This is a genomic window from Exiguobacterium sp. s34 (assembly GCF_018617435.1).
In the GTDB taxonomy this organism is placed as follows: Bacteria; Bacillota; Bacilli; order Exiguobacteriales; family Exiguobacteriaceae; genus Exiguobacterium; species Exiguobacterium aestuarii.
In genome coordinates this window covers 172,485-287,827 of record NZ_JACSKE010000002.1, presented here as the reverse complement: position 1 = coordinate 287,827, position 115,343 = coordinate 172,485, and the positions used below count along the sequence as shown (strand labels likewise).

The following is a 115,343-nucleotide window of genomic DNA, read 5'->3' as shown; positions in this document are numbered from 1 at the left end:
ATCTCGGTCGGGAAGACGATTGACCAATTGTATAAAGCGGGGGCTGACGTCGTTTACGGGAAGTTGACGAACATTCACACGTCAGGACACGGTTCGCAACAAGAGCAATTGTTGATGATTCGCCTTCTCAATCCGAAATTCTTTATGCCGATCCACGGAGAGTATCGTATGTTGAAGAAACATGCTGAACTCGCTGAATCGGTCGGCATTCCAAAAGAAAATAGCTTCGTCATGGATAACGGGGAAGTGCTTGCCGTCGACTCTGAGTCGGCTGCTGTCACTGGTAAAATTTCTGCGAACGCCGTCTACATTGATGGGAATGGAATTGGCGATATCGGGAATATTGTACTAAGGGATCGTCGTATCCTTTCTGAAGATGGACTCGTCGTCGTCGTCATCAGTATCGATGGCAAGACACGCAAACTCGTTTCAGGACCAGATATCATCTCACGTGGTTTCGTCTATATGCGTGAATCAGGTAGCTTGATTCGTGACGGCGAACGTCTATTGAAGAAAACCGTCGAACAAGGGTTGTCAAATAAACAGATGAAGTGGTCGGAGATGAAGCAACTCGTATCCGATACGCTCACACCGTATTTGGCACAAAAGACGCGGAGACACCCGATGGTCCTGCCGATTATTATGGAAGTATGATCTAACGGGCTGTAGGTGACTACAGCTCGTTTTTTGAACTGTAAAGGAGGAGAGTTTATGGCTAAGGGGAAAGGAAAAATAGGGTGGTTTAAGTGGATTGCGGCCATCATTGCTGTCGTTTTCCTCATCACACTCGTGTATCACCAGGTCAAACCGTTACCGGATGGCGTATCACGACAATCAGAACCTTATCTCATTTCGGATGATCAGATTGATTTTCTTCATGATTTGACATACCAAGGGGAGGATACGGAGATTGTCGAGCAAGAAATTTTTAACGAAGTCGAGCGGGCGATTCGGGAAGCCGAAGAATATATCGTTATGGACTTTTTCTTATTTAACCCTTATTCCAACGAAGATCGGCAATATCCGGATATTACATCACGATTGTCCTCGGCGTTGCTTGAACAAATGGAGCGTTACCCAGACTTGAAGGTCGTCTTTATTACAGACGATATCAATACAACGTATAACGGACACGTTTCCGACCATTTCGATGTGCTTGAGGAGGCGGGGGTAGAAGTCGTGTACACGAACCTCGACGCGCTGCGTGACCCAAACATTTTATATTCCACATTTTATCGGATGGCGATCCAATGGTTCGGCGATAGTCAGGATGGATGGTTGCCAAACCCGATGGCCTCGTCGGCACCAGACATCACCGTTCGTGCCTATTTGAGACTATTAAACATTAAAGCGAACCATCGGAAGGTGATGGTGACAGAAAATGAGGGGTTCGTGTTATCGGCGAATCCACATGATGCTAGTGGATATCATTCGAACGTCGGGGTCCATTTAAAAGGACCGATTTTAAAAGAGGTTGTAGAAGGCGAGCAAGCGGTCGCAACGTTCTCGAAAGGGGATGCCCGACGCTTCCCGGACGACGAGGCACTATCTAGCATCGAGCGTGCACCGACTGAGGCACCGATGGAAATTCGTTACGTCACGGAAGGGAAGATTCAAGAATCAGTGCTCGATGCGATGAATGGAGCGGAGGACGGCGATACGATTTGGATCGGGATGTTCTATTTGGCTGACCGAAACATTATCCAAGCGATCGAGGATGCCGCAGGTCGAGGCGTGACCGTGAATCTGATTCTCGATCCAAACACGAACGCGTTCGGTCGCTCGAAATCGGGCTTGCCGAATTTACCGGTGACGGCAGAACTGAATACCGTCAATCCTGAACAAATCGAGATTCGATGGTATGACGTCGGCAAGGAACAATATCATCCGAAAATCTTATATGTGGACGGAGACGAGAAGACGGTCGTGTTAGGGTCAGGGAACTATACGACTCGGAATATGAACGATTACAACCTTGAAGCAGACGTCGAAGTGAAAGGTGAAGTCGATACAGCTTTCTTTAATGAAGTTGATGATTATTTTAATCGCTTATGGAACAATGAGGACGGAACGTACACGGTCGCATATGATGAGATTCAAACCGATCTACCACTCGGCAAGTACGTGATGTACTGGCTTCAAAAAGTAACGTGGACGATGACGTATTAAACAAACAGCTATCCTCAACATGAGGATAGCTGTTTTGGCGTCAATTCGTTTCGATTGGATTAAACTCGTTCGTATATTCGTACAAAAACTTCCCGGTCTCTTTCAAGACATCGCTTTTACGGTGAAGCGAGAAGTGATCGTACGGGACGGTCTCTGTCTGAATGTTATTCGTATATTCTTCGAGTATCAGAGAACTAGATGGCTCAATTAGATTGAACTCACCGCCTCGTCCGGAGAAGGAGAGCACTTGTACGGAACGTGGCCACGTCTCAAGTTTTGATTGGAACGCCTGTAAGCCGTCCGAATTCGGGGACAAGTCCCGAATGGCAGGGCTCCCGGTATTGATTCCAAAATTACTGGCGGACAGCCCGAAGTTTGCGAGCCGAGTGCCACCAAATGGACTGTCGAACGTGACGAATTTATCGATGATATATGTCTCCTGGTTCAGGATATAGTTGGCAGCGGCAACACCACCCATACTGTGACCGAGAATATACATGCGGTCGAATGAACGATTTCTCGATTTCTTGTACGTCTCGATAGCTGAATTCAACCATTTCGTTTGATTGTTCAATGAAGCCTCTGCATCCTCGAACTCGATTCGAACGATTGGGCGATTCGAGCTATAGTCATAAATTTCACAGTCAGTTTTTCCCTTCACAGTCACCGTACAAAGGGCACCGTCAGTCGCTTGACCGCTCTGTTCCATCGCTTGTGAGAAGCGCAAGAAGGTTCGGTCGGTCCCAAGCAAACCGTGTACCGCGAACGTCGGAATGAATTCGTTCGTTTGTGACGCTTGGCGAATCGCCTCGGATTGCCGCTCATTCGCCAATTCTTGTCGGAATGTACCGACAATCAGTACGAGCGAGAGCGAGACAATCAATAATCCTAACAGTCGTGAGCGAATCGATGTTTCCCTAGGGTTACCGACGTTCCGTCTATACTTACGCCAAATGAAATACCCTAAAATGATCGCTGCCACGAACACGACGATGGTGATCACCCATGCTTTAATATTCGGGACGTGGGCGACGAGTTTCAAATTATTTTGGCGACCGCCGTACACTTGCCATTCGACATGTTTCATGGAGCGAAGGTCGAGACCGGTCCCGTCTTCCACGAACACGCCGGTCGGAACGGTCAAATTAAAGCGGATATCGGCTTGCCGGATATATCGTTCAGCTAATTTCTTTGGTGAACCCGACAGTTCGACACCCGGTAAGTCAACCTGGTCTAGTCTGAGGTCGAGGTTCGTCTGCATCGTATAGGAGTCGAACCAGATGCCGTCTCGCTGTTCGATATCGAACTGAATGTCTGGTGGGACTAAAATACCGGCTGGTCCCGTTTTCCACTCTTCTTTAATTCCTTGCAACTCATCCACATTGCGAAACGTCTTTTTCAAGACCATGCCTTCATAGTCATCGGCACTCGAATAATCTTCGGTTTCGTACCCGTTGTCTTCTGCCTGTTCTTTCCACGTATCCCAGTCGAGCCTTAGATTGAGCAACTTCATCACCGGATGGTCACGGAAAGCGTATGTGGTTTCGAGTGAAACAGATTGATCGTAGTGAACGGTCGCATCGTAATTGATGCGCACACATCCGCCGATTAAAAGAAATAAAAATGGGAATAGTAACAACAGTGCCCTTTTTCTCGAGCTAAACATGTTAAATCGGTTCGCCGTAAGTGTCTAACGGGTTCGATGTATTGATGCGGTCATAAAATAAAATGCCGTCCAAATGATCGAGCTCATGTTGACACACGATGGCACGCATTCCGCGGAGACGCATCTTGATTGGCTGTCCGTCTCGATCGAACCCTTCTAATGTAATTCGACGAAAACGAGGTACGTTTCCTTTGACCACGCGGTCGACCGACAAGCAGCCTTCCCCACCATTTAAAAACGTTTGTTCAACGGAATGGCTTGTGATTTTAGGGTTGAAGATGGAAAGCTTAAACGTTTCTTCCTCTTCTTGTAGCAAGACTGTGAAGAAACGACGGTTCACACCGAGTTGTGGCGCGGCAATGCCAACTCCACCTCGTAACTCGTATTTTTCGCTCATCTCTGGGTCTTGACTATTGACGAGGAACGTCTCCATCTCGTCGAGTAACGCCAAATCTTCTGTAGTTGGCGGAATCGGTACTTCGGTTGAGCGCGCGCGGAGTCGCTCGTCTCCTTCGCGAATCACGTCTTTCATCGTTAACATATGCAACTTCCTTTCTGTAAAACGTATATGATTGATTATATCATATTTAAACAGGAAGGAATGTGGATGGTACAGAAGGTGAAACGAAAATGATACAGAGACAAAATGAATGTCATATGCCTTGAATGTAAGCGTTTTATTTCAGTAAGCATATTTTTTGCGTTATTATAACAACCCGTTTTATACTAACTAGGAAACGGCAGGAGAGCATAACTTTCCTGAATTACGTTAATACAGATTGCTTTTTTGGACAGATACACGTAAGATTTGAGATAGTGTTTGATCACAAAAAAGACAATTGTCTCATAGTTGAAAGGATGAGGTGAAACGAATGAACAACGTTCAGGTACTTCAAAACGTGGAAGAAAACTTCCAAACGTTCCGTATTCTCGACGAGAAGGGTGAGGTCGTCAACCAAGACGCAATGCCTGACCTAACGGACGAGCAACTTCAGGAACTCATGCGCCGCATGGTCTATACTCGAATCTGGGACCAACGCGCCATCTCACTTAACCGTCAAGGACGCCTAGGATTCTACGCGCCAGTGGCAGGTCAAGAAGCGACGATGATCGGGACGCAATACGCGCTCGACAAAGAGGACTGGATTCTTCCAGGATACCGTGATATTCCACAACTCGTATTCCACGGACTTCCGCTTTATCAAGCGTTCTTGTTCTCACGTGGACACGTGGCAGGAAACCGCATCCCTGAAGGTGTCAACGTATTGATGCCGCAAATCATCATCGGTGCACAAATCATTCAAACTGCGGGTGTGGCTATGGGCCTCAAACGCAATGGCAACAAAAATGTCGCTATTACTTACACAGGTGACGGTGGCTCATCACAAGGTGACTTCTACGAAGGATTGAACTTTGCAGGTGCATTCAAATCACCAGCAATCTTCGTCGTTCAAAACAACCGCTTCGCTATTTCAACACCAGTTGAAAAGCAAACAGCAGCTAAAACGATCGCGCAAAAAGCTGTTGCAGCTGGAATCAACGGAATTCAAGTAGACGGAATGGACGTTCTTGCAGTGCTTGCAGCGACACAACAAGCTCGCGTAGATGCACTTGAAGGAACACCTACACTTATCGAGTCACTCACTTACCGTTACGGACCACACACGCTCGCTGGGGATGACCCAACACGTTACCGTACAAAAGAACTCGATACAGAGTACCAAGAAAAAGATCCACTCGTACGTTTCCGTCTCTTCCTTGAGAACAAGAAACTCTGGAACGAAGACATGGAGAACGAAGTGATCGAGCAAGCGAAAGCTGACGTGAAAGATGCAATCAGCCAAGCGGACAAAGAACCAAAACAAAAAGTTTCGGACTTCATCAACAACATGTTCGAAGAACTTCCTTCAAACTTGAAAGAACAGCTTGAAGAATATACTGCAAAGGAGTCGAAGTAAGTTATGGCTCAAATGACAATGATCCAAGCGATTACTGATGCGATGCGCGTTGAAATGAAACGCGACGAGAAAGTACTTCTCTTCGGAGAAGACGTTGGTAAAAACGGTGGGGTATTCCGTGCAACGGAAGGTCTCCAAGACGAGCTCGGCGAAGACCGTGTCTTCGACACGCCACTCGCTGAATCAGGGATTGGTGGTCTTGCAATCGGTCTAGGTCTTACTGGATTCCGTCCGATCATGGAAGTTCAATTCTTCGGATTCGTATTCGAAGTATTCGACTCAATCGCAGCTCAAATGGCACGTATGCGTTACCGTTCAGGCGGCGCTTACAGCCAACCAATCACAATCCGTTCACCATTTGGTGGTGGAGTTAAGACACCTGAACTTCACGCGGATAGCCTTGAAGGTTTGATGGCTCAGACACCTGGTCTTAAAGTTGTTATTCCATCAACTCCGTACGATGCAAAAGGTTTGTTGATCGCGTCAATCCGTGACAACGACCCAGTTGTGTTCCTCGAGCACATGAAATTGTATCGTTCATTCCGTGGCGAAGTACCTGAAGGTGATTACACAATCGAACTCGGTAAAGCAGATGTGAAACGTGAAGGTACAGACGTTTCAATCATCACTTACGGTGCGATGGTGCACACTTCACTTAAAGCAGCGGAAGAGCTTGAAAAAGAAAACATCAACGTTGAAGTCATCGACCTCATGACAGTGAGCCCGCTTGATATCGACACAATCGTAGAATCTGTTAAGAAAACAGGTCGTGCGATCGTCGTTCAAGAAGCACAACGTCAAGCAGGTATCGCAGCGAACGTTGTAACTGAAATTCAAGAACGCGCAATTCTTCACCTCGAAGCACCAGTTCTTCGAGTAACTGCACCAGACACAGTCTTCGCATTCGCACAAGGTGAAGACATGTGGTTACCAGACCATAAAGATGTCGTTGCAAAAGTTAAGGAAGTTGTGAACTTCTAAGATCGTGTCGAATAAACGATGAGGGAGAGTGTTCTCCCTTGTCGTGTTTACATGATGAATTGATGGGAGGAAAAACCAGTGGCAGTATTTGAATTTAAATTACCAGATATCGGTGAAGGTATTCACGAAGGTGAAATCGTCAAGTGGTTCGTAAAAGCAGGGGATACGGTCAAAGAGGACGATGTTCTTTTAGAAGTACAAAACGACAAAGCAGTCGTTGAAATCCCAGCACCAGTAGACGGTACAGTCAAAGAGGTTAAAGTTTCTGAAGGTACAGTTGCCGTAGTCGGCGACGTCCTCATTACATTTGACATCGAAGGCGACGCACCAGCAGGTGAAGAAGAAGAAACACCTGAACAACCGAAAGCAGAAGAGAAAACGGAAGACGTGAAAGAAGATGTGAAAGAAGACGCGCCACGCGACGTTCAACTTCACAAATCTGAGCGTGTCATCGCAATGCCATCTGTCCGTAAATATGCACGTGAAAAAGGTGTCGACATCCGTGAAGTGAACGGTTCTGGCGACAACGGTCGCGTCTTAAAAGAAGACATCGATGCATTCGCGAACGGCGAAGCACCGTCTGCAGAAGCTACAACAGAGAAAACAGATTCTGTAGCACCAGCAGCCGCTGCGAAAACGGAAATCAAGCCTTACGAGTCAGCGACTCCAGAACTTGAAACACGTGAGAAAATCCGTGGAATCCGTAAAGCCATCTCGAAAGCTATGGTTAACTCGAAACACACTGCACCACACGTTACACTCATGGACGAAGTCGACGTTACAAAACTCGTCGCACTCCGCAAAGACTTCAAACAAGTCGCGGCTGACCAAGGCGTGAAACTCACGTACTTGCCATTCGTCGTGAAAGCATTGACTGCTGCAGCGAAAGCATTCCCAACAATCAACGCTTCAATCGATGACGTGAACGAAGAAATCGTCTACAAAAACTACTACAACATCGGGATTGCAGCTGACACGGACAACGGACTCGTTGTACCAGTCGTAAAAGATGCAGACCGTAAATCAATCTATGCACTTGCTACAAACATTAACGAACTTGCAGGTAAAGCTCGTGAAGGCAAGCTCGCTGGGGAAGACATGAAAGGCGGATCGATCACAATCACAAACATCGGTTCAGCTGGTGGACAATGGTTCACACCTGTCATCAACCACCCAGAAGTTGCGATTCTCGGTATCGGCCGTATCGCTGAGAAAGCTGTCGTGAAGAACGGTGAAATCGTTGCTGCGCCAGTACTTGCACTTTCATTCAGCTTTGACCACCGCCTCATCGACGGTGCGACTGCACAAAACGCTCTTAACATGGTGAAACGCTTGCTCGAAGACCCAGCACTTCTAATGATGGAGGGATAAGAACATGGTAGTAGGAGAATTCGCACAAGAAACTGATTTGCTTGTCATCGGTGCCGGTCCTGGTGGATACGTTGCCGCAATCCGTGGCGCACAGCTCGGAATGAAAGTAACAATCGTTGAGAAAGGCAACTTCGGTGGTGTTTGCTTGAACGTCGGTTGTATCCCATCGAAAGCTTTGATCACAGCAGGACACAACTTCCAACACGCTAAAGGACATGATTCAATGGGAATCTCGTCTGACAACGTGTCAGTGGACTTCACAAAAGTTCAAGACTGGAAACAGTCAGTTGTTAACAAATTGACTGGCGGTGTCAAAGGTCTCCTTAAAGGAAACAAGATTGAAATCGTTCAAGGTGAAGCTTTCTTCGCTTCTGAAGACACAGTCCGTGTCATCACTGAAGACAGCTCAACTCCTTACAAATTCAAAAAAGCGATTGTCGCGACTGGTTCTACACCAATCGAGATCCCATCGTTCAAATGGTCTAAACGCGTCCTTTCTTCAACTGGCGCATTGGCACTTCCTGAAGTACCGAAGAAACTCGTCGTCATCGGCGGTGGATACATCGGTATGGAGCTCGGTACTGCATACGCTAACTTCGATACAGAAGTTGTCGTTGTAGAAGGCGCTAGCGACATCTTGTCTGGTTTCGAACCACAAATGACGCAAATCGTTAAGAAGAAGCTCAAACAAAAAGGGAACGTCACAATCCACACGAACGCACTTGCTAAAGGTGTCGAAGAAACGGAAGACGGCGTAACTGTTAAGTTTGAAGTGAACGGTGAAGAGCAATCTGTTGAAGCGGACTATGTCCTCGTCACAGTTGGTCGTCGTCCAAACACAGGCGACATCGGTCTTGAGAACGCGGACGTGAAAATCAGCGACCGTGGCATCATCGAAATCGATGACCAGTGCAAAACTTCGAACGAAAACATCTACGCAATTGGTGATATCGTTCCTGGACCACCACTTGCACACAAAGCATCTTATGAAGCGAAAATCGCAGCAGAAGCAGCAGCAGGTAAGCCAGCTTACCTCGACTACTCTGCAATCCCTGCAGTCGTCTTCACAGATCCTGAACTCGCAACTGTTGGTTACACAGAGCCACTCGCAAAAGAAGAAGGACTCGAAATCACAGTTTCGAAATTCCCATTCGCAGCGAACGGTCGTGCACTTGCACTTGACGAGCCAGACGGCTTCATGAAGCTCATCACACGCAAAGAGGACGGTCTCTTGATCGGTGCTCAAATCGCGGGTACTGGCGCATCAGATATGATCGCTGAGCTTGGTCTCGCAATCGAGGCTGGTATGACTGCTGAAGATATCGCACTTACAATCCACGCTCACCCATCACTCGGTGAGATGGCAATGGAAGCTGCTGAAATCGCAATGGGCATGCCAATCCACGTCGTTAAATAAGAATGCTCATAAAAGCTCTCTCACGTTTCGTGAGAGAGCTTTTTCATGTAGGTAACGACACGTTCGACTTCTTTAAATCCAATCTTCTCATGGAACTGTTGACTGTTCACATTTTCAAGTTCGGTATCCGAAGCCAGTTCGATGCAACCTTGATTCACCGCAAATGTAGACGCCGCTTCGATCAAGCGAGAGGCGACACCATTGTGGCGCTCTGATTCAAGCACATAAAGTCCTTCCACATAAGCGGTAGGAGACGTCGTAGCGCCTGGCACGTAATCCCGTCTGAAACTGAGCTGACAAAAACCGATGTTTTTCGTATCGGAGGATGCGATGAAATAATGCATCTTCTTTGAAAGGAGACCGAGTTTGACTTCCATTCGCAATTCCTCAATCGGTGCGTCAGGCCACAGTTCGTGCATTAACTGTGCGAGTGCTTCTTGATTGGACATGGTGGCATATTCCACTTTCATATCTTCTTCTCTCCCATCTAGGTTTCATATGAACAGTATAAAGGAAAATACTTGTGAAGAGAGAAGGGAGGGAATCCTGATGGCATTTGATGAGGAATTATTATATACCGTATCTGAGACGAGTCGCGTCCGATTTACAGGGATTGAAACGGAAGCTGCGCGCTATGATTTTGGTTTCGTCTATACCCACCAATTCATGGGTAAGGTGTTAGTCGTTTGTATGCAAACCGGTCAATCGGCCCTTCTTGATCTGCATGCATTAGAAGAGCCACGCCAGTTGTATCCAATGCTTGGGATTAATTTGAATGATACGGAGCACGTCGCCGAATTTTTACGGCTCTGTCTAGTTGAAAAAACACAAACATCAGAAGAAATTGATACTTGAAAAAATGTAAGCGTTTTCTTATAATAGGCAATAGGGGAAGCAATTCGATCATCTACAGCCACCTTTTCTGAGATGACATAAAAAATGAGCCGGTCACGATGACCGGCTCATTTTTTGTTTAACGAATCGCTTTTGTTTGTTGGATGACTTTAATCATCTGAAGAGACTCATCTTCAAGACCTTGAACCGGGAGACCGGCTTCGATGTTGGCCATGATATAGTCGAGTGTCGACGTTGTGATCAATTCACCTGGAATGATGATTGGAATTCCTGGCGGATACACCATGATGAATTCCGCTGAAATGCGTCCGACCGCGTTTTCGAGAGGGATCGTCTCCGTCTCTTCATAAAACGCATCACGCGGGCTGAGCGCAAGTGGTGGAATCTCAGGGAGCATGATCGATAACGAGTCATTCCCAGACGTCTGATAGACGGATACGACGTCGCGCATCGCTTCAATCAATGCTTGAATCGTCGACTCATCGTCTGCTGATGTGACGATGAAGAGCACGTTCAATAAATCCGACATTTCCACTTCAATCCGATGTTTTTCTCGGAGGTATTTCTCGACTTCAAATCCGGTCACACCGAGCTCGCGGACCGATACGAGCACTTTTGTCTCGTCGAGTGCGTAAGTCGATTCAGAATGAAGCTCCGCGTGTCCGTACACAGACAAGTTCGGCATTTGATTGATTGCCGAACGCGCCATACGTGCGAGGTCGAGCGCTCGTTCGTTCATCATATGACCTTTCGTCGCAAGCTGTCGACGCGCTGCATCGAGAGAAGCAAGGAGCAAGTATGACGTTGATGTCGTTGTAATCATCGAGAGCATCGCGTGAATCCGTTCGGGTGAGACGAGGCCACGGCGTACGTTCAAAATAGAACTACCTGTCATCGAACCACCAAGTTTATGGACGCTCGTTGCCGCCACATCCGCTCCGGCTTGCATCGCCGAGAGTGGAAGTTCATCGTGGAACGGCAGATGCACACCGTGCGCCTCATCGACAAGTACGGGTACGTCTTGGGCATGGGCGACATCGACGATGCGCTCCAAATCACCTGCAACACCGAAATAAGTCGGGTTGATGACGAGTACGGCTTTTGTGTCCGGGTGGAGCTCGAGTGCACGTTCTACGGCACTCGCTGTGATTCCATGGGCGATGCCGTACGTCTCGTCAAATTCTGGGTGGATGAAGACCGGGTGCGCACCTGTCAAGACGAGCGCGGACATGACCGACTTATGCACGTTACGTGGAACGATGATTTTCTCATTCGGTCCGACGACGCCCATGATCATCGCCATGATGGCACTCGACGTTCCTTGAACGGAGAAAAAGGTCTCGTCAGCACGGAACGCCTCTGCCGCCAAGCGTTCCGCTTCAGCGATTGCCGCTTTTGGATGATGGAGGTCATCGAGTGGGGCAATATTAATCAAATCAATTTTTAGGGCATTTTCGCCAATAAAGTCACGAAACTCCGGATCCATCCCTTTCCCGCTTTTATGACCAGGAATGTGGAACGCAATCGGATTTGAGTCGACATGTTCAAGCAACGTGTCAAATAGTGGCGTTTCGAGCTGAGTAGCACCTTTTAATTTCAATCGTAAATCCCCCTTGGAAACAGTTTGTTTATATGATGAATGATATCGTTAATTTATATGTTGATTTAAAAAAGAAGCAACAAAAAAACTATAGAGATTTATAGCGTAACTTGCAATAGTTTTTTTTGTTGATACAATGAGTGTCGAGGTGAACAATATGCAAATCAATTATCCGATCAATCCGGATTGGACGACTGATGAACTGATCGAGGTCGTCGAGTTCTATAATGTCGTCGCGCAAGCGAACGAAGGTGGGGTCGAGCGTGAAGTTTTCCTAGACGCGTACCGGGCCTTCAAACAAATCGTAACATCTAAGTCAGAGGAGAAACAACTGAACGCGGTTCACGACGAACAGACTGGATATTCTACGTATCGTACCGTTCAAGCGGCGATGAAGTCGTCGAGCAAAATGATTAAATTGTAAGTCCGAGCATGCCCGTGCAAATTCAGGCATGCTTTTTTGTTATTTCTTCTTTAAATCGGGTACAGTTATCTAACACTTATTCAGGTTTAAGGGCTTTGAAATTGGGAATATATCCATTAAGATAAAAAATTCAAAATAGTCAGACAATTCTCTTTCTTTTTCGAATTTTATCTGATATACTCAATTCAACTCATTAAACCGTAACTTGTAGCCCAACAAAAGGAGTGTGGCATCTTATGAAACAAGTGATTGAGGCATTCAAAAGAAAAGACGCAGAAAAACGGATCCCGGTGCTGCGCTTGGAGATTGATTATGAATTGGCAACCCTCTTCGATGCGATGGCGTCACAGGATGATGCTACAGTTCAGGCTAGCAAGCATCGGTTGGAGAAGTACCGCCAAGAATTATTGCGTCTCGAAGCCTGACCATTACACACACATTCAACCAGTATTCCGAGCGGATACTGGTTTTTGTTTGGTACAATACAGTTGAGGTGATCATAGATGATGGAATGGTTTGCAGTCGATTTGATCAAACAGGCGGGAGAATTGATTCGTCGTGAGATTGATCAAAGTTATGAAGTGGAACGGAAGACGGGAAAAGGGGACTTGGTCACTGAGATTGACCGAGCGGTCGAACAGCTGATTATCCGCCGCATTCAAAAACAATTCCCGGACCATCAAATTATGGGGGAAGAAGGAACGACGGAGACACCAGACACGCTGTCAGGGACGGTCTGGTTCGTCGATCCGATTGATGGGACGTTAAATTTTATTCATCAGAAGCGCATGTTCGCCATCTCGGTGGCCATCATGGTCGACGGAGTCGTGGAATATGGATTCGTCTATGACGTGATGGCGGATGAGATGTTCATGGCCCGGAAAGGATACGGTGCGACATTGAACGGACGGACTTTGACGAACCTACACGAACATCATGTACGAGATGCATTCTTAAGCATGAATGCGACGTGGGTCACGCCGAACCATCAAATTGCCCCGGAAATCCTTGCTCCGATTGTTCGAGACTCGATTGGGACGAGGGCGCATGGGGCTGCATCGCTTGAACTTGCCTGGTTAGCCGCAGGACGTGTGGACGGATACATTACGATGCGCAACATGCCATGGGATTATGCTGCCGGAAAATTGCTCGTGGAAGAAGTGGGCGGGCGTGTCGTTTCCTTATATGGGGAACCCATCCGATACGATGGGAGAACGTCCGTATTGGCAGGAAGCGAGTCGTTCGTCAATGACGTCATCAAACACTATGTCATCGCAAAAGGCGTAACCGCTGAAGCGAAGCCGGATCTTCAAATCGTGGAACACGAGTCGTATGAAGAAATTCGTGATCTGCTCGTTTTAGCGAACCCGAATGAAGCGATGGTCCGAGAGCAGTTTCAGACCGGGCGGACGTTCAAAGCGTTACTCGGTGGAGAAATCGTGGGTGCTTATATGCTTGTCACACACGGGGAAGGGCGAGTTGAACTTGTCAATATCGCGGTGAAGCCAGAGAGACAAAATCAAACGATTGGTCAGCGGATGCTTCAAGACGCGATTAAACGTGCGACAGCACTCGGTGGTCAAGAACTTCTCGTTTGTACGGGGAATTCAAGCATCATGCAATTACGTTTTTATCAGCAAGCTGGATTCCGATTTGATTCGGTGGAACGTGATTACTTTTTAAATCATGGATACGATGCAATTGAGGAGGATGGCTTGGTCCTACGAGATCGCATCTGCTTGACGCGTCCGATTTAACTCATCCATTTCATGAAAAAAGGGTTGCTCGACTGTTGTCAGAGCAACCCTTTTTCTTATCAAGATTGGCGATCAGAAAGAATACGACGACGTAATTGAATGCCAAAAAACGTCGCGATGCCACTAAGTACAAGACTTCCTAAAATGATCGCGGCGCTCCCTTCGGCCACCCCAATGCCGATGCCGACAAATCCGGCGACGACGGCCATGGCAATCAATAGAAACATAAGCTGCATGGAGACTCCTCCTTATTTTCTCTTCTCTACCCCATTGTATGATAAAAAACGTCCAATGAAAACGTTCACAGTCGATTCCACTCGACAAAGGTACTGTGACGTGTGCTATACTCTTAAAGTTGAAGAAAAGCTGAAACTTTTTAAATAAGAGAGGAATAACTACATGAACGTAAGAACAAACCTTCGTAACGTAGCCATCATCGCTCACGTTGACCACGGTAAAACAACGTTAGTCGATGAATTATTGAAACAGTCTGGTACATTCCGGACGAACGAGGCAGTCGCAGAACGCGCGATGGACTCAAACGATATCGAACGTGAGCGTGGAATCACAATTCTCGCGAAAAACACGGCAATCGATTATAAAGACACACGCATCAACATCGTTGATACGCCAGGTCACGCAGACTTTGGTGGAGAAGTTGAGCGAATCATGCGTATGGTTGATGGCGTTATCCTCGTCGTCGATGCACGTGAAGGCTGTATGCCACAAACTCGTTTCGTATTGAAAAAAGCGCTCGACCAAGGACTTCGTCCAATCGTCGTCGTTAACAAAATCGATAAGCCGATGGTTCGTCCACTCGACGTTGTCGATGAAGTCGTTGATCTTTTGATCGATCTTGGCGCAGATGAAGATCAACTTGAATTCCCTGTCGTCTATACTTCGGCTGTCAGCGGTTCAAGTTCGTTCGATCCTGATCCAGCAAACCAAGAAGAAACGATTACACACGTACTTGATACGATTCTTGAAAATACACCGGCTCCAGTGGACAACTCAGACGAGCCACTTCAATTCCAAGTCACAATGCTCGACTATGATAACTACCTCGGCCGAATCGGTGTAGGTCGCGTCTTCCGCGGGAAAATCAAAGTTGGTGAGCAAGTATCACTCTGTAAAACAGACGGTACGGTGAAGCAACTTCGTGTCACGAAATTGTTCGGTTACTTCGGCCTCAAACGTGTCGAAATCGAAGAAGCAAAAGCAGGTGACTTGATCGCCATCGCCGGAATGGAAGACATCAACGTCGGTGAGACGGTCACTCCAGTCGGTAAAGAAGAGCCACTTCCGCTCCTTCGCATCGATGAGCCAACACTTCAAATGCGTTTCATGACGAACAACTCTCCGTTCGCAGGACGTGAAGGGGACTTCGTCACTGCACGTAAAATCGAAGAGCGTTTGATGAAGCAACTTGAGACAGACGTTTCACTTCGTGTTGAAAACACGGATTCACCTGACCAATGGGTCGTATCAGGACGTGGTGAGCTTCACCTCGGTATCTTGATCGAGAACATGCGTCGTGAAGGTTACGAGCTTCAAGTGTCGAAACCACAAGTAATCATTCGTGAAGACGAAAACGGTACGAAAGTTGAGCCGTTCGAGCGCGTCATCATCGACGTACCAGAAGAGTATACAGGTTCAGTCATGGAGTCGATTGGTCTCCGTAAAGGTGAGCTTGCGAACATGAACACGAACGACAACGGTCAGACACGTATGGAATTCATCGTTCCATCACGCGGTCTCATCGGTTACCGTAACGAATTCTTGTCGGCGACACGCGGATACGGAATCTTGAACCACACGTTCGAAGAGTACCGTCCGTATATCGCAGCTGATATCGGCGGTCGTCGCAGTGGTGTCATGGTTTGTATCGAAAACGGTAAGTCAACGGCTTACTCAATCGGTGCACTTGAAGACCGTGGAACGATCTTCATCGAGCCAGGTACGGACGTATATGAAGGAATGATCATCGGTGAATGTAACCGTGACGTCGACCTTGCAATCAATGCCGTTAAAGGGAAGCAATTGACAAACATGCGTGCTTCAGCAAAAGACTCGACACAAGTCTTGAAACGTCCGCGCGTCTTCTCACTCGAAGAGTCGCTCACGTTCTTGAACGATGACGAGTACTGTGAAATCACGCCGGAGTCAATCCGTCTCCGTAAGAAAATCTTGAACAAGAACGAACGCGAGAAAGCTGACAAGCGTCGTAAACTTGGTAAAGAATAAGTATCAGAAAAGGGAACGCTTCGGCGTTCCCTTTTGCATGGAATAGTGTAGAATGGATGTGTATGAAATAAAGGGGGACTCTTTGTCTTGAAAGCTTCTCAAACAATCGATATCACACAAATTGATGTTCCGTGGATTGCCTCGATGCTAGGTGTCGGGAGCGACCCTAATGACTTTTCGGTCGGATTCAACGCACTCGTTGTCACGGTCATCTTATTGACGATTCTCGTCTTTAAACTTGGTTTTGCAAAACAATTGGCGTGGTGGAAATCACTCATCGTCTATATTCTACTCGCTCTTGGAGCGGGTACGATGGCACTCGTCTTTTTCACGTGGCCGATCCCGGAAGTACTTGCTGTCATGGCCATCGTCTTGGCCATCTATCGCGGTCGCCTCTGGTGGAACCGTCGTCAAGATGCAGTCCAATCGTAAAAAAATACGGGCGTCTCTTCGGAGGCGCCCGTTTTGTTTACCAATTTCGCTTTTGTCGAAAAGTAGGATATAACTTGAATTGTCCAGATGCGGCGCGTTCGGCGGTACGTTCGCTGATTCGCTCCTGACAGTCTTGACACATATATGTTTTAGCCGGCTTATTGCGCAATCGTTTTGCTTCAAACGACCATGAGTCGATTGTTTCGACTTTATCGCAAAGAGAACATTTTACACGCATCTTTTCACCTTCCTCTATAGGATGAGTATAGCATGATTTCAACCGTTGAAAGCAGGGAATTGAATCGGTAAGGGAGAATGGTACAACCATACCCGGTAAAAGGAGGGGAGTTGAATGGCGAGTAAGGCAACGTTTGAATTGACAGCCGCGCAACAGCGATTGTTGAACGACATGCCGTTAACATTTCTCGTCGGTTTTGATGAGGCGAAGCGATGGCCAATCAGTCACGCCATCAGTTGGGTGCAAGCGCTCGACCCTGTCACGATTCGGCTGGCACTAACGAAGAATTCACATATCGTGACAATCTTATCGACCGAGAAGACGGCCGGTCTCATCTTTATCGAAGATGGTCAGTCCTATCACGTGTTGCTTTCATCCATCCGAGAATTTGAACCGATGATGAAACCGAGCCTCCATCTTCGTTTTTTTGAAGGACATGTCGAAGAAGTGAGGAACATCTCGTTTTACGGTGCAGCTTACGCCCAACCCGCAATCACGAAAACATATGATATCCGTGCGGCGGAAAAGTTGGACCGTGAAGTGAAAGAAAGCCTTCATTCTTGATTACCATCCTATATTCGAGGGGCGGCAAAGTCTATGAAAAAAACGTATGTACTCGATACGAACGTACTCCTACATGATCCGCTATCCTTATTTCAATTTGAAGAACATGACGTGGTCATTCCGGCCATTGTCTTAGAGGAGCTTGATGGTAAAAAACGAAACATGGATGAGGTCGGGCGTAACGCCCGTGAAACGTCGCGTGTTTTGGACCAACTCCGAACGTCGGGGAAACTCCATGACGGCGTCCCACTTGAAAATGGTGGACGTCTCTTTGTCGAGATTGGTCACGAGCACGAAGTCGATATTCCGTTCGACGTGATGACGAATGATAACCGCATTCTACTCGTTGCCTTAAAATTAATGAAACAATACGAGCATGACGCCAATCATAAAGTCGTCGTCGTCTCAAAAGATATATTGGTCCGGGTCAAGGCGGACGCCATTGGAATCGATGCTGAAGATTATTTGACAGACCATATCGTCGATACGACAAACTTGTATGCCGGCTATCGCGAAATTGAGGTCGACCAGTCGCTCATCGATGAATTTTATAAAGTTCGCCAACTACCGACATCTGCATTGACGAAACAGACGCTATACCCCAATTCATTTGTCGTCTTAAAAAGTAACGTCTCGAAAGCGAGTGCGCTTGCAGTGGTCGACACGCTTCAACCGATCGTCCGTCCGTTAGCGTTAGATGCGGAACACATCTGGGGGATCCATCCACGAAACGTGCAACAACGGATGGCGCTCGACTTGCTGCTCCGAGATGACATCCCGTTCGTCACGTTGCTCGGGAAAGCTGGAACCGGTAAGACGCTTCTTGCCTTAGCGGCAGGACTCTCACTCGTCGAGGATGAACAGCGGTACAATAAGCTCGTCGTCGCACGACCGGTCGTTCCGATGGGGAATGATATCGGCTACTTGCCGGGTGAAATGGAAGAAAAATTACGTCCGTGGATGCAACCGATCTATGATAATTTAGAATTTTTATTCAGCGCCAACTCAAAGGATGAGTTAGGAAATATTTTGGCTGGTATGAAGTCGATTCAACTCGAAGCACTCACTTATATTCGTGGTAGAAGCATGCCTGACCAGTTCATCATCATCGATGAGGCGCAAAACTTAACGAAGCATGAAATCAAGACGATTCTCACCCGTGTCGGGGAGAACTCGAAAATTGTACTCGTCGGTGACCCGTACCAAATCGATCATCCGTATTTAGATGAATATTCGAACGGATTGACGTACGCGGTGGAACGATTCAAAGGACAAAATGTTTTCGGTCACGTACAACTTGTCAAAGGGGAGCGTTCGTCCCTCGCAAGATTGGCTGCCGATTTGTTATAAGCGACATACACAAATAACGCCGAGCTCAGTGCTCGGCGTTATTTTGTATCGAGTTGTAGCGATTGGACGTTCGTCCGTTCTAAAAAGGCGTTCGAAATCATGATCAATCCTGTGATGATGAACAGTGCGGAAAATCCGAAGTGTGCCACGATTTGAGAGCCAAATAGCGGTCCAAGTAAATTTCCCATGAACTGAGCGGACTGATTATATGAAAAGATCCTTCCGGTTGCAGCGGTTGGTGTATGTTGTCGCAGTAATGACTGAACGGATGGCATCAAAGCAGCGGTCGCAAATCCGATCCCGAAGCGTAACAGGATGAGTTGCGTCGTCGAAGTGACGAATGCTTGTGGGATCAAGAATAAACTATAGAGTAGCAGTGCCCAAAACAAGATCCGTTCAGCCCCGTATCGGTCCGATAGTCGTCCGAGGCGCTGAGCTGAAAAGAGAGCGGCGAGCCCAGGGGCGGATGCGACAATCCCTGCCATGAAAGCAAGTGCGGTCGTATGCGGATTTAATTCACGTACGTACAACGTCAAGAGTGGTCCGATTGATTGTGTTGAGAACTGGATGAGGAACGTTGTCACAAACAGCCCGACAATCAATTGGGGATGTCGCAGTGAGGCGAAAATAGACTTCACTGAGGCGAGCTCTTCACGTTTCACTGGGACGAACTCTTCCTTTACGAACCAGAGCGTGATGAGGAATGTGAGGAAGAGTGCACTTCCGGTAAAGAGAAAAACGGATCGAAGCCCAATCCAGTCTGCGAGTAGTCCGCCAATGAGCGGACCGAGTAGACCACCGGTGATTCCACCGGTCGACAGGGTACCGAGCGCCCAGCCACTTTTCTCTTTTGGGGTTTGGGAAGCGACCAAGGTGATACCGGCTGAGATGAATCCAGAAACGGCACCCATGAGTAAACGCAACCCGACAAGTTGATACACGTCTTGCACAAAACTGATGAGAAACATGACGATGGCCATTCCGAGACTCGCTCGAATGAGCATCAACTTTCTCCCTTTTTGGTCTGCCAGACGTCCCCACATCGGGGAGACGATTGCGGCCACGAGGAACGTCGCACCGAATGCGATCGCCGACCAAGTGACGACATGGTCAGGGTCCTTTACCCCGAGTTGTTCAATGAACAATGGCAGGAAGGGGAGGACGAGACTCATTGAAGCGGCGGTCAAGAAGCTGCCGATCCAAACAACTATTAAATTTCGTTTCCATAAAGGCATCGTAAGCGTCACGACCTTTCTTATTCAATTCGTAGTCAATACACTACATATTACACTTTGTGAACTAAAAAGTCCAAAAAATGAGAAGGAACGTTCCTTCTCATTGATTGCTCAGTACGGTGATATGGTTCACTTGGCGGATGATTTGATTGTCGTACAAAACGTAGACCGGTCCGTCAGCGAGTACTTTCCCGTCTTTTGAAAATTGTAAATAGACACGAGACGCTTCGCTGAGTGGAATCGTCAAAATCGTTTCGCCGTAGAAGCGGATATGTGTGGCCAAGTCGACAGGTTCGGCATTGTTCAAAAACGGCGAGAGTGGCATCGCGAACGAATCGCGTAACGCTGCGTCTTTGTCTTGTCGAGACATCGGCTTATTGTGATCAATTCTTGTTCCTTGTGATAGACCATCGTCCCATGCTTTCCCCATTTTCGCATAGTAGGCCTCTTGGTCATTCTCCGTCACAGAGTCCAATTCTTCAATCTTTCGTTTGCGGTCGTCAAAAATCCATACGGTCGGGTCAATCGTCAAACTGTGACGCACCGATCCGTCTAGTGGAAAAATCATGCTTATATCCCCCTTTATACACATTACACGTTTCATTATAACGCTCTTTCTTCTAAAATGGAAAAGAGGAAGAATGTCGCGTTCATCCATACTGCACATTGAATTATGATGAAAGATAATGTACAGTTGAGTTATGACAAACAGTCTGTCATCGTACGGAGGAGGGGTCGTAGTGGCGACAAATTTGGCTGCAATCCAACGGGAGCAAGCGCTACAGTTACTCGAGGCGGATGCTGAGAAAATCCGTTGTCTGATTGAAGTGCAGTTAGAAAACCTAAAAATGCCGAAGTGCCCGCTTTATGAAGAGGTGCTTGATACACATATGTTTGGACTATCGCGCCAAATTGATTTTGCGGTTCGTCTTGGACTCATTTCAGACATTGAAGGTAAAGGACTGCTCGATTCATTGGAACAAAAGTTGTCTGCTTTGGCAGAAGCTTCAGAATTATGAACCTTATACTCAAACTGTGCAAGTGGCGCTGTTTGAGTATTTTTTTATAAGGGTTGTCGGATTGTTTTACATAAGGAAGTGAATACATGAAAACACGGTTTCGGTATTTTGATTTTGCGTTGTTTTTGTCAGTGCTCTTGCTCGTCGGGATCAGCTCGATCATGATTTATAGTGCGAGCGTTTGGAATCGTGGGGACTATGCGAATAGCAGTTTGTTCTATCGCCAGCTCGTCTACGTCGGGATCGGAATTGTTGTCTATTTGGTTGCGACGTTGTTCCGCTATGAGATGTTTCGGAAGAAAGGCATCCGCCTCAGTCTCTATGCGGTCTCAGTCATCTTGCTATTTGTCACTTGGGCGATGCCGCCATTGAACGGGGCGCGGGCTTGGCTCATCATCGGAGGATTTACGATTCAACCAGTTGAGATTGCAAAATTCGTTCTCATCATTTTGCTTGCGAATTACTACCATGAACTATGGAACAACGAGTTAAAAGGACTACCTGGTCGGTTAGCTCGGGCCGCCATCGTGAAAAAAGGATGGCGTGCTCAAATCGGTGCCTTCTTCTTAGTACCGGTTCTCTTTTACTTCTCGTTCTACGCCATTGCCATCAACGGGCAGCCGGATATGGGTGGATTATTCGTCCTCGGTTCGATCATGCTTCTCATGTGGTTCGGTGTCGGGGCGCCACTTCGAATCATGATTCCAGGTATTTTAGCTGGAATCGGTGCCGTCTTCTTATTATTCACGACGATTTTCTCGGAGAATCAACGGAGCCGGATTGAGGTCGTGTTCAACCCATTCATGGACCCGGAAGGTTACGGGCATCAATTGCTAATGTCGATCATCTCGATTGTGCATGGTGGATTGACCGGTGTCGGACTCGGGAACAGTTTTCAAAAGTATGGGTATTTACCAGAACCAGAGACCGACTATATCATGTCGATCATCGCTGAAGAGTTAGGGTTCTTCGGTGTACTAACCGTTTTGGTACTGCTCTTCTTCATCGCGTTTCGCGCGATTCATATTGCCAATCATGCGGACAGTCATTTTGCGATGTTCGTCTCGTTTGGTATTGCATCACAAATCATCATTCAAACAGCTATCAATATCGGTGCGATGTCCGGTTGGTTCCCGGGGACAGGGGTGACTTTGCCACTGGTCAGTTATGGAGGAACATCGCTCATCATGATGATGGGGATTCTTGGGGTACTCAGTAGTATCTCGATGCGTAACCGTCATCGAGAAGCGACACGCCGAGAAGAGATTCGGGTGAAGTCAGAAGAGAACGTTCAACGTTCATCGCTTCACGTTGTTAGATAAGGAAACAAACAAACTTCATTAACGGGGGGATTTCATTTGAAACCAATTAAAAAGTTACTTGTTGCAAACCGTGGGGAAATTGCCATTCGCGTATTTCGAGCGGCGACAGAGTTAGGCATTCGGACTGTAGCCGTCTATTCACAAGAAGATAGTGGTTCATTACACCGCTTTAAAGCGGATGAAGCCTATTTGATCGGACTCGATAAAAAGCCGATCGATGCGTATCTCGATATCGAAGGTGTTATTCGAATCGCCAAGGAATCTGGCAGTGACGCGATTCACCCGGGATATGGTTTCCTGTCAGAAAACATCGAACTCGCACGACGTTGCCGTGAAGAGGGAATCATCTTTGTAGGTCCACACGAGTCGCATTTGCATGCGTTTGGGGATAAAGTACGAGCACGGCAAAGTGCGATCGCTGCTGGTCTCCCAGTCATTCCGGGCTCAAATGGTCCACTCACATCCTATGAGGATGCGGAAGCATTTGCGAACGAGCATGGTTTCCCGCTCATGGTCAAAGCTTCGATGGGTGGCGGAGGACGCGGAATGCGTGTCATTCGTACAGAAGCTGAAATGAAAGATTTGATTGAACGCGCGAAATCTGAAGCGAAACAAGCATTCGGTTCTGACGAAGTGTACATAGAAAAACTCGTCGAACGCCCGAAACATATCGAGGTCCAAATTCTCGGGGATGAGCACGGTCACATCATTCACTTGTTCGAGCGTGACTGTTCGGTTCAGCGCCGACACCAAAAAGTTGTCGAAGTGGCACCGTGTGTGACGTTATCTGAAGCCTCGCGTCAAGCGATTTGTGATGCGGCGGTACAGCTCATGCGTCACGTTGGTTACGTCAACGCGGGTACAGTCGAGTTTTTAGTGACAGAAGATGAGTCATTCTACTTCATCGAAGTAAACCCGCGTGTTCAAGTCGAACATACGATTACAGAGATGGTGACAGGATTTGATATCGTTCAAACACAATTGATGATCGCACAAGGGGAGTCACTCCACGGCGACATGATTCAAATGCCGAAACAAGAGGACATTAAACTCCTCGGGTATGCGATTCAATCACGTGTAACGTCAGAAGACCCGGCCAACAACTTCATGCCGGATACAGGGAAAATCATGGCATACCGTTCTCCAGGCGGCTTTGGCGTCCGTCTTGACGGAGGAAACGCATACGTCGGTGCAGAAATTTCGCCGTACTATGACTCGCTTCTCGTCAAACTGTCGACGCATGGCATGACATTCGAACAAGCCGCTTCGAAAATGGTACGAAACTTGAACGAGTTCCGGATTCGTGGAATCAAGACGAACATTCCGTTCTTGATTAACGTCATGAAGCATCCGAACTTCATCAACGGAGATTACAACACGTCATTCATCGATGAGACGCCAGAACTGTTCGTCTTCCCGAAACGGAAAGACCGTGGGACGAAATTGTTGAACTATATCGGGGATGTAACGGTGAATGGATTCCCAGGAGTGGGTCTGAAAGACAAGCCGATCAGCCGCTCTGTACGAATCCCGCACGATCTTCCGGCTGAAGCAAAACCGGGGACGAAACAAATCTTGACGGAACTCGGGCCAGACGGCCTTGCTGACTGGATCAAACGTCAACCGGAACTGTTATTGACGGACACGACGATGCGTGATGCGCATCAGTCATTGCTCGCGACGCGTATGCGGACGCAGGACATCCTCAACATCGCAGAACCGACAAGCAAACTGATGCCAGAATTGTTCTCGGTCGAGGCATGGGGTGGAGCGACGTTCGATGTCGCATACCGTTTCCTATCCGAAGACCCATGGGTACGTCTCATGAAGCTTCGTGAGAAGATGCCGAATGTCCTGATTCAAATGTTGCTTCGTGGTGCGAATGCGGTCGGATATAAAAACTATGCGGATAACGTCATTGAGAAGTTTGTGCATGAAGCAGCTTACGCCGGAGTCGATGTATTCCGAATCTTTGACAGTCTCAACAACCTAGAGTCGATTCAATTGGCAATCGATGCGACATTACCGACAGGGAAAGTTGCAGAGGCAGCGATTTGTTATACGGGTGATTTATATGACGGCAACCGTCCGAAGTATCACCTTCCATATTACGTCGATCTTGCGAAGAAACTTGAGGCGAGCGGTGCTCATATACTAGCAATCAAAGATATGGCGGGCTTATTGAAGCCGGAATCAGCATACGCACTCGTTTCAGCATTGAAAGATGCAGTAGATTTACCAATCCATCTGCATACACACGATGCTTCAGGTAACGGTATCTTCACTTATGCACGCGCGACAGATGCCGGTGTAGACATCGTTGACGTTGCCGCAAGCTCGATGTCCGGTATGACGTCACAGCCTTCAGGCGGAAGTTTGGTCTATGCGCTCAACCGTCACGAGCGTCAACCGAAGATCGACCCGAAACAGTATGAAGTGATCAGTGATTACTGGCAAGATGTTCGTCATAACTACGAACCGTTTGAAAGTGACATGCGCGCACCGCATCCGTCTGTATATGAACATGAGATGCCAGGTGGGCAATATTCGAACCTTCAGCAACAAGCGAAAGCGGTCGGACTTGGAGACCGTTGGGGAGAAGTGAAGGCGATGTATGCCCGGGTCAACATGTTGTTCGGTGATATCGTCAAGGTTACCCCTTCTTCAAAAGTCGTCGGAGACATGGCACTCTTCATGGTGCAGCACAACTTGACGGAAGAGGATGTAATGACGCGTGGTCACCAGCTTGACTTCCCAGACTCGGTCGTCGAGATGATGCGCGGCGAGTTGGGTACGCCTCCTGGTGGCTTCCCTAAAGATGTTCAACAAGTCATCTTGAAAGGGGAAGAACCACTGAACGTTCGTCCTGGTAAATTGATCAAGCCGTATGACTTTGAATCTTCACGACAAGAGTTGTTCGAAAAGTTTGAGCGACCGGTCACGGACTTTGAGCTTCTCGCTCATGCGCTCTACCCGAAAGTGTACGAAGACTATGTCAAACATACGACGACATACGGTGACGTATCCGTGCTCGACACGTTGACGTTCTTCTACGGATTAAATGTCGGTGAGACGATTCAAGTTGAGATCGAGACAGGGAAGACGTTGATCATCAAGCTCGTTCAAGTCAGTGCGCCAAACGAAGATGGCATTCGTCTTGTTTCTTATGAGATGAACGGCGTACCGCGTGAGATTGAGATTAAAGACGTGAACGTCAAATCAGCGACAACGAGTCGTCCGAAAGTGGACCGTTCGAACTCGAAACAAGTCGGCGCCTCGATGCCGGGCTCTGTGTTGAAGGTGTTAGTCGAGCCAGGAAGTCGTGTTCATCGTGGAGAGCAGTTGCTCGTCACAGAAGCGATGAAGATGGAAACGACGATTCAGGCAGCGCAAGATGGGGAGATTAAAGCCATCCACATTAAAGAAGGCGACACAATACAAAGTGACGACTTGTTGATTGAATTTGTATAATCAAAAGAAGCATAGTGCGCTATGCTTCTTTTTTTGTAGATGGGAGTGGTGATGATGAAACGAGTATGTTGGTTCCGATCAGATTTTAGGTTGACCGATAATCATATGCTTCACCGGGCATTGAACGATGCGGAAGAGGGGGACGACCTCGCTTTCGTCTTTTGGCTAAACCCGAAATATTGTGATCCGTTTGAAGTGCGTCACGATTATTTCTTCTCGACGATGCGGGCATTTATGGATGATCTAGAGGAGAAGGGACTCGGACTTCACGTCTTCGTGGCGGAAACGGAGAAGGAGTTCGTGAAACAACTCGGGGATATGGATGTACTTTACTTTAATGCGGAGTATGTGGAACCGTTCAAACAGCGAGACGATCGTGTCATCGACGCACTTGGTGAAGAGGTGAAAGTCGTAAGACTGCTCGACCGCCATCTGTTCCACCCTGATGCGTTCACGACAAAGAGCGGTGATCCGTATAAAGTGTTCACCCCGTTCAAAAAAGCGGCGTATGCCGAACAGCCGCCGAAACCTTACGATGTTGATGTCGATCGCTTAGCGGAATTCATTAGCACAAAGAATGACATACCGAGTGAACTGAAAGACTTGTTCAAACGCTGTGAGCGCGAGTGGAAAGGGTTAGGGGAGACCGAGGCGAAGAAACGGTTGACTCGATTCGTCAATGATCGCATGGTTGATTATGATGAAAAACGAGATATCCCGAGCATCGCGGGGACGAGCCGCTTATCCCCGTACTTACGAACCGGAGTGTTATCGGTTCGTACCGTTACCGAGCAGGTGTTATCCGCTAAAAAATCAAAAGGACGCGACACGTATTATGATGAACTGCTGTGGCGTGAATTCTATTACATGGTGATGGCGAAGTTCAAAGGATTGAAAGATCAACCGTTCAATGACAAATACAAATCGCTCGAATGGGAAGACAATGAGGAACAGTTCGAAAAGTGGTGTAACGGGGAGACCGGGTATCCGATTGTCGATGCAGCGATGCGCCAATTGAACGAGACGGGATGGATGCACAACCGCTTACGCATGATTGTCGCATCGTTCCTGACGAAGCACCTTCTTCTCGATTGGAGAAAAGGGGAACGGTACTTCGAGCGGAGATTGATCGATTATGAGGCATCATCGAATATCGGGGGATGGCAGTGGGCCGCCTCGGTCGGGACGGATGCGGTTCCATACTTCCGGATCTTCAACCCGACGACGCAATCTGAGCGGTTCGACCCAGATGGGACGTTCATCCGGAAATATGTACCGGAACTGAAACATGTGACGGACAAATCGATTCACTTTCCTGATCCGTCTGATCGAAAAGAGTATGCGATGCCACTCGTCGACCATAAAGAAGCGAGAGCGCGGGCACTCGAACGATTTAAAGAGTTGTAAACCAAAACGCCCCATAAAAGTTGGATTTGCATGTCCAACTTTTATGGGGCAGTTCAGTTCACGGCGCTTTTTTACTTAACCATTCATGTCTTTCAATTGTGTGCTATCTTGTCGACCGGTCGATCGATATGCATGGTAAGACAAGTAAGACAAAATACCGAAATAGCATGTGATCAAGAATGCGTGGAGAAGTGGTACGTATGTGGCATGCCCACCGAGTACGATCCATGCACCTGTTCCGACTTGAAGAAGAATGAAAAAGAGAGACGCCATCATGCCGCGTTCGATTAATTGGTTCATCTCTTTTCGAGCGAGGTACAGAACATACAACGTGTACAAGACGAGTAGTCCTGCCATCACACGATGTCCCATTTGAACATAAGATTCGAACGTCCATACCTCTTGGTCACAGATTGGCCAACCGACACAAGCGTAAGTCGCTCCTAAGTGTCGGACGTAAGCTCCTGTGTACACGACAATCATCGTATAAATCGAAAGTCCGTACAGATGAGCTCTCAAACGTTTCGACACAACTTTATGTTCTCGGTCACCTTCAAACAAAAGAATCGTCAAAATAAGTAGTGATGCGAACGAAACGAGCGAAATTCCGAAATGAAGGGCTAAGATGGCATCTGACTGTTGCCAAATGACTGCCCCTGCTCCAATGATTGATTGGATGAGCATAAAGATAAATGCGAGAAACGCAAAGATTTTCACATCGACACGATGCTTGACGGCGATGAATGTCCAAATCGCAAGCGCGATGATGAGGAGGCCTTCAAAGCCAGATACTACACGGTGACTGTATTCGATCATCGTTTCAACACTCGGGTTAGTTGGAATCAATTTCCCGTGACAGAGCGGCCAATCTGTTCCGCAACCGTCCCCTGAGTCTGTCTTCGTCACGGTTCCACCCATGATGAGGACAAGCATCATCCCAAGGGTGACAAACCCTGAGAAAAACGCGAGTTTTTTATGCATGCAATACCACCTGCTTCTAATCAAAATCCGTTAAAAATGTACCTTGTTTATTTATATTTTTTTCGCCATACTTATTATACGGCTTTCCGTTCGAAAAACGAAATGGAAAAGCTTGCAATCGTTATCAAAAACGTTATTCTAATATTAGTAAGGCACATAAGGTGTGACAAATATCACACTATTGACACAAAAAACTCGCTATTTTACAAGCATAAAGGGCGTATTTTATAAAAAAATATGGTATCTTTGTAGAGAGTTAAGTGTATTTTGTTCATATTGTGTTTTTTCTGTGAAGAGAATGCGAGGATTTCGTGATTATGTGGGGGGGTCAGTATGACAAAAGTCAACCCAGGAATGACCGTAGATGTAGAATATACAGAGTCAACGTCATTCCGAGATTACGTCGCCTTAGCGAAAATGGGAATCGTTCGCGCCAACTTACTGTTGGTATTTGCGGGATTCTTCGTGGCAGCGACGTATCAGAGCGATACGCCAGTCCTTTACTTGTTTGAAGTTTGGCCACAGCTCTTATTAACGATGTTAGGAAGCGCACTCGTGATTTCGGGGAGTTGTTACCTAAACAACTTTGTGGACCGAGATATCGATTACTTAATGGATCGTACGGACAATCGACCGAGTGTAACCGGCAAGATTTCAGGGGAGAAGATTTTACTCCTCGGATTGACACAACTTGCATTAGGAACACTTCTATTGCTCCTTGTATCGTACGTCGCCGCAGTATTCGGTTTAATCGGGGCATTTTTTTATGTCGTGATTTATACGATGTGGCTGAAACGTACGAGTACGCTCAATACAGTCGTCGGTAGTATTTCGGGAGCCGTTCCACCGCTTATCGGTTGGGCAGCACTTGATCCGGCACTTCATATCGATGCGTGGCTCATGTTCCTTGTCATGTTCTTATGGCAACCACCACACTTTTTGGCGCTCGCTATGCGACGTACGGAAGAGTACCGAGCGGCAGGCATTCCGATGCTCCCGGTCGTGAACGGATTTGCCATCACAAAACGGCAAATCATCTGGTGGATTGCGACGCTGATTCCGGCATCGCTCTTATTTATGCATTACGGTCTTGTTTACTTGACAGTCGCAGCCGGTTTAGGGGGCTACTGGTTGTATCTCGGATTGAAAGGATTCAATGCCGAGGATGAAATTAAGTGGGCAAACAAAATGTTCTTTTATTCATTAATTTATTTAGTCGTGTGGATTATCGCGCTGATTTTGACAGCACTTTGATGATTGCACTCACTATATAGAAAACCATTACACATCATTTTGGGAGAAAGTGGGGATTGTTGTGAAATCATTTAAGAAGCTTCTGTTTGGCATCGTCCCGATGATGATGTTCGCAGTCCTGTTGTCAGGTTGCGGTCAAGAGGGATTGTCTGCATTGAAGCCGATGGGAGAAGGGGCTGAGCTTCAGCTCCGTATCATTCTCATCAGTTTGGCGATCATGCTCTTCGTACTCATCATCGTATCGGTCATTTACGTGTACGTGCTCATGAAGTTCCGTCGGAAAGATGAATCGATTCCGAAGCAAGTTGAAGGTAGCAGTACACTTGAGATGATTTGGACAGTCGTTCCGATTATCCTTCTCATCATTCTCGCTGTGCCGACAATCACGACGACTGTCGAACTCGCGAAAGCGAAAGAAGCGAAAAAAGAAGAAGAAATCAACGTTACAGCAAACTTGTACTGGTGGGAATTTGAATATCCAGAAGCAGGTGTTGTGACAGGGCAAGAGCTCGTCATTCCAGTTGGAAAACGAGTCGGCATCAACTTGACGTCAAAAGATGTCATTCACTCATTCTGGGTACCGGCTTTATCTGGTAAGACAGATACGAACCCAGGACTTGATAACGAAATGTGGTTACATGCAAATGAACCAGGTACTTACTACGGGAAATGTGCAGAGCTTTGCGGTCCGTCACATGCCCTTATGGACTTTAAAGTCATCGCGCTCGAGCAAGAAGAATATGATCAATGGCTCGCTGACATGAAAGCTAAGCAAGACGAGAACGGTGAGAAACTCGTCGCAGACAACACGAACTTGACGACAGGTGAGGCAGTGTATGTCGAAAGCTGCTTGAGCTGTCACGGCGGCGGTAAAGTTGCACCAAGTTTAACGAACTTCGGCGATCGTGAATGGCTCGCAGGTTACCTCGAAAACAACGAGGACAACTTGAAAGAGTGGATTCGTGACCCGCAGAAGAAGAAACAAGGGGCTCTCATGCCAGGTTTCAATGAAGGTCAAATCAGCAACGAAGAATTAGACGCACTCGTTGACTTCTTGTATGAGCAGAAGATTGACTAACGGGAAAAGGGGGATTTCACGTGGCACAGACCACTGCAATGCAGCAATCGCGTAAATACAATGGCATCATGGATTGGATTACGACGGTTGACCACAAAAAGATCGGTATTTTGTATTTGTTCTCAGGAATCTTCTTCCTCCTTCTCGGTGGAATTGAAGCATTACTGATTCGTTGGCAACTTGTTAAACCAATGAACGATTTCGTCAGCGGTGAGACATTTAACCAATTGATTACGATGCACGGGACGACGATGATCTTCCTAGCGGCGATGCCGATGCTATTCGGTTTCATGAACGCTGTCGTACCGCTTCAAATCGGGGCACGCGACGTTGCGTTCCCATTCATTAACTCATTAGGTTTTTGGTTGTTCTTCTTCGGTGGAGTCATGCTTAACTTGAGCTGGTTCTTCGGAGCAGCACCGAACGCAGGGTGGACGGCTTACGCACCACTCTCAACACAACCGGAAGCGACAGGGGTAGACTTCTACGCCCTCGGTCTTCAGATTTCAGGTTTCGGTTCATTGATGGCCGGGATTAACTTCCTCGTCACCATCCTGAACATGCGTGCGCCAGGTATGAAACTCATGCGCATGCCGCTCTTCACATGGACGACTTTCGTTGCATCGGCATTGATCGTCTTCGCATTCCCGCCACTTACGGTCGGATTGTTCATGTTGATGTTCGAGCGCCTCTTCGGAGCCGCATATTTTGACCCAGCACTCGGCGGGAACGTTGTCATCTGGGAACACCTTTTCTGGATCTTCGGTCACCCGGAAGTATACATTTTGATTTTACCGGCATTCGGTATTTTCTCGGAAATCATTCCAACATTTGCTCGTAAGCGCCTCTTCGGTTACACGACGATGGTCTTTGCGACAATGCTCATCGGTTTCCTTGGATTCATGGTTTGGGTTCACCACATGTTCACAGTCGGTCTTGGTCCAGTAGCGAACTCGATCTTCGCTGTTGCGACGATGGCGATCGCCGTACCGACCGGTGTTAAAATCTTTAACTGGCTCTTCACACTATGGGGCGGTCAAATCAAATTCAACGTGGCGATGCTCTACTCGGTCGCGTTCATTCCTTCATTCCTCGTAGGTGGGATGACAGGGGTTATGCTTTCAGTCGCACCGGCTGACTATCAGTACCACGACAGCTACTTTGTTGTCGCTCACTTCCACTACGTTATCGTAGGTGGGGTTGTATATGGCCTCTTCGCAGGACTTTACTACTGGTTCCCACTCATGTTCGGAAAAGCACTTTCTGAAAAGCTTGGATACTGGCAGTTCTGGTTGTTCTTTATCGGGTTCCATTTGACGTTCTTCCCGCAACATTTCCTCGGATTGTTCGGTATGCCACGTCGAGTCTTCACGTACCTCGGTGGTCAAGGTTGGGATACGCTCAACATGCTCTCAACAGCTGGAGCATTCTTCATGGGTGTGTCAACGATTGTCTTGCTCATCGCTGTCGTGAAAGCCTTCTTGTCAAAAGAACGCGTCAAACCAGACCACTGGGAAGACGGACGTACGCTTGAGTGGACGCTTCCTGTTCCAACTCCAGAGTACAACTTTGCACAAACGCCACTCGTCAAAGGACTCGATACGTTCTGGCTCGAGAAAATGGCAGGCAACAAACGCGTGTCAGTCGCTGAAGAAGTATCAGATATTCACATGCCGAATAACTCGCTCATCCCGTTCTTCATGTCGCTTGGCCTCTTTATCGCAGGACTCGGTGCCATCTTCCAGATGGATAACACAGTCGTCGGTTGGTCATTGATTGGGTTCGGATTAGCGATGACGTTCGTCTCGATGTTCCTACGTTCTTGGATTGATGATCACGGCTACTACATTCCGAAGTCACAAGTCGAAGCAGACTTGAAAGCGATTCGTGAGAAAGGAGAACAATAAATGGCACATGCAGTTGAAAAACACCCAGTGACCGGTATCCCGGCCAATCCAGAGAAAGCAACGCTGGAAGGGAAAAATAAATATGTGGCCTTCTGGTTCTTCCTTGGTGGAGAGACAGTCCTCTTTGCCTCGCTCTTTGGAACGTACGTTGGTCTCTTGAACTCTGGTGCGCCAGAGGAGTTACGCTCGTATAACATTTTTGAAATGGAGCTCGTCTTCATCATGACGATGCTCCTCCTCACAAGTTCACTGACAAGTGTCCTTGCGATGATGAACATGAAAGCAAACAATCCAGGGCGGATGAAGCTTTGGTTGATTGTGACGCTCCTTCTAGGCGCTGGATTCCTTGGTGCTGAGATTTACGAGTTCATTCACTACTACCACATCGGTCATACGTTCACGTCGAGCGCATTCGGTTCAGCCTTCTACACGCTAGTCGGCTTCCACGGAGCGCACGTCACGTTCGGTCTCCTTTGGATCACGACACTCTTGATTCGTAACTGGAACCGTCCAATCGATGTGTACAACGCACCGAAGTTTTATGTATCAAGTCTGTACTGGCACTTCATCGATGTTGTTTGGGTCTTCATCTTCTCAATCGTCTACCTCTTAGGGATGGTGAACTAATATGGAAAAACGAGCAATGAACGAATCACACAAACAATTAGAGCTTGAAGTAAAAGCAGAATCGAAACGCGAGTATCAGCTTCAATTGATCAGCTTTGCGATGATGATTTTACTCACGTTCGTGGCATTCGGTGCCGTCTATGCGGAACTCATGCCAGTTTGGGCAGCAGGTGGTTTCTTAATCATCTTGGCGGTCATTCAAGTCTTCCTACAGTTGTATATTTTCATGCATATGAATAACCGTGGGAACACATGGATCGTCGGCATGATGTGGTTAGGCATCTTTGTCGCCATCATCACGGTCGCTGCACTACGCTTACTCATTTGGTAATTGTGACAAAGGATTGAACATCTGTGGAAACACGGATGATTCGGTCCTTTTTCCTTTACTTCAAAAATGAATGAATAGTAATCTTGAAGTGAACGGTTTCAAAGGTTAGGGAGAGAAAGAAAAGGGGTGAACGGATGCTCTGGAATACGTCGGAGCTGCTCAATCAATTTGATTGGCTCACGTTATGGAGTCCGCTGTTCGGATTGCTCATGGTCGGGATTTATGTGTTATACGCCGTCGTGACTGAGAGAATGGCGAAGCGAGGATATGCCTCGACCACGTTGTTACAAAAGTTTAGTATGTTGTTTGCGATTGTCTTGTATTATATTGGTTTCGGAAGTCCAATCGATGTATTGGCACATATCATTTTATCTGTGCACATGTTCCAGATGGTGCTCGTCTACATTTTGGCACCGGCACTCGTCGTTTACGGTCTACCGTACTGGGTGTTTGAAAAAGTACTTAGCTTTAAATTCATCGGGCCGACGTTTAAGTTTTTAACAAAGCCACTCATTGCGCTCATTTTATTTAACGCATTGTTCTCGATTTATCACATGCCGGTCGTATTTGACTATGTCTTGACGAACTATGGCGTACACCGCATCTTCCATGGGGCGTTGGTCGTCTTTAGTTTGACGATGTGGTACCCGGTCATCGTTCCGCTCGTCACAGACGAGGAGGAAGGCATGTCCGACTTGAAACGAATGGTATACATTATCGCCAACGGAGTCTTGTTGACGCCAGCCTGTGCGCTGATCATCTTCAGTCAAACGACGCTCTATAACGCGTATACGGACCCGGAGACGTTCGCTAGGGTACTTGGATACTGTCTACCGAATGGTGACGTGTCAGGTATTAATTTAGAGGCGCTCATGGGAGCGACGAACAGTGCGCTCGAAGATCAACGATTCGGTGGAGTCTTGATGAAACTCGGTCAAGAAATCGTCTATGGCTTTTTCTTCGGATGGACGTTCTTCGGTTGGGTTCGCCGTACAAAGTCTCTTGCGTTAGATGAGGGTATGTCATTCACTCCGCAAGAAACGAATGAGAAAAATTAAACAGAACAAAAAGGGGAAACATTGATGAACTATCTTGCCTTAATTAGTGTGTCATTCATCGTCATCAGTGCGATTCTTGTCGCCATCGGATGGGTGATTATCGCAAAAGACCGCAGCAACATCGAGAAACATAAGAAAGTGATGACGGCGGCCGCGATTGCAGCGACGACATTCTTCATCCTTTACGTCTCACGTACCATTTTTGTCGGAAACACAGCATTCGGAGGACCGGATTCTGTAAAACCGTTCTATCTTGGTTTTATGATTTTCCATATCCTACTCGCGACTACGGGTGGTGTCCTCGGGTTGATCACCCTTTATCTCGGTTATAAAAACAAGATTGAGAAGCACCGTAAAATCGGACCGAAAGCATCGGTCGTCTGGTTCTTCACGGCCATTACAGGTGTGACCGTCTATATTCTTCTCTATGTGGCATATGACCCTGGTGAAACGACGAACGTATTCCGCGCAATAATCGGAGGATGATCCATAGAGAGGGAGAGCTGTATGAAACGGAATAGCTATATGACGGTCGGTCTGACCGTCCTGACGCTCGTTGTCATCGGAGTGGCCGTTTATTTTATATTCTTCAATAAAGACGACTTGCCCGTCATCCAAGAGCCGACCCCGTTCACATTGACGAACGCTTTAAATGAAGAGACGTACAATTCTGATAATGGAAAAGTGAAAATTGTCACGTTCTTCTATACGAATTGTCCAGATATTTGCCCGCTCACGTTACGTGATTTCATGAAGCTGGAGAAAGAGTTGAAGGCAGAGGATTTATACGGTTCGGATGTAGAACTCGTTGCGATCACCGTCGACCCGGAAGTGGACACGGTACCCGTACTGAAAAACTATGGGGAAGCGTTCCAGGCGGAGCCTGAAGGATGGAAGATGCTAACGGGAGATCAAGTCGATATCGACCGAATCACTCGTCAGCTGCAATTTTATTATTCGAAGGCGAATAGCGGGTTAGTGACGCATGCGACGACAATGTACGTCATCGACCGTCATCATGATGTTCGCGCCGTCGCTCAGATGGCAACGGCAGGGGATGAACCGGTCGATATCGAATCTATCATGGAGGACGTTAAAGTGCTCGCGAATGAAAAGGAGTGATCACATTGAACGATACGATGGCTGTGATTGGGAATGACTATTCATACGGAGACGTGACGATCGCGGAACGGGCGATTGAAGATTTGATCGCATGTAGCGCCATTGAGTTCGGCTTGAAAGAAGTGAAGGTCGTGTCTCGATCAAAAGACCATTATGATTATCAAATCGTTGCATCATTACCACTCGTCGAGGCAGAGCGATTGTATCGCTATGTTCGAGATCAATTCGACTTATTGCTTGGTCAGGTCGATGTGACGTTGACAATCATTGCAACCAACTAAAAATAAAGCCCATAGAAGCAGTGTGCTTCTATGGGCTTTATTTATGACAAAAAGAAACCCCTTCGCTTATGCAAGGGGTTTGACTTCTAGTGTTTCGGCGAGTGCCTTTAGGCGGCGTTCGCAGTCACGGACGATTTCTTCTGGGAAGACTTCATCGTATTCGACACCGTGTGGGTAATAATGCTTTCCTAAAATCGGTGTGAGCATTTTTACGACAGCGTGACGATCTTCGATTTGACCTTCAATCGCGTATACAGGTAAGCGAAGGTAGAATGTTTCGCCAGTCGATTGTTTCTCATATTTCATATCATACGTGGCACGCTCGTAGTCCCAAGCACCTTCACGGATGAAATGATGATGATCCATGATCGTCTCGAGCAAACCAAAACGGATTTCTTTTCCCTCGATGTGGAACTGCTCAAATTTCATCATAATCCCCCTTTTCGAATAAACCTCATATGTCATCATACCATATTCAAAAACGTTCTTGGAATAACGTGTGTTCAAATTGTGAAAAAAAGATGAACGATTGATCAGCTTAGTGTATTTAAGTATTCCTCGATTTTTTGAGTGAGTTTCACGCCGAGTGGAAGGAGTCCTTCCGAACCGAAAAAGACGTTGAACTCCAAAATATAAAATCCGTCCTCGGTCACGATGACGTCAAACGCTGCGTGATTGATGTGTAACGTATTGGCAATCGATTGAATTTCTTGAACGACGTCTTCCGGAATATCCTCATAAGAGAAGTTTGCTCCTTGGGCGACGTTATTCAAAAAGGCTTCGCTGACACGCCAATAGGAACCAACCACTTCCTCGCCGATGATGATGACCCGTAAGTCACGATCATTCGGGATGAATTCTTGGACGTAGAACGTATCGTGGTTCTCGACATATTCTAACCAGTCTTGATCGTTTTTAATCAACCATACGCCTTGACCCATCGAAGATTTTGCTTTTTTGGCGACGAATGGATAATGAAACTCTTCCAAAACCCGTTCAATCGTATATGGATTTTTTCCGTAAATGAGCGTCTTTGGGATGCGGTGAGGATACGTCGCTTTAAAGGCACGCGTCATCTCGATCTTGTCATGCCCGAGGTGATAAGTCGCAGGTGACGGGAAAATGGCTTTGTTCATCCCGTATATAATGGAATTGACCATCCAATACTCAGGGAACAAGACGAGGTCAGCTTCACGAACTTTATCAAGTTGGTCGTAGTAATATTCAGGCTTTGCATACTCCGTCTTTATACCGGCCGATCGAATCATATTAAAAGAAACTTTTTTCATATACAGACACACATCGTGCGTCTATTCACTTCCTTTCTACATTGAACGCCTTGCGGTCAACTTCAATTATAGTGTGGATTGCTTACATAGGGAAACAATTGTGGTAAAATCATGGCAGAAAGGGTGAGGGGTATGATAATCACTGAACAGACGATTGCCCTGCTCGATCAAACTGAAGAATTGACCGATTTGATTGAAGCAAGCGAATCGTTTCAAACATATATTCAAACGAAAGCGGCACGTCTCGCATCACAAGAAGCAAAGGAAATCGAGCGTGAGTTCTTAAAGATGAAAGAGGACTATGAGTATGTCCAGCGCTTCGGGAAGCATCATCCGGACCACGACCGCATCAAAAAAGAGATGCATCTCATCAAACGTCGCCTCGATGTCCAGCCAGAGATTGCAGCGTTCAAAAAAGCGGAACGAAACTTGGATAAGTTATTAGGGGAAGTGAGTGAACTGTTAGCTCATTCAGTATCTCCTAAAATCAAAGTCCCGACCGGTAATCCATTCTTTGACGAAGGTGGATGTTCTGGAGGGGGCAGTTGCGGAGGAGGCGGAAGTTGTGGATGCGCCGTCTAAGTTGAATGAACGGATCGGTTTCGTCGTCTACGTGAATTCCTTGAAACAAGTGAAAGCGTTAAGACGTTATGCGAATCTGTACTTTGTCTCAAAACGAGAAAAATATGCGTTTCTTTACACGGACCTCGAAGGTCATGAATCCATACTCGAACAAGTGAAGGCATTGCCGTTCGTGGAATCGGTCGTTCGGAGCGAGCGCCCGTTCATTTCCGAAACGTACGAGACAAAATCGAAATAAACAAAAAGATGAAGGTGGCATCACCTTCATCTTTTCTGCTGGAGGGAAAGACATGCGTGTCATATCTGGAGAACGAAAAGGGACCCGTTTAAAGGCGGTCCCGGGAACGGCTACGCGCCCAACGACAGATAAAGTGAAAGAATCGTTATTCAACATCATCGGTCCTTACTTTTCTGGCGGGAAAGCGTTAGACCTATATGCGGGTAGTGGTGGACTTGGGATCGAGGCGTTATCGAGAGGATGCGACGAAGCGATTTTCGTCGACCGTCAACCGAAAGCCGTGCAAACGATTCAAGAAAACTTGCGGGCGACCCATTATGAAGAAAAGGGAAAAATATATCGACAAGATGCCAAAGCGGTACTCGAACAGCTGAAAGGACAGCAGGAACAGTTCAAGCTGATTTTTATGGATCCGCCTTATCACGCGGAAGAGCATGAGGCTTTCTTGCAACTGATTGATGCCTCTGACATGTTGATTGACGTCGGCGTCATTGTATGTGAACACGGAAGTGACGTGACGTTGCCAGAACGTGTGGGACGGTTTGAACGAATTAAAGAACAGCGATACTCAGAGGTGATCACAATCAGCTTTTATGAGTATGCATCGATTGAGGAGTGAAACGAATGAAGCGGATTGCGATTTGCCCGGGAAGCTTTGACCCGATCACAAATGGACATTTAGATATTATCGAGCGGGCAGCGGCCATCTTTGACGAAGTCATTGTCGCCGTCCTTGAAAACTCAAGTAAGGCCCCACTATTTGACGTGGAAGAACGATTAGCACTCATTCGAGATGTGACGACACATCTTCCGAACGTGTCGGCCGATGCGTTCGGCGGACTTCTTGTCGAGTACGCAGCTGAACGAGAAGCAGCAACGATTGTACGAGGACTACGAGCCGTTTCTGATTTTGAATATGAACTTCAAATCGCATCGATCAACAAAAAACTGAATGAAAACGTAGAAACGCTGTTCATGATGACGAACAGTCAATATTCATTCCTAAGCTCGTCCATCGTCAAAGAAGTGGCGAAATATGGCGCGTCAGTCAGTGAGCTCGTACCAGAACAAGTCGAAGTGGCGTTACGCAAAAAATACCAAGTGAGTTCGGGACAATGAAATCGCTAAAAATCGGGATTGGGTTGCTCATCACGGTTCTTCTATTTCTCTTCGTTCCGCTCCCTTATTACATTTCATCACCGGGTGCGGCGACGTCGATTGAAGAATTCCTGACCGTCGTAGGTGGCGAAAAGGACGACGGGGAACTGATGATGGTGACGATTTCCCAACGACGCGCGACGCCATTTTGGCTAGTGGAAAGTTGGGTCACACCGTTCACGGAAGCCAATTTATCCAGTCGCTATTTATATGATGGGGAAAGTGAGGCGGACTACGATCGACGGCAGCAACTTCTGATGGACTCCTCTCAACAAGCGGCAATTCAATATGCGTATGAGCTCGCCGGCAAAGAAGTGACGGTCGACTTTGAAGGGATTTACGTATCGGCACCGATTCCCGGCTCGCTCGCCGCTAACGTGTTAAAGCCAGGCGATATCATTACGGCGATCGACGGGATGTCTTTTGCGACGCGTACTGACTTTTTAAACCGGGTGATGGAATCTGACGCGGGAGATGAGGTCGAGTTGACGATTGAGCGAGACGGAGAAGAACGTGTCGTACAGACGCTGATTCAGCCGATTGACCAAAGTGGTGACCGCGTCGGGATTGGCATTTATGAGCCACTTCCCGTCCAGGAAATCACAGCAGTGCCTGAAGTCGATGTCGCATTGACGAATGTCGGCGGACCGTCCGCGGGAATGATGTTCACGTTAGAGATTTATGACCAATTGACACCGGGCGATTTGGCGAACGGAAAGCGGATTGCTGGTACAGGAACCGTCGATGAGGAAGGAAATGTTGGACCGATCGGAGGCGCATGGCAAAAGATTGTCGCAGCAGAGGAAGAAGGGGCAACAGTCTTCTTCGTTCCAGCCGGCTCCAATTATGAAGAAGCGCTCGAATCACGCGACCGTCTCGACAGTGACATCAAAGTCGTCCCTGTGAAGACGGTCGAAGACGCGATTCGTTATTTGGAAGAGATGAACTGAGGTCGTTGCCGATGTTCGATTAGTGCGTCGTTATGAAGCGGCAGTCGATACGCTTCGGTGACACGCGCCTCGAACTCGAGACGTTCATCGTATTTGCTGAGGAGCGGCAACTCATGTTTCAGATCGCGTAACGCCATGCGACCGATTTCGTTAAAAGCGAGCGGCCTGACGTACGGGACATCGTCAAAACGTGTCGGTACGTCATCTTTTAACCAGTGCAGAAGGACGGACACGAACGCCCGTTGAATCGATGTACGCGTATATCGACGTGTCGAAACGGCTCTGAGGGCAGCGTCAAATGATGTTTCGAGCCCAGCTCGCTTCAGACGTGGTGCAAGAGAAGCATCAATGCCAACGAGTTCGGTCAATGTGTGGAGCGGTAACGTCCGAAGCTTATATTGTAAGACGGGCCAATACAGTTCCCAATGCGTCATCGATTGCGTCCGAAACATCGCTTCAGTGGATGCAGGGACGGCACGAACTTCACCCGTGTCTAAGTAATGGGCACGAATGCCTGTGGCCGACATGACGTCCGTGAGTGAGGTATCATGATAATCTGCACCGAGACGCTTGACCGTATGTAGCTGAATCGTCTTCGCAGCTTTGGCATAATGATAGGCCAAAATATTGTTAGGGCGTGTCAAATCAAAGGACGGATAGACGGTATGAAACGCTCGACTCGAAGCTTGCGCCGATGAATGTCCTTCTTGTAACGCTTGATGGAGTGCCTCTTTATATAGAGGGGACTCTTCGACATTTGATTGAGCAGCGTGAATAATGGCGTCGACGTCACCGCTTTCACTTCCAAACGATAACGTTTGGCAACGAAGTTGTTCTGCAATCGAAACAGCAGACGTGGCAAAACGGTCCGCTCGCTGTACCCCGTACTTGGTAGGCAGTTCGACGACAAGATCGATTGCCCCGCTCTCGACGGCTGCTATAGCCCGTTTCCACTTATCGAAAGAGGCCGGTTCTCCTCGCTGAGTGAACTGTGCACTCATGATGGCAATCATGACATCAGCACCCGTTTCTTGACGTGCAGTTTGCGCTTGATAAAAGTGTCCGTTGTGAAACGGATTGTACTCTGCAATAATGGCCGTCTTTTGCATGATTTACTCCTTTGCATTGTCGTATAGATTGGTGTAAGATGAGTAAGTACGCTTTGGCAAAGCGCCGTCGTCAACTGATTTTAGTGTAAAGAAAAAACATTGACAAAACAAGTTGGCCTATCTATAATTCATATTGTTGCAATTGAGGTGATTCGGATGAAATGGTCTATTGCACAGCTACTTAAGCTCCGAAACCAGGGTGACGGTTTTACGATCGATGAGATGGTAGAACTACCAGAGCTGACTCAGCTCCATCCGGATATCCGTTCGATTCGCCCGGTGCATGTGCACGGGGATGCATCGTTCACATCTAATCAAGTTACATTCAATCTGAAGATTCAAGGTGATCTGACGTTGCCAGATGCGCGAACGTTAGAAGACGTCACTTATGAATTCGATATTGAATCGCTCGAGCCTTTCTTTTTGGAGAATGGGCGTTATACGGAGCAATTCGATGACGTGAATTTGCCAGAAGGAAATACGATCAGTCTTGTGCCGATCGTAAAAGAGCTCATCATGTTAGACGTCCCGATGCAAGTTTACGGGAACGAAACAGACAAAACTCAGGTTGAAGGAGAAGGCTGGACGCTTACTGACGAACAGCCCGAAGCCCAACCAAAAATTGACCCGCGATTCGCGGGACTGGCCGACCTGTTCTCGAAAAAAGAGAACGAGGAAGGTTAACTTTTCAAGGAGGTGGACAACGATGGCAGTACCATTCCGTAGAACGTCGAAAACTCGCAAACGTCTTCGTCGTACTCACTTCAAACTCAACGTACCTGGTATGAACGAGTGCCCGAACTGTGGCGAAATGAAACTTTCACACCGTGTTTGCAAATCTTGCGGACATTATAACGGTAAAGAAGTGACAAGCAAATAATGCGAGAAGAAGTGACCTGACATCAGGTCGCTTCTTTTTTTGTTTGTCATTTTTGGGTCATGACGAGAAGATGTGGTAAACTTTTTGTGCGAAAATAGTTCTAATCAGGAGGAAAGCATGTATGAACTCCATTAAACGGATTGGCATCATCGGGAACGGGGCGGTCGGACTATTGATGGCATCCTTGCTCGCTGATGATTATGAGGTGACGGTATACGCACGAAACGCATCGTCTGACGCACATCTCTCCATCACGCGAACTGGCGTGACGAGCGGCTCGGCACGTGTGTCGCTTCAATCTAGCACGACGTTACAAGAGACTGACCAGGATCTCTTTTTTGTCACGACGAAAGCTCACCAAGTCGAACAGGCGACGGCACGACTCTCCGGAGCGGTTCCGGTGTTCATTTGTTCGAACGGCATTGCCCATCTAGACTATGCGAAACGTCATGGGTTTCATTTAGGTGTCGTCGAGCATGGGGTGACGAAACAAGGGGACGTGATCGAGCATCGAGGGCTCGGTCGTATACGAATCGGGAGTATGACAGGCCTCCTTCCGATCACACTTCAAGATAGTCCGCTCCAGGTCATCTGGGAAGATGACATCGAACAAGTCGTCGTCGAAAAACTGTTCGCAAATGCGATTATCAATCCGATCACAGCGTTGTGCCGTGTTCCGAATGGGGCGCTCGCGAACGCACCCTATCGTGAGATTGCGCATTCCATTTATGAAGAATTGACGCCTTTATTTTCAAAGCGTGTCTCGTATTCGTATATCGAGTCCATCATCGAGCGTACTGCGGAGAATCGTTCTTCCATGTTGCGTGATCTTGAGGAAGGTAGGCCGACAGAGGTGGATGCCATCTTGAAACCTGTCATGGAGAAAGCTGAACAAATGAAGATTTCACTTACCGTTATTCCATTGCTACATAAACTGATTATAGGAGCGAGCGCATCGTGTTAGTGTATATCGTTTCATTTCCACTCATCTTATGGTTTATGGTGTATATGATACTTAGAAAAATTATGCCGAAATCAATCAACTCATTCAAACTCGCATGTGATGCCGGAGTCGTACTCTGGTTTTATGCTTGTGGGGTTTTACTTGAGGCCATCGTCGGGACGGAAATGTTTCTTCTATTGCTTGCGGCCTGCTGTGCCATCTTTCCGATCAATGCGATCTGGCAACGGGTTCGATATGAGGAAGTATTGTTCACAAAGATGTTCGTCCATGGCTGGCGTCTCCTCTTTTTACTCCTAGTCCCGACGCATGCCATTTTATTTGCGATCGGCGTGGCTCAAGAAATGATTCGTTGATTGATTGAAAGGAAGTTGTTATACGTGAAGGTAGAAGCATTTGATGCCCTATATGCACCCACATCTCCGATGATCCAAATCGAGCAAGGGTATGGTCGTTGGCTCGATTATCGAGGCATGGATGAGGTCGAGGAGCGTGCAAGAGAAATTGCAGGACGTTCGTACGACCATCTGCATGAGCTCGTCCAAATTTTAAAACAGCAACAACGGCAGTTCGGGGAACTATCGGAACGTTTATCAGCGAATCTCGATTTACTCGAACAGCGGGAAGCATATGTCATGGTGACCGGGCAACAAGTCGGTGTGTACGGTGGACCCTTGTTCGCTGTATATAAATTGATGGCGGTCATCAAACGAGCGAAAGAAGCGGAAGCAAAGCTCGGTAAACCCGTCCTTCCGATTTTCTGGATGGCGACGGAAGATCATGACTTCGCGGAAATCAATCACGTCTTCACGACACAGACGTTTTCGAGAACTTTAAAGAAAGACGCCTTGTCGACGCTTCCGCTAGCAGGGAAAGCATCTGTCGGGGAGCTCGAATTCGATCGCGTGAAGCTCGAGCTTGTGCAAATGGCGCAGCGGTTGCTGTTGAATGAGACGGAGACACCGCATACATCACGTCTGTACCATGCGTTGATCGAACTCATACAAGGGAGTCATTCGTTCGCTCAGTTTTTCGGAGGGATGATGCGTCGTTTCGTAGGGAACGACTTCTTATTATTTGATCCGCACGCAAAAGACGTACGCGCGCTTGAACGCCCGATGTTCCGTCGGCTCATCGAGCAACATGATGCATTGCATCTAGCACTTGAGGACGCTTTTGAAGACGGAATGCCGGCAGTCGAGTTAAACAAAGAGGCGGCGCATCTGTTTTATCATGACGGCACACGTGAGTTGCTCACCAAAACTGACGGGGTGTACACGACGAAACGTGGTCATCGATTCACGGAAACCGAATTGCTCCGTGAAATTGAGGCACACCCCGAACGCTTTTCGAATAACGTGGTCTCCAGGCCGCTCATGCAAGACTATTTGTTCCCTACGCTCGGCTATGTAGCGGGTCCTGGGGAAATCGCCTATTGGCTACAACTCCGTCCGTTATTCCACGAACTCGGATGGAAGATGCCGTTACTCTTGCCACGTCTCGGTGGTTTGATCGTCTCGAGTAACGACGAAAAGAAATTAAGACAAGAGAGCGTCACGCTAGAGGAATATATGAAACGGCCGTTACCTGACCATCCGTTTGATGATGAGGCGTTTGAAGCGAAGTTGTACGCGTATCGGACACTCACGGAGGCGGTTAGTCAGGAAGCTCGCAGCCACGGAAGACGATTTGAATCGAAGTCGAGACACGTTCTCGAACGTTTGGCAGATGAGATGCGTGCCGAGGCGAAACGTGATCAATATCGATTGAACGCGCGCCGTATTCATCTTTCGACTCGACTATTCCCGATGGATGCACCTCAAGAGCGTATTTTATCGATGGTTCCGATGTTGAATCGTCATGGATTAGACATCTTCGAGCGGATGAAACACGCATATGAGCAATCGGATACAGAACGATGTTTGTTCAAGGTATAACCTTTTTTTGAACAGCTCTTGACATTTGTCAGGAGCTTTTTTTTGTTGTTACCTTTTTGTTTCCTCTTTTCGCTAAAAACCTGTACGGACCTTGACATTTTTATGATAAAGTAAGTGTAATAAAACAGTTGAAATTTGTAGGTTGAGAGGGTTTTTTGAATGTTTGAGCATGAAACGGTTTTAAAAATGGAGTCCATTGAGGGATTGAACATCAAGCCAGATGGGGTATATGTGGACTGTACGTTAGGTGGAGCGGGTCATAGTGAAGAAATCGCAAAGCGTCTAACGACGGGCCAACTATATGCGTTCGACCAAGATGACGTCGCACTTGCGCATGCGAAAGAGCGATTGGCTCCTTATGAAGGCCGTGTGACGTTTATAAAGAGCAACTTCGTTCACTTGAAAGAAGAACTCGCACAACATGGCGTGACAAAAGTGGACGGCGTCCTATTCGACTTAGGCGTTTCTTCGCCACAGCTTGATGAGGCGGAGCGTGGATTCAGTTATAACTACGACGCACCGCTTGATATGAGAATGGACCGCTCGCGAGAGTTTTCAGCCTATCATGTTGTGAATGAATGGTCGTTTGGCGAACTTGCTCGTATTTTCTTTACATACGGGGAGGAAAAGTTTTCGAAACAAATCGCACGAAAGATTGAGCAAGCGCGTGCCGATAAACCGATTGAGACGACGTTTGAGCTTGTCGACTTGATTAAAGAAGCGATTCCTGCACCAGCAAGACGAAAAGGTGGTCATCCAGCGAAGAGAACGTTCCAAGCGATTCGAATCGCCGTCAATGACGAGTTGAACGTATTCGACCGGGCCGTTCAAGATGCGATTGACTTACTCGCATTAAACGGACGCATCTGTGTCATTACGTTCCATTCGTTAGAAGATCGCATTTGTAAACAAGTGTTTAAAGAACGGAGCCAACACCCGCCGTTACCGCCAGGATTGCCAGTCATCCCGAAAGAGTTCGAACCTGAACTCAAGTTGATCACGCGCAAACCGATTGTGGCGAGCGAGGGAGAACTCGAAGATAACCGTCGTTCACGCTCGGCAAAACTGAGAGTGGCCGAAAAACAAAAATAATCACTTTGTAGGAGGGATACCTGATGCCAGAAGCTGCCCGTAAGGCGTTGCAGCCTCAAGTTACACCGAATCGAAATCCGATTCCGCAAGAACGACCAATACCTGCTCCAAAACGACGCACGTTGACCTTGTTTGAATCGATCCTGTATCCAGTGATGATTGGTTCAGTGGTCATGTTCGGTGGCATCACGGTGTCAAAACACAACGAAGCGTATAACATTATGCGTGACACGGCAGCCGTCAACCAGCAGGTGAATGGGGTTGCAAAAGAAAACGAAGAACTGAAGTATGAAATCGCCCAACTAAGCTCGCCAGAAAGAATTTACGCGATTGCCGAGAAACTCGGAATGAAATTCAATGAGAAGAACGTCAAGGTGATTGATTGATGAATTCTCTACAACAGAGTAAAAAAAGAGTGGCGTGGGTAGCGATTGTCTGCTTCACCCCGCTCTTTTTATTTTTTGTCGGATGGTTTCTTTACTTGTCGGTCACGCATACATATAAAGGCGAGAATATGTTGGCGTTCGCTGAGGAACAGCGATGGAAGGCAGTCAGTACGTTAGAGGCCGAACGAGGCGAGGTATACGACCGTTTCGGTCAACCGATCGCCATCAACATTCCATCGTATCGACTCGTCGCCGTGTTAAAACTTGGCGGTGAGCGGGTCGATGGGAAGACGCTCATGCCTAATGAGTTTGAAGAAGCGGCGAAACAACTTGCGACCGTTCTTCCGATGGCAGAAGCCGACATCTTGAAACGACTCGAACAAAATGTCGACCGTGGTCAAATCGAGTTTGGCGTTCCCGGTCGCGATTTGACCGTTGAACAAAAAGAAGAAATCGAAGCGTTCGAACTCCCAGGAATCACGTTCGTCGAGGAGCCGAAGCGTTATTACCCGAATAAAGTATTCGCATCTTCCGTCATCGGTTATGCGCAAAAGATTGACCAAAACGGTCGCATCGAGCTCGTCGGTGAACTTGGTATCGAAAAGTCGCTTAACGACATTTTAAGTGAGTCGTACGGCTTGTATCGATTTGAAAAAGATTTGGCCGGCCGTGAGCTCGTCTCGAGTGACGAACAATTAAAAATCGAGCCGGAAGACGGGGCCGACGTACAATTGACGATCGACCACCGGATTCAACAGCTACTCGAGACGAAGATGAATGAGCTGTATGAGGAATATGAACCGAAGAACGCGACGGCCATCATCATGGACCCGAAAACAGGTGAGATCATCGCCTTATCGGACCGTCCTTCATTCGACCCGAACACGCGTGAAATTTCTTCATATAGTAACTTCTCGGTCTCGTCACGCTTTGAGCCAGGGTCGACGATGAAAATTTTCACATTAGCGGCCGCAATCAACGAAGGTGTGTACAACCCGAACGAGCTGTATAAGTCAGGCTCGTACAAATACGGCAAGACGGTATTCAATGATTACAACATTACCGGATGGGGTACCATTCCTATGGTAGAAGGCGTTTGGCACTCATCGAACGTTGCGTTCTCAATTTTAGCGAACGAACGCCTCGGTCTCAGCCGTTATGAAGATTACTTTAAAGCGTTCAAGTTCGATCAACGGACTGGTATCGATTTACCGGGCGAGGTAAACAGCCAATTCGACTTCGAGAGTCCGATGAACGTCTTGATCACGGCTTGGGGACAATCGACCGCGGTGACGCCGATGCAAATCTTACAGGCGACATCTGCGATTGCGACCGATGGCACGATGAAGCAACCGCATGTCATTAAGAAGATTGTCAACAGTGAAACCGGTGAGACGATTCGGACGACGAATCCGAAAGAGGTCGGCCAACCGATCACCGCTGAGACCGCGAAAAAGACGCGTGAAGCGCTTGACGGTGTCGTCAACAGTGATGTAGGGACTGGGCAATTGTACGCGTTAGACAACTATCAAGTGGTCGGAAAGACCGGTACCGCGCAAATCGCTGAGAACGGGAAGTATTTGAGTGGACAATACATTCACTCATTCGTCGGGATGGCACCAGAAGACGACCCCGAACTCGTCATGTATATCGCTGTCGATCGACCGAACAGTGACTCGTCGACAACCGGACCACGCATCATGGCGCCACTCTTTAAAGATGTGATGGATGTCGCGTTACGTTACCGGAGTGTCGAGCCTGAAAAGCAAGAAAAAGCGGTCGAGGCCTCGACAAAGACAACGTCATCTTATATCGGTAATAACCGTGAGGATGCCGTAAAAGAGGCGACTGACAGTTCGTTCAACCCGATCGTTTTAGGTGACGGGGATGAAGTGACGGCACAGAGCCCTGTAAAAGGACAATCTTACGTCGTCGGTGAACGACTGTTGCTAAAAACGAGTAATTCGTTTACGATGCCAACATTAAAAGGGTGGTCGTTACGTGATGTGAAACGCTTGGCGACGCTTTATCAATTAAATTTAAAAATCGATGGTACCGGATTTGTCACATCGCAATCGATTGGCAAAGGGAAACCTGTCAAGACCGGCGCCTCCTTGAAAGTGAAATTGGAGACACCATCGAATTAACGCACGAGATGAAGAGGGCTGCGGCTCTCTTTTCCTATGTATGAGGAGGAAGTTTGAATGGAACAACTGACAGTTCAAAAATTAGCGTCATGGTTTGGAATTAAAGTGGATGACGAGCGTCTCGTCGAACGTGTCGCCACGGATTCTAGAGATGCAAATGAGGCCGGGCTATTCGTGCCGATTGTCGGGGCACGTGTTGACGGTCATGACTACATCGAAGCAGCAATCGAGAAAGGGGCCATCGTGACGTTCTGGGAAGAAGGTCGCCCTCAACCGGACAATGTGTTCGTCATTCCGGTCAAGTCGACGGTCGAAGCTTTGCAAACCGCCGCTGCCCGCTATTTAGAGGAAATCCATCCGCTTGTGGTTGCCATTACCGGTTCGAACGGAAAAACGTCTACCAAAGACATGATCGCCGTCGTACTAGAAGAAAAATTCAAGACGCATAAGACGGCTGGCAACTTTAATTCAGATGTCGGTCTACCGCTTACCGTCCTCAGAATGCCGCGCGATACGGAAGTGGCCGTATTAGAAATGGGCATGAACGGATTCGGTCAAATCGAGCAATTATCGAAGCTTGCCAAACCGGACGTGGCGTTTGTGACGAACATCGGTGAATCTCATGGAGAACAAGTCGGTGGGCGTTCCGGTATCGCGAAAGCGAAACTTGAAATCAAGGCTGGTCTGAAACCGGACGGACGATTGATCGTCGATGCAGACGAGCCGCTCCTTGACGGTCAAGGCTATCGAGTCGGATACGATGAGACGGCTGACGGGAAAATCGAAGTGGTCGAGACGACGTTCGAAGCATCCATCTTTAAATATAACGGTGACTTATATGAGTTGAAGGTACTCGGTGCCCATCAAATCCGAAACGCAGCTTATGCGATTGCATGCGGTCTCGAGTTCGGACTCGATCATGCGATGATTCAACGTGGTCTTGATCGAATCAAATTGACGACGATGCGAATGGAGAAGCAGATGTTCGGTGAAGCACATCTCATCAACGACGCTTACAATGCAAGTCCGACATCGATGATCGCAGCGATTGAGACGATCAAATCACTCGAAGGGTTCAAAAAGCGCGTGCTCGTGCTTGGAGATATGTATGAGCTTGGAACGGATGAACAAATGCAACATACACAAGTGGGGGCTGTCGTGACGTCTCCGGTGACGGATTGTATTCTCGTCGGCGAAAAAGCAAAATGGATTGCGGATGGGATTCAAGATACGCGCGTGAACGTCACGCTTGTCCCGAATGTTGAGGAAGCGAAGGCACTCCTTCATCGTTATCAACGACCGGATACTGTGGTATTGTTAAAGGCATCTCGAGGACTGGCGCTTGAGCGTCTCGTTCAATAAATAGAGTAGTGAGGTAGCAACATGTTAATTAGTTTAATCGTATTGATCAGTGCATTATTAAGTGTCTTAATCGTCATGCCGCGAGCCATTCCGGCATTGCGTCAATTGAAATTTGGACAAGAGATTCGTGACGAAGGTCCGGGTTGGCACCAGAAGAAATCAGGTACGCCGACGATGGGCGGAATCGTCATCTTGCTCGCCATTTTAGTCGGCTTTATCGTCTCCGTCATCTTCGGGGAAGCCGTCGCCGGATTCGGGACACTTCTATTCGTGACGATGGCGTTCGGGGTAATCGGATTTTTAGATGATTACATCAAAGTCGTCAATAAACGAAACCTTGGCTTGACGTCTCTACAGAAGTTGATTGGTCAAATCGTCGTCTCCGTCTTGTTCGCCTGGTTCTTGTCACTTGGTGGGGAACTCGATACATCGATTTCGATTCCGTTCACATCCGTTTCATTTGATACAGGATGGTTCTATATCGCCATCGTCATTTTCTGGCTCGTCGGATTCTCAAATGCCGTCAACTTGACGGACGGTCTAGATGGTCTCGTCTCATTCTCAGCCATTCCGACGTTCACGTTCTTTGGTATTTATGCGCTCGCACAAGATGAGCTCGGGATTGCCTGGTTCGCATTCGCCGTTGTCGGTGCTTTGATTGGGTTCCTCGTCTTTAACAAATATCCGGCTAAGATTTTCATGGGCGATACAGGCTCTCTCGCGTTAGGCGGGGCTGTCGCTGGACTCGCACTCATGTTGAAGCTTGAGTTGCTTCTCGTTTTTGTCGGAATCATTTTTGTCATCGAGACATTGAGTGTCATCTTACAAGTCCTTTCGTTCAAAACGACAGGGAAGCGTATCTTTAAAATGAGTCCGATTCATCACCATTTCGAAATGGTTGGATGGTCGGAATGGCGCATCGTCCTCACGTTCGGTGGCATCAGTTTAATTACAGCAGGTTTATCATTACTACTCATGTAAAAGGGTGAGACAGATGGAAAAGCAATGGCACGGTAAAAAAGTTCTCGTCCTCGGTGCCGCTAAGAGCGGGATTGCAGCGGCGACGTATTTGCATCATGCGGGAGCGGATGTGACGATTAATACGGGTAACATTCCACCCGAAGACGAACAAGAAAAAATTCAAGCACTCGGGATAAAATCAGTGTTTAACGAACACCCAATCGGTTTATTGAGTGAAGCAGACCTGATTGTCAAAAATCCAGGGATCCCGTACCACATTCCGTTACTTCAAGAAGCGATGTCGCGTGAGATTCCAATCTACACGGAAGTCGAGCTCGCTTATTTGGCAACGGAGGCAGAATTCGTCGCCATCACAGGGTCGAACGGGAAGACGACGACAACGACGCTCGTCTATGAGTTGCTCAAAGGCGGAGATCGTCCGGTTCATCTTGCGGGAAACATCGGATTCCCGGCAATCGAGGTCGCGGCAGAAGCGAAGGCGGGCGAATTGATTGTCATTGAATTGTCGAGTTTTCAGTTGATGGGCGTCGAGTCGTTCCATCCGCGTTCGGCAGCATTGCTTAATCTATCAGAAGCCCATCTTGACTATCACGGTGATTTTGACGCATATGCAGACGCAAAAGGAAATCTGTTCCGCAAAATGACGTCTGACGACCAAGTCGTCGTTAAAGTGACAGACGCCGAAGTGATGAAACGTGTCCCGACTCAGCTCGAGCCGAGCACGTTCAGTTTTGAGCGAGGAGACGCTTCCGTAGTGGATGGTTGGGTCACGGTGCGTGGTGAGCGAGTCATTCGCGTGAACGAATTGGCATTAGGTGGTGCCCATAACGTCGAGAACGTGCTCGCGGCGCTTCTGTTAGTCGAGCCGTTTGATCTTCCGAAAGCACACGTCGAGCGTGTGTTACGAAACTTTGGAGGCGTCGCGCATCGGACTGAAAGTTTAGGTGACGTCCTTGGACGTGCCGTCTACAATGATTCAAAAGCGACGAATAATGTCGCGGCGGAGGCAGCGTTACGAGGATTTGACGCTCCGATTGTGTGGCTCTGTGGAGGACTCGAACGGGGTGCGGACTTATCTTCGCTCGTGCCGGCCCTTTCAAATGTGAAAGCTGTCGTTGCATACGGTGAGACGAAAGAGCGTTTTAAAGCGCTCGGGGAGTCTCAACAAATCCCATCATTCACTGTCGAGACGTTAGCAGACGCCGTCCCACTCGCGTTTGAGCAATCTGAGGCGGGAGACGTCATTCTCTTATCTCCTGCTTGTGCAAGTTGGGATCAATTTAAGACGTTTGAAGAACGAGGCGAACAGTTTGTTCATTTCGTTCGCGCATATGAGGAGGCGAACCGATGAAAATCATGATTTCTGGTGGGGGTACCGGTGGTCATATTTATCCGGCCCTCGCGTTGATCGAGACGTTACAAAAACGTCACCCTGATTTACAGGTACAATACGTTGGAACGGAGAATGGGTTAGAAGCCGATCTCGTCCCAAGAACAGGGGTCCCGTTTAAATCAATCCAAATCGCTGGGTTGAAGCGGTCTCTCTCACTCGAGAACTTGAAGACGGCATATTGGTTTTTGAAAGCGGTGCGTTCTCTTAAAAAAGATATGGCAGCATTCAAACCGGATGTTGTCATCGGGACGGGCGGATTCGTGTCCGGACCAGTCGTTTATACGGCGCAACAGCTCGGTATCCCGACAATTTTACATGAACAAAACAGCATCCCGGGATTAACGAACAAGTTTTTATCGAAGAAAGCGGATCGGGTCGCCCTTTCCTTTAAAGGGTCCGATGTTCATTTCCCTGATGCGAACGTTCGTTTGATTGGGAACCCGCGTGGGAGTGAAGTGCTACAAACAAAAGTTGATGTAGCAGCTGTTCGTGAACAGTATAAGTTAGACGAACGACCAATCGTATTGATTTACGGAGGGAGCCGTGGCGCCGAAGCGATCAACCGTGCCGTCATAGAGGCCATCCCGGCGCTGTCAGACTTACCGATCAACGTACTTTACGTCACCGGGAAGGTCCATTATGAATCTGTGACGAAAGAAGCGCCAACTTCTGAAAATGTCCACATTCATCCGTACGTCTATGATATGCCATCCTTGCTTGCTTGTACGTCACTCGTCATCTCGCGTGCAGGAGCCTCGACGATTTCTGAATTGATCGCACTCGGGTTGCCAAGTGTTTTAATTCCGAGTCCATACGTGACGGCAGACCACCAGACGAAAAATGCCTCTGCTCTTGTCGAGAACGGAGCGGCTTTACTCGTAAAAGAAGAGTCGTTGACTGGTGAGACGCTCGTCGAAGCGATTCGTCAAGTGCTCGGTCGACAAGAGGAGATGGCGAACGCATCCCGTGCCCTCGGATTCCCAGACGCGTCGGATGCGCTAGCCGACCTAGTAGAAGAAGTCATTCGATAAAGGAGTAGAATCCGATGGAACCAAGCCAACAAACGGTACGCAGTCTAGAAGACCGTATTCCGTACATGAAAAAACAGCGACGGAAAAAAGCGAACCGTCGGATGTTCTCCGTGCTTTCCCTGTTTGGGATTCTCATCTTACTCGTGGTCTATATGCAAACTTCGATGTCGAACGTAAAAGAAGTGAACGTATCTGGACTTTACTGGTTAGATGAGACCTATGTGTTTCAAGACATGGAACTCGACACATCGACAAAATTTGTCAGTCTATCACCAAGTAAGATGAGTGCACAAATGGAAAAGTTGCCTGGTGTCAAACGGGTAGACATCGACCGATCTTGGTATAACGTGGTTCACGTCAATGTGACGGAAGAGAAGATGATTGCCTATGCTCGTGCGGAGACAGGAGATGTCGTCGTTCTAGCAGACGGCTCACTTCATCCGACAGGCATCATCACCGACCCTCAGAAGTTAAAAGACGGTCCACTGCTAAGAGAGTTCAATTCAGAAAAGGAACTCGAAAAGATTGCAAGTGAGTTGGAACAAGTCGATGATGCGACTCGGGCTCGTATGTCGGAAGTCATCTTGTCTAAGCAAAAAGGGGAGCCGACACGTTACGAGATCTTTATGAATGACGGAAATACGCTTCTCACCCCGACTTTGAAGTTAAGTGAGACCGTATCGAAATATGGAGAAATCTATGAAAACATCCCAAAAGGACAGCAAGGAACGGTCGTCATGGATGGTGGTTTTTACTTTGTTCCATATAAGAAAACGAATGAATAGTCAGTTATATTACAGTCCTTAGACACATAAGGGCTGTTTTTTTGTCGTTTGTAAACGAATTGATAACGCGAAACCGCTTAAATTGTAGGATTCTACCTTTTCTCACTATCTTATTTGTTGTAAACTTAGACGTGAGATATCTTGTCGAAACCAACAATTTTTTTGGATATCTGTCATATTTGTCATGTAATTTGTACAGGAAAATTATAGAGCGGAGGTGTTTCCCTTTTGGAAGCGAATGGTTATGTGGCCGCATTAGATATTGGAACGTCAGAGATTAAGCTCGTCGTCGGTGAATTGCTCGGCGGAACGCTTAATATTTTGGCAGAAGGGTGTGCACCGTCTGCAGGGGTGAAACGTGGTGCTGTCGTAGACATCGATAAAACAGTCCAAGCGATCAAACAGGCCGTTGAACACGCGGAGACATCGTTAGGTGATCAAATTCGATCTGTATACGTTGCCATCGAAGGGGAACATATCCAAATTGCCCCATGTCATGGAATCGCATCCGTGAAGCGGGAAGATCAGGAAATTACAGATGCAGACGTGATGGAAGTCATCAATTCAGCACAAGTGATGCGATTACCGGATGAGATGAGTGTCATCGATGTAATCCCATCATCATTCACGGTGGATCAACAAACGGGTGTCGTCGATCCTCGTGGCATGCTTGGTTATCGACTAGAAATGCATGGAAAGATGGTTACTGGATCGAAGACAATTTTACATAGTATTCGTCGTTCGATTGAACGTGCCGGATTACACCTCGAAGGATTTATTTTAGGGAACCTCGCGCTCGGCATGAGTGCAGCTTCTGTCGATGAGATTGATTTAGGAATCGGACTCGTCGATGTTGGTCACGAAAAGACGACGGTCTCGGTATTTTATCGTGGAGATCTCGTCTACTCGTATATCCTTCCAGTCGGTGGAGACCATATGACAAGAGACTTGGTCTATAAACTCAATTGTAAATACCAAGATGCCAAAGTGGCGAAAGAAGAATACGGTCTTGCACTCGAAGAAATGGCCGATGGAACAGAAGGTTTCTCCTACACGAACATCAATGGGGAAGTGGCGTTCGAACCACAGTCAGAAATTAGCTATGTTTTAGAGGCGAGAATAGAGGAAATGTTTACTCTTATGTTGAATAAGGTTCAAAAAGTAGGTGTTCCGATGCTGAATGGCGGATATTTACTTTGCGGTGGAGCTGCTGCTCTACCAGGTATTCAAGAGTTAGCGACTCGTATTATGGGCCAAAAGACGAGATTGTATCAACCTTCGTCGATTGGTGTGAGACATCCGAAGTACGCGACGGCAGTCGGTGTATTGAAATATGTCTTAATGAGTGATCATCACGTTTCAAAATCTCAACTCGAAAAACCGGAAGTTCGCTACGAAACGCTTAACACAAAGCAGGAACCGACCGATACTCATGTTGGAGAGAACGAATACGAGACCGATCAAGAGTCGAAAAAAGGTTTTAGTCGTTTGATGGAAAAATTATTTGGCGTTTAAGCTGACGTTGTAATACAACTTGGAAAATAAGTAGGGGGATACCTGAATGATGTACTTTGATGAGGCGATTGACGCCGTAGCAAAAATTAAAGTAATTGGAGTCGGAGGCGGCGGTTCAAACGCCGTTAACCGTATGATTGAACACGGGGTACAAGGAGTTGAGTTCATCGCCGTCAACACGGATGCTCAAGCCTTGAATATGTCGAAAGCTGATGTGAAGCTTCAACTTGGTGCCAAATTGACACGTGGTCTCGGTGCTGGTGCGAATCCTGATATCGGTAAAAAAGCGGCAGAAGAAAGTCGCGAACAATTGATTGAAGCGCTTGATGGAGCGGATATGGTCTTCGTCACAGCTGGTATGGGTGGCGGAACAGGAACTGGTGCTGCACCGGTCATCGCTGAGATTTCAAAAGAAATCGGAGCGCTCACAGTCGGCGTTGTCACAAAACCATTCATGTTCGAAGGCCGGAAACGGATGCAACATGCGCAACACGGGATTCAGGCATTTAAAGAAAAAGTAGATACTCTCATCGTGATTCCAAACGATAAACTTCTTGAAATCGTGGAACGCAACACGCCGATGATCGAAGCTTTCCGTGAAGCGGATAACGTACTTCGTCAAGGTGTGCAAGGGATTACCGACTTGATCGCTATCCCAGGTCTCATCAACCTTGACTTCGCTGACGTGAAGACGATCATGACGGAAAAAGGATCTGCACTTATGGGTGTAGGTGTCGCTACAGGTGAAAACCGTGCTGTTGAAGCAGCGAAGAAAGCCATCTCTTCACCACTTCTCGAATCTTCAATCGAAGGAGCGAAAGGTGTCTTGATGAACATTACAGGTGGGCTTAGCCTTAGCTTGTATGAAGTGACAGAAGCGGCTCAAATCGTTCAAAGTGCAGCGGATGAGGAAGTGAACTTGATCTTCGGTTCGGTCATCAACGAAAACTTGAACGATGAAATCATCGTCACCGTGATTGCAACTGAATTTGCTGAGGAAACACAAGGGGCGAACCCATTCCTTCAGCAGCCGAAAAAACAGCCTGAGGTTGAGAACAAGGAACCCCAACCAAAAGCAAATGAAGCGGCTCAACAAGACGAAGGGAACTTCCATCGCCCAGTGTATGGAGGAGACGTCCCAGACGAGACGATCAACATCCCTGCGTTTGTGAGACAACGCCGTAACTAAACAACAAGGGGTGCCGAATCGGCATCCCTTTTTCTAAAAAGGAGAATCCGATGCAACTGTTACATACATGGGAAACCGAAACGAATCGCTATCACGCTTACGTGACGACACGGACGAACGGACACAATGCCGGAAACGTCGGTCTTCACGTCGGTGATGACGTCGATCAGGTCGTTCAAAATCGTCAACGATTCTTTCAACAGGCAGAGCTTTCACTTGAAGATTCAGTTTGGGCCGACCAAGTACACGGTACAACGGTTCATCTCGTCGAGTCAGCTGACAAGGGAAAAGGCGCATTTCGATATGACGAGGCGATCCCGCAAACAGACGGACTCGTCACGAAAGAAGAAGCCATACCACTCGCGCTTGTCTTCGCTGACTGCGTACCTCTCTTTTTCTGCGCGAAAGACCATGGGGTCATCGGAGTTGCCCATGCGGGCTGGAAAGGGACGGTCGGGAATATCGTTGAGACTATGGTTCACGCATTTAACGAGCAAGGCATCGATGCAACGGAAGTGGAGATGCTCGTCGGTCCATCGATTTCTGGGGATGACTATGAAGTCGATCGTCGTGTGCTAGAAGCAGTTCGTGCCGTCTCACCGACCGCCTATGAACAAGCTGTTCGACAGGAGTCCGGTGATCACGCCCTGTTATCACTTCAAACCGTCAATGAAGTATTGGCTAAAGAACATGACGCGTCCGTCATGCAATCGAATTTACCGACTGGCGCAAATGCTCCATTTTTCTCATATCGAGATGGAGAAACGAAACGACGATTTGCGGCAGTCATCGTCAAGGAGCGTAAATTGTGAGTATTTCAGATAACGTAAAACAAGTTCAATCCATCATGGCAGCACACGTTCAACATGCAGAACCGACTTTGATTGCTGTCACGAAGTCGGTAGGCGTTGATGTCGCCAACGCCCTCTATGAAGAGGGGATTCGTGATTTTGGTGAGAATCGACCGGACTCTTTGCTTGAAAAAGTAAAAGGGATGCCAGAAGATGCGAAGTTTCACTTCATCGGCACGTTACAGACGCGTAAGGTGAGACAAATCATCGATCACGTTGCCGCGATCCACTCGTTAGACCGTTTATCACTCGCTGCAGAGATTGATAAACGGGCGAACAAAACAATCGATTGTTTCGTTCAAGTGAACACGTCGGGAGAAGATTCAAAACATGGTCTCGAAATAGAGGAAGTTATGCCTTTCATCGAGAACTGTAAACAGTATCCTCATATTCGAATCATCGGGTTGATGACGATGGCACCGTTCACCGAAGAGGAGACAGTCGTTCGCGAGACGTTCAGCCGTTTACGTCAATTACGTGATGAAGTAACCGCAAAGGCGTTTGAACACGCACCTTGCACGGAACTGTCGATGGGGATGTCAAACGATTACCCGATCGCGATTGAAGAAGGCGCATCGTTTGTTCGTATTGGTACCGTACTTGTGCAATAATATATCTTAAGGAGGAATCCGTTATGTCAATCAAAAACAAAATGAAAGATTTCTTTGGACTTGAGGAAGATCCGAACAGCACATACGAAGAAGAAGAGTTTGCCGTCGCAAACACAACCACACCTTCTTCGACTGAAACATCGGTCGTGAGACAAGAAGATCGTCCGAAATCAGCAAATAATCTTGTGGCGTTAAATACGAAGAAGAAAGAACGTTCGAAAGTCGTATTGGCCGAACCACGTGTATTTGCTGAGGCGCAAGATATTAGCGACCAATTGAAAGAAAACCGTGCTGTCATCGTCAATCTTCAGCGCATGTCAAAAGAGCAATCACGTCAAGTCGTCAACTTCCTTTCCGGTGTCGTTTATGCACTAGAAGGATCGATGACTTCGATTGGACATAACACGATTCTGTGTACTCCGAACAATGTCGAATTGACTGGTTCAATCTCAAACTTGATTTCGGAGGATGAACTTCATAGTAAAGGGTGGTAACTGAATGGAAAACGTAATCCCTGCCTTAGGCAATACGTTGAGTACTTTGCTTGGTATCTATAGCTGGGTCCTCATCGGCTATATCTTATTATCATGGTTCCCGAATGCGCGTGAATCAATGTTCGGACAAATTTTATCGTTCTTATGTGAACCATTTTTAGCACCGTTCCGTCGAATCATCCCGCCAATCGGTGGCATGCTCGATATCTCTCCAATCGTCGCGTTGTTCGTGCTTCGGATGGCACAAGCCGGCATCGCTGCTATTTTCGGGTGATGTATGAGCGTTTATGATCATTATCGACCAAGTGAACGGGCGTTCGTGGAGCAAGTGCTAGATTGGGTACAACAAGTCGAGGACAGCTACGTATTGAAGTTGACGGACTTTTTAGACCCTCGTGAACAGCAAATCGTCAAACAGCTTGTCGGTAAACAGCTCGTCATTCATGACGATGGCGGATTCGAAGGAGCAGAACGCCGTCGGTTGATTTTGGCGCCAGAGTACTATGAACTGAACGTTGATGATTTTGAAATCGAGATTCGTCGCATCGAATATCCGACAAAATTTGTTGACCTGACGCATCGGCAAGTGACTGGAACCTTACTCAACGCTGGACTGAAGCGTCAAAAGTTTGGGGATGTCGTCCTTGAAGATGAAATCGTCCAGTTTGCGACAACCCGTGAAGCGGTCGGATTTATCGAAATGAACTTGGAACGTGTCGGAAAAGCAAAAGTTCGCATTTCTGCTGTTGCGAAAGATGACATTCTCGTCGTTCCAGAAACAGAATGGGTCGAAGGGTTTGGGATTGTATCCTCGTTGCGATTTGATACCGTCGCGAGCGAGGTGCTTAACATATCACGTCAGAAAGCCCAAGCGCTTGTGAAACATGGTGACTGTAAAGTGAATCATAAAGCCATCGAAGATCCGAGCTTCATGCTTGAACCAGACGATCTTCTATCCGTTCGTGGATACGGTCGTATTAAGATGATGGAGATTCTTGGTTCGACCAAACGTGAAAAGATTAAAATCCAGTATGGGACCATACGTTAAATTTTAGGAGGAAAGTCGAATGGCGTTGACACCGATTGATATTCATAATAAAGAATTCTCTTCCCGTTTTCGTGGGTACGACATCGATGAGGTCAATGAATTTTTAGATCAAATCATTAAAGAGTTTGAACTATTGATTCGTGAGAATCGACGGTATGAAGAACTTGTCAACGATATGCAAGCTCGCATTGACTACTTCTCCTCGATGGAAGATACGTTGAACAAGTCGATTATCGTCGCGCAGGAAGCTGCGGAAGAAGTGAAGAACAATGCACAAAAAGAAGCGAGCCTGATTTTGAAACAAGCGGAACGTGAAGCGTACGCTCGTGAAGAAGAAGCAGCCCGTAAAGAGCAGCTCGCAGAACGTGAAGTCGTGCAAATGCTCAAAAAAGTGGAATTGTATCGGACGCGTTTCCGTGTCCTCGTCGATGCCCAGATGGAGCTCTTGAATAGCACGGAATGGGAAACGATTGTAGGAGAACCGCCTGTTCAGACGGTTCTTGACGATAGATCAGAACTTGCGTATAATGACCACGAAGTCACACAGAATGAAGAACAACATGGATAAATGATCAACACGTTGAGTAGGACGCGTCGATCGAGTCATACCTACGAAGCGACTTAGGGACGGTGAGAGCCTAAGAGAAAGACTCGAATCGGTATCCCCTATGAGTTGTCACGCTGAACAATAGTAAGCGTGACCGCCTGACCTCGTTATCGGTTACCGAGAGCGGTCTCATGAAAGTGAGACTAGTAGGGTGGTACCGCGAGTCAACCAACTCGTCCCTATCAGGGATGGGTTGGTTTTTTTTGTTTTCTAATAAATGTTGATGGAGGAGTTTCGATGAACTACAAAGACACGCTATTAATGCCAAACACAGAATTCGCAATGCGTGGGAATTTACCAAAACGCGAACCAGCGATGCAAACAGAATGGGAAGACATGGACCTTTACAACAAGGTACAAGAGAAAAATGCTGGGAAACCACAATACATCTTGCATGACGGCCCTCCATATGCGAACGGCGACATCCATATGGGACATGCGATGAACAAAGTATTAAAAGACATCATCGTTCGTTTCAAAGGGATGAACGGGTACCAGTCTCCAATGATTCCAGGTTGGGACACACACGGTCTTCCAATCGAGAACGCCCTTCAAAAAGCCGGCGTCAACCGCAAGGAGATGACAGTCGCTGAATTCCGTGAAAAGTGTGCGGAGTATGCGATGGAGCAGGTGAACTCGCAACGTGAACAGTTCAAACGTCTTGGTCTTCTTGCAGACTTTGAAAATCCATATATCACACTTCTTCCAGAATACGAGGCGGCACAAATCCGCTTGTTCGGAACGATGGCTGAAAAAGGATACATCTATAAAGGGAAAAAGCCAGTATATTGGTCGCCATCTTCAGAGTCTGCACTCGCGGAAGCGGAGATCGAATATTACGATAAAAAATCACCAGCCATCTATGTGGCATTCCGCGTCGTAGACGGTAAAGACACATTGACGTCTGACGATCACTTTGTCATCTGGACAACGACTCCTTGGACAATCCCAGCGAACCTTGGGATCGCAGTGAGTGATGAGTTGACATACACGCGCATCGAGCATGAAGGAAAAGGTTATATCGTCGCAGAGACGCTCGTTGAAGAAGTGACGACAGCGCTCGGATGGTCTGATTTCACAGTGAGCGGCTCATGGAATGGTCGTGACTTTGAATATATGACGGCTCAACATCCACTATATGACCGCACATCGCTCGTCATGCTTGGCGATCACGTCACAGCGGATGCGACTGGACTCGTCCACACAGCTCCAGGTCACGGGGAAGATGACTATCGTGTCGGACAGGCTTACGGCTTAGACGTCCTTTGCCCGGTCGATGACCGTGGTTACATGACGACTGAGGCTCCTGGTTTCGAAGGGTTGTTCTATGAAGATGCGAACAAGCAAATCGGGATGAAACTTGAAGAGAACGGTTTCTTGCTCAACTTGAAATTCATCAAACACTCGTACCCACACGACTGGCGTACGAAAAAACCAGTCATCTTCCGTGCGACACCGCAATGGTTCGCTTCAATCAAAGACTTCCGCGAAGACATGCTTCGTGAAATCGAAGAAGTAAACTGGGTTCCTGAATGGGGAATGACACGTCTTTACAACATGGTCCGTGACCGTGGGGACTGGGTCATCAGTCGTCAACGTGCGTGGGGCGTACCAATCCCAATCTTCTATGCAGAGGATGGAACGGAAATCATCACAAACGAGACAATCGATCACGTCGCGAACTTGTTCCGCGAACACGGATCAAACGTTTGGTACGAGCGCGAAGCAAAAGACCTTCTCCCTGAAGGATTCACGCATCCGAACAGCCCGAATGGCGAATTCCGTAAAGAGCTCGACATCATGGACGTCTGGTTCGATTCAGGTTCATCACACGCGGGTGTGTTAGAAGAACGTGAAAACCTACGTCGCCCGGCAGACCTCTATCTTGAAGGGTCTGACCAATACCGTGGTTGGTTCAACTCGTCACTCTCAACAGCTGTTGCGACGACGGGCAAAGCTCCATATCGTAACGTCTTGAGCCACGGTTTCGTCCTTGATGGAGATGGACGTAAAATGTCGAAGTCGCTCGGCAACACGATTGCACCGAACGATCTCGTGAAGCAGTATGGTGCTGAAATCGTGCGTCTTTGGGTCGCTTCGGTCGACTATCAGTCGGACGTTCGCGCTTCACACGATAACTTTAAACAAGTGTCAGAAGTATACCGTAAGATGCGTAACACCATTCGTTTCCTTCTTGGAAACTTGAACGGTTTTGAGCCGTCGATGCGCGTTGCATTCGATGACATGCCAGAGGCAGACCGCTTCATGGCGACAAAACTGAAACAGCTTCAGGCGAAAGTTGTCAAAGCGTATGACACGTTTGACTTCATGGCGGTGTACCATCTCGTCCATAACTTCTGCGTCAACGAGTTGTCATCGTTCTATCTCGACTTCACAAAAGATATCCTTTATATCGAACGTGAAGATGATCTTCGCCGTCGTGCTGTTCAGACGGTCATGTACGATGCGGTCGTCCTGTTGACGAAGCTGTTGGCTCCAGTTCTTCCACACACTGCCGATGAGGCGTGGAAAGAGGTTCCTGGGAAGTCAGAAGCGAGTATCTTCTTGACTGATCTTGAAGAAGTCGATGCGTTGACGAATGACGAACAAGCGTTGTTAGACAAATGGTCGAAATTCCTCGTCTTCCGTGACGATGTCCTCAAAGCGATTGAAATCGCACGTGGCGAGAAATTGATCGGGAAACCGCTTGAAGCGAAGTTGATTCTCGCACCGAAAGCTGAGACTGCAGCGTTGTTGGAAACAATCGATAACGTCAGTCAGTTGCTTCAAGTTTCACAAGTAGAATGGGCTGAGACGGCAGACGTCGATTATGCGACGACGAAAATCACAGTCATGAAAGCGGATGGAGCTGCTTGTGCACGTTGTTGGACATACTCGACAGAGCTTGGACAAAACGAAGAGCATCCTGAGCTTTGCCCACGCTGTGCATCAGTAATCGGTTAAGACGAACCGGAGTGGCGTCCCCACTCCGGTTTCTTAACGGCTTGAAAGGAGACGCATATGAAACGATATTACGGATTGGCCGTCATCTTGATTTTGATCGACCAACTCACAAAATGGGTTGTCGTTCAGACGATGACGATCGGTCAATCGATTGAAGTCATCCCGAACTTGTTATATTGGACCTCTTATCGCAATAAAGGAGCGGCTTGGGGGATGTTAGAAGGACAGATGGTGTTCTTTTTCGTCATCACAATTCTTGTCGTTGCGGGACTAGTTTACTTCTTGCATAAAGAAGTAAACGGGTATCAGCTTCTTGGAAATAGTGTTGGGCTACTCTTGGCCGGTGCGATTGGTAACTTTATCGATCGCTTGTTCCGTGGCGAAGTCGTCGACTTTGTCGATACGTATCCGTTTGGCTACAACTTCCCGATATTTAATGTGGCCGACATGGCACTCACATTTGGTGTCATCTTGATGGTCATCGCGATTTTATTTGAAGAAAAATTACACAAAGAAAGGGGACAATCGTAATGGAATCCTATACTTTTGTCGCCGATGAAAAGGCAAGAATTGATAAGTGGGTGAGTGACCAGGGTGAATGGTCACGCTCACAAGTACAAGAATGGATTAAGACAGGTGCGCTTCTCGTCAATGGAAGTGCCGTCAAACCGAACTACAAGCTCCAAGTGGGCGATGAAATCGAAGTGCACGTACCTGAAGCGGTGGAACTCGAAGTATTACCTGAAAACATTCCGCTTGAGATCGTGTTCGAAGATGAAGATATGATTGTCGTCAATAAAGCACGTGGGATGGTCGTTCACCCTGCAGCTGGTCACACGTCTGGAACGCTCGTCAATGCGCTACTCGGACATTGTGATGACCTTTCAGGTATCAATGGGGTGAAACGCCCAGGAATCGTGCACCGAATCGATAAAGATACGACGGGTCTCCTCATGGTCGCTAAAAATGACTTGGCTCATGAGTCGCTCGCGAGCCAATTGAAAGATAAGACGATTAAACGCGAATACATCGCGCTCGTTCACGGCGAACTTGTTCACGAACTCGGGACGATCGAGGCACCGATTGGTCGTGATACGAATGACCGTCAGCGTATGACCGTGACGGACAAGAACGCAAAAGAAGCGGTGACGCATTTCCGATTACTCGAGCGCTATAAAGACTTCACGCTCGTCGAGTGTAAGCTCGAGACAGGTCGCACACACCAAATCCGTGTGCATATGCGCTATATCGGGCATCCGCTTGCGGGAGATCCGAAATATGGACCGCGCCGTACGATTGATTTAGGCGGTCAAGCCTTACATGCGGCAACGCTTGGATTCCACCATCCACGTACGAAAGAATGGATGGAATTTGAGGCACCACTTCCGGAAGACTTTAAAGCAGAACTCGCAAAGTTAGATAAAATCGAGAAAACTCGTTGACTTCTATCACGTTCCGATTTATAGTCTAGGAAGCATAACACCTTTAAACCCAGTCCAGAGAGGCTGCGAAAGGATTGTGACCGCGGTCACACTAACGTCAATTCAACCCGGCATCAGACTGCCGTTTTTGATGAAGACTCCCTTTCCAGCCGGACGAGGGAGTCTTCTTTTTTGGATAAAGTAAGAAAGGAGGAATGACATGAAACAATCCGTCATTTTAGATGAATCAGCCATCCGTCGCGCGCTGACCCGAATCGCTCATGAAATCATCGAGCGCAACAAAGGGATTGATGATGTGGTGCTCGTCGGAATCAAGACGAGGGGAGAGACGCTCGCCGACAGACTCGCTCGTCGCATCGAAGAGATTGAAGGCAAGCCGATCGCACTCGGGAATCTCGACATCACGCTTTACCGGGATGACTTATCGAAAAAGTCACTAGACCCGGAGGTGAAAGCAACGGAATTGCCACATGATATTAACGGTAAGACCGTCGTCCTCGTCGACGACGTCCTGTATACCGGTCGAACGGTTCGTGCCGCAATGGACGCACTCGTCGACCACGGTCGCCCAGACTACATTCAACTTGCGGTCTTGATTGACCGAGGGCATCGGGAGCTCCCGATTCGACCTGACTTCATCGGGAAGAACGTTCCGACATCGAAGTCCGAGCAAGTCGTCGTCCGACTCAGTGAAGTCGACACGGCAGATGAAGTGACAATCAATCAGCAATAATCCCATACCTTTAAGGTGGTCCAGAGAGGCCAGGAAGGAGAAATTCAATATGAAACAACCCGTTCTACACATCCACGAGCGTCCTGCTCACTTTCCACAATGGCTGTTATTCAGTCTTCAGCACGTCTTCGCCATGTTCGGAGCGACGATTTTAGTCCCGATTTTAACAGGATTAAATACATCGGTCGCCCTCGTCGCTTCCGGAGTGGCCACGCTCTCATTCTTAGCGATTACTCGCTTCAAAGTCCCGACATACCTCGGTTCAAGTTTTGCCTACATCGCTCCAATCATTGCGGTCAGTCAGCAATGGGGTGTCGAAGCCGCACTGTTCGGCGGAATCATTGCCGGTTCGGTATACGGCGTCGTCTCCTTGATCATCTACAAGACAGGCGTCAACTGGTTGCTCCGGTTGCTCCCGCCGGTCGTCGTCGGACCGGTCATCATGGTCATCGGATTGTCGCTCGCGCCGGTCGCCATCGACATGTCCATGAATCAAGATGGAGACTACAATGGAACGTTCATGACAATCGCACTTCTTACACTCGGGATCACAATGCTCGCCATGACGAAACTGAAAGGCGTTTGGGGAGCGGTTCCAATCCTTTTCGGAATCGTCGGAGGATATGGGATTGCCGCAGCATTCGGAATCATCGACTACTCACCGATCCAACAAGCAAGCTTGTTCCAACTTCCTGACTTCACGATGGTGTTCGTCGACTATATGCCGATGTGGCAAGTCGGTGCACTCCTCGCCATCGTACCGGTCGCACTCGTCACGATGACAGAGCATATCGGCGATCAAATGGTCACATCTAAAATCATCGGACGAGAGACGATGAAAGATCCTGGCCTTCATCGCACGCTACTCGGCGACGGAGTAGGGAAAGCGGTCGCTTCCGCACTCGGTGGTCCGCCATGTACGACATACGGGGAGAACAACGGCGTCATGGCCATCACTCGTGTATACAGCGTCTACGTCATCGCCGGAGCAGCGCTCATGGCCATCAGCTTCGGGTTCCTCGGTCATATCGAGGCATTCATCTCAACCATTCCGAATCCGGTCAAAGGCGGCATCTCGATCCTCTTGTTCGGGGTCATCGCGTCGAACGGACTACGCACGATGGTGGAGAGCAACGTCGATTTGGCAGAAAAACGCAATTTGATCATCTCATCGGTCATCCTCGTCATCGGTCTAGGCGGGGCGATGATTCAACTTGGAAGCTTCCCGGTACAAGGGATGGCGCTCGCAACGGTCGTCGGGATTCTCTTGAACGCCATCTTACCGAAAGAAGAAGTCGAGACAGTGGTTGAAGTCAACACAACTGAAGAAACGAAACAAGCAAGTAACTTTTAATTCGATCCCGTGAGGTCGGCAAAGTGAAGGCTCGTTTATTTGGGTGTACCTTGCCCAAATAAAGGCGTCCCTTCACATCGGTGAAGAGACGCCTTTTCTCTTTGCCTCTAACAAAAGGAGGAGACGAACTTGAATACGATGCAAACCAATGTGAAACCAGTGAAACACTTCGTCAGCTTGGACACACTCTCGCTCGATGAGATCATGGGCATGATTGAAGAGTCTTTGCGCTATAAGCAAGGAGACCTACCGCCTTTATTTGACGGGAAGACGGTCGCGAACCTGTTCTTTGAAAACTCGACACGTACAAAAAACTCGTTTCAAATGGCCGAGCGACATCTGAACATGCAAGAGATTCCGTTCGACGTGACGACATCCTCGGTCACGAAAGGCGAGACGCTGTATGACACGTGCAAGACGCTCGAGGCAATCGGCGTCGATGCGCTCGTCATCCGACATCCGGAAGCGGGATACTATCATGAACTCGTCGAGAAGTTGAATATCCCGGTACTAAACGGGGGCGATGGGAGCGGCGAACATCCTTCTCAATCGTTACTCGATCTCGTCACCATCTTTGAAGAGTTCAAAACGTTTCAAGGGTTAAACGTCGCCATCTGTGGAGATCTCGTCCACAGCCGCGTCGCACGATCGAATGCGAGTGTGTTGAAACGTCTTGGTGCAAATGTGGTCGGATGTAGCCCTGCTTCTTGGTGGGACGACTCAATGGGACTCGAGCGTAAGGAGCTCGATGACGTTCTAGCAGAAAGTGATGTCATCATGCTACTCCGTGTTCAACACGAGCGGCATATCATGGGAGACATCTTCTCGAAAGAGGAGTATCACACGCAGTTTGGCTTGACGGTCGAACGAGTCGAGCGGATGAAAGAAGGAGCCATCATCATGCATCCGGCACCGGTCAATCGGGATGTGGAGATTGCAGGCAGTCTGATTGAACATGAACGTTCGCGCATCTTCCCACAAATGAAGAACGGCGTCTATGCACGCATGAGTATTCTAAATCGAGCACTAGGAGGACAACAATGATACTTCAACACGCGACATGGTATGACAACGGGACAAAGCGCACGACAAACATCTTCGTGAAAGACGGGAAAATCGAATCGCTCGACTATAAAGGGACGACAGCCGGTGAAGAGACCATCGATGCGACGGGCTATTTACTCGCACCAGGGCTTGTCGATGTACATGTACATTTACGTGAACCAGGAGGCGAAGCGAAAGAGACGATCAAAACAGGGACGATGGCTGCGGCGGCAGGCGGATTCACGACAATTTGTTCGATGCCGAACACGCGACCGGTACCAGACAATCGAGAAACGATGGACGCACTCCTTGAGAAGATTAAGGAAGATGCGGTTGTCCGTGTCCTTCCTTACGCCGCCATCACGAAACGGCAACTCGGCGAAGAACAAGTCGATATGGAATCTCTATCAGATGCATTCGCGTTCACCGATGACGGCGTCGGTGTTCAATCAGCGGCGATGATGCGTCAAGCGATGCGCGAAGCCAAGCAATTGAACAAAGCGGTCGTCGCACACTGTGAAGACAATACGCTCAAAGCGGGTTCGGTCCACGAAGGGAAGTTCAGTGAGGCTCACGGGATTCAAGGGATTCCAAGCCTTGCAGAAAGCATCCACATCGCCCGTGACGTCCTGATTGCGGAAGAAACCGGTTGTCACTATCACGTGTGTCACGTCTCATCTCGTCAATCGGTTCGTGTCATCCGAGATGCGAAGCGGGCAGGCATTCAAGTGACAGCAGAAGTGACACCCCATCATCTTGTCTTGAGCGAAGAGGATATCCCGGGGCTCGATGCAAACTTTAAGATGAATCCACCGCTCCGAAGCGAAGATGATCGACAGGCGCTACTCGAAGGGTTATTCGACGGGACGATCGATATGATTGCGACCGACCATGCCCCGCACACGGCAGAGGAAAAAGCGCAAGGCATCGAGAGAGCTCCGTTCGGGATTACCGGGTTCGAGACGGCGTTCCCACTTCTATACACGACGTTCGTGAAAGAGGGTGTCATGGAAGAGCACCAGTTGATCGACTGGATGACGAAGCGTCCGAGCGACGTGTTCGGCCTATCAAGAGGTGAACTGGAAGTAGGGGCGGATGCTGATTTAGTACTGATCGATACAGAGACGATACGGTCGGTAGATCCGACGACGTTCTATTCTAAAGGAAAGAACACACCGTTTACGGGGAAACAACTTGTCGGGTGGCCGGTCATGACGATGGTCGGTGGCGAAATTGTATATAAGGGGCGATTTGATGAAAAGAACATTATGGCTTGAGGATGGAATGAAATTTGTCGGAAAAGGATTCGGAGCACCAGCGGATACGATGGGGGAAGTCGTCTTCCAAACAGGTATGACCGGCTATCAAGAAATCTTGTCGGATCCTTCGTATTGCGATCAGATGATCGTCTTGACGAACCCGTTGATCGGAAACTATGGAGTCAATCGTGAGGACTTTGAAACGACGGTTCCGATGGCAAAGGCGTTGATTGTGAAAGAGGCGTGTGACACACCATCAAACTTCCGTTCAACGGCAACGCTTGACGCGACGCTTACGCGATTCGGTATCCCTGGCTTGTCGGACATCGATACGCGTATGTTAACACGTCACTTGCGGGCGCAAGGTGTCATGCGAGGTGTCCTTATCGATGGGGAGTTGACGTGGGACGAGGTACAATCACGCTTTGACGAACTGTCACCGAACGACCAAGTGGCGCGAGTTTCGACGAAGCGGACGTATGTGAGTACAGGTAAGGGACCACGAATCGCGTTGATTGACTTCGGGGCGAAGCTTGGAATCATGCGCGAGTTGATGAAACGAGACTGTGAAGTCATCGTCTTCCCACATGACGCCACCGCAGAAGAGGTGTTGCGGTATGAGCCAGATGGCATCATGTTGTCGAACGGACCTGGGGACCCGAAAGACGTCCCGACAGCGATTCCGCTCATTCAACAACTCATGCCGACGACACCGATGTTCGGGATTTGTCTTGGGCATCAACTGATCGCCCTTGCAAACGGTGCGAACACGTTCAAGCTTCCGTTTGGACATCGTGGGGCGAACCATCCGGTGCTCGAATTAGAGACAGGCGCCGTGACAATCACGTCACAAAACCATGGATATGCGGTAGAAGAGTCATCGCTTCTCGATACTGCGCTCATCGTGACGCATCGCGCGGTCAACGACGGAACAATCGAAGGAGTGAAACATCTACACCATCCGACATTCTCGGTACAATACCACCCGGAAGCAGCACCTGGACCATTTGACGCCAACGATTTATTTGACCGTTTCATGCAACTCGTTCAAGAAAACAAACAGAAAGTGGGAATTTGACATGCCAAAACGACCAGATATTCAGAAAATCCTTGTAATCGGATCAGGACCGATTGTGATCGGACAAGCAGCAGAATTTGATTATGCTGGTACACAGGCATGTCTCGCCTTGAAAGAAGAAGGCTACGAGGTCATTCTCGTCAACTCGAACCCGGCAACGATTATGACGGATCCGACGACAGCGGACCGTGTCTATATCGAACCACTCGAACCAGAATTTGTGGAGCGGATTATCCGCCAAGAACGCCCTGATGCGTTACTCGCGACACTCGGTGGACAGACGGGATTGAACTTGGCGTTTGAACTCGATAAGCGAGGGGTCTTACGAGACTGTGGTGTGGAATTACTCGGGACGAACCTAGCCGCCATCGTACAAGCTGAAGACCGTGAACAGTTCCGTAACCTCATGTTCGAACTCGGACATGGCGTACCTGAAAGTGAAATCGTCCATACGCTTGAATCCGCTTGGGGCTTCGCGGAGCGCATTGGATATCCAATCATTATTCGACCTGCCTACACGCTTGGCGGTACCGGTGGAGGGATTGCCCATGACCGAGAATCGTTCGAGCAAATCGTCGAATCTGGATTAAAAGCGAGTCCAGTGACACAAGTCTTGCTCGAGAAATCGATTGCTGGGATGAAAGAAGTCGAGTTTGAGGTCATGCGTGACTCGAGCGACCAAGCCATCATCGTCTGTGCGATGGAAAACTTTGACCCGGTCGGTGTCCATACGGGAGACTCGATCGTATTCGCACCGACCCAGACGTTGTCGGACCGGGATTACCAGATGCTTCGTAGTGTCTCGCTCGATATCATCCGGGCACTCGGGATTGAAGGGGGATGCAACATCCAGTTCGCACTCGACCCGGACAGCTTCACATATTACGTCATCGAAGTGAACCCACGTGTCTCAAGAAGCTCGGCACTCGCATCAAAAGCGACTGGTTATCCGATCGCCAAACTCGCTGCAAAAGTCGCTGTCGGCTATAAGTTGTCAGAACTGAAAAACCCGGTCACCGAGACGAGTTACGCCTCATTCGAACCGGCACTTGACTATGTCGTCGCCAAAATTCCTCGTTTCGCTTTCGATAAGTTTGAGTCCGCGGATCGCCGCTTAGGCACACAAATGAAAGCAACGGGTGAGGTCATGGCCATCGGTCGAAATTTAGAAGAGGCATTGTTGAAAGCAGTGCGTTCGCTCGAACTCGGGATGGAAGAATTATACGTTCCGCAACTTGAGCAATTGAATACAGATCAGCTCGAGCACGGGCTCGTTCATCCGACAGACGAGCGCTTGTTTATGGTATATGAAGCGCTACGTCGCGGATACACGGTGGAAGCACTTCACCAATTGACGAAAATCGATCGTTTCTACTTACACAAATTGAATCATATTTGGCAAGCCGAGCAACAACTCGCTAACGAACCGTTGACGTCAGAACGTTTACTCGACGTGAAGCGACTTGGCTTCAGTGATGTGGCGATTGCCCGCATCCTTGCATCAGACGTTGAGACGATTCGTTCGCAGCGTCACGGATGGAACATTCGACCGGTGTATAAGATGGTCGATACGTGTGCGGCGGAGTTCGCATCGGAGACGCCATATTTCTACGGGACGTATGAAGTGGAGAACGAGGCGGTGAAGACGGAACGTCCATCGATCCTCGTCCTCGGATCAGGTCCGATTCGAATCGGTCAAGGAGTCGAGTTCGACTATGCGACCGTCCATTCGATTCAGACGATTCGCGACGCCGGATATGAAGCCATCATCATTAACAACAACCCAGAGACGGTCTCGACAGACTTTTCGATCTCCGATCGATTGTACTTCGAGCCGTTGACGACAGAAGATGTGTTAGAAGTCATCGATAACGAAAAGCCGCTCGGCGTCATCGTTCAATTTGGTGGACAGACTGCCATCAACTTAGCGGCATCGCTTGAGGCGAACGGTGTGAAAATTCTCGGGACGACGCTAGAAGACATCGATCGGGCTGAAGACCGAAAGGCGTTCGAAGCTACGTTGTCTGCCGAACGATTGGCTCAACCACCAGGCAAGACAGCGACGAACGTCGAAGAAGCAGTAGCCTGCGCGAACGATCTTGGATATCCGGTGCTCGTCCGACCATCTTACGTCCTTGGCGGACGGGCGATGGAGATCGTATATGAGCAGTCGGAGCTCGAGCGGTACATGCGAAATGCCGTCATCGCCTCAAAAGATCGTCCAGTCCTCATCGACCGCTATTTGACGGGGATTGAGATTGAAGTCGACGCGATCTGTGACGGGACGGACGTCTATATCCCAGGCATCATGGAGCATATCGAGCGTGCCGGCGTACACTCTGGCGACTCAATCGCAGTATATCCACCGCAACGTCTCAGTGATGCGTTGAAACAAAAGGTTGTCGACTACACAATCAAATTGGCGAAGGCATTCCGCATCAAGGGACTGCTCAACATCCAGTTCGTCTATGCAGATGACTTGTACGTCATCGAAGTAAATCCGCGTGCGAGTCGGACGGTCCCGTTCATCTCGAAAGTGACAGGCTTACCGGTCGCGCGAATTGCGACGCAAACGATCCTTGGCACGAGCCTGAAAGAACTCGGTCTCGGAACGGGCATCCATCCTGAGTCAGACAGTATCTCGGTCAAAGTGCCGGTCTTCTCGTTTGCGAAATTAAAAGAAGTCGATCCGTCGCTCGGACCTGAGATGAAGTCGACCGGGGAGGTCATGGCGACAGACCGCACACTTGAAAAAGCACTCTATAAAGGTCTTGTCGCAGCAGGAATGAACATCGCTTTAAAAGGAAACGTCCTGATGACCATCGCAGACCACGACAAGGAAGAGGCGGTTGCCTTAGCCAAACGATTTGACCGTCTCGGCTTCCGTCTTATGGCGACGAGCGGTACAGCAGATACGCTAGAAGCGGAACAGATGCGTGTCAGACGGGTTGGGAAAATTCAAGAATCGGGTGAGACGATGCTGAGCGTGATCGAGCGCGGGGAAGTCGACTTGATCATCAATACGACGAGTCGCGACGCACTCGTGACAAAAGATGGCTTCTTGATTCGCCGTACGGCCGCCGAGCAAGGCACGCTTTGCCTCACATCGCTCGATACGGTTGAAGCGTTGCTACAAGTCATCGAAAGCCTGTCGTTCCAAACGGTCAGCATCCCGGCATTCACTAAGTTCGGGGTGATGGTATGAGACGTGACGTCACAATCATCAGCAATCGTCAAATCGCAAAAGCGACGATGGAGATGAAAGTACAGTGTCCTGGGGTGGAAGTCGCCCCTGGGACGTTCTTTCACATCAAGACGTCCGGTTTGTTACGTCGACCGTTATCGGTGGCGAACGTCGAAGGAGACGAGGTCACATTTTTATACAAAGTGATTGGAGAAGGCACTTCCGAGTTGGCAAGAAAGCGCGTCGGGGAAACGCTCGATGTTCTCGGGCCTCTCGGGAACGGCTTTCCGCTCAAACAACATGGAAAACGAGTCGTCCTCGTCGGTGGCGGAATTGGAGTACCTCCACTTTATTACGTCAGACGTCGTCTACATGAAATGGGAATTGAAACGATTGCGATTCTTGGGTTTGATTCAAAAGAAAGCGTCTTTTATGAAGAAGCCTTTCAAGCGCTTGGGGAAACGATTATCACAACAGTTGACGGGAGCTACGGAGAACGCGGATTTGTGACGGGACCACTCGCACGCATCGAGGCGGACGTGTTATTCAGCTGTGGTCCAGAAGCGATGTTGAAGGCGGTCGCTGCTTCACCGATTCCGGAGCGGTACGTCTCGATTGAAAATCGAATGGGTTGTGGCATTGGCGCTTGCTTCGCTTGCGTCTGCAAAGCACCGGAAGGCTACGTGAAAGTGTGTAGTGATGGTCCGGTATTCAATGCGGAAGAGGTGCTGTTATGAGATTACACGTCGATTTACCAGGACTCCAGTTAAAGAATCCGATCATCCCGGCTTCCGGTTGTTTCGGATTCGGAGAGGAGTTCGCCAAACTGTATGACCTCTCCATCTTAGGTGGCATTATGATCAAGGCGGCGACAGAAGAGTCGCGATTTGGAAATCCGACGCCACGTGTCGCGGAGACGGCGCAAGGGATGCTCAATGCGATTGGACTTCAAAATCCAGGCGTCGATGCGATCATCGAAGAGAAATTACCGTTCCTCTCCACGTTTGATACAGAGATCATCGCCAACGTCGCCGGGTCGACACCAGACGAATATGTGGAAGTCGCGCGTCGCATTAGCGCGGACCCGACCATCAAAGCGATCGAGTTGAACATTTCATGCCCGAACGTGAAGTGTGGGGGCATGCAATTCGGAACAGATCCTGAGATGGCAGCAGAATTGACTAGACTCGTCAAAGCGGCTTCAAGTAAGCCGGTCTATGTCAAGCTGTCCCCGAACGTCACGTCCATCACTGACATGGCACGCGCGGTCGAAGCAGCTGGTGCGGATGGGTTGACGATGATCAATACACTCGTCGGGATGAGAATCGATATCCAGACAGGTCAACCGATTTTGGCGAACCGAATCGGAGGATTGTCGGGTCCAGCGATTAAACCGGTGGCGGTTCGGATGGTATACGAAGTCGCACAAGCGGTCGATATTCCAATCATCGCCATGGGGGGAGTCCGGACAGTCGATGACGTTCTCGAATTCATCTATGCGGGGGCTTCTGCTGTTGCAGTCGGTACCGCGAATTTTGAAAATCCATACGTTTGCCAAGAAATTATCGAGGCATTACCGTCACGACTTGATTCACTTGGGATTGACCACATTCTGGATGTGAGGGGGAAAGCATATGCACAACTTGTATCTCGCCCTTGACGTGGAAACGCGTGATGAGGCACTTCAGTTATTAAAACCGTTCCCAGTCCGTCCGGCTGTCAAAGTGGGGATGGAACTATTTTATCGAGAAGGCGGACGCTTTGTCGAAGAATTGGTCGATCTCGGCTATCCGGTCTTTCTCGATGTGAAAGTACACGATATCCCGGAGACGGCACGACGGACGATGCGTCAAATCGGAAAGCTTGGGGTCACGATGACGAATGTTCATACGCTAGGCGGTGAGAAGATGATGCGCTATGCATTGGACGGTCTTCGTCAAGAGAATGACACGACTCGATTGATTGGTGTCACACAGTTGACGTCTACGGATGAACACATGATGCAGACGGAGCTCGGAATCGCGGGTCGACTCGACCAAGCCGTCATCCGTCAGGCGACGCTCGCCAAACAGGCAGGACTTGACGGGGTCGTCGCATCTGTCCGAGAAGCGAAATGGATTCATGAGGAACTCGGTGACACGTTTATGACGGTCACACCTGGAATCCGACTCGGTCAATCCGATGACGACCAAGTGCGTGTTGCGACGCCGCGTGAAGCGAGAATGATTGGTGTCCACTCGATTGTCGTCGGTCGCCCGATTACACGCGCAAATGATCCGATGGCCATGTATGAACAATTTATGAGGGAATGGGGACAAACATATGAAACAAATCGCTGAAGCATTATTACAAATTGAGGCCGTCACATTATCACCGACGGAGCCATATACATGGTCGAGCGGATTGAAGAGTCCAATCTATTGTGACAACCGATTGACGCTCAGTTATCCCGACATCCGTAACAGAATCATCGATGGGTTGGTCGATGCAGTCGAGTCAACAGAAATCGATGTGATCGCGGGAACGGCCACAGCCGGTATCCCACATGGAGCTTTGCTTGCCGACCGTCTCGGGCTTCCGTTCATTTACGTTCGTTCGAGTGCAAAAGGACACGGGAAAGGAAATCAAATCGAGGGGAGACTCGACAGCGGGGCACGTGTCCTTGTCATCGAGGATTTATTGTCGACCGGTATGTCGAGTATCGAGGCGGCGCAGGCGATTCGTGAGGCGGACGGTGAGGTCGTCGGTATTCAAGCCATCTTCTCTTACGGATTGCCGATTTTAGAGAAGAATCTAGCGGACTCACATCTCGAAGCTGCTTCATTGACGACATTCCTCGAACTGATCGATGTTGCGCAGTCGACCGGAATCTTGAACGAATCAGAAATTCTTTCTCTTCGTGAGTGGCAGCAGGATCCTCGCGCCTGGAGCGACCTTGTCACATCGTAAGAATCCACCTTCGGGCGGATTCTTTTTCAATTCGGCATATGTCATACTTCATGGTAAACTGATGAAAGTGAACCAAGAAGGAGAGGCATATGGCGTATTCAAGAAGCAAGGAAAAAACATGGAGGGCACGGTTTCGGGCAATTCCGAAACATCGTAAAATCGCCTTTGGTCTCGTCTTGACGGTCATCCCAACGCTCTTTCTCGTGAATTTATTCGTATTCAGCCATCTGTTGGCGTTGGGAGATCAGTATGAAGATCGATACCAAATGAAAAAGTTACGACTCGAGACGTATCATGGGAACGTCGAGTTTGTGCGTAGTCCGAATGAAAAAGTACAAATCGAAGTGGTACAGACCAATTCGAAAGAACGACGGATTAAAGTCAAATCGGTCGGCGATACGATCTATGTCGTCGAACGGTATGGATGGTTCAGTTACTTCGGCAGTCGTGCCAGTGAAGAACCGTCACGCTATAAGCTACGTGTCGCCTTGCCTAGCTCGATGACTTCGGTCCATTTAGGGGCTGAACAAGTGACCGGGCAAGGACTGAATGTGAAAACGATCGTGATGGATGCGAACGCGGTCAATTTGAAACAAATCGACAGTGATCGCCTCCGAATTGAGACGAAAAGCGATGCGACAATCGAATCAGCACGTCTCGTAACGGGAGATATTCGTTCCTATCGCCATGCGACCGTCAAGGATGTCGTCGTGAATCAGGCGATGACCGTTCAAACGGAAGCGGGAACGCTCAGTTATGCACCAAAACATGCGACTGGGCAAGTGAACGTGACGACGGCCGGAAAAATTTCAAGTAGCGACCGTTACGACGAAGTTGAGCCAGGTGTCTATCAGTTGTCGACATCGAATCGACCCGTCGTTGAGTTGATTTCTGAGACAGGGAAGGTCGAGCTGAAATGAACAGAAAACGCTACATCCCGAAAATCGGGCTTCGTACGTTAAAGACGGGAATTGCCGTATCGATTACCGTCGCAATCTCGTGGTATGTATTTGGAATTTATTCCGGAATGGGTGCGATTGCAGCCGTCGTGGCGATGCAACCGACCGTCAAGCGTTCGTCTAAAATTGTATTCAGTCGAATATTTGGAACGGTCCTCGGGCTCATGTGTGGACTGTTCATCGTCTATTTGTTCGGTGTCAATCCCATTTCGATCGGGTTGGCGGTCATCGTTTCGCTCACGCTCAATACGACGTTCGATAAGACACACATGTCGACATACGCGGCGTTCGCCATCGTCATGATGCTAGAGAACCCGACATCGGATTTCTTTCATTATGCATGGACGCGTTCTTTATTGACGGCGGTCGGTGTATTTGTCTCACTCGGTGTGAACTACGCGTTCTTGCCACCACGTTATGAAGATCGATTATTGAATGAAGTTAGAAAGACCTCATCTTACTTGTTCCATCATTGGCGTGAACTCGTTGGCTCCCCGGCGGAGCTATTAGAGACGCGTGCTCGTATTCTCGGCCATCAGGAACTCCACATGATGCTTCAAGAGGATATGAAAGTGACGAACGTGAAGTTGAAGTATATGACAATCAAGCAATATCGATTACTGATTCATCTAGAAGACAAGCTCGTCTTATTGTTAGAAAGTCTGGCCGAGCACCGTGAAGCCTTCCTGCTGATGAGTGAGGAAGAACGTCAGGCGTTCGAATCGGAGTTCTTATATTTGCTCGCGCACCATCATGATATTCTCTATACGTGCGATAAACCATATTCACTGTTTAGACTACCGCATGAAGATTTATCCGTTTCAGAAATTTTACACGGGCACTTGCTCGATTATCATGAACAGCTCGAAGCGTTTAAGCATGATCCAAAAGCGTGAACAAGCTATAAAGGCCCGCCATCAAGAAATGGCGGGCCTGACTTTTTTGCAGAATGGTTTTGTTTGCCTTGCCTTCGGAAAGCGTGGGCGCAAGAAAGCCGAGTGCGATTTTTATCTTTCCCAATATTTAGATGAAACCTCGCCATGAGAACACGGCGAGGTTTCGATTACGACTGTTTCAACGACTTCATCAATTGTTCATCTGGCGTCACGTAGACGGTCTGTTGATCCGTATAGATGACAAAGCCAGGTTTGGCGCCGCTCGGTTTTTTCACGTAGCGGGCGCGTGTATAATCGACGGGCACACCGCTCGATGCGCGTGCTTTCGAGAAGTAAGCAGCGACCGATGCGGCTTCGAGAAGCGTCGTTTCATCCGGTTCCGTCGAACGAATGATGACATGAGAGCCGGGGATATCTTTGACGTGAAGCCAAATCTCGTCACGACGGGCGAACTTGAACGTCAAATGATCGTTTTGTGTATTGTTTTTGCCGACAAAGAAGTCCGTTCCGGTCGAAGACGTGTACGCTTCAAGCGAAATTTTCGGATTCGCTTTTTTCTTTTGACGTTTTTGACGGATATATCCTTCTTCGGCGAGCTCTTCCCGAATTTCGAGCAAGTCGGAAGGCGAAGCAACATCGAGCTGAGCGGTGAGTGTTTCCAAATATTCGATCTCCGCGTCGTTTAATTCGAGTTGCTTCTTCACTTCGACTTTCGCAACTTTTAGCTTGTTGTATTTCTTATAGTATTGCTGTGCATTCTCGTTTGGTGTTTTGAGCGGGTCGAGCGGAATCGAGATGGTCGCACCGTCTTCGTCATAGTAATCGACGACTTCTGCGACACGCATTCCTTTCTCAAGTTGGAACAAATAGGTCGTCAATAACTCACCGAACTTTTGTAATTCGTCTGCTCGTTCTGTCGCTTTTAAGTCTTCTAAGAGACGGCGACGCTTCAATTGATTTTTCTCGAGTTCTGATTTTAAGAGACGTTCGACATCGTGAGCTTGCTGTCTGACACGATCGCGGTTTGCTTTTTCATAGAAGAAACGGTCGAGCACTTCTTGACTCGATGCATATGTTTCCTCGGAGACGATGTCTCCGGCCGTTAATACAATCGGAGCGAAACGCTCTTTACCATTCGCGAGTTGTTGAAAGACGTAAGGTCCCTCGAGTTGACGTAGTACATTCTCGAACGCTTGCTGAACCGAGTCGCGGTTAGGCATCTTCGCAAGATGAACGACTTCCTGGGCGATTTGAGGGCTGACACCGGCGAACGTGGCGACAATCTGTTTGTCGAGTTTACCGGCATTCCAATCGATTCGCTTCAGTCCTTCCGTCAAATCAGACAACGGATCGAACTTATGTTGTTCAGGTGGGAGGAGGTATTCACTTCCCGGCATGATCGTCCGATAGGTGTTTTGCGAAGGCGGGAGATGTTTGATTGCATCTAAGATTTTCCCGTCCTCTGTCGTTAGGACGACGTTTGAGTGACGTCCCATCAGTTCAATGTAAACTTTTTTTGATTCTTCGTCGCCGAGCTCATTTCGAGAGCGGACAGAGATGACGATGACGCGGTCACGTCCAATTTGTTCGACCGCCGTGATAAATCCGCCTTCTACATGTTTCCGTAACATCATGCAGAACATCGGGGGTTCTTGTGGGTTTTTAATCGGTGTATCCGTCAGCTGAAGACGGGCATACATCGCGTTTGCTGATATGAGTAGTTGCGCGTTCTGTCGGTTCGAACGAATCTGGAGCATCAAATCGAGAGAATACGGTTGATGTACTTTGTTGATTCGCCCTCCGACGAGCGATTGTAATTCTTGTACGACACGATATGTCATTAATCCATCATAAGCCAATGATCTCATCACCTTTGTTCATTTTCTGTCTCTACGTTATCAGAAAAACAGAAAATATGGTACGATGGAGTAGGAAATCCGAACTTCTTCTTGCCGGGACAATTGATTGACTGCTATTATAATTAAATGTGATGTTAGAAGATGGAGGGCTTGCAGTGAATTTTAAAGAACGAGGATTATTAATCGTTTTGTCTGGACCGAGCGGTGTCGGAAAAGGGACCGTTTGTCGTGCTCTTCGCGAGGAAGAGGACAATAACCTTCAATATTCGGTGTCGGCAACGACTCGAAAGCCACGTGAAGGGGAAGTCGAGGGAGTACATTACTTCTTCAAATCGAGAGAAGAGTTCGAACGCATGATCGAACAAAAAGAATTGCTCGAACACGCCGAGTTCGTCGGCAACTATTACGGGACGCCTGTAGAGTGGGTGCGTGAAACGCTCGAAAGCGGCCAAGATGTCATTCTTGAAATTGAGGTGCAAGGGGCGTTCCAAGTGAAGGAACTTCTCCCGGAAGCCGTCTTTTTATTCTTGGCACCACCAAGTCTTCAAGAACTTCGCAATCGTCTAATCGGACGAGGCACGGAGTCAGAAGAAGTCATTAAGCAACGCCTGCTCGTCGCGCGTGAAGAAATCGAGTTGATGGACGCCTATGATTACGTCGTCACGAACGACGAGGTCGACAAAGCCATCGATCGAATTAAAGCGATCGTGACAGCTGAGCATTGTAAACGTGAACGTGTTGCGTCACTCTATAAAAAAGCCATGATGGAGGTCATTTAATGTTATACCCTTCGATTGATGCCTTACAACGTACTATCCCGTCAAAATATACGATCGTTACGGTCGCTGCGAAACGGGCGCGTCAGATTCAAGATGGAAAAGCACCGAAAGTCGCCGAGCCAAAATCATATAAGCCGGTCGGTCAAGCGTTAGAAGAACTATTTTCGGGTGATACGACAATCATCGTGAACGAAAAAAACAACGGATGAAGTGTGACCCAAGTCGTTTGCGACTTGGGTCTCATTGTCTATAAGGGGGAGTTTGGGAATGGTGAAGGATCGTACTATTTTGTTATGTGTGAGTGGTGGCATCGCCGCCTATAAGGCGTGTGCGCTCACATCGAAATTGGTTCAAGCCGGAGCGAATGTTCGTGTCGCGATGACGAAATCGGCAGAACAATTCGTGGGTCAGGCGACCTTCCAGGCGCTCAGTCGAAACCCGGTCTATACCGATGTGTTCGAAGAGCACGACCCGACAAAGATTGCGCATATCGATGTCGTCGACTCGAGTGATTTGATCGTCGTTGCTCCTGCGACAGCAAACATGATTGCAAAACTGGCGAACGGGATTGCAGATGACTTTATCACGACGTCGATTCTTGCGGCGAAGTGCCCGGTCATCGTCTCACCGGCGATGAACGTGAATATGCTCGAACATCCTGCCACACAGCGGAATATCGAGACGTTGAAATCATACGGCTACCAGTTGATCGAACCGGGCGTCGGCAACTTGGCATGTGGTTGGATTGGTGGTGGACGCCTACCAGAACCAGAAGATTTGGTACGCATCATCGAAAGCCAGTTCGTCCCGAAACTATACCTCGGAAAAGAAGTATTGATTACAGCTGGTCCGACGGTAGAGCGTATCGATCCGGTCCGTTACTTATCGAACGACTCATCAGGGAAAATGGGTGTCGCGCTCGCAGAAGTGGCACGTGATATGGGTGCCCGTGTCACACTCGTCCACGGTCCGCTTCAAGTCCCGGTTCCAGACGGTGTGACGGCGATTCCGGTTAAGTCGAGTGAAGAGATGCTACATGAAGTGACAAGTCGTTTTGATTCACTCGACCTCGTCGTGAAGTCGGCGGCCGTTGCGGATTATCGTCCGAAAACGGTTCATGCAGAGAAACATAAAAAAGTTCACGGACCACTCACCATCGAACTTGAAGAAACGACGGACATTTTAAAAACACTCGGTGAACGAAAGACTCATCAAGTGTTAGTTGGGTTTGCTGCCGAGACAGAACGGCTCGAAGAACATGCCGCAGCCAAACTGAAGAAAAAGAACGTCGATTTCCTCGTCGCAAACGATGTATCCGGCAGCGACGTCGGATTCGGTGCGGACGACAATGAAGCAGTCCTCTTTCATGCAGACGGGACGACGCTCAACTTACCGAAACAATCGAAGAAACAGTTGGCGTTCGAACTGCTCACACATTTTAAGGAAGCGGTCCGATGATTGCCCACGTCCATGTCGATGCACCGGTGATCACGATTGATCGTCCGTTTGACTATGAAGTGCCGGAACAGTTCGAATCCTTGATTGAACCAGGGATGCGCGTCTCGGTTCCTTTCGGCTCACGCCGTCTGTTAGGAATCGTCGTCGGCACGTCTGACGGGACGAGAGATGGATTGAAGCCACTAGAAGCTTTATTAGATGAAGAATCGTCACTCACTGATGAACTGCTCGACTTGTCCATCCATGTGAAAGAGACGACGCTTTGCTTTCGGTCTTCCGCGCTTCTCGCGATGCTACCTGCAGCGCTGAAAGTCAGTTATGACAAAGAAATCAAAGAAGGGCATGTGCCTGACGGTGTTCGTCTAGGGACACATTTATCGGAGTATCCGAAAGACATACAGTCTGTCATTTTAGGACTCGCTAAAAAAGGGGAGCTTACCCTAGCCCCTGTTCTGAAAGAGAAGAAAACGGTCAAAACCGACATCGTCGTCGAACTGCTCGATGCGACCGTCGTCTCGAAACGCGCGAAAAAACAGCTTGAAGCGATTCAGCAGTTAGAAGAGACGCCGCGTATGTACTGGTCGGCACTTCGTCAAATCGGATTGACTCGCCCACAACTTCAAAAGCTTGAAGACATTGGGGCGGTACGGTTGACGGAAGTTGAATTGAATCGCGACCCTTACGCGACGATTGAACAAGTACAGGAATCTGTGCAGTTGAATGATAGTCAGGCGAATGCGGTCCAGGCGATTCATGAAGCGGATGCAGGAGAGACATTACTCGTCCATGGCGTGACGGGTAGCGGAAAAACCGAAGTGTATTTAGAGTCGATCGGACAAGTCATCGATGAAGGAAAACAGGCCATTTTGCTCGTGCCTGAAATCAGTTTGACCCCGATGATGGTGAAGCGATTTAAGCGTCGCTTCGGGGAACGTGTCGCAGTCTTACACAGTGCTCTTTCAAAAGGTGAGAAGTATGATGAATGGCGTAAAATCAAGCGGAAAGAAGTCGACGTCGTCGTCGGGGCCCGTTCTGCGATTTTTGCGCCGCTCGACCGTCTCGGTCTCATCATCTTGGATGAAGAGCATGAGACGACGTATAAACAAGAAGAAAATCCACGTTATCATGCGCGTGATGTCGCCATTTGGCGGTCTCGCTATCATGGGTGTCCCGTCGTATTGGGAAGTGCGACACCTTCTCTCGAATCTTACGCACGGGCGCAAAAAGGTGTATATCGTTATTTGCACTTGAAAGAGCGGTACGGCGGGGAAATGCCACCTGTCCACATTATCGATATGCGCCGCGAACTGGCAAAAGGCAATACGACGATGTTCTCGGAAGAATTGTTCGACGGGATTCTCGACCGAATCGCAAAAAAAGAGCAATGTGTCATTCTGTTGAACCGTCGTGGGTTTACGACATTTGTCATGTGTCGGGACTGTGGGGAAGGGATGACGTGTCCGCACTGTGCCGTCAATTTAACGTATCACCAGTATGGTGATCGATTGAAGTGTCATTATTGTGGCTATGAAGTCGGGATGCCGTCGACGTGTCCATCGTGTAACAGCAAAAAAATCAAGCAGTTCGGATCAGGGACGCAAAAGATCGAAACGGAGCTGTTGAACCGGATTCCAGAGGCGCGCATCATCCGCATGGACCAAGATACGACGTCGCGGAAAGGTTCCCATGAACAACTGTTACGACGCTTTGAAGAAGGAGAGGCCGACATTTTACTCGGCACCCAAATGATTGCCAAAGGACTCGACTTCCCGAACGTCACCCTCGTCGGGGTACTCGCGGCAGATGCGACACTCGGGATGCCTGACTTCCGAGCGACCGAACGGACTTTCCAACTCGTCACCCAAGTGGCGGGAAGGGCGGGGCGCGGCAAACTTCCAGGTGAGGCATTCGTGCAAACGTACAACCCGGACCATTACGTGATTGAGACAGCGAGTGAACATGATTATGAAACGTTCTTTGCGAAAGAGATGGGTCTTCGTCAAGTCGGGAACCACCCGCCGTATTGGTTTTTGACGCTCGTCACGTTCTCAGCAGAGAACCCGCTCGTCGCCAAAGCGGAAGCGGAACTGTTCGCATCGGACTTTTTACAAGCGCAAGTAGAGAATAGCCGCTTGAACGGTCCGATGCCTGCCCCGCTATCAAAATTAAAGAACGCGTATCGTTATCAAGTGTTCATTAAAACGAAACAACCTGACACGCTCTACGCGGAACTAGCACGACTTCAACAAGCAAGAGCAAAAGCAATCAGTAAGAAAGAATATCAAATGAGTATCGATGTGAACCCATACGTATTCATGTGAGGTGGAGAGACATGTATAAAGTAGTAGAAGTACCAAACGATATTTTACGTGTGACATGCGAACCGGTAACGAAGTTCGATAAAAAATTGCGACAAACGGTCGACCGTTTGTTTGATACGATGTATGAGTACGATGGAGTCGGAGTCGCGGCGCCACAGGTCAATTTGAATCAGCGACTCGCTGTCGTCCATACCGATGATGAGACGGGTCCACTCGTCTTGATCAATCCTGAAATCATTGAAACGTCTGGACGTGAGGTCGGTCTTGAAGGATGTTTAAGCATCCCAGGAGAATTCGGATTCGTGGAACGTCATGAGTCGATCGTCGTCAAAAATCAGGACTTGAAAGGCCGGACGCATACCATTCAAGCGAGCGGTTTCTTCGCTCGTGCGATTCAGCATGAGATGGATCATTTGGATGGGGTCTTGTTCACTGACAAGCTAGCGGTTCCAAACCCTGGAAAAGACAAGCGAATCGTCTTTATGGGAACTCCGACATTTGCGGTATCTGTACTTGAGCGACTGCTCGAAGAAGGATACAATGTCGTAGGTGTCGTTTCGCAACCGGACAAACCGGTCGGACGAAAACGTGAACTCAAACCAACGCCTGTGAAAGAGTGTGCACTCCGTCACGGTATTCCTGTCTTACAACCTGAGAAAGTTCGAACAGATTATGCCGGAATTTTAGAGTTGCGCCCGGACCTCATCGTCACGGCAGCGTATGGACAAATCGTGCCGACCGCATTACTCGAGGCACCGCCTCACGGAGCGATCAATGTCCATGCCTCACTTCTTCCAAAATATCGGGGAGGCGCCCCGATTCATCAAGCCATCATCGATGGTGAATCGGAGACAGGTGTGACGATCATGTATATGGTCGACAAGTTAGACGCGGGTGACATGATTGCGAATACAATCGTCCCAATCGAAGAGATGGATACGGTCGGAACGCTATTTGATAAACTTGCCGTAGCGGGAAGTGATCTTCTCATTCGCACACTTCCAGCTTTCTTAGAAGGATGGATTGAAGCGGTCCCTCAAGATGAGCGGGAGGTGACGTTTGCGCCGAACATTAGCCGTGAGCGCGAACAGATTGACTGGAGTATCGGTGGAGAAGCCATCTATAACCATATTCGAGGGATGAACCCATTCCCGACGGCCTACTCGACGCTTGACGGAGAACGGGTGAAACTGTTCATGGGAGAAAAGACGACCGGTGCAGGTCAACCGGGAGAAGTCATTCGCCTAGAAGAAGACGGGTTCGTCGTGGCGACCGGAAACAATGTCGCCATCAAAGTGACGGACCTACAACCAGCAGGTAAAAAGCGAATGGATGGTGCGACCTTCATGCGCGGAGCTGGACAAAAGTTGCGTGTTGGTGACCGATTAGGAGGAACTCATGAACGTACGTGAAGCAGCGCTCGATACGCTGATGAAAATTGAACAAGGCGGCGCGTATTCAACGATTGCCGTCAATGATGTATTAAAACAAAAAAAAGTTGCCCCGAAAGATGTGGGTCTGTATACCGAACTCGTCTACGGGACACTCAGTCGGAAAGGGACGTTGGACTACATCTTAAACGATCGAATCCGTTCTCCGAAGAAGCTCGACAAGTTCGTGCTTCCGCTTCTTCGAATGAGTGTATATCAACTTTTTTACCTTGATAAGGTACCGGATCGTGCCGTCTTGCACGAAGCCGTCGAAATCGCAAAAAAACGAGGACATCATCTCGGGACGAGTAAGTTCGTGAACGGGGTGTTACGTAACGTTCTCCGTGAAGGATTCCCTGATTTTAGTGAATTGACGGATGCGGAGAGAATCTCGATTGAGCATAGTCACCCGAAGTGGCTCGTTTCGGACTGGATTGATTTGTACGGTGTCGAGACGGCTGAAGCCATCTGTCAATTAAACAATGAGCCGGCTCCTGTCACGGTACGCGTCAACCGGAAACGTGCGTCTGTCGACGAAATGATGAATCGCTTGGCCGACTTGGGCGTCTTGACATCTCGCTCTGAACTATCGAGCGATGGACTCGTTGTCGAATCGGGCAACGTCCATTCGACCCCATTCATCGAGGAAGGACTTTTATCGGTTCAAGATGAGAGCTCGATGCTTGTCGCAGATGCGCTCGGCGTTTCGAAAGATGACCATATTTTAGATGCGTGTGCCGCCCCTGGTGGGAAAGCGATGCATACGGCTGAACGGATGGAAAGTGGATCGCTCACAGCGCTCGATTTACACCCACATAAAGCGAAATTGATTGACCAGCAAGCCAAACGTCTTCACATCAATGGAGTGACCGCACTTGCCCTTGATGCTCGTCTGGCAGGTGAACAGTTCGAAAAAGAGAGTTTTGATCGAATCCTTCTGGACGTTCCTTGTTCAGGGCTCGGTGTTATTCGTCGCAAGCCTGATATCAAATGGACGAAAGACAAAGCCCAGCTCGAGAACTTACCGAAGATTCAACGACAAATCATTGATGCCGTATTGCCACTGCTCAAGCCAGGTGGTACGCTTGTTTACTCGACATGTACAATTGATCCGTCTGAGAACGAGACACAGGCTGACTATGTGTTATCAAAAGGATTGGTCTGGGACGAAACGTTACGAGAACGTCTCCCACAATCTGTTCGTCCGATCATGGCATCGGACCGTGCTGAATTAAAACTATTACCGACGACATTCGGGACCGACGGCTTCTATATCGCCGCATTTAAGAAAGAGGTATAAAAAATGAATCCAAAAGCAGTAGAAAAAAACCCACTTTTAGGCGCAAAACCGTCACTTTATTCGTTGACGTTCCCTGAACTTGAAGCGTGGGTCGTGGAAGCAGGAGAAAAATCATTCCGTGCGAAACAATTATATGATTGGATGTACGTTAAACGTGTCACGTCATTCGACGATATGACGAACGTTCCAAAGGCACTACGTGACCAATTAGAAGCATCATTCCAATTGACGACGTTAAAAGAATTGGTCAAACAAGAATCACAGGACGGTACAATCAAATTCTTATTTGAACTTCAAGACGGTTATTCAATTGAAACGGTTCTCATGCGTCACGAATATGGGAACTCAATTTGTGTCACGACACAAGTCGGTTGTCGAATTGGTTGTACGTTCTGTGCTTCAACACTCGGTGGATTGAAGCGAAACTTAGAAGCCGGTGAAATCACGGCACAAGTGCTCGACGTACAGCGTGCGTTAGACGCGACAGGTGAGCGTGTCGACTCAATCGTTGTCATGGGAATCGGTGAGCCGTTTGATAACTATGATGAGTTAATGCGTTTCTTGCGCACGGTCAACCATGATCACGGACTCAACATCGGAGCACGCCACATCACAGTATCAACAAGTGGAATCGTTCCAAAAATCTACAAGTTTGCGGATGAAGGAATGCGCATTAACTTCGCCATCTCTCTTCATGCGGCTACGACAGAACTACGTACACGTCTCATGCCAATCAACCGTGCCTTTGACTTAGACAAGTTGATGGATGCCGTCCGTTACTATACGGAGAAGAGCGGTCGTCGCATCACGTTCGAATACGGATTGTTTGGTGGCGTCAATGATACAGAAGACCATGCCCATCAATTGGCTGACTTGTTGAAAGGAATCAAATGTCACGTCAACTTGATCCCGGTTAACCACGTATTGGAACGCGATTATGTACGCACACCGAGAGCTCAAATCTTTGCCTTCGAAAAAGTGCTCAAAGACCGCAATGTGAACGTGACGATTCGTCGCGAGCAAGGGTCGGATATCGATGCTGCTTGTGGGCAACTTCGAGCGAAGGAGCGCGAACAAGAAACGAGGTAATCAGAAAGATGGAATTAGCATTTCGAACAGATCGTGGACAAGTACGCACACAAAATGAAGATGCAGTTTTAATCTTAGGCGATGCCTTCTCAGGAATTGCGCTCGTTGCCGACGGGATGGGTGGACATGCAGCGGGAGAGGTCGCGAGTCAAATCGTGATTGAGGAGTTTCGACGGGCTTTCCCGTCTCTCCCGTCGACCCCGGTCGATATCGAGCGATGGTTCCGTCATCACATTCACTTGGCGAATGAACAAGTGTTGCAATTTGCAAAGCAGTCGAACCTCGTCATGATGGGAACGACTGTGGCAGCCGTTTGTTGGAACGGAGAGACGGTGGTCATCGTTCATATCGGTGACAGCCGTGTCTATGCCTTGCAAGCAAATGAATTAAGACGTCTCACAGAAGATCATTCTTACGTCAACGTGCTTAAACAGCTCGGTGAATTGACAGAAGAGGAGATGCGCGTTCATCCGAAACGAAATGTCATCACCCGGGCGATCGGTTCAAGCGAACAAGTCGAACCTGACGTGCAAGTGCTCGCTGACCCTGAGTTTGATGTGATATTAATTTGTACGGATGGATTGACGACACATCTGACGGATGGCGCAATTCAACACGTGTTACAACAAGCTGTATCGGCTGATCAAAAAGCAGATCAACTCATTGCTGAAGCCAATCAATTGGGAGGGAGCGACAACATCACGGTCGCGCTCGTTCAATTCACAGATAGAAAGAGAGGATGAATCCGATGCGAAGCGGAGAACGAATCAACGATCGTTATCGGATCGAACAACAAATCGGCAGCGGAGGCATGGCAAATGTCTACCGGGCTCATGACGAGATTTTAAACCGAACCGTCGCCATCAAGGTGTTGCGATCTGAATTCTCACATAACGAACAATTTATACGTCGGTTCGAGCGAGAAGCCCACGCGGCTACGAGTCTGAACCATCCGAATATCGTCGCCATCTACGACGTCGGTGATGAAGATGATTTATACTATATCGTCATGGAACACGTCGATGGCGTGACGTTAAAACAATATTTGCAAGAAGAATACATATCTGTCGATGAGGCGTTGCGCATCATGGGACAGATTTGTGATGCGATTGATCACGCCCATGCGAATCGAATCATTCATCGGGACATCAAACCACAAAATATGATGATCGATCAGCATGGAAATGTGAAGGTGACCGATTTTGGAATTGCGGTTGCGATGTCGAATGCGACGTTGACGCATACGATGTCCGTCCTAGGCTCTGTCCACTATTTCTCACCTGAACAAGCTCGCGGGAAATTCGCGGATGAAAAGTCGGATATTTACTCGCTCGGTGCCGTTTTGTACGAATTGTTGACGGGGCGCGTACCGTTTATCGGCGAGACGCCGGTCGCAGTCGCGCTTCAACATTTGCAAGATGACCCGATTCGGCCGATGGATTTGAATCCGAATATTCCACAAGCGCTTGAGAATTGTGTCATGCAAGCCTTGTCGAAATCACCGGGTGCCCGTCATATATCGGTCGCAGCCTTCAAGAAAGATTGTATGACCGCATTAAGCCGAGAACGTGCCAATGAGCCGAGACGTCTCTCAGCCAATCAAGACGAGTTCGACCAAACACTCGTCATGGCGCCGGTCATGCCTGAAGAAAAACAAGATGTACCGGTGACACCGCCCCCGGTCACACCACCAAAGGAACAGGAGCCAAATGAGGCACCGGTTAAAAAGAAGAAACGCAAATGGTGGATTTGGATATTACTCGTCATTCTCTTAATTGGGGGAAGCATTGCGGCGTATGTGGTCGCTGACGAAATGTCGCGCGCCGTCGTGCCTGATGTCGTCGGCATGAGTATCGGGGACGCGACGACAGAACTCGAGGCTTCTGGATTTGTCGTCGAAGTGACAGAACGTGCGAGCGATGATATTGCGGAGGGTGAGGTCATTTCGCAAAATCCGCAAGAAGGACGTAAACCGAAACGCGGCACGACTGTGACGATTGTCGTATCGGCCGGAAAAGAGACGGTCGAGATGCCGAACGTGGAAGGTCTTTCACAGACTGCCGCTGAGCGTATGCTAAAAGACTTGGCATTCAGCGATCTTGAAATCAAAACCGAAGCTTCTGAAACGGTAAACAGTGGGGATGTAATTTCACAATCGGTTGACCCAGGTGAAGAGGTCGTTCCTTCAGAGGTGACGGTCACGCTCGTTGTGTCGACAGGTAGCAACAAAGTGGAACTATCTAACCTTGCCGGGTATACGTTCGACGAAGCATCTATTTATGCTGAACAGAACAAATTGAAAATCGTGAAGAAGGATGAATTTTCGACAAGTGTTCCAAAAGGTCAAATCATCCGTCAACTTCCGACAGCCGGGACGGCAGTCGACCCGGGAACGGAGCTCACGGTGATTGTATCGGAAGGCGTCGAACCGACCGATATCTCGATTGAACGTGAAGTGAGTGTTGAAGTCGAGCAACCGGATAAGGATAAGAAGCCGAAAGCGGTCGAAGTCGTCATTCGTACGGTTGACGCACGTGGTGAAATTGAGGTACTTCGTGATCAAATCACAGAGACGACAACGTACTCGTACACGCTAGTCATTGCCCCTGACGAAGTCGGGACAGCAACGATTGAAGTTGATGGTGAGATTGTTCGAACGGATTCAGTCACATATGCGCAAGCCGAAGAGGCACAATAAAGAGGTGACGGTGTCGTCACCTCTTTTTTAAAAGGAGGTAGTCATAATGAAAGGAACAATCATTCGTCTTCAAGGCGGGTTTTATGATGTGATGACCGAGGCGAACCAAGAGATTCGTTGTCGGGCAAGAGGGAATTTTCGAAAACGCAATATCTCACCTGTCGTCGGCGACGATGTGGTGATTCAAGATCAAGAAGATGGGACCGGCTATATTCTTGAAGTGGAAGAGCGCCAAAACCATCTCGTTCGGCCACCGATTGCGAATATTGATCAAGCGTTCCTCCTCTTTTCAGTTAAGGAACCAGCGTTTTCCTATCATTTGCTTGACCGTTTTCTCATTCTCATTGAATCGAAGCAAATTCATCCAATCATCGTATTGACGAAGATGGACTTGCTCGATGAAGGTGAAGTCGAACCGATTCAAGTGGCGATTGCTCGCTATCGGGCGATTGGGTATGACGTGATCGAAACGTCGACGGAGCATGGGCACGGTGTTGATGAAGTGCGCAGTCTATTCAAGGGAAAAACGAGCGTCTTCGCCGGTCAGACCGGTGTCGGGAAAAGTTCGTTACTCAATGCAGTCGCGCCAGAACTCGAGTTGGCGACAGGTGCAATCTCGAAATCGCTCGGACGAGGAAAACATACGACACGTCACGTGACGTTAATCCAATTGGCGGATGGTCTCGTTGCCGATACACCGGGTTTTTCAAGTCTAGAGTTTCCTCAGGAACTTGAGACAGATGAGCTCAGATGGTGCTTCCCCGAATTCGTGGAACGCCATGACGATTGTAAGTTCCGGGGATGTGTCCACGTTAATGAACCAGGATGTGCCATTAAACAAGCGGTTGAAAATGGCGAAATTGCTTCAACAAGGTACGAAAATTATGTTACCTTTATGGAGGAGTTAAACGATCGAAAACGGAGGTATTGACAGATGATTAAAATTGCACCATCTATTTTAGCTGCCGATTTTGCCAACTTGGAAGCTGAAGTAAAAGCCGTTCAAGAAGCAGGGGCTGACTATATCCATTTTGACGTGATGGACGGGCAATTCGTACCAAACATCTCGATTGGTTTACCTGTTCTCGCGAGCTTGCGTAAAAAATCAGACATGGTACTCGATGTACATTTGATGATTGACCAACCAGAACGCTACGTTGAAGATTTCGTGAAAGCCGGTGCGGACATCGTAACCGTACACGTGGAAGCGACGAATCATTTGCATCGTGTCTTACAGCAAATCAAAGCGGCAGGTGCGAAATGTGGGGTCGTCTTAAACCCACATACACCACTTTCGACGATTGAACACGTACTCACGGACGTCGATATGGTGTTGCTCATGACGGTCAACCCAGGATTCGGGGGTCAGGCGTTTATTGAATCGGTCGTGCCAAAAATTTCAGCGCTTAGCCAACTTCGTCAAGACCATCAACTTGATTTTGAGATTGAAATCGATGGTGGTGTGAACGCAGAAACGGCAAAACGTTGCATCGATGCTGGAGCTGATGTGCTTGTGGCAGGATCAGCCATCTATAGTCAATCGGATTATAAAGCAGCCATCGATAGCATTCGTGGCGCATCTCGTGTATAATCGACGGTAGAACAACAAGATAGAGTCGCAAGGGGTGTCACATCATGTGGCTGAGAGGCATACGCTAACCCTTTGAACCTGTTCCGTTCACACGGACGTAGGGATGTGGCGAAAATGCACGTTGCGAATTCAAGCAGCATGGCGTTTACGTCATGCTGCTTTTTGTCGTTCAAACAAATAAAGGAGGAAGAAGGATGAAATCACGTTTCAAATTACAAGCGCTCATTGAAATTTCATTGTTTGCGGCGCTCGGGCTTATTTTTGATTTGCTCATTCCATATCGTTTACCACAAGGTGGGTCTATCAGTTTAGCGATGCTCCCGATCTTTGTCATGGCGTTCCGTCACGGGCTGAAGGGTGGTCTTGCGACAGGCGCGCTCGTCGGGACACTTCAACTCTTGTTCGGAGCATACATTTTCACACCTGTACAATTCTTGCTCGACTATACGGTCGCATATGGCCTCGTCGGTATGGCCGGGGTATTCGCAGGGCGAGTGAAACATGCTGCGAGTCAAGGTGCGACAAAGACGCTTGCCATCTATTTAGTGCTCGGGGCATTGCTCGGGTCGATGTTACGATACGCAGCGCACGTCATCTCGGGTATCGTCTTCTTCGCTGAATACGCAGAAGGTCCGGTCGTGGCCTACTCGCTCGGATATAACGCCACGTATATGCTCCCATCCTTTGTCATCTCGGCCATCGTGTTAGTACTTCTCTTCACGACAGCACCACGTTTCACGCGTGTGGCGACACGGGATATCCGTCAATGAACGTACTAATCGTCGCGGCGAGTCCGGCACCTATTCCGGACTTACCGCGTGATGCCGATTTTGTGATTGGTGTGGATGGTGGATATCAAAGACTGTTAGATGAAGGAGTTGTACCAGACGTCGTGGTGGGAGATTTTGATTCGTTCGATGGGACACCACCTGATCAAGCGTTACGCTATCCTTCGGAGAAAGATGTGACAGACTTAGAAATTGCATTGGAGTTAGCAAGAGAACGGGGAGCAACACGAATCGATGTGTATGGGGCTCTCGGGGGACGGATCGATATGACGTTTGCGAATGTAGGCTTACTGGAGTCCTATCCGGAGATGCACCTTCATGATGAAGGGCAAACGGTCTATCTTGTAAGAATAGGAGACTATACGATTCCGAAACGGGACGGTCACTATTTGTCCTTCATGCCATGGAAGACAGCTACGATTTCCATTAAAGATGTCAAATATCCACTTGACCATCATGACGTGACGAGCGGAGAGGCGCTGACGATCTCAAATGAATGGTCTACGGATTCTGCCCGGTTGACGGTCCATCAAGGGACCGTTCTCGTCATGATTGTCAAAAAATGAGCACAAAAAAATCCCATCGGCGAATGCCGCTGGGATTTATTCGTTCGTGTATAAGTATTATACGCGTTCAACGAGACCTGATTTAAGTGCGCGAGCTGAAACCCAAACGCGTTTCGGTTTACCGTCAACGAGAATACGAACTTTTTGTACGTTTACACCCCAAGTACGTTTTGTCTTGTTGAGTGCGTGCGAACGGTTGTTACCTGATTTAGGTGATTTACCTGTTACGTAGCATTTACGTGCCATGCGTTTCCCCTCCTTTTTTATGTGGGTTCGTCCTAATAGACACTCGTTTATATTAGCACGGCTTTTTTCCCGATGCAACTAGAAAATCGTACCATGACAAGAAAAAAACTTGACATTACTCTCAAGGATTTGAATAATGAATGAGGTTATCGCGTTAATTGACCGAGTTTCTGGAGCAGGTTCTTTTAATAACTAGGTACTTATTGTAGAATGTACATTAGGAATCATTCCGAATAAAGGAGGCTACTCCATATGGCAATTGAAATGAAGACAACATATGGCAATATTGACATCACAAGTGACGTCATCGCGACACTCGCAGGTGGTGCAGCGATGGAATGCTTCGGTGTGGTCGGCATGGCTTCACAAGCACAATTGAAAGACGGCATTGCTGAATTGTTAAAACGTGAAAATTACGCGCGTGGTGTCGTCGTACGTCAAGAAGACGAAGACGTACATATCGACATGCACATCATTGTAAGCTACGGGACGAAAGTATCTGAAGTCGCATACAACGTGCAGAGCCGAGTCAAGTATACGCTCGGAGAAACTTTAGGATTAAACGTTTCGTCGGTAAATATATTCGTTCAAGGCGTTCGTCTGACGAATGACTGACGAAAACGGAGGAGGATTTGGTGTGGGTTTAAAACGTTTAGATGGATTGGCGCTCTCAAACATGATCGCGAACGGAGCGGCCAACTTGAGCCAAAACGCAGATTATGTAGATTCGCTTAACGTCTTCCCGGTTCCAGACGGAGACACGGGGACGAACATGAACTTGACGATGACGTCGGGCGCGAAAGAAGTAGCGGCGATGAACTCATCAGATATCGCAGAGGTGTCATCAAAGTTTGCACGTGGACTACTTATGGGGGCACGCGGAAACTCGGGTGTTATTTTAAGTCAGTTGTTCCGTGGATTCGGTAAAGCTGTTGAAGGAAAAGCAGAACTGACAACAGTTGATTTTGCAGAAGCGCTCAAGCGCGGTGTCGACACGGCATACAAGGCGGTTATGAAACCGGTTGAAGGAACGATTTTGACGGTTGCTCGTGAAGCGGCCGACGAAGCGCTCCTTGCGTCAGAGTCGACAAGTGATTTCACTGAATTTATGAAACGCGTCATCGAAGAAGCGAAAGCATCGTTAGACCGTACACCGGACTTGTTGCCGGTATTAAAAGAAGTCGGCGTCGTCGACTCGGGCGGTCAAGGACTTCTCGTCATCTACGAAGGTTTCCTTGCTAGCCTTGAAGGCAAAGAGCTCGAGAAACCACATGCTCCTGTCATGGATGCGTTGATCGAGGCAGAACACCATGCGCATGCGGCACAAGGGTTCATGTCTACAGAAGATATCGAATTCGGTTATTGCACAGAGATCATGGTTCGTTTCCAAGACGAAAAGTTAAAGGATGCACCGTTCAATGAAGATGCGTTCCGTAACGAATTGTCTGAACTGGGAGATTCTCTCCTTGTCGTCGCGGACGAAGAACTCTTAAAAGTTCACGTTCACGTTGAGACACCGGGTGAGGTCATCACGAAAGGTCAACGTTTCGGTGAACTCGTCGCCGTTAAAATCGAGAACATGCGTCAACAACACTCGACCATTCTCGAAGAAGAACATGGTGCGAATCAACACGGTGTTCAACAGGCAGAGAAGCCGAAAGCACCATTTGCGATCGTCACGGTAGCAATGGGTGAAGGCGTCAGCGAATTGTTCCGTTCACTCGGGGCAGCACACGTCATCGAGGGCGGTCAAACGATGAACCCATCAACAGAAGATATCGTCAAGGCGATTGAGTCTGCACATGCGGAACACGTCTTTATCTTCCCGAACAACTCAAACATCATCATGGCTGCTGAGCAAGCAGCGTCTGTCGCACCATGCGGCGTCTCTGTCATCCCGACGAAGACGGTCCCACAAGGTCTTGCGGCAGCAATCGCCTTCAACCCAGAGGCGGATGTCGAGATGAACGAACAAGCGATGAAGTCAGCTGCCGCGACTGTGAAGTCCGGACAAGTCACTTACGCTGTTCGTGACACGAGCATCGATGGTGTGGAAATCAAGAAAGACGAGCACATGGCGATTGCAGAGAAGAAAATCGTTTCTTCCTCAACGTCGAGCCTCGAAGCGGCTAAAAAGTTGGTCGATGCACTCGTCGAAGCAGATGATGAAATCATTACGATCTTAACGGGTGAAGGTTCATCTGAAGCAGACGTAGAAGCGTTGACGTCATATATCGAATCTGTAAATGATGAGATTGAGATTGAAGTACACGACGGCAAACAACCGCTTTACTCTTATATTTTTAGTGTGGAATAAGCTGTTTCAAGTCCCTACCTTCTGTATAATGAAGGTAGGGATTTTTGAAAGGGGGAAAATTAGGTGAAATATCGTAGTGTGTTTGACATCATTGGTCCTGTCATGGTCGGGCCATCGAGTTCGCATACAGCAGGTGCCGCGCGCATCGGGCTGATGGCAGGGAAATTATTCGGAAGAACGCCACGCACCGCACGCATCACGTTTTATGGGTCGTTTGCGGACACGTATCGTGGTCACGGTACGGATGTCGCGATTGTCGGTGGAATTATGGGGTTTGATACTTTCGACCTGCGAATCCCACAAGCGTTAGACATTGCCCGTGAAAAAGGAATCGAAGTCATCTTTGAGACGAGCGATTTGTTGACGGATCATCCGAATACAGCGCGTGTCTTGCTCGAAGACGAGTTCGGTACGTTTGAAATCGTCGGGATCTCAATCGGTGGGGGAACGATTGAAATCACGGAACTGAATGGATTCCCGTTAAAGTTGACAGGTGGGGGACCTGCGCTCGTCGTCTTGCATCATGACCGATTCGGGGCAATCGCCGCAGTGACAGGTGTCTTGGCGAATCATCAATTGAACATTGGACATATGGAAGTGAGTCGTCACGAAAAAGGAATGCAAGCCTTGATGGCCATTGAGATTGATGAAACGATTCCTGCTGAAGTGTTAGCAGAGCTAGAACGGTTACCGCAGATCGAACGGATCGCTATTTTTGGGGAATAAGGAGAATGTGAGATGTTTAAATCAGTAGAAGAGTTAGTGACGATGGCAACAGAACGAGGTATCCCGATTTCTGAGGTGATGATCGAACAAGAGATGCACGTCAGACGCTCGAGCCGGGAAGACATCATCGGGATGATGGACCGTAACCTCGAGGTCATGGAAGAAGCGGTCGAACGTGCGCTTCAAGGTGTCACATCGGTGACGGGATTGACGGGGAACGATGCCGTACTCATGCAAGATTATATAAGTTCAGGCAAATCACTTGCCGGAGACCTTATTTTAGATGCCGTGTCAAAAGCAATCGGGACGAACGAAGTGAACGCGGCGATGGGACGGATTTGTGCGACACCGACTGCGGGGAGTGCGGGCGTCGTGCCAGGAACGTTATTCGCGGTGAAAGATCGCCTCGAGATGGACCGCGATGCCATGATTCGCTACTTGTTCACGTCAGGAGCGTTCGGGTTTGTTGTGGCGAACAACGCTTCGATTTCAGGAGCGGCAGGGGGATGCCAGGCAGAAGTCGGTTCAGCGACCGGAATGGCAGCAGCAGCGATTGTCGAAGCGGCCGGCGGGACACCGGACCAGTCGGCTACGGCATTTGCAATCGCCCTTAAAAACATGCTCGGCCTTGTCTGTGATCCTGTGGCAGGACTCGTTGAAGTGCCGTGTGTGAAACGGAACGCCATGGGCGGTGCTAATGCCATTGTCGCAGCAGACATGGCCCTCGCGGGAATCACATCGCGTATTCCTTGTGACGAAGTCATCTCAGCGATGCATGAAGTCGGTCAAATGATGCCGACTGCGTTGAAAGAGACGGCTAAAGGTGGATTGGCGAATACGCCAACGGCTCGTCGCCTCGAACGAAATATTTTTGGAGCGAAAGAAGATGCAAAACAATGAACGGCTGACGACTCTGAAAGGAGTCGGGCCAGAGATGGCCAAAAAACTAGAAATGATGGGACTTGTTCGAATCGAGGACGTGCTAGAGCACGTCCCGTTTCGTTATGAGAATTATAATAGTGGGACCGTAACGACCGCTGTTCACGGGGACCTCGTCAAATGGAGTGGGACGGTTCAAGCAGAACCACTCGTTCGTTACTACAGTAAAGGTAAGAATCGGCTACAGTTTAGATTATTGCTAGAAGAACGGTATGCAGTCCAAGTGACGATGTTCAATCGGGCGTTCTATAAGGATAAGTTGACGATTGGCGAAACCGTCACGGTCAAAGGGAAATGGGATATGAATCGGATGACAATCAGTGCGACCGACCTCGAATTCGGTGCACCGTCAGGCGGCCTTCAGCCCATCTATTCGTTACGAGCCGGACTCACGCAAAAAAACTTTAGTCGAATCGTCAAGTTAGCTTTCGAACAAGTGACGGACCTCCCGGAACGGGTGCCACAGTCCATACGAGACAGGTATCGACTAGAGGACCGGATGACCATGCTTCGCGGGATGCATTTCCCGGATAAGGTGGAGACATATAAGCAGGCGAGACGGAGCTACGTATACGAAGAGTGTCTCATGTATCAATTGAAATTGCAGGCGTTCCGGAAAATGGAGCGGTCAGGAAACGGTCGGGCCCTTCAACTCGATAAGCCTCAATTGAACGAATTCGTCAAACGACTCGCATTCCCATTGACGGGAGCTCAAACACGGGTCATCCGTGAAATCGTGTCCGATCTCGAGAAGCCAGAACGGATGAATCGATTGTTGCAAGGGGATGTCGGGAGCGGGAAGACCGTCGTTGCCGCGATTGCCTTGTATGCGACCGTCATGGCTGGGTATCAAGGCGCATTGATGGTACCGACCGAAATTTTAGCCGAACAGCACGCGACATCTTTACAGGAATTGTTTGAGCCGTTTGGCATCACCATCGCCCTCTTGACGAGCTCGGTGAAAGGAAAAGCCCGGGAGGCACTTCTGACTGCGATTCGATCCGGTGATGTCGACATCATCGTCGGAACGCATGCCCTCATTCAAGGACCGGTCGAATTTTCGAATTTGCATTTGGCGATTACAGACGAACAGCATCGATTCGGTGTCGAACAACGGAAGAAACTTCGTGATAAAGCCGAATTTGCGGACGTCTTGTATATGACAGCGACCCCGATTCCGAGGACACTTGCAATCAGTGCGTTCGGAGAGATGGACGTCTCGACGATTGATGAGATGCCAAAAGGCCGAAAACCGATTGAAACATATTGGGCGAAGCAAGACCAAATCGACCGTGTTCATTCGATGGTCGATCGAGAGCTGACGCTTGGCCGTCAAGCCTATGTGATTGCACCACTCATCGAGGAGTCGGATACGCTCGAAGTCGAAAGTGCGACAGCTTTATATGAACTGTTGAAAGAACGGTTCCCAAACTATGCCGTCGGTTTGATGCACGGGAAGCTATCGAGCGCAGAAAAAGACGACGTGATGAAATCATTTGCCGACAATGCGACACAAATTCTCGTGTCGACGACGGTCGTCGAAGTCGGGGTAAACGTTCCGAACGCTTCACTCATCATTATTCATGACGCTGAGCGCTTTGGTCTCGCACAACTGCACCAGTTGCGAGGACGTGTCGGTCGTGGTGCCCATCAGTCCTTCTGCATCCTCGTCGGGGATCCGAAGTCAGATGTTGGAAAAGTTCGACTGAAAACGATGACGGAGACGAATGACGGATTCGTATTGGCGGAGAAAGATTTAGAGTTACGTGGTGCCGGTGATTTCTTTGGTACCGCCCAAAGCGGGCTGCCTAGCTTCCGGGTCGCCGATCCGGTTCTCGATTTAAAAGTGATGGAAGTGGCGATGCGTGACGCCGTGGCACTTCTCGGAAGCGATGCGTTTTGGCAGGACGCCCAATATGAAGGGTTACGTGGCTATTTGAAACAACTCGACCTCCTCGTAGGGGAAAGGTTAGAATAATACTTGAAAATGACGACTAAAGAATATATACTGCTATTAGTACCAGGTATTAAGTTCTTTAGCGATTAGTTTAGGAGGGAACTGAATGCGGGTACCTAAGAAAGAGCGGCAACGCTTGTTACAAGAAACGATTGAGCGCAATCCGTTCATCAAAGACGAGGAACTGTCAAAACAGTTTTCCGTCAGCATCCAGACGATTCGTCTCGATCGGATGGAATTAAAAATTCCAGAAGTGAGGGAACGAATCAAACATGTGGCTTCTGAACACCTCGATGAAGTCAAATCGCTTTCAATGAGCGAGGTCATCGGTGATATGATTGACTTGAAACTCGATGACTCTGCGATTTCTGTCCTCGATATCGAAAAAGAACACGTCTTTAGCCGCAATGAGATTGCTCGTGGACACGTCTTGTTCGCGCAAGCCAACTCGTTAGCGGTGGCGCTCATCAATGATGAATTGGCGTTGACCACTAAAGCGGAGATCCGATTTAGTCGCCAGGTTCATCTTGGAGAGCGAGTCGTTGCCAAGGCTCGTGTGATTAAGCTAAGAGGAGACGGAAGAACAGACGTCACAGTCGAAAGTTATGTCGGCGAGGAGCGCGTCTTTGAAGGCGACTTCACGATTTACCGACGTGGTGAGGAGGAACAAGCATGAAATTAGCAATTGATGCAATGGGTGGCGACCACGCACCGAAAGCAATCGTAGAAGGTGTGAAACGGTTCGTCGAACAATATCCGAACGAGCCGATGGAGCTCTTTTTAGTCGGTGACGAGGTGAAAATCGCCTCTTACGGACTTGACGATCCTCGTGTGACGGTCGTTCCAGCTAGTGAAATCATTACAGGAGAGGACGAGCCGGTTCGAGCGGTCCGCCGTAAAAAGGACAGTTCGCTCGTCGTAGCGGCCAATCTCGTCAAAGAAGGTAAAGCGGATGCTCTCGTGTCTGCTGGAAACACTGGCGCCTTGATGGCTGCATCTCTCTTCATCATCGGACGAATCCCAGGAATCGAGCGTCCGGCATTATCTCCGACGTTCCCTACATATACAGGTAGTGGTGTCGTCGTGTTGGATGTCGGAGCGAATCCGGATGCGAAAGCCGAACATCTTGTGGATTATGCGATCATGGGCTCACTCTATGCCGAACATGTTCGTGGCATCAAAACACCGCGTGTCGCTCTTCTCAATATCGGGACAGAAGCCGGAAAAGGAAATGCGCTCACGAAAGAAGCGTTCCCCCTCCTTGAACAGGCCCCTGTCCACTTTGTCGGGAATGTCGAAGCGCGTGAAGCGATGTCAGGAGACGTGGACGTCATCGTGACAGAAGGATTTGCCGGAAACATCTTGTTAAAAGGTGTAGAAGGATCCTCAGCAATGCTTATGAAGATGATGAAAGAACAATTCACGAGCAATCTTGTATCGAAACTTGCCGCTCTCATCTTAAAACCGAAATTAAGACGATTGAAAGAAACGCTTGATTATCGCGAACATGGGGGAGCCGGGCTATTTGGAATCAATGCGCCTGTCATCAAGGCGCACGGATCGAGTGACGCACTCGCAATGATGAGTGCGTTGAAACAGGCGAAAATCATGGTAGACCACGATGTCGTCGATAAAATCAAGCGTGCCAAAGCGATAGACTAAGCGAAAGCAGGTGAGGACATGGGGAAAGTAGCATGGGTGTTCCCGGGACAAGGCTCTCAAGCCGTCGGAATGGGACAGACATTTTTAGACCAACCTGAAACTCTTCAGGCAATCGGGCGTCGACTCGGATTTGACCTTCTTGAAGTCATGTCTGCTGGGTCGAAAGAAGACCTCCAAGAAACAGAAGTCGCACAACCGGCAATCGTTGCGCATGCCTCGTTACTGGCACAAGCCTATGCGGCAAATGGTGCGACACCAGATGTCGTCATCGGACATAGCGTAGGAGAGTATGCTGCGCTCGTCTCGGCAGGGGTCATCGATTTAGAAGAGGCGACCGTGCTCGTTCGAGAACGTGGTAATTTGATGTCTTCAGTGAAAGACGGGACGATGGCGGCAGTCGTCGGCATGACCGATCTTCAAGAAGCGCTTCATATCACTGAAAAAATTAGTGCGAGTGGGGATTTAGTACAAATCGCTAACTTGAATTGCCCTGGTCAGTTTGTCATTTCCGGGCATATCGATGCTGTCGAACAGGCAAGTGTAGAATTGAAAGCAGCCGGCGCGAAACGAGTGTTACCGTTAAACGTCTCCGGTGCGTTCCACAGTTCATATATGATGCCGGTGGCGACACGTTTCCAGGATGTCCTCGCCTCATCACCGTTCAAAGAGGCGTCTGTCGATTTCATCTCGAACGTGGATGCGGTTGTACATCGCGATCCTGAACATTTAAAAGCGTTGTTGACGAAACAACTCTATTCGTCAGTGCGTTTTGAAGAATGTGTTCGAAAAGCGATTGCAGACGGAGTGGACACGTTCATCGAGTTCGGTCCATCGTCACCCCTTTCAGGGTTGATTAAACGAATCGATTCGAACGTTTCGATTCAAAAGGCGACCACGCTTGAAGAAGTCGCCTCGTTAGGAGGAGAAGTTCGTGCATGATCAAGTAGCGATCGTGACTGGTGCGTCCCGTGGAATCGGTGCGGCCATCGCGAAACGTTTAGGGGAAGACGGCTTCCGTGTCGTCGTGAACTACTCGGGTAGTGAAGAGAAGGCAAACGCCGTCGTGGCAGCCATCACCGAAGCAGGCGGAGAAGCCATTGCTGTGAAGGCAGATGTCTCAAACGCAGACGACGTCAAAGCACTCGTCAAGACGGCAGTCGATACGTATGGACGCGTCGATTGTCTTGTGAACAATGCAGGGATTACACGTGATGGGTTACTCATGCGTATGAAAGAGGCAGATTTCAATGACGTCTTATCGACGAATTTGAAAGGGGCATTCCTCACATCGCAAGCGGTGACACGTCCGTTGCTCAAATCAAAATCAGGGCGTATCATCAATATCGCCTCGGTCGTCGGCATCACTGGGAACGCAGGACAAGCAAACTATGCGGCCGCAAAAGCAGGGTTGATTGGATTGACAAAATCTGTGGCACGCGAACTCGCAAGTCGTCATGTGACGGTCAATGCCGTTTGTCCTGGTTTCATTCAAACCGACATGACCGATGCCTTGACAGATGCGCAGCGAGACGCTACACTCGAGCAAATTCCGTTCAACCGTTTTGGACAAGTGGAAGATGTAGCGAACCTCGTCTCATTTTTGGCGTCTGAACAGGCTGCTTACGTGACTGGCCAGACGATTGCCGTCGATGGCGGCATGACGATGGCATAAAGGCATAAAAGAGAACTTTACCAATAGACAGACATTTAATATACTTACCTTTGGAGGGATTTTATCATGACAAAAGAACAAATTTTAGTAGACGTACAAGAAGCAGTAGCAGAGAAACTCGGAAAAGACGTTTCTGAGATCACGGCAGAGAAATCGTTCAAGGACGACCTTGGCGCTGACTCGCTTGAAGTAATGGAAATGGTGATGGACCTCGAAGACAAATTCGACATCACGATTGAAGACGAAGACGCTGAGAAACTTGCAACTGTTGGCGACGTAGTTGCATACATCGAAACAAAAGTGTAATCAAGCCATCCCACCGCTCGGTCCCGAGTGGTGGGCTTGTGCTTATTCATGGAGGGAACTATGACAAAAGAAAAACGGCGGTTTGACCGTCAAGGATCGGCGCAACGGCGTCGACGTCAGGAAATGGAACGAGCACGCATCTTAGAGTTATTCAAGTCATTAGAAGAGCGTTTAGACGTTCAGTTTTCAAATCACGACTTGCTCATGCAGGCGTTCACGCATTCATCTTATGTGAATGAGCAGCGTGGGTTGCGAAAAGACAATGAACGCTTAGAGTTTTTAGGGGATGCCGTATTAGAATTGACCGTATCCCGGTTCCTATATGAGACTTATCCGGAGCGCTCCGAGGGGGAATTAACAAAGTTACGGGCGGCGATTGTTTGTGAACCGTCACTCGTGAATTTTGCGGAGGCCTATGCCTTCTCTGACTTTATCTTGCTTGGAAAAGGTGAAGAGTTGACTGGTGGACGAAAACGTCCGGCATTACTTGCCGATGTCTTCGAATCCTATATCGGTGCTCTTTATTTAGACCAAGGGATTGAGGCAGTCGAACGATTCCTCGCCGAAGCGGTTTTTCCGAAAGTCTTAGCCGGAGTATTTGAAGAACAGACTGATTTCAAGAGCCAGTTGCAGGAAAGCGTGCAACGTGAAGGGTTAGGTCCGGTCACTTATGAGATCATCGAAGAGCGCGGACCGGCACATAGCCGAGAATTTGTGGCTCATGCACGTCTCAGCGACGATATTGTCGGTGAAGGGGTCGGGCGTTCTAAAAAAGAAGCGGAACAATTGGCAGCGAAAGAAGCGCTCATCGCTTTTAATCGGCGATACGCAGATTTATAAACAAAAGGAGTGGACCATTCACCATGGTTCCACTCCTTTTTCATGTCAATTGACCGAGCTCTTCGACGATTCCGTCGACTTCTGATAAAGAGAGGGAAGAACGTGTCATCACGTACTCATAAATCTCTTTCACCGCTGATGGGTCAGCCTCATTATATTCTTCCGCTTTGATCGCACCGCGGTTAATAATGTTCATCTTATCCAAAATCGCTTCAATCATCTGTTCATTCGTCATCTGTATTCCCCTTTCTACAGTTCTTTTAAGAATAGCATGATTCTGGCATTTTGACGAACTGTTAACTGTGGTAAAATATACAGATGAATGCTTACTGCGGATAGGATGGTCACGATGCACTTAAAACGAATCGAACTCGCTGGCTTTAAATCATTTGCCAAGCGAATTGAATTAGATTTCCGTCCCGGCGTCACGGCTGTAGTAGGGCCGAACGGGAGCGGGAAATCCAATATATCGGACGCTGTTCGCTGGGTACTTGGAGAACAGTCGGCCAAATCACTGCGCGGTGCCAAGATGGAAGATGTCATCTTTGCCGGAAGTGAAGGTGAGAATCACCGAAACGTCGCCGAGGTCACACTCGTCCTCGATAATCGCGACGAACAGTTACGTCTCCCTTATGAAGAAGTGAGTGTGACCCGTCGCGTGACCCGGAGTGGGGACAGCGACTATTTTATGAATAAAAAACCATGTCGTCTAAAAGACGTGATTGATTTATTTTTAGACACAGGTCTTTCCCGCGATGCATTCGCTATCATCGGGCAAGGGCGGGTCGAACAAGTCATTTCCGGGAAACCGGAAGATCGCCGGGCCGTCATCGAAGAGGCGGCGGGAGTCCTCAAGTATCGCCAGCGTAAAAAACAGGCTGAGCGTAAATTACAAGATACGGAGTTGAACTTATCTCGTGTCGACGACATCTTATTTGAGTTGGCTGACCGGGTAGAACCCCTTCGCGAACAAGCAGCGCTTGCTCGGGAGTATAAAGTGGCAAAAGCCCGTCATGACGAGCTTGAAACGGGTATCATGGGTGCCGAAATTCAAATGCTTCAACAAGAAATCGAGCAGGTGACGGTACGTCACACAGAATCCATTCAGCAATTGTCTAACTCCGACCGTTCGGTACAGAACCTTACCGAAGAACGTAGTCAACTCGAGGCGACACTTTCGACACTTCGTGACGAGTTGGCTGAATTGAATCAAAAGGAGCGCGAACAGTCGACGTATGTCGAGCGTTTGACGGGTGACATCAAGCTCGCAAAAGCCCAAGAAGAGCACGGTGCCGAGATGAAAGACCGTCTCTTGCGTCAACGTGAAGAAGTAAAAGCTGAGATGGCAGAGCTTGAGACACGGTTGCAGACCGTTCGTGATGAATTGTCTCAAAAAGTAGATACGTTGCACCAAACGACTGAGGCGAGAGATGCGCTTCAACAACAATTGACAGCCGCATCGCGTGATTTCAATTCTGAAATCGAAGCGTTACAAAGTGAAGCGTTCGAACTCGCGACCACGCGAGCGACAATCAGTAACCAACAAAAGCGGGAACAACGGGATATCGATGTCGCCATCGAGTCGAAAGAACGACTTCTTCGTGAGAATAAACATCGTCTCGATGACCGTTCTTCACAAGAAGCGACACTGTTAGCGGCGCAAAAACAGTACGAAGAGGTACAAAGTCGTTTTGAACAATTGACTGATAAAGAGGCGGAACTTCACGATCAAGAAACGACGATCCGTGAGAAATTAACGCGGGCGGAGACGTCTTACTATGATCTCGAGCGTCGTCGTCAAAAAACAGAAGATCGGATCGAAATGCTCGAACGGATGAAGCAATCGTATGAAGGTTATTTCCATGCGGTCAAGTTCGTGTTGAAAAATCGTTCTGCAGGTGTGCTCGGTGCCGTCGCTGAACTCATTCGTGTTCGTCCTTCGTATGAAGCAGCGATCGAAACAGCTCTCGGTCAGACGCAGCAACATGTCGTCGTCACAGACGAGACAGTCGGTCGCCGTGAAATCGATCAATTGCGAAAAGCGAACGCGGGTCGTGCGACATTCTTGCCGCTGACGACGATCAAGCCGAGATTCGTACCGACCGAAGTGATGCATCGCCTCGAATCGATGAATGGGTTTGTCGGTGTGGCGTCCGATTTGGTCGAGACGGACGAATCGTTTGAGACGTTAAAACAATCACTCCTCGGTGCGGTGCTCGTCGCGGAGACGTTAGAAGTCGCGAACCGAATGGCACAGTCGACCGGATATCGTTTCCGCGTCGTCACACTCGAGGGAGACATCGTGAACGTCGGCGGTTCGATGACAGGTGGTAGTCGTAAGCAAGGTGTGGCTTTGTTTACACAATCGCGTGAACTAGATGACTTGAAACAAGGATTGACACAAGGTCTTGCCATGCTCCATGAGCAAAAGCAACGTCTTCAAGAGTATACGGAAGCATTGACAACGATTACTCAAGCACTATCGACACTTCGAGACGAAAAACGTACCGTCGAAGTCACGCTTCGAGAGGTCGAGGCTACTTACCGCACTGCTGAACGTGCCTCACTCGATGCCAAATCACAACTTGAACTGTTCGATCACGAGATGATGCGCTATGAACGGACGATTGAGACGTCGACAGCCGAGCTCGAACGATTGACGAAAGCCTTGGCAGATACGGACAAAGAGCAAGCGGATATTCGTGTCCGTCTAGAATCGCTCCGTGCCGAACAGTCAAAAAGTGCCGAGAGTACGGGGCAACTCGAAACGGCGCTTCGCCAAAACGAACTCGACCTGCAACGCCATACGCTCGAAGAAGAACGTGTTCGATATGAATTGGAGCGCTTGACGACTGAACTTAATCGTCTACAGGAACGAAACAATCAGATGGAGCGTGAACTCACGCGCCTCGATAGTGGAGAAGTCGTTTCATCTGCTGAATTAGAAGCGACGCTTACCACGGCCAAGCTCGAATTCAACGAGATTCAAGAGTCGCTACAAGCAATGGCAACAACGCTCAAGTCGAATGAAGAAGCGTACCGGATCATGCGTCAGCGTGTCGACCAGGCGACGGAAGCGCGACGACAGGCAGAAGCGGTCGTCCGAAAACTAGAGACGGCGAAGCAAGAGTTCGAATTGAAGCGACAATGGAAGCTCGATGCGTTAGAAGAACAGGGTCTTGTCGCAGAACTCTTACCAGCGCTCGAGATTCCTCTTGATGAAGCGAAAGAAGAGTTTAAATTGCTCGTTCGTCAAATTGAGGAAATCGGACCGGTCAATCTGAATGCAATCGAAGAGTTTGATAGCGTTCACGAACGCTTTACGTTCTTGTCTGAACAGCGAGATGACTTGGTCAGTGCAAAAGAAGATTTGTATGAGATCATCGCCGAGATGGACCGTGAAGTGACACGTCTCTTTAAAGAAACGTATACGAACGTACGGGCACACTTTAAACAGACGTTCACCGAGTTATTCGGTGGAGGTGAGGCCGACTTAAAACTTGTTGATGAATCGGACTTGCTGAACACAGGAATCGAGATCGTTGCCAAACCGCCCGGCAAAAAGCTACAGACGCTCAGTCTATTGTCTGGTGGAGAACGCGCACTCACAGCGATCGCCTTATTGTTTGCGATACTGAAGACGCGTCCGGTACCGTTCTGTGTCCTCGATGAGGTCGAGGCGGCTCTTGATGAGGCGAACGTACACCGGTTCGGGGAATATATTCGCACGCTATCGATTGATACGCAGTTTGTCATCATTACGCACCGAAAAGGCACGATGGAAGCGGCGGACACGCTTTATGGCGTCACGATGCAACAGAACGGGGTGTCCGAAGTGTTATCGGTCGAACTGTCTGAAGCAAAACGTGTCGTAGAAATGGATGAAGAGATGGAGGAATCACGTTGAGTTTTTTCAAGAAATTAAAAGAGAAATTAACGACATCTACCCAAGAGGTGTCACAAAAGTTTACAGACGGGTTGACGAAGACACGTGACGGGTTTGCGAGTGCCGTCAACGACCTCGTCTATCGTTTCCGCGAGGTGGATGAGGACTTCTTCGATGAACTCGAAGATTTGCTCATCCAAGCGGATGTCGGCGTCACGACGACGATGGATCTTGTCGAAGATTTGAAAGAAGAAGTGAAACGCCGCAACTTAAAAGACCCGGGCGCAGTTCGGGATGCACTCGTTGAAGTAGTAGCGAAACGCCTCCAAGAAGACGAATCAGACCGCGAACTGAATATGCAAGATGGACTTACGGTCATCTTGTTTGTCGGTGTGAACGGGGTCGGGAAGACGACGACAATCGGAAAACTGGCGCATCAATTGAAGTCGGAAGGTCGTAACGTCATGCTCGCGGCAGGGGATACGTTCCGTGCAGGGGCAATCGAACAACTCCAAGTTTGGGGAGAGCGTGTCGGCGTTCCTGTTATCCGTCAAACGGAAGGATCAGATCCGGCTGCTGTCGTATACGATGCCGTCCAATCCGCGAAGTCGCGTAACATGGACGTCCTCATCTGTGACACGGCGGGACGTCTTCAAAATAAAGTGAATCTAATGAAAGAACTCGAAAAAGTGAAGCGTGTCATCGAACGAGAAGTTCCGAACGGTCCGCATGAGGTCTTGCTCGCATTAGATGCAACGACAGGACAAAACGCCATGATTCAAGCGAAAGCGTTCAAAGAAGCGACGAACGTGAGCGGAATCGTCTTGACGAAGCTCGACGGGACGGCTAAAGGTGGGATTGTGCTCGCGATTCGAAATGAACTCGACATCCCGGTCAAATATGTCGGTCTTGGTGAAAAGATGGACGATTTACAAGAGTTCAATCCAGAACAGTTCGTCCTAGGGTTATTCGGGGACGTTTTCGAAGAGAAGTCAGAAGACGACTCGACTGAAAAAGAGGACACAAACAAAGACCTCGCCTAAGTTTTGCTGTTAAGAAAAAAACTTGACAAGTACTAGGCACGGCTGTACTATAGGTAGTTGTAAAGGGATTTCACTTAACATGTGGAGGTGAAAGGTTTGACGCTCGAAAAAACGAATCGCATGAACTATCTCATCGATTTCTATCAAGCGCTCCTCACACCGAAACAGCGCAACTATATGTCTCTTTATTACCTAGATGACTACTCGCTCGGAGAGATAGCGGAAGAGTTTGAAGTCAGCCGTCAAGCGGTCTACGATAACATAAAGCGTACAGAAACGATGCTTGAACAGTACGAGGAAAAGCTCGCTCTATTCGAAAAATTCGAACAGCGTCAGCAACTTCTTCAGACCCTCAAACGTCAAGTCGAGCTCACGGATGACGTGAATGCCACGATTTCTGCGCTTGAGAATTTAGAGTAGGGGGCTGGAGCATGGCATTTGAAGGATTATCAGAACGGTTGCAAGCGACGCTTTCAAAGATGCGTGGTAAAGGGAAAATCTCGGAGACTGATGTCAAAGAGATGATGCGTGAGGTTCGCCTCGCCTTACTAGAAGCCGACGTCAACTTTAAAGTGGTCAAGCAATTCGTCAATGACGTGAAAGAGCGTGCGGTTGGTCAGGATGTCATGAAATCATTGACGCCAGGTCAACAAGTTGTCAAAATCGTTCACGAAGAGTTGACGAATTTGATGGGAAGCGATGTCGTCCCGATCTCATTTAGTCAGAAACCACCGACAGTCGTCATGATGGTCGGGCTACAAGGGGCAGGTAAGACGACAACGACCGGGAAGCTAGCGAACTTGATTCGTAAAAAGCATAACCGCAGTCCACTTCTCGTCGCGGCGGATATTTATCGTCCGGCGGCAATCAAGCAGCTCGAGACACTCGGGAAACAACTCGATTTACCGGTCTTCTCACTTGGCGATCAAGTGAAGCCGGAAGAGATTGTGACGAAAGCACTCGAGTACGCAAAAACAAATCATCACGATTTCGTGTTGATCGATACGGCGGGTCGCCTTCATATCGACGAGACGCTCATGGGTGAGCTCGAAAATGTGAAGACGATTGCCAAACCAAATGAGATCTTCCTTGTCGTCGACTCGATGACAGGTCAAGATGCGGTCAATGTGGCCGACAGTTTCAATGAGAAACTCGGAATCACCGGGGTCGTGCTCACAAAGCTCGACGGAGATACACGAGGCGGGGCAGCCCTTTCGATCAAGGCAGTCACGGGAGCGCCGATTAAGTTCGTCGGTCTCGGAGAAAAGTTGGATGCCCTCGAACCATTCCATCCAGAGCGCATGGCGTCACGGATCCTTGGAATGGGGGACGTGCTCTCGCTCATTGAAAAAGCCGAGACACAAATGGACCAAGACGCAGCGAGAGAGCTAGAAAGCAAAATTCGCGACGCGTCATTCACGTTCGATGATTTCATTGAACAGTTGGGTCAAGTGAAAAACATGGGCCCGATTGATGAATTACTTTCGATGTTACCTGGTGCAGGTAAGATGAAAGGGTTGAAGAACGTCCAAATCGACGAGAAACAACTCGATCACGTCGAAGCGATTATTCGTTCGATGACGAAACATGAGCGTTCCAACCCGGAAGTGCTCAATGCGAGTCGTCGGAAACGGATCGCAAAAGGGAGCGGTCGCTCGATTCAAGAAGTGAACCGTCTCATCAAACAGTTCGATGACATGAAGAAGCTGATGAAGCAAATGTCAGGACAAATGAAAGGGAAGAAAAAGGGCTTAGGTCTTCCGTTCTTCTAACAAAAACTTTTGTCAGTCGGACAAAAAAGCTGTATACTATAAAAGTTGTCAATTCTTAAACACATGATGGAGGTATATTACCATGGCAGTTAAAATTCGTCTTAAGCGCATGGGCGCAAAAAAATCACCTTTCTACCGTATCGTTGTAGCAGACTCACGTTCACCACGTGACGGTCGCTTCATCGAGCAAGTTGGTCACTACAACCCGGTTGCAAAACCAGAAGCTGAAGTTCGCATCAACGAAGAACTCGCTCTCAAATGGTTGGCAGACGGCGCGAAGCCATCTGACACAGTACGTAACTTGTTCTCTAAAGCAGGGATCATGGAGAAATTCCACAACGCGAAAAACGCGAAGTAATGATGTGGCCGACCTTTTCTGAGGTCGGCCTATTTTGTTGAGGAGGGAACGCGAATGGATTGGTTATACGTTGGGAAAATCGCCAATACGCACGGCCTTAAAGGGGAAGTAAAGATTTTGGCGGCGACAGACTTCCCGGAAGAACGATTTAAAAAAGGAAATACGTTGTTCCTTGACGTGGACGGAACGAAACAAGAGATGACGATCACGACATATCGTCCGCATAAACAGTTTCATCTCGTCACGTTCAAAGGATTTGAAAACATCAACCTCATCGAGAAATATAAAGGGTTGAAGTTGTACGTCCATGCCGAACACGTGCACAATCTCTCGGAGAATGAATATTACTATCACGAGATTATCGGTTGCGAGGCGATTGTCGATGGCGAGGCAATCGGGGTAATCGATGATATCTTTGAGACAGGTGCGAACGACGTATGGGTCATCAAACGACCAGGCAAGTCGGACGCGCTCATTCCTTACATCGAATCGGTCGTGAAAGAGATTGACGTGGAAGCGAAACGGGTCGTCATCACCCCAATCCCTGGAATGATTGACGATGAAGATTGATGTGTTGACGTTATTCCCGGACATGTTCAAGTCGCTCGACCATTCCATCGTCGGCCGAGCGAAAGCGCTCGGACAAGTGGATATGTCGTTCATCAATTTTCGGGATTTTTCAACGAACAAGCATCATAAAGTCGATGACTATCCGTACGGAGGAGGAGCGGGCATGTTGCTCACCCCACAACCAATCTTTGATGCATTTGACTCGATCGAAGCGAAGTCACCACGTGTCATTCTCACGACGCCGACCGGAAAGCCGTTCAATCAACAGATGGCGGAAGAATGGGCCCGTGAAGAGCATCTAATCTTTTTGTGTGGACATTATGAGGGATTCGACCAGCGCATCCACGATGAACTGGCGACGGACGAAGTGTCCATCGGCGATTTCGTTTTGACGGGTGGGGAGCTCGCGACGATGGTGATGATTGATGCGACGGTGAGACTGCTCCCGGACGTCCTTGGTGATCAGGCGAGCCACGAAGACGATTCGTTCTCGACCGGTCTCCTTGAGTATCCGCACTACACACGCCCTGCGGAATTTCGCGGGTTGAAAGTGCCGGACGTCCTCCTGTCTGGAAATCACGCTCGTATCGAGACGTGGCGACGCGAGCAATCGCTCGCGAGAACGTATCGACGTCGTCCGGATTTACTCGAGCAAATCGAGCTGACGGAAGACGATAAAAAGTTTCTTCAATCGTTGCGCGATTGAGAAATATATGCTATGTTTGAGCATGTGGGTTAAACCCATCGATTACCGATGTTCCGCTATTGGATGCTTGGGCATATGAAGATATGAACATTGAAGAAAAAGGAGATATGATTCATGAACACACAAAAACTGTTCCGTGAAATCACAGAAGAACAATTCAAATCGGACGTACCTGCTTTCCGTCCTGGTGACACAGTACGTGTCCACGTTAAAGTTGTAGAGGGAACGCGTGAGCGTATCCAGATCTTCGAAGGCGTTGTTATCAAGCGTAAAGGTGGCGGCATCAGCGAAACATTCACAGTCCGTAAGATTTCTTACGGCGTAGGTGTTGAGCGTGCATTCCCGCTTCACTCACCACGCGTTGCGCAAATCGAAGTAGTACGCTACGGTAAAGTTCGCCGTGCGAAACTTTACTACCTCCGTAACCTTCGCGGTAAAGCAGCACGTATTAAAGAAATCCGTCGTTAAGATGGGAATTAAGCTTGTCGCTTGCGACAAGCTTCTTTTTTTCTAGTACAATAAGTTCAAATGGATAGAGGAGTGAGTGAAGTTGAAAGAAGTGTTTAGTTGGCTAAAGGCCATCGTTGTCGCTCTTGTCATCGCGTTCGTCATCCGGACGTTCATCTTCGTTCCTGTCATCGTTGAAGGGGAGTCGATGATGCCGACACTCCACAATGCGGATCGAATGATCGTCAGTAAAATTTCGAACTATGTTGGTGAGCTAGACCGAGGCGATATCGTCGTATTCCATGCGACAGAATCAAAAGACTATATTAAACGTGTCATCGCCATCCCAGGCGACACGCTCGAATATCGAGATGACGTGCTCTATATTAACGGTGAAGCGGTTGAAGAACCGTATTTAGACGAGTTCCGCGCACAGATGAACGGTTTCCCGTTGACGGAGAACTTCACGCTTGAACAAGTGACAGGCGAGTCAGTCGTTCCTGAAGACTCATACTTCGTCATGGGAGATAACCGTCAAAACTCGAAGGACAGTCGTGAAATCGGATTTGTGTCGAAAGAGGAGATTGTCGGCAAGACGAACTTCATCTTCTGGCCGCTCGACGATGTTGGCACGGTAGAAGATTAAGGTGGTGCTTTTTTGGCAATTCAATGGTTTCCTGGCCACATGGCCAAAGCAAGAAGACAAGTTACTGAAAAATTAAAATTGATTGATGTCGTCATCGAGCTCGTGGATGCACGTGTACCGCAATCGAGCCGCAACCCGATGGTCGACGAGATTACGGCTGGTAAGCCAAGACTCATCGTCTTGAACAAGGCAGACATGGCCGACCCGGCCGTGACGGATGCATGGTTACGCGCCTTGAAGAGTGAGGACGTTGAAGTCGTCGCAGTCGATGCGAAGCATAGCAAAGGCTTGAAACAGCTCATCACAGGTGCTCAAAAGTTGATGAAAGAAAAACATGACCGCATGCGTGAAAAGGGACGTAACCCTGGACCGATTCGTGCGCTCATCATCGGGATCCCGAACGTCGGGAAGTCGACACTCATCAACCGTCTTGCCGGGCGTAACATCGCCATCACAGGTGACCGACCAGGCGTGACGAAGCGTCAGCAGTGGATCAAGATGAAGGGCGGCGAGATGGAGCTCTTGGATACGCCAGGGATTCTCTGGCCGAAATTCGAGGACCAGCTCGTCGGGTATCGTCTAGCCGCGACAGGCGCGATTAAAGATGAGATTCTTAACTTGGACGATATCGCCTTGTATACGGTTCGTGAGTTGCATGCTCGTTATCCGGAACAATTAAAGGAACGATTCAAGCTCGAAACGTTACCTGAAGACGGCGTGGAGCTCCTTGAGATGATCGGGAAGAAGCGCGGTTTGATCAGTGGCGGTTATGTCGACTTTGAAAAGGCAAGCGA

General features: G+C 48.5%; 117 protein-coding genes, 1 riboswitch and 1 other annotated feature (2 of these 119 cut by a window edge). Of the genes, 102 read left to right on the top strand and 15 right to left on the bottom strand.

Annotation, left to right across the window (positions count from 1 at the left end; translation table 11 throughout):
- Together rnjA and KNO87_RS05100 are read left to right on the top strand one after the other, a co-directional pair.
- On the top strand, positions 1 to 654 hold the 3' portion of the coding sequence (gene rnjA, locus KNO87_RS05105; RefSeq protein WP_015881254.1) for a ribonuclease J1. 1,014 nt of this gene lie to the left of the window's left edge; 654 of the gene's 1,668 nt are visible here — the last part of the coding sequence; its start codon lies off the left edge, out of view; its stop codon occupies positions 652 to 654.
- A gap of 57 nt (positions 655 to 711) precedes the next feature.
- Positions 712 to 2,169 carry a phospholipase D family protein gene (locus KNO87_RS05100; protein WP_214794216.1) on the top strand — a complete coding sequence of 486 codons (1,458 nt, stop codon included), beginning with the start codon at positions 712 to 714 and terminating at the stop codon, positions 2,167 to 2,169.
- 40 nt (positions 2,170 to 2,209) lie between these two features.
- Here KNO87_RS05100 and KNO87_RS05095 read toward each other — a convergent pair whose 3' ends face one another.
- Both KNO87_RS05095 and def read right to left on the bottom strand, forming a co-directional pair.
- Positions 2,210 to 3,835 carry an alpha/beta hydrolase gene (locus KNO87_RS05095; RefSeq protein WP_214794214.1) on the bottom strand — a complete coding sequence of 542 codons (1,626 nt, stop codon included), beginning with the start codon at positions 3,833 to 3,835 and terminating at the stop codon, positions 2,210 to 2,212.
- A 1-nt stretch (position 3,836) separates the two neighbouring features.
- Positions 3,837 to 4,376 carry a peptide deformylase gene (gene def / locus KNO87_RS05090; protein ID WP_214794212.1) on the bottom strand — a complete coding sequence of 180 codons (540 nt, stop codon included), beginning with the start codon at positions 4,374 to 4,376 and terminating at the stop codon, positions 3,837 to 3,839.
- Positions 4,377 to 4,707: 331 nt separating this feature from the next.
- Between def and pdhA the strand changes: the two genes are divergently transcribed.
- The 4 genes from pdhA to lpdA all read left to right on the top strand — a co-directional run bounded on the left by pdhA (position 4,708) and on the right by lpdA (position 9,562).
- On the top strand, positions 4,708 to 5,793 hold the full coding sequence (pdhA, locus tag KNO87_RS05085) for a pyruvate dehydrogenase (acetyl-transferring) E1 component subunit alpha (protein WP_214789099.1): 1,086 nt from the start codon (positions 4,708 to 4,710) through the stop codon (positions 5,791 to 5,793).
- A 3-nt stretch (positions 5,794 to 5,796) separates the two neighbouring features.
- Positions 5,797 to 6,774, top strand: coding sequence for an alpha-ketoacid dehydrogenase subunit beta (locus tag KNO87_RS05080; protein WP_074034993.1), 978 nt, complete (start codon positions 5,797 to 5,799; stop codon positions 6,772 to 6,774).
- A gap of 78 nt (positions 6,775 to 6,852) precedes the next feature.
- Positions 6,853 to 8,145, top strand: a complete 1,293-nt coding sequence (locus KNO87_RS05075; RefSeq protein WP_214794210.1) for a dihydrolipoamide acetyltransferase family protein — start codon at positions 6,853 to 6,855, stop codon at positions 8,143 to 8,145.
- Between the two features lie 4 nt (positions 8,146 to 8,149).
- Positions 8,150 to 9,562: a dihydrolipoyl dehydrogenase gene (gene lpdA, locus KNO87_RS05070; RefSeq protein ID WP_074034989.1), complete on the top strand. Its 1,413-nt coding sequence runs from the start codon at positions 8,150 to 8,152 to the stop codon at positions 9,560 to 9,562.
- Between the two features lie 20 nt (positions 9,563 to 9,582).
- On the opposite strand, the gene aac(6') is transcribed toward lpdA, so the two are convergent.
- On the bottom strand, positions 9,583 to 10,032 hold the full coding sequence (gene aac(6') / locus KNO87_RS05065; protein WP_214794208.1) for an aminoglycoside 6'-N-acetyltransferase: 450 nt from the start codon (positions 10,030 to 10,032) through the stop codon (positions 9,583 to 9,585).
- A gap of 79 nt (positions 10,033 to 10,111) precedes the next feature.
- Here aac(6') and KNO87_RS05060 point away from each other — a divergent pair, with 79 nt between their 5' ends.
- Positions 10,112 to 10,417 (top strand): DUF3055 domain-containing protein, encoded by a 306-nt coding sequence (locus tag KNO87_RS05060; protein ID WP_214794206.1) that lies wholly within the window; start codon positions 10,112 to 10,114, stop codon positions 10,415 to 10,417.
- Between the two features lie 118 nt (positions 10,418 to 10,535).
- On the opposite strand, the gene KNO87_RS05055 is transcribed toward KNO87_RS05060, so the two are convergent.
- Entirely contained in the window at positions 10,536 to 12,017 is a 1,482-nt protein-coding gene (locus KNO87_RS05055) for an aminotransferase class I/II-fold pyridoxal phosphate-dependent enzyme (protein ID WP_214789086.1), read from the bottom strand.
- Between the two features lie 157 nt (positions 12,018 to 12,174).
- Between KNO87_RS05055 and KNO87_RS05050 the strand changes: the two genes are divergently transcribed.
- From KNO87_RS05050 to KNO87_RS05040, 3 genes are all read left to right on the top strand, one after another.
- Positions 12,175 to 12,441 carry a UPF0223 family protein gene (locus KNO87_RS05050; protein WP_214748331.1) on the top strand — a complete coding sequence of 89 codons (267 nt, stop codon included), beginning with the start codon at positions 12,175 to 12,177 and terminating at the stop codon, positions 12,439 to 12,441.
- A gap of 236 nt (positions 12,442 to 12,677) precedes the next feature.
- A complete protein-coding gene (locus tag KNO87_RS05045; protein ID WP_015881266.1) occupies positions 12,678 to 12,866 on the top strand; it encodes a hypothetical protein in 189 nt (62 codons plus the stop codon).
- 81 nt (positions 12,867 to 12,947) lie between these two features.
- Positions 12,948 to 14,198, top strand: coding sequence for an inositol monophosphatase family protein (locus tag KNO87_RS05040; RefSeq protein WP_251126749.1), 1,251 nt, complete (start codon positions 12,948 to 12,950; stop codon positions 14,196 to 14,198).
- A gap of 59 nt (positions 14,199 to 14,257) precedes the next feature.
- On the opposite strand, the gene KNO87_RS05035 is transcribed toward KNO87_RS05040, so the two are convergent.
- On the bottom strand, positions 14,258 to 14,434 hold the full coding sequence (locus KNO87_RS05035) for a DUF5325 family protein (protein ID WP_214789081.1): 177 nt from the start codon (positions 14,432 to 14,434) through the stop codon (positions 14,258 to 14,260).
- 163 nt (positions 14,435 to 14,597) lie between these two features.
- Here KNO87_RS05035 and typA point away from each other — a divergent pair, with 163 nt between their 5' ends.
- Both typA and KNO87_RS05025 read left to right on the top strand, forming a co-directional pair.
- Positions 14,598 to 16,442 carry a translational GTPase TypA gene (gene typA / locus KNO87_RS05030; RefSeq protein ID WP_214789078.1) on the top strand — a complete coding sequence of 615 codons (1,845 nt, stop codon included), beginning with the start codon at positions 14,598 to 14,600 and terminating at the stop codon, positions 16,440 to 16,442.
- 87 nt (positions 16,443 to 16,529) lie between these two features.
- A complete protein-coding gene (locus tag KNO87_RS05025; protein WP_214789075.1) occupies positions 16,530 to 16,874 on the top strand; it encodes a YlaH-like family protein in 345 nt (114 codons plus the stop codon).
- Between the two features lie 37 nt (positions 16,875 to 16,911).
- Here KNO87_RS05025 and KNO87_RS05020 read toward each other — a convergent pair whose 3' ends face one another.
- Complete coding sequence (locus tag KNO87_RS05020; protein WP_074034957.1) at positions 16,912 to 17,112, bottom strand: YlaI family protein; 201 nt, start codon at positions 17,110 to 17,112, stop codon at positions 16,912 to 16,914.
- Between the two features lie 114 nt (positions 17,113 to 17,226).
- Here KNO87_RS05020 and KNO87_RS05015 point away from each other — a divergent pair, with 114 nt between their 5' ends.
- Positions 17,227 to 17,676 carry a PNPOx family protein gene (locus KNO87_RS05015; protein WP_214794202.1) on the top strand — a complete coding sequence of 150 codons (450 nt, stop codon included), beginning with the start codon at positions 17,227 to 17,229 and terminating at the stop codon, positions 17,674 to 17,676.
- 33 nt (positions 17,677 to 17,709) lie between these two features.
- Positions 17,710 to 19,026: a PhoH family protein gene (locus KNO87_RS05010; RefSeq protein ID WP_214789070.1), complete on the top strand. Its 1,317-nt coding sequence runs from the start codon at positions 17,710 to 17,712 to the stop codon at positions 19,024 to 19,026.
- Positions 19,027 to 19,064: 38 nt separating this feature from the next.
- Here KNO87_RS05010 and KNO87_RS05005 read toward each other — a convergent pair whose 3' ends face one another.
- Together KNO87_RS05005 and KNO87_RS05000 are read right to left on the bottom strand one after the other, a co-directional pair.
- Positions 19,065 to 20,261, bottom strand: a complete 1,197-nt coding sequence (locus KNO87_RS05005; RefSeq protein WP_214789067.1) for a multidrug efflux MFS transporter — start codon at positions 20,259 to 20,261, stop codon at positions 19,065 to 19,067.
- 100 nt (positions 20,262 to 20,361) lie between these two features.
- A complete protein-coding gene (locus tag KNO87_RS05000; RefSeq protein WP_214794200.1) occupies positions 20,362 to 20,829 on the bottom strand; it encodes a hypothetical protein in 468 nt (155 codons plus the stop codon).
- 172 nt (positions 20,830 to 21,001) lie between these two features.
- On the opposite strand from KNO87_RS05000, the gene KNO87_RS04995 reads away from it, so the two are divergent.
- The 4 genes from KNO87_RS04995 to KNO87_RS04980 all read left to right on the top strand — a co-directional run bounded on the left by KNO87_RS04995 (position 21,002) and on the right by KNO87_RS04980 (position 27,480).
- On the top strand, positions 21,002 to 21,280 hold the full coding sequence (locus KNO87_RS04995) for an Fpa/YlaN family protein (protein WP_015881276.1): 279 nt from the start codon (positions 21,002 to 21,004) through the stop codon (positions 21,278 to 21,280).
- Positions 21,281 to 21,366: 86 nt separating this feature from the next.
- On the top strand, positions 21,367 to 22,602 hold the full coding sequence (locus tag KNO87_RS04990) for an FtsW/RodA/SpoVE family cell cycle protein (RefSeq protein WP_214789061.1): 1,236 nt from the start codon (positions 21,367 to 21,369) through the stop codon (positions 22,600 to 22,602).
- A 36-nt stretch (positions 22,603 to 22,638) separates the two neighbouring features.
- Entirely contained in the window at positions 22,639 to 26,073 is a 3,435-nt protein-coding gene (locus KNO87_RS04985) for a pyruvate carboxylase (protein WP_214794198.1), read from the top strand.
- Positions 26,074 to 26,127: 54 nt separating this feature from the next.
- Positions 26,128 to 27,480: a cryptochrome/photolyase family protein gene (locus KNO87_RS04980; RefSeq protein ID WP_214794196.1), complete on the top strand. Its 1,353-nt coding sequence runs from the start codon at positions 26,128 to 26,130 to the stop codon at positions 27,478 to 27,480.
- A gap of 75 nt (positions 27,481 to 27,555) precedes the next feature.
- Here KNO87_RS04980 and KNO87_RS04975 read toward each other — a convergent pair whose 3' ends face one another.
- Positions 27,556 to 28,461, bottom strand: a complete 906-nt coding sequence (locus KNO87_RS04975; RefSeq protein WP_214789052.1) for a COX15/CtaA family protein — start codon at positions 28,459 to 28,461, stop codon at positions 27,556 to 27,558.
- Positions 28,462 to 28,794: 333 nt separating this feature from the next.
- On the opposite strand from KNO87_RS04975, the gene cyoE reads away from it, so the two are divergent.
- The 9 genes from cyoE to KNO87_RS04930 all read left to right on the top strand — a co-directional run bounded on the left by cyoE (position 28,795) and on the right by KNO87_RS04930 (position 36,119).
- A complete protein-coding gene (gene cyoE, locus KNO87_RS04970; protein ID WP_214794194.1) occupies positions 28,795 to 29,715 on the top strand; it encodes a heme o synthase in 921 nt (306 codons plus the stop codon).
- A gap of 100 nt (positions 29,716 to 29,815) precedes the next feature.
- The gene (gene coxB / locus KNO87_RS04965) at positions 29,816 to 30,793 is read left to right on the top strand and encodes a cytochrome c oxidase subunit II (RefSeq protein WP_214794583.1); all 978 of its coding nucleotides are present in this window, start codon (positions 29,816 to 29,818) and stop codon (positions 30,791 to 30,793) included.
- Between the two features lie 38 nt (positions 30,794 to 30,831).
- Positions 30,832 to 32,700, top strand: a complete 1,869-nt coding sequence (ctaD, locus tag KNO87_RS04960) for a cytochrome c oxidase subunit I (RefSeq protein WP_214693950.1) — start codon at positions 30,832 to 30,834, stop codon at positions 32,698 to 32,700.
- Positions 32,701 to 33,327 (top strand): cytochrome (ubi)quinol oxidase subunit III, encoded by a 627-nt coding sequence (locus tag KNO87_RS04955; RefSeq protein WP_015881284.1) that lies wholly within the window; start codon positions 32,701 to 32,703, stop codon positions 33,325 to 33,327.
- A gap of 1 nt (position 33,328) precedes the next feature.
- Positions 33,329 to 33,658 (top strand): cytochrome C oxidase subunit IV family protein, encoded by a 330-nt coding sequence (locus tag KNO87_RS04950; RefSeq protein WP_214691743.1) that lies wholly within the window; start codon positions 33,329 to 33,331, stop codon positions 33,656 to 33,658.
- 134 nt (positions 33,659 to 33,792) lie between these two features.
- Positions 33,793 to 34,716 (top strand): cytochrome c oxidase assembly protein, encoded by a 924-nt coding sequence (locus tag KNO87_RS04945; RefSeq protein WP_214691744.1) that lies wholly within the window; start codon positions 33,793 to 33,795, stop codon positions 34,714 to 34,716.
- A 24-nt stretch (positions 34,717 to 34,740) separates the two neighbouring features.
- Entirely contained in the window at positions 34,741 to 35,202 is a 462-nt protein-coding gene (locus KNO87_RS04940; RefSeq protein WP_214698118.1) for a DUF420 domain-containing protein, read from the top strand.
- Positions 35,203 to 35,223: 21 nt separating this feature from the next.
- Positions 35,224 to 35,838, top strand: coding sequence for an SCO family protein (locus KNO87_RS04935; protein ID WP_214789047.1), 615 nt, complete (start codon positions 35,224 to 35,226; stop codon positions 35,836 to 35,838).
- Positions 35,835 to 36,119, top strand: a complete 285-nt coding sequence (locus KNO87_RS04930) for a hypothetical protein (RefSeq protein ID WP_260569895.1) — start codon at positions 35,835 to 35,837, stop codon at positions 36,117 to 36,119. The genes KNO87_RS04935 and KNO87_RS04930 overlap by 4 nt, the downstream gene beginning before the upstream one ends.
- Before the next feature lie 66 nt (positions 36,120 to 36,185).
- Here KNO87_RS04930 and KNO87_RS04925 read toward each other — a convergent pair whose 3' ends face one another.
- Both KNO87_RS04925 and KNO87_RS04920 read right to left on the bottom strand, forming a co-directional pair.
- Positions 36,186 to 36,548, bottom strand: coding sequence for a YugN family protein (locus KNO87_RS04925; RefSeq protein ID WP_015881291.1), 363 nt, complete (start codon positions 36,546 to 36,548; stop codon positions 36,186 to 36,188).
- A 104-nt stretch (positions 36,549 to 36,652) separates the two neighbouring features.
- Complete coding sequence (locus KNO87_RS04920) at positions 36,653 to 37,408, bottom strand: ATP-grasp domain-containing protein (protein ID WP_214789041.1); 756 nt, start codon at positions 37,406 to 37,408, stop codon at positions 36,653 to 36,655.
- Between the two features lie 132 nt (positions 37,409 to 37,540).
- Between KNO87_RS04920 and KNO87_RS04915 the strand changes: the two genes are divergently transcribed.
- From KNO87_RS04915 to KNO87_RS04895, 5 genes are read left to right on the top strand one after another with little or no spacing between them, the layout of a single operon-like run.
- Positions 37,541 to 37,990, top strand: coding sequence for a YlbF/YmcA family competence regulator (locus tag KNO87_RS04915; protein WP_214789038.1), 450 nt, complete (start codon positions 37,541 to 37,543; stop codon positions 37,988 to 37,990).
- On the top strand, positions 37,974 to 38,228 hold the full coding sequence (locus KNO87_RS04910; protein ID WP_353047453.1) for a YlbG family protein: 255 nt from the start codon (positions 37,974 to 37,976) through the stop codon (positions 38,226 to 38,228). The genes KNO87_RS04915 and KNO87_RS04910 overlap by 17 nt, the downstream gene beginning before the upstream one ends.
- A 52-nt stretch (positions 38,229 to 38,280) precedes the next feature.
- Complete coding sequence (gene rsmD / locus KNO87_RS04905) at positions 38,281 to 38,847, top strand: 16S rRNA (guanine(966)-N(2))-methyltransferase RsmD (protein WP_214789035.1); 567 nt, start codon at positions 38,281 to 38,283, stop codon at positions 38,845 to 38,847.
- A gap of 5 nt (positions 38,848 to 38,852) precedes the next feature.
- Positions 38,853 to 39,347 carry a pantetheine-phosphate adenylyltransferase gene (gene coaD / locus KNO87_RS04900; protein WP_214789032.1) on the top strand — a complete coding sequence of 165 codons (495 nt, stop codon included), beginning with the start codon at positions 38,853 to 38,855 and terminating at the stop codon, positions 39,345 to 39,347.
- Positions 39,344 to 40,336: a SepM family pheromone-processing serine protease gene (locus tag KNO87_RS04895; RefSeq protein WP_214789029.1), complete on the top strand. Its 993-nt coding sequence runs from the start codon at positions 39,344 to 39,346 to the stop codon at positions 40,334 to 40,336. The genes coaD and KNO87_RS04895 overlap by 4 nt, the downstream gene beginning before the upstream one ends.
- Here KNO87_RS04895 and KNO87_RS04890 read toward each other — a convergent pair.
- Complete coding sequence (locus KNO87_RS04890) at positions 40,315 to 41,445, bottom strand: tRNA(Met) cytidine acetate ligase (protein ID WP_214794192.1); 1,131 nt, start codon at positions 41,443 to 41,445, stop codon at positions 40,315 to 40,317. The genes KNO87_RS04895 and KNO87_RS04890 overlap by 22 nt on opposite strands.
- Positions 41,446 to 41,601: 156 nt before the next feature.
- Between KNO87_RS04890 and KNO87_RS04885 the strand changes: the two genes are divergently transcribed.
- The 36 genes from KNO87_RS04885 to KNO87_RS04710 all read left to right on the top strand — a co-directional run bounded on the left by KNO87_RS04885 (position 41,602) and on the right by KNO87_RS04710 (position 78,577).
- Entirely contained in the window at positions 41,602 to 42,129 is a 528-nt protein-coding gene (locus tag KNO87_RS04885; RefSeq protein ID WP_015881299.1) for a YceD family protein, read from the top strand.
- Positions 42,130 to 42,151: 22 nt separating this feature from the next.
- Positions 42,152 to 42,325 carry a 50S ribosomal protein L32 gene (gene rpmF / locus KNO87_RS04880; protein WP_015881300.1) on the top strand — a complete coding sequence of 58 codons (174 nt, stop codon included), beginning with the start codon at positions 42,152 to 42,154 and terminating at the stop codon, positions 42,323 to 42,325.
- A gap of 121 nt (positions 42,326 to 42,446) precedes the next feature.
- Entirely contained in the window at positions 42,447 to 43,289 is an 843-nt protein-coding gene (locus KNO87_RS04875) for a 2-dehydropantoate 2-reductase (RefSeq protein ID WP_214794191.1), read from the top strand.
- Positions 43,283 to 43,642 (top strand): DUF3397 domain-containing protein, encoded by a 360-nt coding sequence (locus KNO87_RS04870; RefSeq protein ID WP_214789020.1) that lies wholly within the window; start codon positions 43,283 to 43,285, stop codon positions 43,640 to 43,642. The genes KNO87_RS04875 and KNO87_RS04870 overlap by 7 nt, the downstream gene beginning before the upstream one ends.
- 24 nt (positions 43,643 to 43,666) lie before the next feature.
- Positions 43,667 to 45,223 (top strand): bacillithiol biosynthesis cysteine-adding enzyme BshC, encoded by a 1,557-nt coding sequence (gene bshC / locus KNO87_RS04865; protein WP_353047452.1) that lies wholly within the window; start codon positions 43,667 to 43,669, stop codon positions 45,221 to 45,223.
- Between the two features lie 159 nt (positions 45,224 to 45,382).
- Positions 45,383 to 46,315, top strand: coding sequence for a 16S rRNA (cytosine(1402)-N(4))-methyltransferase RsmH (gene rsmH, locus KNO87_RS04860; protein WP_214789018.1), 933 nt, complete (start codon positions 45,383 to 45,385; stop codon positions 46,313 to 46,315).
- Between the two features lie 23 nt (positions 46,316 to 46,338).
- Positions 46,339 to 46,701: a cell division protein FtsL gene (gene ftsL, locus KNO87_RS04855; protein WP_214691757.1), complete on the top strand. Its 363-nt coding sequence runs from the start codon at positions 46,339 to 46,341 to the stop codon at positions 46,699 to 46,701.
- Positions 46,701 to 48,848, top strand: coding sequence for a penicillin-binding protein (locus tag KNO87_RS04850; protein ID WP_214794189.1), 2,148 nt, complete (start codon positions 46,701 to 46,703; stop codon positions 48,846 to 48,848). Before ftsL ends, KNO87_RS04850 begins: the two co-directional genes overlap by 1 nt.
- A 57-nt stretch (positions 48,849 to 48,905) precedes the next feature.
- On the top strand, positions 48,906 to 50,210 hold the full coding sequence (locus tag KNO87_RS04845) for a UDP-N-acetylmuramoyl-tripeptide--D-alanyl-D-alanine ligase (protein ID WP_214794187.1): 1,305 nt from the start codon (positions 48,906 to 48,908) through the stop codon (positions 50,208 to 50,210).
- 21 nt (positions 50,211 to 50,231) lie between these two features.
- The gene (gene mraY / locus KNO87_RS04840) at positions 50,232 to 51,191 is read left to right on the top strand and encodes a phospho-N-acetylmuramoyl-pentapeptide-transferase (RefSeq protein ID WP_214794185.1); all 960 of its coding nucleotides are present in this window, start codon (positions 50,232 to 50,234) and stop codon (positions 51,189 to 51,191) included.
- Between the two features lie 13 nt (positions 51,192 to 51,204).
- Complete coding sequence (gene murD / locus KNO87_RS04835; RefSeq protein WP_214794183.1) at positions 51,205 to 52,542, top strand: UDP-N-acetylmuramoyl-L-alanine--D-glutamate ligase; 1,338 nt, start codon at positions 51,205 to 51,207, stop codon at positions 52,540 to 52,542.
- Entirely contained in the window at positions 52,539 to 53,615 is a 1,077-nt protein-coding gene (murG, locus tag KNO87_RS04830) for an undecaprenyldiphospho-muramoylpentapeptide beta-N-acetylglucosaminyltransferase (protein WP_214794181.1), read from the top strand. Before murD ends, murG begins: the two co-directional genes overlap by 4 nt.
- 14 nt (positions 53,616 to 53,629) lie before the next feature.
- On the top strand, positions 53,630 to 54,400 hold the full coding sequence (locus tag KNO87_RS04825) for a cell division protein FtsQ/DivIB (RefSeq protein WP_214794179.1): 771 nt from the start codon (positions 53,630 to 53,632) through the stop codon (positions 54,398 to 54,400).
- Between the two features lie 228 nt (positions 54,401 to 54,628).
- Entirely contained in the window at positions 54,629 to 55,915 is a 1,287-nt protein-coding gene (ftsA, locus tag KNO87_RS04820; RefSeq protein WP_214788998.1) for a cell division protein FtsA, read from the top strand.
- A gap of 46 nt (positions 55,916 to 55,961) precedes the next feature.
- Positions 55,962 to 57,104 carry a cell division protein FtsZ gene (ftsZ, locus tag KNO87_RS04815; protein WP_214691765.1) on the top strand — a complete coding sequence of 381 codons (1,143 nt, stop codon included), beginning with the start codon at positions 55,962 to 55,964 and terminating at the stop codon, positions 57,102 to 57,104.
- A gap of 50 nt (positions 57,105 to 57,154) precedes the next feature.
- On the top strand, positions 57,155 to 57,916 hold the full coding sequence (gene pgeF / locus KNO87_RS04810) for a peptidoglycan editing factor PgeF (RefSeq protein ID WP_214794177.1): 762 nt from the start codon (positions 57,155 to 57,157) through the stop codon (positions 57,914 to 57,916).
- A complete protein-coding gene (locus KNO87_RS04805; protein WP_214794175.1) occupies positions 57,913 to 58,566 on the top strand; it encodes a YggS family pyridoxal phosphate-dependent enzyme in 654 nt (217 codons plus the stop codon). Before pgeF ends, KNO87_RS04805 begins: the two co-directional genes overlap by 4 nt.
- 23 nt (positions 58,567 to 58,589) lie before the next feature.
- Positions 58,590 to 59,060 (top strand): cell division protein SepF, encoded by a 471-nt coding sequence (locus KNO87_RS04800; protein ID WP_214788989.1) that lies wholly within the window; start codon positions 58,590 to 58,592, stop codon positions 59,058 to 59,060.
- Positions 59,061 to 59,064: 4 nt separating this feature from the next.
- Complete coding sequence (locus KNO87_RS04795; RefSeq protein WP_074034873.1) at positions 59,065 to 59,334, top strand: YggT family protein; 270 nt, start codon at positions 59,065 to 59,067, stop codon at positions 59,332 to 59,334.
- 3 nt (positions 59,335 to 59,337) lie between these two features.
- Positions 59,338 to 60,108, top strand: coding sequence for a YlmH family RNA-binding protein (locus tag KNO87_RS04790; protein WP_214794173.1), 771 nt, complete (start codon positions 59,338 to 59,340; stop codon positions 60,106 to 60,108).
- A 19-nt stretch (positions 60,109 to 60,127) separates the two neighbouring features.
- On the top strand, positions 60,128 to 60,676 hold the full coding sequence (locus tag KNO87_RS04785) for a DivIVA domain-containing protein (protein ID WP_074034869.1): 549 nt from the start codon (positions 60,128 to 60,130) through the stop codon (positions 60,674 to 60,676).
- 3 nt (positions 60,677 to 60,679) lie between these two features.
- Positions 60,680 to 60,899, top strand: a binding site (T-box leader).
- 53 nt (positions 60,900 to 60,952) lie between these two features.
- The gene (gene ileS, locus KNO87_RS04780) at positions 60,953 to 63,679 is read left to right on the top strand and encodes an isoleucine--tRNA ligase (protein ID WP_214794171.1); all 2,727 of its coding nucleotides are present in this window, start codon (positions 60,953 to 60,955) and stop codon (positions 63,677 to 63,679) included.
- 57 nt (positions 63,680 to 63,736) lie between these two features.
- Complete coding sequence (gene lspA / locus KNO87_RS04775; RefSeq protein WP_214794169.1) at positions 63,737 to 64,210, top strand: signal peptidase II; 474 nt, start codon at positions 63,737 to 63,739, stop codon at positions 64,208 to 64,210.
- Complete coding sequence (locus KNO87_RS04770; protein ID WP_214788975.1) at positions 64,210 to 65,121, top strand: RluA family pseudouridine synthase; 912 nt, start codon at positions 64,210 to 64,212, stop codon at positions 65,119 to 65,121. Before lspA ends, KNO87_RS04770 begins: the two co-directional genes overlap by 1 nt.
- Positions 65,122 to 65,320: 199 nt before the next feature.
- Entirely contained in the window at positions 65,321 to 65,854 is a 534-nt protein-coding gene (gene pyrR, locus KNO87_RS04765) for a bifunctional pyr operon transcriptional regulator/uracil phosphoribosyltransferase PyrR (RefSeq protein WP_214788973.1), read from the top strand.
- Between the two features lie 49 nt (positions 65,855 to 65,903).
- Complete coding sequence (locus KNO87_RS04760) at positions 65,904 to 67,208, top strand: uracil-xanthine permease family protein (RefSeq protein ID WP_214794167.1); 1,305 nt, start codon at positions 65,904 to 65,906, stop codon at positions 67,206 to 67,208.
- Positions 67,209 to 67,367: 159 nt separating this feature from the next.
- Complete coding sequence (locus KNO87_RS04755; protein ID WP_214794577.1) at positions 67,368 to 68,252, top strand: aspartate carbamoyltransferase catalytic subunit; 885 nt, start codon at positions 67,368 to 67,370, stop codon at positions 68,250 to 68,252.
- On the top strand, positions 68,249 to 69,529 hold the full coding sequence (locus KNO87_RS04750) for a dihydroorotase (RefSeq protein WP_214794165.1): 1,281 nt from the start codon (positions 68,249 to 68,251) through the stop codon (positions 69,527 to 69,529). The genes KNO87_RS04755 and KNO87_RS04750 overlap by 4 nt, the downstream gene beginning before the upstream one ends.
- Positions 69,507 to 70,589 (top strand): carbamoyl phosphate synthase small subunit, encoded by a 1,083-nt coding sequence (locus KNO87_RS04745; RefSeq protein WP_214794163.1) that lies wholly within the window; start codon positions 69,507 to 69,509, stop codon positions 70,587 to 70,589. Before KNO87_RS04750 ends, KNO87_RS04745 begins: the two co-directional genes overlap by 23 nt.
- Before the next feature lies 1 nt (position 70,590).
- Positions 70,591 to 73,794, top strand: coding sequence for a carbamoyl-phosphate synthase large subunit (carB, locus tag KNO87_RS04740; RefSeq protein ID WP_214794161.1), 3,204 nt, complete (start codon positions 70,591 to 70,593; stop codon positions 73,792 to 73,794).
- Positions 73,791 to 74,510: a dihydroorotate dehydrogenase electron transfer subunit gene (locus KNO87_RS04735; protein WP_214788958.1), complete on the top strand. Its 720-nt coding sequence runs from the start codon at positions 73,791 to 73,793 to the stop codon at positions 74,508 to 74,510. The genes carB and KNO87_RS04735 overlap by 4 nt, the downstream gene beginning before the upstream one ends.
- Positions 74,507 to 75,433, top strand: coding sequence for a dihydroorotate dehydrogenase (locus KNO87_RS04730; RefSeq protein WP_214788954.1), 927 nt, complete (start codon positions 74,507 to 74,509; stop codon positions 75,431 to 75,433). The genes KNO87_RS04735 and KNO87_RS04730 overlap by 4 nt, the downstream gene beginning before the upstream one ends.
- Complete coding sequence (gene pyrF / locus KNO87_RS04725; protein ID WP_214788951.1) at positions 75,408 to 76,112, top strand: orotidine-5'-phosphate decarboxylase; 705 nt, start codon at positions 75,408 to 75,410, stop codon at positions 76,110 to 76,112. Before KNO87_RS04730 ends, pyrF begins: the two co-directional genes overlap by 26 nt.
- Positions 76,096 to 76,722: an orotate phosphoribosyltransferase gene (gene pyrE, locus KNO87_RS04720; protein WP_214794158.1), complete on the top strand. Its 627-nt coding sequence runs from the start codon at positions 76,096 to 76,098 to the stop codon at positions 76,720 to 76,722. Before pyrF ends, pyrE begins: the two co-directional genes overlap by 17 nt.
- An 89-nt stretch (positions 76,723 to 76,811) precedes the next feature.
- Entirely contained in the window at positions 76,812 to 77,642 is an 831-nt protein-coding gene (locus tag KNO87_RS04715) for a hypothetical protein (protein ID WP_214788944.1), read from the top strand.
- Positions 77,639 to 78,577, top strand: a complete 939-nt coding sequence (locus tag KNO87_RS04710; RefSeq protein WP_214794155.1) for an FUSC family protein — start codon at positions 77,639 to 77,641, stop codon at positions 78,575 to 78,577. The genes KNO87_RS04715 and KNO87_RS04710 overlap by 4 nt, the downstream gene beginning before the upstream one ends.
- 167 nt (positions 78,578 to 78,744) lie before the next feature.
- On the opposite strand, the gene KNO87_RS04705 is transcribed toward KNO87_RS04710, so the two are convergent.
- The gene (locus KNO87_RS04705) at positions 78,745 to 80,436 is read right to left on the bottom strand and encodes an Rqc2 family fibronectin-binding protein (RefSeq protein ID WP_214794152.1); all 1,692 of its coding nucleotides are present in this window, start codon (positions 80,434 to 80,436) and stop codon (positions 78,745 to 78,747) included.
- Positions 80,437 to 80,567: 131 nt separating this feature from the next.
- Between KNO87_RS04705 and gmk the strand changes: the two genes are divergently transcribed.
- The 13 genes from gmk (at position 80,568) to KNO87_RS04640 (ending at position 94,456) form a co-directional block, all read left to right on the top strand.
- Positions 80,568 to 81,215, top strand: a complete 648-nt coding sequence (gene gmk, locus KNO87_RS04700) for a guanylate kinase (protein WP_031421596.1) — start codon at positions 80,568 to 80,570, stop codon at positions 81,213 to 81,215.
- The gene (gene rpoZ / locus KNO87_RS04695; RefSeq protein WP_015881337.1) at positions 81,215 to 81,424 is read left to right on the top strand and encodes a DNA-directed RNA polymerase subunit omega; all 210 of its coding nucleotides are present in this window, start codon (positions 81,215 to 81,217) and stop codon (positions 81,422 to 81,424) included. Before gmk ends, rpoZ begins: the two co-directional genes overlap by 1 nt.
- Positions 81,425 to 81,482: 58 nt before the next feature.
- Positions 81,483 to 82,673: a bifunctional phosphopantothenoylcysteine decarboxylase/phosphopantothenate--cysteine ligase CoaBC gene (gene coaBC, locus KNO87_RS04690; protein ID WP_214794149.1), complete on the top strand. Its 1,191-nt coding sequence runs from the start codon at positions 81,483 to 81,485 to the stop codon at positions 82,671 to 82,673.
- Positions 82,670 to 84,994: a primosomal protein N' gene (priA, locus tag KNO87_RS04685; RefSeq protein ID WP_214794146.1), complete on the top strand. Its 2,325-nt coding sequence runs from the start codon at positions 82,670 to 82,672 to the stop codon at positions 84,992 to 84,994. Before coaBC ends, priA begins: the two co-directional genes overlap by 4 nt.
- Positions 84,995 to 85,005: 11 nt before the next feature.
- Entirely contained in the window at positions 85,006 to 86,406 is a 1,401-nt protein-coding gene (gene fmt, locus KNO87_RS04680) for a methionyl-tRNA formyltransferase (protein ID WP_214788929.1), read from the top strand.
- A complete protein-coding gene (gene rsmB / locus KNO87_RS04675; RefSeq protein ID WP_214794143.1) occupies positions 86,393 to 87,724 on the top strand; it encodes a 16S rRNA (cytosine(967)-C(5))-methyltransferase RsmB in 1,332 nt (443 codons plus the stop codon). The genes fmt and rsmB overlap by 14 nt, the downstream gene beginning before the upstream one ends.
- 3 nt (positions 87,725 to 87,727) lie before the next feature.
- Positions 87,728 to 88,813, top strand: coding sequence for a dual-specificity RNA methyltransferase RlmN (rlmN, locus tag KNO87_RS04670; protein WP_214794140.1), 1,086 nt, complete (start codon positions 87,728 to 87,730; stop codon positions 88,811 to 88,813).
- 8 nt (positions 88,814 to 88,821) lie between these two features.
- Positions 88,822 to 89,556, top strand: a complete 735-nt coding sequence (locus KNO87_RS04665; RefSeq protein ID WP_214788920.1) for a Stp1/IreP family PP2C-type Ser/Thr phosphatase — start codon at positions 88,822 to 88,824, stop codon at positions 89,554 to 89,556.
- Positions 89,557 to 89,561: 5 nt separating this feature from the next.
- Positions 89,562 to 91,511 (top strand): Stk1 family PASTA domain-containing Ser/Thr kinase, encoded by a 1,950-nt coding sequence (pknB, locus tag KNO87_RS04660; protein WP_214794137.1) that lies wholly within the window; start codon positions 89,562 to 89,564, stop codon positions 91,509 to 91,511.
- Positions 91,512 to 91,554: 43 nt separating this feature from the next.
- Positions 91,555 to 92,442: a ribosome small subunit-dependent GTPase A gene (gene rsgA / locus KNO87_RS04655; RefSeq protein ID WP_214794575.1), complete on the top strand. Its 888-nt coding sequence runs from the start codon at positions 91,555 to 91,557 to the stop codon at positions 92,440 to 92,442.
- Positions 92,443 to 92,445: 3 nt separating this feature from the next.
- Positions 92,446 to 93,102 carry a ribulose-phosphate 3-epimerase gene (gene rpe, locus KNO87_RS04650; RefSeq protein ID WP_214788915.1) on the top strand — a complete coding sequence of 219 codons (657 nt, stop codon included), beginning with the start codon at positions 92,446 to 92,448 and terminating at the stop codon, positions 93,100 to 93,102.
- 20 nt (positions 93,103 to 93,122) lie between these two features.
- A riboswitch (TPP riboswitch) is annotated at positions 93,123 to 93,223 on the top strand.
- A 73-nt stretch (positions 93,224 to 93,296) separates the two neighbouring features.
- A complete protein-coding gene (gene thiT / locus KNO87_RS04645) occupies positions 93,297 to 93,872 on the top strand; it encodes an energy-coupled thiamine transporter ThiT (protein WP_214788912.1) in 576 nt (191 codons plus the stop codon).
- Positions 93,869 to 94,456 carry a thiamine diphosphokinase gene (locus KNO87_RS04640; protein WP_214794133.1) on the top strand — a complete coding sequence of 196 codons (588 nt, stop codon included), beginning with the start codon at positions 93,869 to 93,871 and terminating at the stop codon, positions 94,454 to 94,456. Before thiT ends, KNO87_RS04640 begins: the two co-directional genes overlap by 4 nt.
- A gap of 57 nt (positions 94,457 to 94,513) precedes the next feature.
- Here the strand turns inward: KNO87_RS04640 and rpmB are convergent, their stop codons facing one another.
- Positions 94,514 to 94,702, bottom strand: coding sequence for a 50S ribosomal protein L28 (rpmB, locus tag KNO87_RS04635; RefSeq protein ID WP_015881349.1), 189 nt, complete (start codon positions 94,700 to 94,702; stop codon positions 94,514 to 94,516).
- A gap of 252 nt (positions 94,703 to 94,954) precedes the next feature.
- Here rpmB and KNO87_RS04630 point away from each other — a divergent pair, with 252 nt between their 5' ends.
- The 11 genes from KNO87_RS04630 (at position 94,955) to rnc (ending at position 105,121) form a co-directional block, all read left to right on the top strand.
- Positions 94,955 to 95,317, top strand: a complete 363-nt coding sequence (locus tag KNO87_RS04630) for an Asp23/Gls24 family envelope stress response protein (RefSeq protein WP_015881350.1) — start codon at positions 94,955 to 94,957, stop codon at positions 95,315 to 95,317.
- 22 nt (positions 95,318 to 95,339) lie between these two features.
- Complete coding sequence (locus KNO87_RS04625; RefSeq protein WP_214794130.1) at positions 95,340 to 97,019, top strand: DAK2 domain-containing protein; 1,680 nt, start codon at positions 95,340 to 95,342, stop codon at positions 97,017 to 97,019.
- 63 nt (positions 97,020 to 97,082) lie between these two features.
- Entirely contained in the window at positions 97,083 to 97,745 is a 663-nt protein-coding gene (gene sdaAB, locus KNO87_RS04620) for an L-serine ammonia-lyase, iron-sulfur-dependent subunit beta (protein WP_214788903.1), read from the top strand.
- A 12-nt stretch (positions 97,746 to 97,757) separates the two neighbouring features.
- Entirely contained in the window at positions 97,758 to 98,645 is an 888-nt protein-coding gene (sdaAA, locus tag KNO87_RS04615) for an L-serine ammonia-lyase, iron-sulfur-dependent, subunit alpha (protein WP_214794127.1), read from the top strand.
- Complete coding sequence (gene recG, locus KNO87_RS04610; protein WP_214794574.1) at positions 98,632 to 100,662, top strand: ATP-dependent DNA helicase RecG; 2,031 nt, start codon at positions 98,632 to 98,634, stop codon at positions 100,660 to 100,662. The genes sdaAA and recG overlap by 14 nt, the downstream gene beginning before the upstream one ends.
- An 85-nt stretch (positions 100,663 to 100,747) precedes the next feature.
- Positions 100,748 to 101,317, top strand: coding sequence for a transcription factor FapR (gene fapR, locus KNO87_RS04605; RefSeq protein ID WP_214788894.1), 570 nt, complete (start codon positions 100,748 to 100,750; stop codon positions 101,315 to 101,317).
- Positions 101,314 to 102,303 (top strand): phosphate acyltransferase PlsX, encoded by a 990-nt coding sequence (plsX, locus tag KNO87_RS04600; protein ID WP_214788891.1) that lies wholly within the window; start codon positions 101,314 to 101,316, stop codon positions 102,301 to 102,303. The genes fapR and plsX overlap by 4 nt, the downstream gene beginning before the upstream one ends.
- 18 nt (positions 102,304 to 102,321) lie before the next feature.
- Positions 102,322 to 103,242 carry an ACP S-malonyltransferase gene (fabD, locus tag KNO87_RS04595; protein WP_214794124.1) on the top strand — a complete coding sequence of 307 codons (921 nt, stop codon included), beginning with the start codon at positions 102,322 to 102,324 and terminating at the stop codon, positions 103,240 to 103,242.
- Positions 103,235 to 103,975 carry a 3-oxoacyl-[acyl-carrier-protein] reductase gene (fabG, locus tag KNO87_RS04590; protein WP_214788886.1) on the top strand — a complete coding sequence of 247 codons (741 nt, stop codon included), beginning with the start codon at positions 103,235 to 103,237 and terminating at the stop codon, positions 103,973 to 103,975. The genes fabD and fabG overlap by 8 nt, the downstream gene beginning before the upstream one ends.
- Positions 103,976 to 104,041: 66 nt before the next feature.
- A complete protein-coding gene (gene acpP / locus KNO87_RS04585; RefSeq protein WP_214788883.1) occupies positions 104,042 to 104,281 on the top strand; it encodes an acyl carrier protein in 240 nt (79 codons plus the stop codon).
- Between the two features lie 123 nt (positions 104,282 to 104,404).
- Entirely contained in the window at positions 104,405 to 105,121 is a 717-nt protein-coding gene (gene rnc, locus KNO87_RS04580) for a ribonuclease III (protein WP_214693956.1), read from the top strand.
- 40 nt (positions 105,122 to 105,161) lie between these two features.
- On the opposite strand, the gene KNO87_RS04575 is transcribed toward rnc, so the two are convergent.
- Complete coding sequence (locus KNO87_RS04575) at positions 105,162 to 105,356, bottom strand: DUF1128 family protein (protein WP_214788880.1); 195 nt, start codon at positions 105,354 to 105,356, stop codon at positions 105,162 to 105,164.
- A 114-nt stretch (positions 105,357 to 105,470) separates the two neighbouring features.
- Here KNO87_RS04575 and smc point away from each other — a divergent pair, with 114 nt between their 5' ends.
- The 10 genes from smc to ylqF form a co-directional block, all read left to right on the top strand.
- Positions 105,471 to 109,028, top strand: a complete 3,558-nt coding sequence (smc, locus tag KNO87_RS04570) for a chromosome segregation protein SMC (protein ID WP_214794121.1) — start codon at positions 105,471 to 105,473, stop codon at positions 109,026 to 109,028.
- Positions 109,025 to 110,050, top strand: a complete 1,026-nt coding sequence (gene ftsY, locus KNO87_RS04565) for a signal recognition particle-docking protein FtsY (RefSeq protein ID WP_214794119.1) — start codon at positions 109,025 to 109,027, stop codon at positions 110,048 to 110,050. Before smc ends, ftsY begins: the two co-directional genes overlap by 4 nt.
- A 96-nt stretch (positions 110,051 to 110,146) precedes the next feature.
- Complete coding sequence (locus tag KNO87_RS04560) at positions 110,147 to 110,470, top strand: putative DNA-binding protein (RefSeq protein ID WP_214702252.1); 324 nt, start codon at positions 110,147 to 110,149, stop codon at positions 110,468 to 110,470.
- Between the two features lie 11 nt (positions 110,471 to 110,481).
- Positions 110,482 to 111,822, top strand: a complete 1,341-nt coding sequence (gene ffh, locus KNO87_RS04555) for a signal recognition particle protein (RefSeq protein ID WP_214788871.1) — start codon at positions 110,482 to 110,484, stop codon at positions 111,820 to 111,822.
- Between the two features lie 82 nt (positions 111,823 to 111,904).
- Positions 111,905 to 112,180 carry a 30S ribosomal protein S16 gene (rpsP, locus tag KNO87_RS04550; RefSeq protein WP_015881366.1) on the top strand — a complete coding sequence of 92 codons (276 nt, stop codon included), beginning with the start codon at positions 111,905 to 111,907 and terminating at the stop codon, positions 112,178 to 112,180.
- A gap of 54 nt (positions 112,181 to 112,234) precedes the next feature.
- Complete coding sequence (gene rimM, locus KNO87_RS04545) at positions 112,235 to 112,750, top strand: ribosome maturation factor RimM (protein ID WP_214788868.1); 516 nt, start codon at positions 112,235 to 112,237, stop codon at positions 112,748 to 112,750.
- Complete coding sequence (trmD, locus tag KNO87_RS04540) at positions 112,740 to 113,456, top strand: tRNA (guanosine(37)-N1)-methyltransferase TrmD (protein ID WP_214794116.1); 717 nt, start codon at positions 112,740 to 112,742, stop codon at positions 113,454 to 113,456. Before rimM ends, trmD begins: the two co-directional genes overlap by 11 nt.
- A 114-nt stretch (positions 113,457 to 113,570) precedes the next feature.
- Positions 113,571 to 113,924 (top strand): 50S ribosomal protein L19, encoded by a 354-nt coding sequence (gene rplS / locus KNO87_RS04535; protein ID WP_015881369.1) that lies wholly within the window; start codon positions 113,571 to 113,573, stop codon positions 113,922 to 113,924.
- Between the two features lie 82 nt (positions 113,925 to 114,006).
- Positions 114,007 to 114,549 (top strand): signal peptidase I, encoded by a 543-nt coding sequence (gene lepB / locus KNO87_RS04530; protein WP_074034770.1) that lies wholly within the window; start codon positions 114,007 to 114,009, stop codon positions 114,547 to 114,549.
- Between the two features lie 12 nt (positions 114,550 to 114,561).
- Positions 114,562 to 115,343 carry the 5' portion of a ribosome biogenesis GTPase YlqF gene (gene ylqF / locus KNO87_RS04525; RefSeq protein ID WP_214788862.1) on the top strand. Its footprint extends 79 nt past the window's final position, so the window shows 782 of its 861 coding nt (coding positions 1-782); the start codon lies at positions 114,562 to 114,564; its stop codon lies off the right edge, out of view.

Bases quoted from the DNA above. Each gene is read 5' to 3' on its own strand.
- KNO87_RS05100 (WP_214794216.1), top strand. From the start codon at position 712: ATGGCTAAGGGGAAAGGAAAAATAGGGTGGTTTAAGTGGATTGCGGCC.
- KNO87_RS05095 (WP_214794214.1), bottom strand. From the start codon at position 3,835: ATGTTTAGCTCGAGAAAAAGGGCACTGTTGTTACTATTCCCATTTTTA.
- def (WP_214794212.1), bottom strand. From the start codon at position 4,376: ATGTTAACGATGAAAGACGTGATTCGCGAAGGAGACGAGCGACTCCGC.
- pdhA (WP_214789099.1), top strand. From the start codon at position 4,708: ATGAACAACGTTCAGGTACTTCAAAACGTGGAAGAAAACTTCCAAACG.
- KNO87_RS05080 (WP_074034993.1), top strand. From the start codon at position 5,797: ATGGCTCAAATGACAATGATCCAAGCGATTACTGATGCGATGCGCGTT.
- lpdA (WP_074034989.1), top strand. From the start codon at position 8,150: ATGGTAGTAGGAGAATTCGCACAAGAAACTGATTTGCTTGTCATCGGT.
- KNO87_RS05060 (WP_214794206.1), top strand. From the start codon at position 10,112: ATGGCATTTGATGAGGAATTATTATATACCGTATCTGAGACGAGTCGC.
- KNO87_RS05050 (WP_214748331.1), top strand. From the start codon at position 12,175: ATGCAAATCAATTATCCGATCAATCCGGATTGGACGACTGATGAACTG.
- KNO87_RS05045 (WP_015881266.1), top strand. From the start codon at position 12,678: ATGAAACAAGTGATTGAGGCATTCAAAAGAAAAGACGCAGAAAAACGG.
- KNO87_RS05040 (WP_251126749.1), top strand. From the start codon at position 12,948: ATGGAATGGTTTGCAGTCGATTTGATCAAACAGGCGGGAGAATTGATT.
- KNO87_RS05035 (WP_214789081.1), bottom strand. From the start codon at position 14,434: ATGCAGCTTATGTTTCTATTGATTGCCATGGCCGTCGTCGCCGGATTT.
- typA (WP_214789078.1), top strand. From the start codon at position 14,598: ATGAACGTAAGAACAAACCTTCGTAACGTAGCCATCATCGCTCACGTT.
- KNO87_RS05020 (WP_074034957.1), bottom strand. From the start codon at position 17,112: ATGCGTGTAAAATGTTCTCTTTGCGATAAAGTCGAAACAATCGACTCA.
- KNO87_RS05015 (WP_214794202.1), top strand. From the start codon at position 17,227: ATGGCGAGTAAGGCAACGTTTGAATTGACAGCCGCGCAACAGCGATTG.
- KNO87_RS05010 (WP_214789070.1), top strand. From the start codon at position 17,710: ATGAAAAAAACGTATGTACTCGATACGAACGTACTCCTACATGATCCG.
- KNO87_RS05005 (WP_214789067.1), bottom strand. From the start codon at position 20,261: ATGCCTTTATGGAAACGAAATTTAATAGTTGTTTGGATCGGCAGCTTC.
- KNO87_RS05000 (WP_214794200.1), bottom strand. From the start codon at position 20,829: ATGATTTTTCCACTAGACGGATCGGTGCGTCACAGTTTGACGATTGAC.
- KNO87_RS04990 (WP_214789061.1), top strand. From the start codon at position 21,367: ATGAAAACACGGTTTCGGTATTTTGATTTTGCGTTGTTTTTGTCAGTG.
- KNO87_RS04980 (WP_214794196.1), top strand. From the start codon at position 26,128: ATGAAACGAGTATGTTGGTTCCGATCAGATTTTAGGTTGACCGATAAT.
- KNO87_RS04975 (WP_214789052.1), bottom strand. From the start codon at position 28,461: ATGCATAAAAAACTCGCGTTTTTCTCAGGGTTTGTCACCCTTGGGATG.
- cyoE (WP_214794194.1), top strand. From the start codon at position 28,795: ATGACAAAAGTCAACCCAGGAATGACCGTAGATGTAGAATATACAGAG.
- coxB (WP_214794583.1), top strand. From the start codon at position 29,816: ATGATGATGTTCGCAGTCCTGTTGTCAGGTTGCGGTCAAGAGGGATTG.
- ctaD (WP_214693950.1), top strand. From the start codon at position 30,832: ATGCAGCAATCGCGTAAATACAATGGCATCATGGATTGGATTACGACG.
- KNO87_RS04955 (WP_015881284.1), top strand. From the start codon at position 32,701: ATGGCACATGCAGTTGAAAAACACCCAGTGACCGGTATCCCGGCCAAT.
- KNO87_RS04950 (WP_214691743.1), top strand. From the start codon at position 33,329: ATGGAAAAACGAGCAATGAACGAATCACACAAACAATTAGAGCTTGAA.
- KNO87_RS04945 (WP_214691744.1), top strand. From the start codon at position 33,793: ATGCTCTGGAATACGTCGGAGCTGCTCAATCAATTTGATTGGCTCACG.
- KNO87_RS04940 (WP_214698118.1), top strand. From the start codon at position 34,741: ATGAACTATCTTGCCTTAATTAGTGTGTCATTCATCGTCATCAGTGCG.
- KNO87_RS04935 (WP_214789047.1), top strand. From the start codon at position 35,224: ATGAAACGGAATAGCTATATGACGGTCGGTCTGACCGTCCTGACGCTC.
- KNO87_RS04925 (WP_015881291.1), bottom strand. From the start codon at position 36,548: ATGAAATTTGAGCAGTTCCACATCGAGGGAAAAGAAATCCGTTTTGGT.
- KNO87_RS04920 (WP_214789041.1), bottom strand. From the start codon at position 37,408: ATGAAAAAAGTTTCTTTTAATATGATTCGATCGGCCGGTATAAAGACG.
- KNO87_RS04915 (WP_214789038.1), top strand. From the start codon at position 37,541: ATGATAATCACTGAACAGACGATTGCCCTGCTCGATCAAACTGAAGAA.
- rsmD (WP_214789035.1), top strand. From the start codon at position 38,281: ATGCGTGTCATATCTGGAGAACGAAAAGGGACCCGTTTAAAGGCGGTC.
- coaD (WP_214789032.1), top strand. From the start codon at position 38,853: ATGAAGCGGATTGCGATTTGCCCGGGAAGCTTTGACCCGATCACAAAT.
- KNO87_RS04895 (WP_214789029.1), top strand. From the start codon at position 39,344: ATGAAATCGCTAAAAATCGGGATTGGGTTGCTCATCACGGTTCTTCTA.
- KNO87_RS04890 (WP_214794192.1), bottom strand. From the start codon at position 41,445: ATGCAAAAGACGGCCATTATTGCAGAGTACAATCCGTTTCACAACGGA.
- KNO87_RS04885 (WP_015881299.1), top strand. From the start codon at position 41,602: ATGAAATGGTCTATTGCACAGCTACTTAAGCTCCGAAACCAGGGTGAC.
- rpmF (WP_015881300.1), top strand. From the start codon at position 42,152: ATGGCAGTACCATTCCGTAGAACGTCGAAAACTCGCAAACGTCTTCGT.
- KNO87_RS04875 (WP_214794191.1), top strand. From the start codon at position 42,447: ATGAACTCCATTAAACGGATTGGCATCATCGGGAACGGGGCGGTCGGA.
- rsmH (WP_214789018.1), top strand. From the start codon at position 45,383: ATGTTTGAGCATGAAACGGTTTTAAAAATGGAGTCCATTGAGGGATTG.
- ftsL (WP_214691757.1), top strand. From the start codon at position 46,339: ATGCCAGAAGCTGCCCGTAAGGCGTTGCAGCCTCAAGTTACACCGAAT.
- KNO87_RS04850 (WP_214794189.1), top strand. From the start codon at position 46,701: ATGAATTCTCTACAACAGAGTAAAAAAAGAGTGGCGTGGGTAGCGATT.
- KNO87_RS04845 (WP_214794187.1), top strand. From the start codon at position 48,906: ATGGAACAACTGACAGTTCAAAAATTAGCGTCATGGTTTGGAATTAAA.
- mraY (WP_214794185.1), top strand. From the start codon at position 50,232: ATGTTAATTAGTTTAATCGTATTGATCAGTGCATTATTAAGTGTCTTA.
- murD (WP_214794183.1), top strand. From the start codon at position 51,205: ATGGAAAAGCAATGGCACGGTAAAAAAGTTCTCGTCCTCGGTGCCGCT.
- murG (WP_214794181.1), top strand. From the start codon at position 52,539: ATGAAAATCATGATTTCTGGTGGGGGTACCGGTGGTCATATTTATCCG.
- KNO87_RS04825 (WP_214794179.1), top strand. From the start codon at position 53,630: ATGGAACCAAGCCAACAAACGGTACGCAGTCTAGAAGACCGTATTCCG.
- ftsZ (WP_214691765.1), top strand. From the start codon at position 55,962: ATGATGTACTTTGATGAGGCGATTGACGCCGTAGCAAAAATTAAAGTA.
- pgeF (WP_214794177.1), top strand. From the start codon at position 57,155: ATGCAACTGTTACATACATGGGAAACCGAAACGAATCGCTATCACGCT.
- KNO87_RS04800 (WP_214788989.1), top strand. From the start codon at position 58,590: ATGTCAATCAAAAACAAAATGAAAGATTTCTTTGGACTTGAGGAAGAT.
- KNO87_RS04795 (WP_074034873.1), top strand. From the start codon at position 59,065: ATGGAAAACGTAATCCCTGCCTTAGGCAATACGTTGAGTACTTTGCTT.
- KNO87_RS04790 (WP_214794173.1), top strand. From the start codon at position 59,338: ATGAGCGTTTATGATCATTATCGACCAAGTGAACGGGCGTTCGTGGAG.
- KNO87_RS04785 (WP_074034869.1), top strand. From the start codon at position 60,128: ATGGCGTTGACACCGATTGATATTCATAATAAAGAATTCTCTTCCCGT.
- ileS (WP_214794171.1), top strand. From the start codon at position 60,953: ATGAACTACAAAGACACGCTATTAATGCCAAACACAGAATTCGCAATG.
- lspA (WP_214794169.1), top strand. From the start codon at position 63,737: ATGAAACGATATTACGGATTGGCCGTCATCTTGATTTTGATCGACCAA.
- KNO87_RS04770 (WP_214788975.1), top strand. From the start codon at position 64,210: ATGGAATCCTATACTTTTGTCGCCGATGAAAAGGCAAGAATTGATAAG.
- pyrR (WP_214788973.1), top strand. From the start codon at position 65,321: ATGAAACAATCCGTCATTTTAGATGAATCAGCCATCCGTCGCGCGCTG.
- KNO87_RS04760 (WP_214794167.1), top strand. From the start codon at position 65,904: ATGAAACAACCCGTTCTACACATCCACGAGCGTCCTGCTCACTTTCCA.
- KNO87_RS04750 (WP_214794165.1), top strand. From the start codon at position 68,249: ATGATACTTCAACACGCGACATGGTATGACAACGGGACAAAGCGCACG.
- KNO87_RS04745 (WP_214794163.1), top strand. From the start codon at position 69,507: ATGAAAAGAACATTATGGCTTGAGGATGGAATGAAATTTGTCGGAAAA.
- carB (WP_214794161.1), top strand. From the start codon at position 70,591: ATGCCAAAACGACCAGATATTCAGAAAATCCTTGTAATCGGATCAGGA.
- KNO87_RS04735 (WP_214788958.1), top strand. From the start codon at position 73,791: ATGAGACGTGACGTCACAATCATCAGCAATCGTCAAATCGCAAAAGCG.
- KNO87_RS04730 (WP_214788954.1), top strand. From the start codon at position 74,507: ATGAGATTACACGTCGATTTACCAGGACTCCAGTTAAAGAATCCGATC.
- pyrF (WP_214788951.1), top strand. From the start codon at position 75,408: ATGCACAACTTGTATCTCGCCCTTGACGTGGAAACGCGTGATGAGGCA.
- pyrE (WP_214794158.1), top strand. From the start codon at position 76,096: ATGAAACAAATCGCTGAAGCATTATTACAAATTGAGGCCGTCACATTA.
- KNO87_RS04715 (WP_214788944.1), top strand. From the start codon at position 76,812: ATGGCGTATTCAAGAAGCAAGGAAAAAACATGGAGGGCACGGTTTCGG.
- KNO87_RS04710 (WP_214794155.1), top strand. From the start codon at position 77,639: ATGAACAGAAAACGCTACATCCCGAAAATCGGGCTTCGTACGTTAAAG.
- gmk (WP_031421596.1), top strand. From the start codon at position 80,568: ATGTTAGAAGATGGAGGGCTTGCAGTGAATTTTAAAGAACGAGGATTA.
- rpoZ (WP_015881337.1), top strand. From the start codon at position 81,215: ATGTTATACCCTTCGATTGATGCCTTACAACGTACTATCCCGTCAAAA.
- coaBC (WP_214794149.1), top strand. From the start codon at position 81,483: ATGGTGAAGGATCGTACTATTTTGTTATGTGTGAGTGGTGGCATCGCC.
- priA (WP_214794146.1), top strand. From the start codon at position 82,670: ATGATTGCCCACGTCCATGTCGATGCACCGGTGATCACGATTGATCGT.
- fmt (WP_214788929.1), top strand. From the start codon at position 85,006: ATGTATAAAGTAGTAGAAGTACCAAACGATATTTTACGTGTGACATGC.
- rsmB (WP_214794143.1), top strand. From the start codon at position 86,393: ATGAACGTACGTGAAGCAGCGCTCGATACGCTGATGAAAATTGAACAA.
- rlmN (WP_214794140.1), top strand. From the start codon at position 87,728: ATGAATCCAAAAGCAGTAGAAAAAAACCCACTTTTAGGCGCAAAACCG.
- KNO87_RS04665 (WP_214788920.1), top strand. From the start codon at position 88,822: ATGGAATTAGCATTTCGAACAGATCGTGGACAAGTACGCACACAAAAT.
- pknB (WP_214794137.1), top strand. From the start codon at position 89,562: ATGCGAAGCGGAGAACGAATCAACGATCGTTATCGGATCGAACAACAA.
- rpe (WP_214788915.1), top strand. From the start codon at position 92,446: ATGATTAAAATTGCACCATCTATTTTAGCTGCCGATTTTGCCAACTTG.
- thiT (WP_214788912.1), top strand. From the start codon at position 93,297: ATGAAATCACGTTTCAAATTACAAGCGCTCATTGAAATTTCATTGTTT.
- KNO87_RS04640 (WP_214794133.1), top strand. From the start codon at position 93,869: ATGAACGTACTAATCGTCGCGGCGAGTCCGGCACCTATTCCGGACTTA.
- rpmB (WP_015881349.1), bottom strand. From the start codon at position 94,702: ATGGCACGTAAATGCTACGTAACAGGTAAATCACCTAAATCAGGTAAC.
- KNO87_RS04630 (WP_015881350.1), top strand. From the start codon at position 94,955: ATGGCAATTGAAATGAAGACAACATATGGCAATATTGACATCACAAGT.
- sdaAA (WP_214794127.1), top strand. From the start codon at position 97,758: ATGTTTAAATCAGTAGAAGAGTTAGTGACGATGGCAACAGAACGAGGT.
- recG (WP_214794574.1), top strand. From the start codon at position 98,632: ATGCAAAACAATGAACGGCTGACGACTCTGAAAGGAGTCGGGCCAGAG.
- fapR (WP_214788894.1), top strand. From the start codon at position 100,748: ATGCGGGTACCTAAGAAAGAGCGGCAACGCTTGTTACAAGAAACGATT.
- plsX (WP_214788891.1), top strand. From the start codon at position 101,314: ATGAAATTAGCAATTGATGCAATGGGTGGCGACCACGCACCGAAAGCA.
- fabD (WP_214794124.1), top strand. From the start codon at position 102,322: ATGGGGAAAGTAGCATGGGTGTTCCCGGGACAAGGCTCTCAAGCCGTC.
- acpP (WP_214788883.1), top strand. From the start codon at position 104,042: ATGACAAAAGAACAAATTTTAGTAGACGTACAAGAAGCAGTAGCAGAG.
- rnc (WP_214693956.1), top strand. From the start codon at position 104,405: ATGGAACGAGCACGCATCTTAGAGTTATTCAAGTCATTAGAAGAGCGT.
- KNO87_RS04575 (WP_214788880.1), bottom strand. From the start codon at position 105,356: ATGACGAATGAACAGATGATTGAAGCGATTTTGGATAAGATGAACATT.
- smc (WP_214794121.1), top strand. From the start codon at position 105,471: ATGCACTTAAAACGAATCGAACTCGCTGGCTTTAAATCATTTGCCAAG.
- ffh (WP_214788871.1), top strand. From the start codon at position 110,482: ATGGCATTTGAAGGATTATCAGAACGGTTGCAAGCGACGCTTTCAAAG.
- rpsP (WP_015881366.1), top strand. From the start codon at position 111,905: ATGGCAGTTAAAATTCGTCTTAAGCGCATGGGCGCAAAAAAATCACCT.
- rimM (WP_214788868.1), top strand. From the start codon at position 112,235: ATGGATTGGTTATACGTTGGGAAAATCGCCAATACGCACGGCCTTAAA.
- trmD (WP_214794116.1), top strand. From the start codon at position 112,740: ATGAAGATTGATGTGTTGACGTTATTCCCGGACATGTTCAAGTCGCTC.
- rplS (WP_015881369.1), top strand. From the start codon at position 113,571: ATGAACACACAAAAACTGTTCCGTGAAATCACAGAAGAACAATTCAAA.